This is a genomic window from Robertmurraya kyonggiensis, assembly GCF_005116465.1.
Lineage (GTDB): Bacteria > Bacillota > Bacilli > Bacillales > Cytobacillaceae > Robertmurraya > Robertmurraya kyonggiensis.
The window spans coordinates 57672-173014 of record NZ_SWBM01000001.1 but is presented as its reverse complement, the minus strand read 5'-3'; the positions used below and the strand labels follow the sequence as shown (position 1 = coordinate 173014).

Below are 115343 nucleotides of genomic sequence, written 5' to 3'. Positions count from 1 at the left end.
TTTGGACGCAAGCAAGAAATGAAGGTACCTCCAACTTTATTGCTTACACTTTATCCTATGTATTAGTCCACATTATGGTATAGGTATGTTGCCTATTTTTAACCATCTCCATCTTTTAACCCATCTCATATTTCTTTTGTTCTTTTTCCAAATTGTGATATAGTATAATTTGTGATTAATACATGGAGCAATTTCATAAATCAAAACGACAGGCGTGTAAAAATCAATGTCAAAAATTTGTGAAATTAACTCTCATTCATTAAGAATTTAATTTTAGGAGTTGTTTTGATGAAAAAGTGGATTCTTTCCCTTCTTTTACTTGCGGGCATCGTCACTTTAGCTGCATGTAATAACGGGGACAATTCTGAAGCAGTTGCAGAAACAAAAGCCGGAAACATCACCAAGGACGAGCTATATGAGGAAATGAAGAAGACTTACGGTGAGCAAGTTCTTCAACAGCTTGTTTATGAAAAAGTTCTATCAGACAAGTATAAGGTAACTGATGAAGAATTAGATGCTAAGTTAAACGAAGTAAAAGAACAGCTTGGTTCAAACTTCGAAATGGCTCTAGCACAATATCAAATGACTGAAGAAACATTTAAAGAAAGTCTAAAATTAGATTTATTAGTAGAGAAAGCTGCCACTGCAGATATCAAAGTTACAGATGAAGAAATCAAAGAATATTACGATAACTACAAACCACAAATCAAAGCTCGTCACATTTTAGTGGCTGACGAAGCAAAAGCTAAAGAAGTGAAAGCGAAGCTTGATGAGGGTGGAGATTTCGCTGCATTAGCAAAAGAATATTCTACTGATACTGTTTCTGCTGAAGCAGGTGGGGATCTTGGTTGGTTCGGTACTGGTGAAATGGTAGCAGAATTTGAAGAAGCTGCTTACGCTCTTGATGTGAACGAAATCAGTGCTCCAGTTAAATCTGAGCATGGCTACCACGTTATCCAAGTGACTGAAAAAGAAGAGAAAAAGAGCTTAGAGGATATGAAAGCTCAAATCGAGCAAGAAATTAAAGTATCCAAAATTGACAACACAAAAATGACTGAAACATTACAAAAAGAATTAAAAGATGCTAATGTTAAAATTAGCGATAAAGACTTAAGCGGCTTTATGCAAACAGAAGAAGCTGCTGAAACAGAAGAAAAGTAATAAGAATGTAAAATGGGTTCCCTTTAAATGGGGGAACCCATTTTTTATGCTCATTAACCGAAAGAACTTCCTTCAGAGCGCTCTTCTTTCTCTTTCTTGAGTCGCTCCATATAGACCTCTCCTTCTCTTTCTATTATTTCTCTTTCCTCTTCTCTTTCTTCCCTACCAACCTTTACGGCCATAAATGCACTAATAATAATTCCTCCAACAAGCACTAAAATCCAAACGGGAATATCCATTTCTCATCCTCCATACATCAAATTGTACAAGCTGCGTTTGTTAAAAATGTATGCTAGCATGCGAAAAATATGATAAGGAAAGCTTTCAACTTGAATATTGTTTTTTAGTAGAGAAGCGCAAAAAAAATGCCTCACAGCTGGAGGCATTTTTTGCGTTACTTATGGAAAGTTGGTTTGTAAAATGAACGATTATCGAGTGCAAACACTCTTTCACTGAATTCGCCTGGTTTTACTCGTTCAAGGGCACGATCCAGCATATTCATCTTCGCATCAATATTATCAATATAATGAAGGATTTCTGCCTCTTTGATTAGTGGAGGCTTAGGGCTACCCCATTCTGCTTTTCCATGATGGGATAAGACAAGATGTTGAAGAACCAAAACTTCCTCACCTGTAATTCCAAGTTCATCTGCTGCTTTGACAATTTCTGAGACCATGATGTTAATATGGCCCAACAGGTTTCCTTCCACTGTATACGTCGTAGAGATTGGACCTGACAGCTCTGTAATCTTTCCTAAATCGTGGAGAAGAACTCCGGCATATAGTAAATCCTTGTCCAAGCTTGGATATAATTCAGCAATAACCTTTGCTAAATCAAGCATACTAACAACATGATAAGCTAGTCCAGACACAAATTCATGATGATTTTTTGTTGCAGCTGGATACTCCAAAAATGCGTCCTGGTTCTTTTTCAAAAGATGACGCGTAATTCGTTGGATATTCGGATTTTTCATTTCAAAAATATATTGCGTTATTTTGCCTAGCATTTCTTCCTTACTCAAAGGAGCGGTAACAAGAAAGTCTGATAGATTAACTGCATCTGCCTGCGAAGAAGGACGTATTTGACGAAGTCGCAATTGATTTCGACCTCGATAGTTTTGAATATCACCTATTACCTTAACTATCGTTTCATTGCTGTAGCTCTTCTCATCCTCATCAGAGACATCCCATAGCTTCGCCTCTATTTCTCCACTCTGGTCCTGCAAAATAAGCGTTAAAAATGGCTTTCCATTGCTAGCAGTCCCTTTTGTAGAGCTTTTAATCAATAAGAATTTTTCTACTTGCTCTCCTACATCATGCTGGAGAATCCCTTTACTCATAAGACTCCTCGCCCCTTTCTTTCAATCTATTATATCATATTAGTGGTGATCCCTTCTCCCACTTCCATCACTTCTGTTTCATGAAAATATTTCAATAAATGCTGGTGACAGGTGAAAAAGAGAATTTGGTTGTCTTTCAATGTCTTTAATAATTCAATGACCTTACTTGTACGTTTGTGATCAAAATTAACGAAGCTATCATCAATAACAATGGGAAAGGCATACTTTTTATATATCGTGGTCGCAAGGGCTAAACGAATCGAAACATAGACCTGCTCAGTTGTTGCCTGACTTAGTTCATTCGCTTCAAACAGAATATGGTCCTTCCGCTCAATCAGAAAGCCATTACTTTCTTTTTTAGGCAGAATGCGTAGATAATTTCCCTCCGTTAAAATGGCAAGATATTCTTCTGCCTTTTGTAACATCCTTGGAAGGCGTTCCTCTTTAAAGCGATCTACAGTTCTCGACAGCATTTCTTTTGCCATTGACAGCTTGGCCCATTCCCTCGCCTCTAAATCGAGCTCAGACTGAAGCTGCTTATACTTGTGAAGAAGATCTCCATACACTCCACCTTCTTCAAGCAAACCAATTTGATGCTTCACATCAGCTAAAGCTTGGTGTGATTTCTGACTTTCATCTAAGTATTGAGCTAATCTAGCCTTTACATCCAAGCTTTCTGCTTGTGGTTCACTTGAAGACAGCTCTTGCATCGTCAATTCATCTAGAGAAGACAATTCGATTTGCCTTGAGAGGTCTTCTATCTTTGAGGATATCAGAGCCTGTTTCTCGGCCTCCTTTCCTACTAAACGATATTCCTCCTCTGTGTCCACTCCCGCCGCTTGAAAAAGGGTTTCCTGCTCTTTATGAAGATGCGCATATTCTTTTTCCACAATATCTAACTGCTCAGCTAGATCCCGATGCTTTTCAACTTTTGCTTCATATTTCTGTTGTTTCGCAAGTTCCTTTTTAAGCGAGTCCCTCAACAAAAATCCTTGCTCACGAACCGGAATGGTTTCGCCTTGAAAAAACAACTCATACAATCCCGAGATCTCATTTTCAATACTTTCTTTTGTTTCTTGTTTCTTCTGCAATTGTGCCTCAATAGATTGATACTCTTTTAGTGCATCCTTTAATTTCACAATTAAAAGAAAGGCCTCATTTATTTTCGATTGGGCGATCTCTTCTGGAATTAGTAGCTGCTTGCCTAGTTGACTCAATAGCTCCCTATGGGATATCGCATCCTGTTCCCAGCCTTCAAATGATTGAATAACCCTGTCATATTGGGAATTCTGCTGTTCTAGCTTGATTTGCAGAACAGCTAGCTGATCCTGTAATGCTGCATCTCTACGCAACTGTTCTTCAATTAAATTTAATTCCGCAAAAGAGAAATTTTTCAGCTGATGCTGCAAGTCTGCTTCCTTCGATTTAAGCTCTTGAATCTCCCTTTCCACATCTTGATTCCTGTTACTCTTTCTTTGGTAGAGCAGAAAGAGCATGAATGCAAAACCAATTCCTCCAACCACTGTAATTAACCATTGAGATTGAAACAATCCCCAGACTGATAGCAATAGAAAAATGACACTCAGAACAAGTGACTGTTACTGATTTTGCCTTGCTTGTTTTCTTTCGTTCTTCACACTCATTTGTAAAAGATAGATCTTGTCTTGTGTATTTCGAAGTTCCTTTTCAATTGATTCCTGATTATTCCGCTTTAATAATAGCTGCTTTTTTGCTTCTCTCTCAGCTTGCGGAAGCATGTCTTCTTTTAAAAGCTCCTTCTGCAATTCAAGTCGCTCAAGCTCTTCTTTTTCTCTAGCAAACTGTTCATCTAGCTCCGTTTTTCTTTCCTTTAAACGCACCTGCTTTTTCTCTGCTTCAGCGATTTTTTCTTTCATAAAAATGCTTGTATCAATTTGGAACAATCGCTCTTTGTGTATTGGAAAATGGAGCCTTTCTTTTAATTCCTCGATATTGGCAGAAAGGTGACTTCTTTCAGCTAGCCATACACTTTCCTCTTCCATTAAAGTTTCGTAAAGTGGGAGCCTTTCTAAGGCACGCTGAATGGCCGAATCTTTTGCAATCAACTGTTCCTTTGGCAGAATCTCACTCAATTCAGCTTGAAGCTTTGCTTTTTGTTCGATTAAGATCTTTCTTTGAGCCTCTAATGGCTTTAAAAGTTGCTGAACCTGCTCTAAACGTGATAACCCATCAACTGGAAATGTAACATGGTTCTGTTCCAAATCAGCTTGTAGAAGGTCTCTTTCTTTTACAAACGGTGCTAGCCTTTCCCATTCCTCTAATTGCCGAATCTTCTTCTGCAGTTCAGTTACTGTAAATTGATTTTGCTCTATTTCACGCTCTAGCAATTCTTTTTCCTCTAGAAGCTTTCCATATTGCCCGTTTTGCTGCTCAGCCTTTTTTAATTCTTCAAAGACAGACTTTACTTCCTGAAGCTTTTCATTGATTAAGGGTTTTTTCCCATTCGGTTTAAAAAGATTGTCAATTTCTTTCTGCAGTTCACTCTCTACAACTAGAAGTCTGTCGGAACCAATCGTTCCAGTGGAAAATAAGAACTTACCTAAATCCTCATTCTTAAGTTGATGCACATTTTGGAGACCATGAAGATTGAAAGAAAAAATCGATTGATAAAGTGATTTATCTATATTAGAAAGAAGTTCATTTAACAGCTCATCTCCGCCAGTTGACCCGTCCTCTAGTAAAACTGAGACATCACCAACTGCTCGTCCTTTTACACGCTCAATGACGACCTTCCCTTTTTCCTCAGTTTGAATCACTAATTGTCCGCCATATTTTGCGCCCTTTTTTGGTTCATATCGAAGTTCGCTTTGTTGTTTCGTTGGAAAACCAAAGAGTACGCTATGGATAAAGGACATAATGGTCGATTTGCCTGCTTCATTTTCTCCATAAAATACATTGAGGTCATGGAAATTGGTTAAAACTTTATTTTCTAGCTTGCCATAGCCATAAATATGGATTTCTAAAATCTTCAAATCGGCCACCTCCTTATCCATTCCTTAATAGCTTTTCAATTAGAACAGTTTCTGCCTCTTTACTGATTTCTTCGACTTCTGCCGTTAAAAGTGGCGTCAGAAATTTTCTTGCAACAGGATTCTTATAGAGGGTCGTTAGAAGCTCGTCCCATCCTTCAGACTGTTCGAGGACATCAAATAGTTCTCCATAAAAATCCGACTCTTTTTTGAGAGCCTGACGATCCCATATCAGCTTTTCCTCAAACTTCATGGAGCTCACCCAAACAAAAGAAACCTCATCCTTCTCATCTTCTTGCAGTGTTTCGATTAATTCATCTAGATTTTTAAGATGCACAGCTAGGTTCGAAATTTGGAAAGTTGCTATATTTCCTTTGCCTTCTACGCGGATGTTTTCAATTGTATCCTTAGACAGTTGGTACAATTGGTCGAAGGAAGAAACATCACTAGCATCGATCAAAACCTCAGACCAGACAACATCACTCGTTTCCACAAACTCAAAACTAGATCCCGAGTCATCCAACTCAACCAAATAACAACCCTTTACTCCAGTTTCTTTTCGATTTCTACCTTGGGTATTTCCAGGATAAATAATCGCGGGCTCTTCTTTTAAAATCGCTCTCTTATGAATATGACCTAGTGCCCAATAATGGAATTCTTTTTCGAGAAGATCATTGAGTTGAAATGGTGCATAGTTTCCATGTTCCGTACTCCCCTCCATATTTCCATGAAGGATTCCTATTTGAAAATCAGCTCCAGCTTTTCTTACGTATGCATCGATTTTCCTCTCATACACATGCCGCTCCGGATAACTAAATCCGTAGAGATGCACAATTACATTGTTTTTTGTCGTAAATGATTTTACTTCTATCTGTTCCCCAAATACATGAACATTGCTTGGAAGCTCAATTTGACTCCAATTCCCACTCAAGTGATCATGGTTCCCGTGAATCAAGAACACATCAATTTCCTTTTCGGCAAGTCTCTCCATTTCCTTACGGAGAAATACTTGTGCTCTTACGCTCCGCTTCTCATTGTCAAATAAGTCTCCTGCTAAAATAACAAAGTCTACATGATTAGTAATCGACGCATCAATCAAACTTCTAAATGCATGGAAGGTACTCTCCTGAAGTCTTTTAAAAATACGAGGAGGCAAAGATTTCAGACCTACCATCGGACTATCTATATGTATATCTGCACCATGAATAAATTTCACTTTTTTCATATATGATTCCTCACATTAGCTTTTCCTACATTTTACCACAAAAGCGAATATACGTTCTAGAAAAATAGACAAAATAAAAAGCAGATCCTATAAAGGATCTGCCTGAAAGTTCAAACGTTAATTAAGCTTTGTTAACGTTAGCAGCTTGAGGTCCACGTGCACCTTGCTCAACGTCAAAAGTTACAGCTTGACCTTCTTCAAGAGTTTTGAAACCTTCGCCTTGGATAGCTGAGAAATGAACGAATACATCTTCTCCGCCTTCGCGCTCGATAAATCCGAAGCCCTTTTCTGCGTTAAACCATTTTACTTTACCATTTTCCATGTATGTTGCCTCCTATGTGCGTATAGCGCACAAATGTATTACTATTCTTGCTCTTCCAGGCGAAATATATAATTCTTCCCTTAATTGTGAACAAAAATAATTCTACCTAAGAATAACAGATACAAATGGAAAAGGCAAGAAAACTTATTTTTTCCCAGTAAATTCTTTATATTATTTTTCAGACTTAGTTAACTGAAGAGCCTTTTTAATATCCTTAAAGGAATTCGATTTTCCATACATTAGAACTCCGCCACGGTAAACTCTTGCTCCAAATACAGCTAATATGATAATCGTGACAAGTAAAATGACAAGTCCTAGAATTGGTTCCCACGCTGGTAAAGTCAGCATTCCCACACGCATAAACATTAACATTGGGGTAAAAAATGGAATATAGCTCGTAACCGTAACAAATGGAGTATCCGGCTGTGAAAGACCAAACATCGCAATCATAAATCCAGCCACGACCATCATTGTCATTGGCGTAATCATCTGTTGGACATCTTCAATTCGACTGACAAGCGACCCTAAAAAGGCTGCTAATGTTGCGTATAAGAAATACCCTAATATAAAGAAGACAACTGCATAAATTATTGTAGATACAGGGACATCACCAAAACCAAAGACGCTAAAGAATCCACCTTCCATTGATTCTAGATTTCTTTTAATTGAAATATACCCTACACCTAACAATACAGCCATTTGGGTTAAGCTTAATAAACAAATACCTAAAATCTTGGCAAACATTTGCTTAATTGGAGATACACTAGATATTAAAATTTCCATCACACGAGAAGACTTTTCAGTAGCAACCTCCATCGCAATCATATTGGCATACAAGATAACGGCAAAATAAATCACAAATAATAACACATAGACAAGACCTCTTGCCTGATTAAGTTCTTCCGCCGTTTTCGCATTTTCCTCTAAAGCAATTTGTTCCATTTCCACTGGCTCATAAAGCTTAGCAAGTTGCTCTGATGTTAAATTGATTTTCCCCGCAGCCATTTGAGTTTTGATTTGCTGTAAACCTGTTTGTATAGCAGTAACAGAGGCAGAGTCAGATATGCTCATCGCTTTATATGTGGCAACTGGCAGACCCTCACTATCAAGGGACAAAACTAAGAGACCTTTATAATCTCCATCTTCGACAGCTTTTTCTGCTTTTTCTTCACCATCTTTATACGCTTCTAATTCAATTTCTGAATTACTTGCTTTTAATTGCTGTTGAAGTGGCTCAACTAACGTACTACTTTCATCGATAACCGCAATTGTATCCTTGCCTTCTCCCTTATCGAAAAAATTAATGATATTCGTCATATTCGCTAGTCCAACTACAATTAAAACCGTAATAATCGTTGTAATAATAAACGATTTTGTCTTTAATTTACTTAAATACGTATGAAAAAAGATAATCCAAAAGTTATTCATAGGAAGCACCTACTTTCTCGATAAAGATATCATTTAAGGAAGGCTCTTCTAACACAAAACGGCGAATAAAACCTTTTCCTACAATATCTTTTAATATCCGTTCAGCTACATATTCTCCTTCGATTTGTAGGTGAACTCCCTCTGGTGTTCTCTTTACCTTCGTCACACCCGGATAGTTGTCAAAACCACTTAAATCAAAATCAGCATGAATGACTAAATTTTTCTTACCAAAGGATCGTTTAATATCCTTTAAAGAACCATGGACAACAGGACTTCCATGATGCATGATACATAAATTTTCACACATTTCCTCTACGTGCTCCATGCGGTGGCTAGAAAACACAATCGTCGTTCCTTGCTCTTTTAGCTCTATAACAGCGGATTTTAATAGCTCCACATTGACTGGATCCAATCCACTAAACGGCTCATCCAAAATTAACAATTTTGGCTTATGTAAAACAGCTGCAATAAATTGAATCTTTTGCTGATTACCTTTTGAAAGCTCTTCTACCCTTTTATCGAGATATTCAGGAACCTTAAAGCGTTCTAACCAAATCTTCAATTCCGCTAAAGCATCCTGCTTATTCATCCCTCTTAATCGCGCAAGATAGACTAGCTGATCCCTTACCTTCAGCTTTGGATACAATCCTCTTTCCTCTGGCAGATAGCCAATCACACTACTAGTCGAGTAATCTATCGGCTTTCCATCCCATGTAATCTTACCTTTACTCGCATCTAATAATCCAAGTATCATTCTGAAGGTCGTCGTTTTTCCAGCACCATTTGCTCCTAGAAAACCAAACATTTCTTTTTCAGGAATGGTTATCGACAAATCATTTACCGCAGTAAAACTTCCAAAACGCTTCGAAACATTCTCTATCTTTAGAACCACATTCATTCCTCCTCTTCCATCATTCTATACGAACAAGAACACAAAAAGGGTTCATTTTTCTCTATTATTATTTTGCATAATTTAGATAATTATGCAAAAATAGTAATATAAGAATCTGAATTTTACGAACAAAAGGGGATTTTTTGCGAATGAAAACATATAAACTGACTGTTTTCGAACTGAATGGGGAAAAAGTAATCGACGAGACTTTCGAAGCGACAGACGACAATCAAGCAAAAGAAATTGGCGAAAAGCTACTTGAGGAAAAAGGAGCTTTGAACAAAACACATCGATGCACATCTTCTAGCGGCAAATTGATCTTATTTCACATGTAAATGACAGGAAGTGGTTCAATGCATCCCTTGTTACAGGGTATTTTAGGTGCTGTAGGAGCATGGCTCGTTTTAGGTTTGATTTTTAAGGACTTTGGGACCGATTCACTGTTCCCGCTCATAATCGGACTCATCATTGGTTTTAATGCTGGGAGACGGTATGAAAGGGACTGAAAAAATCAGTCCCTTAAATTTGTTCAAGCATTACTTCGTTTAATACAGATAAGCCTTCATGCAACTGTTCATCCGTAATCACTAGCGGGCTTAATATTCGAATGATATTCCCATACAAGCCAGCACTCATTAAAACTAATCCTCGCTTATGACACTCCGCTAAAATTTTTCCTGTTACCTCTTTATCTGGTTCTTTCCCTGACTTCGTCTTCACTATTTCGATTGAAGTCATCGCTCCTAATGTCCGGACCTCACCAATAAAAGGAACTCTTTCTTGTAACTCCCTAAAAAATTCAACAATAGTTTCTCCGATATGATTGGCTCGCTCTGGTAGTTTTTGTTCTTCCATTATTTTTATGACCTCTAACGCAGCCACACATCCAAGAGGACTTCCACCATACGTTCCACCAATCTCACCGACATTTGGTGCGTCCATAATTTCAGCTCTTCCTGTTACAGCGCTAATCGGGAGACCTGCCGCAATCGACTTTGACATCGTCATCAAATCGGGCACTACATCAAAATGCTCCATCGCAAACATTTTTCCAGTTCGCCCGAAGCCTGTTTGGACTTCGTCAGCAATAAAAAGAATGCCATTTTCCTCACAAATCCTTTTTACCTTTTGGACAAAGGTTTTCGAAGGAATCACAAATCCTCCCTCACCTTGTACAGGCTCCATTATAACTGCCGCCACTTCCTCTGCCGGTACCTCACTTAGGAAAAATGTTTGGAACTCCTTTATGATTTGTTCGTCGACCTCTTCGCACGTCATTCCATCAGGTGTCCGATAATAATATGGATACGGCATTTTGTAAGTGTCTGGCGCAAATGGTCCAAACCCATATTTATAAGGTTTGACTTTGCTCGTTAACGACATGGCCATATACGTTCTACCATGAAATCCTCGCTCAAACGATATAATCGCTTTTCTTCCTGTATATTTACGTGCAATTTTAATCGCATTTTCAACCGCCTCTGCCCCACTACTTAGGAAAAATGTTTTCTTTTTATGGGTGCCAGGAGTAATCTCATTTAATTTTTCTGCTAGTTTAATATAAGGCTCATACATCAACACATGGAAAGACGGATGCAAGTATTTATCGATTTGCTCCCTTAGTGCTGCTACAACATTAGGCGGACAATGACCAGCATTTAACGATCCGATCGCACCCGCAAAATCAAGCAATGTATTTCCATCTACATCAGTCACGAGTGCTCCTTCTGCTTTTTCAATAAAGGAGGGAACCGTGTTAAACGGACCGCGTGGAACATGTTCCTCTCTTCTCTTCAATAGCTCTACCGATTTTGGACCGGGAATTGCCGTTTTTAAATCGATGGACTTCTGTTTTATTGTCATCTAGGAACCTCCTATTCTATTTCACACCATTCTAGTAAAGTAAGTGCAATTATCTCCGCTACGACAAACATTTTATCAAGCTCAATATATTCATTTGAAAAATGGGCCATTTCTGTCACTCCAGGACCAAAGACGACAGAAGGTGTATTCCCAGCATTCGTTAATAGTCCACCATCTGTTCCCCAAGGCGAAGCTTCAATTATCGGTTCCTCTTTTAAAACCTCTTTGTAATTTGAACTAAGCGTTTGCATAAGCTCATGTTCGATATCAATTGCACCTGGTAGCCATCTCGCCCCAAACCACTCTAATTTCGGAGGATGCGTTTCAAACCAAGGATCTATTTCTTTTAACCGATCTATCCATTTTTCCATCTCCTCTTTGGCTTCATCCATTGTCTCCTCCGTCGAAACGCCCATACGGCCCTCGATTTGAACTAAATCGGCAACCGAGGATGGCCAGTCTCCTCCCGAGATTTTGCCCATATTGATAGGAAAAGGAATCGGAATCCTTTCATACAGCGGATCAGTCACTCGTTCATTCCGAACTTTTTCCAATTGCAAAATATGCTCAACCACAGTCATGCTTTTTTCAATCGCACTCACACCTTCATAGCGAGTTCCTCCGTGAGCCGATTGTCCCTTCACATGAATTCTGAACCACATCGAGCCCTGCTGCTTCGGAAAAATTTTCATATTCGTCGGTTCAGGAATAAGTGCTGCATCTGCCTTGTATCCTCTCAAAATGGTCGCCAATGTGCCTGCTCCGCCGCTTTCTTCTTCTATCACACTTTGAAAAATGATGTCCCCTTTTAATCGGACTCCTAGTGCTTGAATGGCTTGGATGGCTAAAAGCAATGAAACATTGCCACCTTTCATATCCGTTGTTCCACGACCATACAGTTTCCCGTTGATGATTTTGCCGCTATATGGGTCGTCTTCCCATTTATTCATATCTCCCTCTGGGACAACATCGATATGACCATTGAGGATGATCGAACGGCCTTCCCCACTTCCTTTTAAAACACCGACCACATTCGGACTTCCTGTGAACTCACTTCTAGAAGAAGCAAAATATGGACTCTGAGCCAACTCCTTGCCGTCTGGTTCCCACACATCCACTTCAAGTCCCATACGTTCAAGCTCAGCAATTACAAGTTCTTGGACATCTTTTTCTAATCCTTGAATGCTCCTCGCCTGGACAAACGACTGTAAGAGCTGAATTCCTCTTTTCCGATTGTCTGCGAGCCATTGGTTGATTTGCTCCTTAAGATCAGTCAAATTCGTTCCCCTCCATTCGAATGGTTAATGGAGCACCGGTACTTTTGACCACATCTTCCACTGTGTAAGGCTCCATCACTTCTTTTAAGATAAGGCCACTTTCCGTTACCTCCATCACCGCCATGTCCGTAATAATCAAATCAACACAGTTTTTCGCAGTTAGAGGTAAAGTACATTCCTTTAAAATTTTCGGTTCTCCATTTTTATTGACATGACTCATTAGCACAATGACCTTTTTCGCTTTTTCCGCAAGCTCCATCCCACCGCCAATGCCAGGTACTCGTTTGCCTGGGATAACCCAATTGGCCAAATCGCCTTTTTCACTCACCTCAAGACCTCCAAGAATCGTAATATCTAGGTGACCACCACGAATCATGCCAAAGGCTGTGGAACTGTCAAAATAAGAGGCACCCGGAAGAATCGTGACTGGAAATCCTCCTGCATTACAAAGCATTGCATCCTCTTCCCCTTTTTCAGGTGACTCTCCCATGCCAAGAATTCCATTTTCAGAGTGAAACATGACGCGTATATCTGGAGTAAGATAATTAGAAACGAGAGAAGGAATACCAATACCTAAATTCACAATCATGCCATCTTTGATTTCTTTCGCAGCCCGTCTCGCAATGTGATTGCGTATATCTACTCCCATGCCCATTTCCAGTCCACCCCCTTACTTTGAACAATGAAATCGACATAAATTCCAGGAGTGATGATTGACTCTGGGTCGAGTTCTCCAACCTCTACAATTTCTTCCGCTTCAGCAATTGTGATTTTTCCTGCTGTCGCTACAATAGGATTCGTATTTCGGGCACTTTTGTCATAAATGAGATTTCCATAGGTGTCTGCTTTCTTAGCATGAACAATGGCTACATCTGCTTGGAGAGGCGTTTCAATCAAGAACTCTCTTCCACCTACCAACACCTTCTGCTTTCCTTTTTCAATCACGCTCCCAATCCCGATATCGGAAAGAATGCCTCCAAGTCCCGCACCACCAGCTCGAATTCTTTCAGCTAAAATCCCTTGCGGACAGAATTCTACCTCCAGCTTTCCTTCAACCATTAGCTTTCCTGCAATCGGATTAGAACCAATATGGGTCGTAATAAGCTTCTTCGCTCGCTCTCGACTGACAATTTTTCCGATACCGATTTCCGGAAATCCTGCGTCATTTCCAATTAAAATTAGGTCCTTCACGCCTTTTTCCAGAATTCCGTTTATTATTGTCGGTGGATTTCCAACACCGCCAAAACCGCCGTACATTAAGACACATTCATCTGTAATAAAAGAGAGAGCTTTTTCAAGTGAGGCTACCTTCGTCATGATGGACCTCCTTACTTTTTTGAATATCTGTTATCGTTTTTTTAAAAAGCTCGACTAACTGATCGATCTCTTCTTTCTTAATCGTTAATGGAGGAGCAATGATGACGGCATCTCCTTCTCCCCCTTCGATCCCAGCCGAAGCAGGGTAGATTAATAACCCTTTATCTCTTGCCGCCAATACAATCGAATTAGTTATATCAAGTTTTTTCGGAAAAGGAGTTTTACTCAAAGAATCAGAAACAAACTCAACCCCAACCATTAAACCCTTTCCACGAACGTCGCCAATCATCGAAAAATGCTCAGCCAATTTTTGCAGTTCAGCAAGTAAATAAGCTCCTTTTTCTTCTGCTTCATTTATTAAATTATGCTTTTCAATATACTCTAGAACAGCGAGGGAAACCGCTGCAGACTGAGGATTAGCACTATATGTGTGCCCACTCATGACAATCTTGGAGCCTTGTAGAATCGGATCCAGTACCTTCTCACTTGCAAGAGTAGCCGCAATCGGTGTATAGCCTGCACTCATACCTTTCCCAAGGGCAATAATATCCGGGATGACATTCCAATGCTCCATAGCAAGGGTCTTTCCAGTCCTTCCGATGCCAGTCATGACTTCATCAGCTATAAAAAGGATTTCGTTCTCGTCACATATTTCTTTGATTCGCTCATAATACCCGTCCGGTGGAACGATCACTGCTCCAGCTGCCCCAATAATTGGTTCAGCAATAAAAGCTGCAATATGCTCGGCACCGATTCGATGAATCGCAGCTTCTAGATCAGAAGCACATTTGAGTTGACAGCTTGGATAGGTTTGATTAAATGGACATCGGTAGCAATAAGGTGCTGGAATGGTTGGAAGGTCATCTAATAGGGAAACAAAACGGTGTCTTCTTTCTGAATGGCCTGATAAGGATAGAGCTCCCATCGTAATGCCATGGTAACTAGTCCATCTGGAGATTACTTTATTTTTCGTTGGTCTGCCCTGCTCCTGCCAATGCTGAATCGCAATTTTCATCGCCGTTTCTGTCGCTTCAGAACCGCTATTAACGAAGAAAGAACTGTAATGACCATCCTTAATAAAGTCAATTTCGCTCAACGTTCGAGCCAATTGCTCCGCTTCATTTGTTGTAAATTGGGAACGATAGACAAAGGATATCTTTTCGGCCTGCTTGGTCATTGCTTTAATGATTTCAGGTACAGCATGACCAATGCTCGCTGTCACAGCCCCTGAAGAACCATCAAGATAGGCTTTTCCGTCTTCATCATAAATATAGATACCTTTTCCGTATACAGCAGTTGGATAGTGACTTGCTAACATCGGTTTTATTAAATAGGAGTGTTCCACGCCGCTCCCCCCTGAATGTGTATTGTTATTTTTATCTTATGGGAGGGATAAGATAATTTGAATACGACAAATCCATGTAAAATATCAATCTTTTATTATACAATGTGTATAAATAGCCCTTAGCAGGAGGGAATCCAATGAGTATTACAGTTCATGAGGCCATAAACTTACCTGTTATGAAATCTACCAAGCTCTTAGCAGGAGCAACCGGCCTTCATAATCAAATAAATTGGGTCACAATTGTTGAAGTGATTGAGGACATCAATCGTTTTCAGCAAGGGGAGTTTTTAATTACCACTGGTTATGGCCTCAATGAAAACAGCTTACATTTTCAAAAGCTTCTCGCAATGAAGAGACTATCTGGCATTGCCATTTACAGTGGCTTTTATTTAAAAGAAATCCCACAAATCTTCTTAGCTCTTGCCAACAAACATCACTTACCTCTCATCGAGCTACCAACAGAGCTTAACTTTTCAACAGTCACCAAAAGCATTCTTCAGGAAATTTTACATAAACAAATGGAGACGACGTTTCTAGAAGATCTAATCAACAACTACGTTCATTCCTCAGCCATTCTTCACGAACGAGGGAAAAAATTAGGAATTAATCTTTCACTAAGTCAAGTAGTGCTGCAAATAAAATTAGATAATGAGTTTAGTCAGGAACATTTAGACCTTCTCTACCACCATTTTTTCCGAATGATGGAGCTAAAAGAGCGTCAATTTTTGCTTCGAACTGGATTGGATGGATTGACTCTTCTTACAGAAGTACATTCTGAAAAGAGAAAAAGTTTGAAACAGGACAGCCTAGATTTGGCGGAGGAAATTTTACTAAAATGGAAGGAAAAAAATCCTCAAATTTCGATTATAATTGGCATCGGAAAATCCTATGACACTCCTAACCAATTGAGTGAAAGTGCAAAAGAAGCGAAATACGCTGTTGATCTCGCAAACCTTTTATCAACAAAAAAGGAAATTATTCATTATGATGATTTGGCCACCTTTCATTTATTACTGCAAATGAAGGAATTGGGCATTAGTTTGAAGCAATTTTACGAGGAGCAAATTGGAGAACTACTATCGAATAATAAAGGCATTGATTACATTCATACTTTAGAGGTTTATTTTCAGCAAAACTTAAATCTCCAATCGACTGCCGAAAAACTCTTTATTCATCGTCACACGCTAAAATACCGATTACAGCAAATCGAAAATCGCTTCGGCTTAAACACTGGCTCTGTTGATGAAAGATTAAAGATACAGCTTGCTATTGCTGCTTATAAGCTAGAGAAGTATTTTAGTAGTTAAATAAGAAGGTCCGTATTCTCCTTGAATACAGACCTTCTTAACCTTATTTCCCTATATAGTTTGGCTTTCTCTTTTCTAAAAATGCAGCAATGCCTTCTTTATGATCTTTCGTTTGTCTCATCGCAAACTGACCATGCTTTTCAAGTTCAAGAAGTTTTAAAAGCTGTGGACGATTTTTTTCAGCATAAATCTTTTTTGTCTTAATCATTGCTTTCACTGGCTTCCCTAACCACTCTTCTACTTTTTTCTGTAGGGATTCCTTGTAATTCTCAGATACCTCATGAATTAGTTTCATATTCACAGCTTCTTCAGCTGACAACACTTTACCTTCCCAAATGAGTTGCTTGGCACGATCTTCACCAAGACGTTTTTCTAGGAAGAAGTGGGCTCCACCATCTGGAATCAGACCAATTCCGATAAAATTCATTGCTAGTTTACTATTTTTGTCGGCAAGTATGTAGTCTGTTGCAAGCGCAATACTCAACCCCAATCCCGCTGCAGCACCTGAAATCGCACTAATCGTCAGCATTGGCAAGTTATGAAGTGTGACCATCAGCTCACTTATACTATCCATAACTACATAGAAATCGTTTTCATTTGCATTTTCACTTAGCATTGTTTTAATGTCTCCACCTGAAGAAAACGCACGTTCATTCCCAGTCAAGACGACAATATCAATCTCATCAGAGTTGCTAATCTCCTTAAGACTGTAGCTTAGTTCTTTAATCATTTCTGCATTAATCGAATTCAAACTTTCTGGGCGATTCAATTGAATCGTGGCAACTCGTCCATCTACGTCGACTTTCACTGTATTTGTCAGGAATTCAATTGTCATTTTCATTCCCCTCCCCTTTGTCTTCAACTCCATTATAAAGGAATATGAAACGATTACATAAGCCTTTTTCTAATATTTTTTGTATTTTCTTATTATTCATTCTATATCATAATCTGGTTACCTTATATCCTTGCTGTTCTAATTGCTGAATAATCCCTCTTTCACCAATTACATGCCCTGCACCTACGGCAATAAAATAAGTATCTCCACTGGCAATGTATTCTTTGGCTAAATTAGTCATCGTGTCGTTTCGATTAAAGATAAACGCATCATAGTACCCTTGTTCCCTACTATTATCGTTTTTGGGATACATTATATTTATTAGTGATTCTACGTCACCATCTAAGACAAATTGAGTTTCTTTTTCATAAGTGGAAACACTATCCTCATATGATAATAAATGTCTAAGCATAAAATCAGCATAAGATTTATTTAACTCTTGCATTAGATCAACTTGGTATGTAGGTCCTTCCATTTCTACAATTTCTTTATTTTCATGTTTTGCCTTGTCTAAAAAATAATATTCAATTCCATACGTAGAGCTATGACCCAATTTGGAAATAGCTGCTGTTCCCATTAACGATTCAATCGTAAAGGCATTATAATTCAACAAATTATCATAGCTCATCGTAAGCCTACTAACAGTTTTGGGATAAGTCTCACTTACTTTTTTTAAATGAGCTAAAGCGTCTTCACTAACATTCAAATCTTTTATTGCATTGGCTTTCATATCCATTACAACATTTTCTGTACTAGTAACATCGATTTCAACCGCAAAGTAATCACTTTCATCAAAAGCAGATTCAATTTCTTCTCTAAATGGGTATCTTTCAACTTCACCAGCATGGATCGTACCTAATACATAAAGATGCTGCCCTCTTTCATTTTCAACTTTATAAGCGATTAGTTTATGATTTGTTGGGGTGTTTCCATATTTGCTATTAATTGAGCAGCCAACAAGTAAGAAAAACAAGATTGATAGTAATAACAATTTTTTAAATGAACTAGACATTATTCTTCCTCTCCATTTTTAATGTTAATTTAAATAGCATTTTCACTTATTGATTTTGATAATTCTACGCCTGTAATAAGCTGTCTATAAATGCTCATTTGATTCTAAACCATGCATTTCTTCATATAGAGTTTTTTCACTCATAATTGCTTGAGTCACTTTACTTTTATCTGTTACGGTTATTTTCTTTTTTTCAAAATAAGATATAGCTTGGGGTAAATAAGGAAGAAGATTATCATGTAATGTCAAATTTATAGTTGTACCATCTTGTTGACAGATTCGGATATATAAATCATCTGGATTAATATCCATCGGACTCATTCTAGATTTTTTTTCGTAAACAATAGCGATGGAAAGAATTGTGTTAAAAGAAAGTGTTGTTCCATAAGTTGTTTCCTTTCCGAATAGAACCATAGATGTATATTTAATTTTATCTATATATTTCGGAAAATGCTGATACACTATCCCCTTCTTTGTGATGACCCAATAAGGTTCAATAAATGTAGGTAACAATATATAAGAAGTACACAAAGCTATGGAGAGGGACCAAAAAGGTGCAAGTAGTTCAAGAGTAAAAAGGAGAGAAAAACAAAAAATTGTCACAAGGAATCCCACAATGAAAATATACTTCTTAGTGATTTTCTTTCCCACTATAAATGGTTTCGGGAAGTATACTGCACCTCTAATTAACTCGTCTAAAGAAATATCATACAAATCACTCAATAAAATTAAGTTATATACGTCTGGAAAACTGTTACCATTTTCCCACTTTGAAACAGCCTGACGTGAAACGGTTAATTTCTTTGCTAGTTCTTCTTGTGTGAAATTATTTTTTTCACGGTATAACTTCAGCAATTCTTGTAGCGGCATTTTGATATTCTCCTTTCTGCTTATTTGTTTAAAAATACCATATTTATCATTTTTTTGTTAAGCAACTATTAGTTGCTATGTGTTTTATTTCCAAAAAAATATGGATTAATTAGGGGGAACTGAGGAACTTAATTTAGCTATTAGAAAATTGCAAGATTTAATGGTTGATTATTATCCCCAATAAACAAAGTGCCTGGATTTATCCAAGCACTTTGTTTTCTGTCTATTTTATTGGTCAATTCTTTTGTAGCTCATCCTGCACCTGATCTCTCAACGCACGCTTCAAAAACTTCCCGACTGACGTTTTCGGAATTTCATCCATAAATAGAATGTCGTCTGGTAGCCACCATTTCGCGAACTGCGGGGCTAAGAATTCGAGTAATTCTTCTTTTGTCACTTGCTTATTCTCTTTTAACACAACACAAGCTATTGGGCGCTCCTGCCATTGTTCATGGGGTACAGCCACAACCGCTGCCTCAAAGACAGCTTCGTGTGCCATTAACGCGTTTTCAAGATCAATCGATGAAATCCATTCTCCACCACTCTTAATTAAATCCTTTGTTCGATCGACAATATTAAGAAATCCTTCCTCATCAATGGTGACAACATCCCCTGTATACAGCCAGCCATCGCGGAAAGCATCTACTGTTCTCTCATCTTTGTAATATTCGGAGGCAATCCAAGGTCCACGGATTAGAAGTTCCCCCATTTCCTTTCCATCCCAGGCCACTTCCCCGTTTTGTCCAATAATCTTAATCTCTAAGCCTGGTACCAGAATCCCTTGCTTCGCACGGAGGTCAAGCCGTTCTTCGTAAGACAATTCTTCTTGGTAGCTTTTCAACGTAGATACCACCACGAGCGGACTTGTCTCGGTCATGCCATAACCATGCAAAAAAGGGATATTGTATTTCTGTTCAAACGCCCGAATAACAAATTTAGGAGCAGCCGATCCGCCACAAAGAACGGCTCTAAGACTACTAATATCATATTCTTTCTCTTCTAGTTCCTTTAACATCCCTAGCCAAATCGTAGGAACACCAGCGGAAAAAGTTACTTTCTCCTCTTCAATTAACTCTGCCAATATTTTTGGGGTAAAATATGGTCCAGGCATAACCAGCGTTGTTCCGAACCAAACACCTGCAAACGGCAGCCCCCATGCGTTTGCATGAAACATTGGTACGATCGCCATCGCCACATCTTTCTCACTTAATCCGATACTATCCGCCATACCAAGAGCCATGCTGTGCAGGACATTACTTCTATGCGTATAGACAACACCCTTTGGATTTCCCGTTGTCGCAGAGGTATAGCACATTCCTGCCGGTTCATTTTCATCAATATTATCTGGATACTCATAGTCATTGCTTCCGCTCGCAATTAATTGTTCATAATGATAGACAGGTGAAAGGCTTGTTTCGGGAAGCTCGTCTTCATCCGTCATGATGACGAATGCTTTGACCGATGTTAGTTCATCTTTGCATCTTTCAATGAGTGGAATAAGATCTGCGTCAATAAGTAGAATTTTATCTTCTGCGTGATTAATAATGTAGGAGATATGCTGAGGTGCTAAACGAATGTTGATCGTGTGGATGACCGCGCCGCTACAAGGGATGGCAAGATAGGCTTCGAGATGGCGATGGGTGTTCCAGGCAAGGGTTCCAACCTTGTCTCCTCTTTCAACGCCAAGCTTTTGCAGGCTGTCTGCTAACCTTCTGGTTCTTTCTGCAATTTCTTTGTAGGTGAGCCGTACAATTCCTTTCGATGTCCGTGAAATCACTTGCTTCTTCGGAAAAAATTTCTCTGCTCGTTTAATCATTTGTGTCATTGTTAAAGGTGTTTGCATCATCATTTTTTTCGTCCTCCCTTCAATTAGAAACCGTTTTCATTTAGGTGCCTGTAAAATATTATGTATGACCTCTTAAAACATTCTACTTTCACAGGGAAAATCCTTTCGATTTTATAAAAATAAAACCCTTGCTTATTTCGCAAGGGCACTGTTTTTATAAATATCATTAAGAATTTCAATCTTCTTATTTGTGTAATCCTCAAAGCTGTCGTTATACGTTTTCGGATCCTTCGGATTGGCAAAATGCATGATTTTTCCATCAGAATCGATAAACTTACTTGCAGCCCCACAACCAAGTCCAATAATCGTTTGCTGTTCCTCCATAATCATAATGTTGTAGATGCTTTCTTGATTCGGAAGAGAATAACCGACATTTTCAAGGTTTCCTAAAATATTCTTCTGTCTGTACAAGTAATACGGTGCATATCCGTGTTCCTTCGTCCACTTTTCACCGAGGTCCATCATCTCAATGATTTCTTCTCTACTCGCAACCTTATAACGGTCTTTATTTCTCGTCATTTCAGAAGCACGCTTAAAGGACAAGGTATGAATAGTTAATGACTCAGGCATTAGCTTCTTAGTTTCATCAAGAGAATGCTGGAATTCTGCAACTCCCTCTCCAGGCAAACCAATGATTAAATCCATATTGATATTATTCATTTCCATCTGTCTTGCAAGATGGAATTTTTCAATTGTTTCCTCCACGGTATGATGACGCCCAATCGCCTTTAATGTTTCTTGTGTATAGGATTGTGGGTTAACACTGATGCGGTCAATATTCCATTTCTTCAAAACTTCCAGCTTCTCTGGAGTAATCGTGTCTGGTCTACCCGCTTCTACCGTTACTTCTCGTATATTTTTCACGTCTGGAAACGACGTGTACATTTCTTCATACAGCATATCCATTTCTTCCGCTGTGATACTCGTCGGAGTTCCTCCACCATAATAGACCGTTGTGATCTTCACATCGTTTTCCTTCAGCCATTCCCCGATTTTTCTCATTTCAAAGTGAAGACCGCCAAGGAATGAATTCACTGAACCTTGTCTGCCATTGATCGCATAGGCTGGGAATGTACAATACGCACATTTTGTTGGGCAAAAAGGAATTCCGATATAGATACTGACTTCATTTTGAAGATCGTATAGGTCAGGAACAACAGCTAGCTGGCGATCAACGATATCTTGCATTAATTGGATTTTTTCATCGGTAATTAAATAATCAGCCTTCAGCTTTTTATGAGCCTCTTCTTTTGAAAGTCCCTCTTGAAGTGACTTATGCAATAATTTTGTAGGGCGGATTCCTGTTAAAATCCCCCACTTTTGCACCATTTTTGTGTAATCCTGAAGTACAGTTAAATACACATGAGCTACGGTATTTTTGAAAACTTTAAATTGTTCTTTTTCCGTTGCCTCACGGGGCATCTCTTTTTCATATTGAGCTTGATAGGTTTGACCATCTGCATCATGTAATGTCGCTTGTACTTTTACCTGTTGCCCAACCTTTAATTCAAAATCAATAACGAAATCAGGTTCGCCCTCTGTTTTTTCCAAAGACACGTTCGTCTCTTCAAAAAACAAATTGGCGATTAACTGTAGTGGTCTAACAAAGCGCTCATCTTTGAGGCCATTTATATGAATATACAACGTATTGCTCTCTCCTTTAGTTTCGCACGCAAAATTACTTTAAGTGTACAATTCGGAGCAAATAAGGTCAATTCGGAAAAACTCGGAACAAAAGCGCAAGCGCCTTGCTCAGCCCCGACAAGCGCTGGAGGACCAGATGATGAAGTTTGTTCTTCAACTTCAACATCTGGTCTGAAGCGACCAATGAAAAATTGATTTGTATTTTTCAAAAGAGGGGCTAGGCGCTGGAGCTAAACGTAGATACATTCTATGACAAAGTTATCCAACAGCGAAATCGGTAATTACCTAAACCACCAAAAAAGCAGGCCAAGGGGGCTGGCCCCCTGTGCCTGCTTTCATCGAATAATATTCATCTTCTTCAAAAATTCAATCGGCTGTTGCTTACGGAAATGTTCTTTCACCATGTAGCCGACACCTTTTTGATTATTAGAGCGAGTAATCCAATCGGCTGCCTTCTTCACCTCTAGAGGTGCATTTCCCATGGCCACCCCAAGACCGACTGCTTCAATCATCTCAATATCGTCAATCGCGTCACCAATGGCGACCATTTCACTTCGCTTAATGCCTAATTGCTGACCCAAATAGAGAAGCCCTGATAGCTTCGAAACTCCACGCGGAACAATTTCCAAGCGGAAATCAGATAGCTTTAACGTTTCCACCTCGGAAAACATCCCTTGAATCGCCTTCTCTGCATCTTGTAAATCACTTTTTTCTTCGAAATACACTTCTATTTTAGGAGGAGCACTTGGATCATCCATAATCGTATCGCTAATAGAATCTACAAATTGATGTGGATAAAACAGTGGGTCTCCTGAATTCACAACGGTCTTTGCCAGTAAATTGTTATTCATTTTTAGTTTATTCGCAAGTGAGTAGTTTTCATGAACCAATCTAATTTGGCAATGGAAGCCCTCTAGAAGTCTCACGATTTCAAACGTTATATCTTCATTAATCCTTTTTGCCAAGAGTGGTTCTTCTTGCTCTTGGGCAATGTAACCTCCACGATGTGTGACAAGGACAGAGTCTAGTTTCAATGCTTTTGCAACCTTTTTGGCAGATGGAAAGCTTCTTGATGTTACTAGTGTTACATAGATTCCTTTTTCCCTTACATAATCAACTGCTTCTTTCGTTGATTTATGGAGCCTGCCATTTGATTGCAGCAAGGTTCCATCGATATTTATAGCTAGTAGCTTATATATCACCCTTAATGCCCCCATTCTTTGTTGTCCTAAAAGGTCCTATTCGAAAAAGAAAAGACCATCTAATACACTTTTATGAGAAAAAAAACCTAATTAGAACAAGCAACTAGGACATTTTTTACACGCACAAAATAATTTTGTAAAATTTACCATACTTCATCTATGAATAAGAAATAAAATATGAAACATAACTAGAAATGTAGCACCAAACAAATACACCAAGGAGATGATTTACATGGCAAGAAGCAACAGTTCAAACCAGCTAGTCGTTTCAGGAGTACAGCAAGCAATTGATCAAATGAAATTTGAAATTGCATCAGAATTTGGCGTTAAGCTTGGCCCAGATACATCTTCTAGAGCAAATGGTTCGGTTGGTGGAGAAATTACAAAGCGTCTTGTACAAATGGCTGAGCAACAGCTTGGCGGAAAGTTTTAAAAAATTGAAAAACCTCATAAAAAAGACCCCGCTAAATCAGCGGGGTCTTCCTATCCTTATTATTCAGCAGAACCATAAAGCTCTTCAAGAGGCTTCATGATGATTTGATTTAATTCAGTAATGATAACGCTCATACGTTGTTCAGCTTCCATAAGCTTTCCAATCATTTCGTGTTGTTGAACTAAAGCAACAGATTTTTGCGCTTGTTCAACTTCTTCTTGTGTAATTTCTTCACCCATCATTTGCTTTTGCTGAAGCTGCATTTGGATGTTACGAAAGTTCTCAAACATTGTGCGTGCTGTATCATCAGCGTTCACAGCATCGTACATCTTTTTTAACTCATTTAGCTCATTGCTATTGCGAATCGCCTTTTCTAACTCATAAGCTGCATCGTGTAAATTCACTGCCATTTAATTTCCAACTCCTTATTCATCACAATCCATACCACTATAACAAACTATGAAGGAAAATGCACACGGTGACATCTGACTACCCGATGAACAGCATTACTACACCTTGGAATAGTCCAATCAATCCACCAAGTAGGGCCCCTAGATACGTAATCATCTTTAGCTCTCGACTTGTAATCAATAAGACCATTTCCTCTATACGTTGAACGGAGAAGGACTCTACCTGTTCGCGCACAACATCAGCTAAATGGAGTCGTTTCATCAAATCCTCAATACGATTAGATAACCACCCTCCAAACATCTGTACAGCAGTCGGAGCTACGTTTTCAATGATTCTTTCTTTATAAGATTCTGTTAATGTTGAAATCGGAGTGGCTAACACTTGATCTACACGTATGACTTTGTGTAAACATTGCTTTAATGTTTTGACTAACTGCTCTTTGCCGAATTGCTCTTCAACCTTCTCAGCCTGCCAATCCAATACCTTATCCCATTCTTTTCTTAAAAGGGTTGTGACTAGATCCTTTGTTCCCTCGCTATTTAAGAATTTAATGATCTCTTTTTGAATTCTCTCGGTTAAATTGACATTTCCTAAAAACATTTGTAGCATGTTCCCAAGCATTCCGCTCCGTTCTTTTACAAAATCATTGACCATTCGATCAATCCGGAGCTCTCCTTCCACACTGGCAAAATAATCTCTCCCCTTTGCTAATATGTAGCCACTGATTTGCGGAATTTTCGAATCAATTTTTTCTAAAATTTCATCTGATAAAACCGTTTTAAGAGGGCGCTCTCTATATTTATCCATGAGCTGATCATACTTTTTCTCAAAAAAGGCATCTAACTCTTCTTTCAGCTTCATCTGACTATCTGTATAACCAATACGTTCCATCAGTTGTTCTAAACTTTCCTCACTTGTAAGGAACTTAGCTAGCTCTTTTTGAACAAGCTTCGTCATTTCTTGTTGAAAACTCTCATTCAAAAACTTTTTCTGAATACTTTCAGGTGTTAACAGATGTTGAACGACCATAATTCCCATTTGACTCGCAAGCTCATCCCTCCGTTTTGGGATGATTCCAGGAGTGAATGGCACTCTCCATTTACCAATATAAACAGCATTATATGGACGAAATAACATTTTTATTGCTAGGTGATTCGTAAAGCCTCCAATAACTGCCCCAATAATCACCATAAATAAAATCGTATAAAAAATACTCATCTCCATCTACCTTCCATCTTCATATAAGGAACCCTTCTAGGCACCAAATATCCGCATATATCATACATTACTCTATACCGACTCTTGCCTATTTTTCACTCTACCTAGCTTATTATATATGGAGCTACAAAGACGAGCAAATGAGGAATGCTTATGGCGTCTGCTTCTTATTTACCTATTACGATTGTACCCACGAAAACGTTTCAAGATAATCAAAATACTGTTTATTTGAGCAACTCTTTACTGAATCATTGGGGATTGAAACCATCTAACCAACTGAATCTCTTTATCGGAACAAAGCTCCTTCACATTCGAGTGGAACCACGAGCCATAGAAAAGGATGTGCTCCTCGTAAGTGAAGAATTCATGAGCAATCTACCGTTGCCAATTCAAGAGATTCGTTTTATGAGCCAATATGACCGGAGCCAAAGAACCCTTTATCTCGGCCCAGTTTTTGCCTTAGTTACAGAAATCCAGGAACAAGAAAATGGGCCCAATTTTCGTTCTATTCACTCCTTTTGTGAGGAGCTTCATTTTACCTCCAATATTGGTGGTGGATTTTTCTATGTTTTTCATATAAAAAATTTTTCGAATGATGAGATTGAAGGGTATTACTACGATAATGATGAATGGAAAAAAGGAAACTTTCTCCTCCCTAGTGTCATTTACAATCGAATTCATTCTCGGAATATAGAAGCCAGTTCTTTTTTTAAAAATAAAGTTAGTGAAATTGCCTTGCAACAAATTCCCATCTTTAATGAACGCTTTTTATCAAAGTGGGAGGTCCACAATCTTTTATTTGCCGAGGAACATTTGCACCCTTTCTTACCAGATACACAGATACTCAACTTTGATGTCTTACGCCTCTTTCTTGAAAAATATGACTCTGTATTCCTCAAACCAATCAACGGAAGTCAAGGACGTAATATTTTTCGAGTTACCAAAGCTGACAAGAACATTATCGTTCAGTCCTCTTCAGCAAGTGAAAAAGATAAACGAAAAACCTTTAATGATCTAGACGATTTTTTTGAATGGTTTGAAAAACGAAAACACACGATTTTCATTATCCAAAAGACGATTCCACTAGCAACTTTCGAAGGTCGACAGTTGGATTTTCGAGTCCTTTGCCATAAAAACTTTCAGGCAACCTGGCGAGTAACATCGATTATTGCAAGAGTTTCCTCCAAAACACAATTTGTCTCTAATCTCGCCCAAGGTGGAGAAATGTTGAAACCCGTTATTCCTTTAACCGCTCTATTTAACTATAAAACAGCACTTTCTCACGTCACATTCATGAAAGAACTCTCACTTGAAGTAGCAAATGTCATCAGTCAATCTACCGAAGGATTCGTTGGAGAATTAGGCATCGACATTGGCGTAGACGAAAACGGAAGATTGTTTATAATTGAAGTGAATTCAAAGCCATCAAAAAATGCAGAAGAGCAAAAGGCCAAAATACGCCCGTCTGCAAAAGCGATCTTTGAATATGGAACAGCACTTTCCTTTAAACAGATAAAAAGGAATGAAATGGGGGAGTAAAATGCTAACGCTTGGATTTATGACCTTACAACTAAAAAATGAGCACACCTATTTTACGGAAATAGCAGGACGTGCTCTTAAATATGATATCGAATGCGTCCGGTTCATTCCTGCAAGCATGGATCCTACGACTGAAATGTTTGAAGGAGAACTATATTCGCATCAGCAAAACCGATGGTTGAAAAAGAAATTCCCTCTGCCAGATGTACTATATGATCGCTGTTTTTACGGAGAAGATTTTCATTCGCGTCAATGTAAAGGAATCGTAAGTTGGCTCAAGAGTAAGGATAATGTTCGTTTCCTTGGTTACGGGTTGCCAAATAAGCTCGAACTATATGAGGTCCTATCTAATTCGAAACTTTCTGCCTATCTTCCGAAGACGGTAAAAGTAACCTCGCCACTAATGGTTCAAAGTCTACTACAAACATTTCAACGAATCATTCTTAAGCCAAGTAATGGCTCACAAGGGAACGGTGTTTATTATATTGAAATGCAAAAAAGGCATTATATCGTGAAAACAGATAAATTGGAGCAGCAAGTCTCTCGTGTCTTTGCTGATGAAGCCTTGTTACTTAATTGGCTTGAGCGACTCCTTAAGAAAAAGGAATTCATGCTCCAACCTTATTTATCACTAACAAATGAACAACACGAACCATTTGATATCCGTTCTCTTCTACAAAAGGATCGTAACGGTAACTGGATCACCGTTGGAAAAGGTATACGCCAAGGAAAAGTGGAAAGAATTGTTTCGAATTTAAGTGCCGGTGCTACTGTCATCGATTATGAAACATGGATACAATCTATCCCTGAGCAAAAACGAAATTTTATCAATGAAGAAATAAAGTTTATTTTAGAAAGCCTTCCCCATTTATTAGAAGAAAATTTTCATCCACTCTTTGAACTCGGAGTAGACATTGGAGTGGCAAAGGATCATTCCATTTGGATTTTAGACGTCAATTCAAAGCCTGGACGCAAGGTATTGCTTACTAGTCAGCCAGGGCTGCAGGATTATTTATACGAAAGTCCTCTACTCTATGCTAATACGATTATGGAAAGGAGCATACTAGAATGAAGAAACCGTATTTGATTGAATTTATCGATGATATGAAGAATACCGTTTATTATCCTCCAGAAATATCATTAGGGGAGATCAAAAGAATCGCTTATGGAACGTTTTCCACGAATGCTATTTGTGTTCCCCATCCAAATGGGAGAAATACAGTTGCCATAAGTCATGATATTGCGAAACGGATAAAGATGCCGAATCTTCAAGTCCAACTACATTTATTTTCCCATGATCAAACGTTGCATCTTGGTCCCCTTGTCGGGATCTTTACATCTGGATTCACTCCCTTCACTCTGAGGCCAATTGGCGAACGCTCCTTATTTTTTTCAAAGCTCCTTTCCGTTGAAAAATTCGTCGGGGCTCATGCGTACGTGTTTGGAGAAGAACATATTAATTGGGAAAATGGAACAGTTTTTGGCTACTTCTTTTTAGAAAATGGCTGGGAAACACTTGAAGTTCCCCTTCCTAATGTCATTTATGATCGCCTTCCCAATCGTCGCAGTGAAAAGAAAGCGCAACTATCAAATATAAAAGAGCGATTGCAAAAAGAATATTTAATCCCATGGTACAATCCTGGATTCTTTAATAAAATGGACGTTTATGAACGCCTTCATCAGGATGATCTAAGTTCGAAATATTTACCTGAAACACACCCTTTCACGTCTTTTTCGATGGTTGAAAGAATGCTAGCTGATTACGGTCATGTATTTATCAAACCAATGAACGGAAGTCTGGGACTTGGAATTCACCAAATCATATATGATCGAGAAAACAACGCTTATTATTGTCGCTACCGTGAAAAAGATGGTTCGAATAAGCTAAGGAAATACCCAACGCTTGAAGGACTATTCAAGCATGTATTCAAAAACCGCAAGCTTTCCACTATGCTTGTTCAGCAAGGAATCCATTCCATTCGAGTGGACAATTGCACAGTCGATTTCCGCATCCACACGAATAAGGATATGAAAGGAAATTGGCGCATAACCGCACTCGCCGGGAAGGTAGCTGGTCCAGGGAGTGTTACTACCCACATTAATAATGGTGGTGTAATAAAAACCATCGATGAGATTTTTGATACAAAGGAAGAACAAACGGGAGCTTTAAACAAATTAAAGGAAGCATCTCTTGCTCTTAGTCAATCATTGGATACTCATATGGAAGGGTTGATTGGAGAAATCGGCTTTGATTTGGGGATTGACCGGAAAGGAAACGTGTGGCTACTCGAGGCAAACTCGAAACCAGGAAGATCAATTTTCAAGCACCCTCAATTAAAGGATTTCGACCTATTAACAAGAAAGTTATCATTAGCTTTTTCTATTTTCCTAACAGAGAAATCTATAATTTCACCAGAGGAAATTATCACATGATTCTTTATTACGACCCAGATAAACAAATCTGGTTTCACACTGAAGCTGAGCAGGAATATACATTTGGGGTGGACGAAATTCCTGTTCCATACAGAAATAAGCCTAGTTCATCATCCATTCCTTTTCATTTAGGATGTAGGAAAAAAAATAATCTGGGACCCTTTGTGGGCATTTTAGCTGGTCGTAAAAATGAACGAAACATTATTGGGAACGGTCTCCTTTTTAAAAAGCTACAGGAAGAAATTCTTGAGCATGAGGGCATTTCGTTTGTATTCACTTTAGAGGATTTGGGAGACCAACAAGTAGATGGTCATCTTTACTTACCGTATAAGGAGCAGTGGTTACTAGTAAAGCTTCCCATTCCTCATCTCGTTTATAATCGACTTCCTTTTCGTAAAATGGAACAAACAGAGCAATTTCAATCTGCAATCAGACTCTTTCAACAAAAGGATGTCTGTTTTTTTAACCCATCTTTTTTAGATAAATTTGAACTCTATAAGATTTTCAGTGAGGATGCACGCTTAGGCCGATTTTTCCCTGAAACCATACTTATACAAGATCGACTTTCTCTTGAATCCTTTTTGGAACTATATAAGGACATCTATGTGAAACCCTCTAGTGCAGCAAAAGGAAGAGGTATTTATAGGATGATGAAGGATGAAAAGATTTTCGTCCAAGGGTTAAAACAGGAGCATGCCTTTTCCAACTTTGATGAGCTTTGGAATGAGTATAAGGCTAAATTAACGAAGAGGCCTTGTATCGCACAAAAAACCATTTCTCCTCTTTTACACGAAGGGAATCGTTATGATTTTCGAGTTCTAGCCCACTTTAATGGGGAGAAATACAAGGTTACTGGAATAGGGATTCGACAATCCGTTGAACAAAGTGTCACAACACATATTCCAAACGGTGGAAGATTGATTCCACAAGAAGAGGTTTTAAAAGATAAAGATAAGCAATTTATTCAAGAAGTCGTTCAGCGTTGCGGAGATATTTTAACAAAAGAAATTGGATTTTTCGGAGAGTTTTCCATTGATGCCGGTTTAACCGAAAACGAAGATTACGTCATTTATGAGATTAATTCCAAGCCGATGAGCTTTGATGAAAATGATATTGAGGAAGCTCGAGTTCGTCACTTGGTTCAATTATTTGGTTATTTTTTCAATTGAATATCGTCGGCATCTTTTCTTTTTTCATACGAAAGGTACAATAGCATTAGGGGAGGGAAATTATGATTACACATTTTCAGTACAAGCCTTTGTATGAGAATAAAGAGATGCCAGGATGGCATTTTTCATTTTACTATCAGAAGCAAAAGTATAACGGGATCTATTTTTCAGACGGTAAAATAGAATGGGCTTCAGACGAAGTTCCAAATGATGAAGAATCAATTATTAAACAAATTCATGAAATTATGTTGTTTCATGTCTATGATAAATGAGGAAGAGGAGGTGTCCAAAGCCTAGCTTTTGTGGGCATCTCTTTTTTTGATGATTTCAGCTTTAGGGAAGCACTCCATGAAGACACTATCCTTATTGAACTCGCAAATAATGTCCGCGTGCACGGTTCATAAAGACACTATTCTTAGTGATCCTGCATTTAGTGTCCACATGCAGGGCTCATGCAGACACTAATCTTAACCACCCCTCATTTAGTGTCCGCATGCTCGGCTCATGAAGACACTAATCTTCGTGAACTCCCAAATAGTGTCCGCATGCTCGGCTTATAAAGACACTAATCATAGTGAATACCCAAATAGTGTCCGCATGCTGGGCTCATGAAGACACTAATCTTTGTGAACTCCCAAATAGTGTCCGCATGCTCAGCTCATGAAGACACTAATCTTTGTGAACTCCCAAATAGTGTCTGCATGCTCGGCTCATGAAGACACTAATCTTTGTGAACTCCCAAATAATGTCCACATGCTGGGCTCATGCAGACACTAATCTTAACCACCCCTCATTTAGTGTCTGCATGCTCGGCTCATGAAGACACTAATCTTTGTGAACTCCCAAATAGTGTCCACATGCTGGGCTCATGAAGACACTAATCTTAACCACCCCTCATTTAGTGTCCGCATGCTCGGCTCATGAAGACACTAATCTTCGTGAACTCCCAAATAGTGTCTGCATGCTCGGCTCATGAAGACACTAATCATAGTGAACTCCCAAATAATGTCCGCATGCTCGGTTCATAAAGACACTAATCTTAACCATCCCTCATTTAATGTCCGCATGCTTGGTTCATAAAGACACTAATCTTCGTGAACTCCCAAATAGTGTCCACATGATATACCACAACTTTTCGTCCCTAAATGGTATTGAACTCCGTTTCGTTTACTCTTCTATAAAGACAATTTCATCATATCCGCACTGTGGACATTTTAATAGGTGTGGGCATTGGTGCTTTTCGTAATCATTCGGATAGCCATCTTCAAGCTTCATTAAATCGATTGGCATGTAGGGACTGTAATCATCATAATAGTCCATCACACGTCCACTATCCTCTAAAGAAGTACCGCACGACTGACATTCCTTTTGTAACTCTTGAAATCCATTGCATATCGGACATATTCCCATCCATTACCCCTCAATTTCTAATTTTTTTCGAGTAATACAAGTTAATAATAGTTTGTGTCCTTTTAGTGCAAGTATGAATTTTTCAGAACGGTGATTTATAAGGAAAATATTCCCGAGCCTCTTTTTTGAATAAATCATTCCAAGCTTTCCATACTAATGAGTACAGACAGCAAAACAACTTCTTAACCGATGGGTTAAACCAAGTACAGGTGGCAAGTAATTACTGACTCGTTTCAAGTAGCACTTACTTTCGTAAGCAACACTTACCCGTCGGTAAGCAACGCTTGCTCGCTGGTGCAAGTCCAGCTAACCCAACCAATAGACAAAAATTTCTGAAGGAGAGTGTTCAGCACATGGCAAACAACAGTTCTTCAAATTCATTAGTAGTACCAGGAGCACAACAAGCTCTAGATCAAATGAAGTATGAAATCGCAAGCGAATTTGGCGTAAAATTAGGAGCAGACACAACTTCTCGTGCTAACGGTTCAGTTGGTGGAGAAATCACTAAGCGCTTAGTTTCTCTTGCTCAAGGACAACTTAGCGGTGGACAATTCTAATTAATATAATTTGCAAAGTAACAATTTAATATGTGAAATGGCTATAGCCCCCTTCTAATGAAGGGGGCTTCTGAATGCTGTATTTTTTGTGATATTACTTTTCCATGTTCGAAAGCAGTGAATTGACAATGAAATACCCTAGCACCATTATGCTAGCAATTGCTAATGTAATGCTCATTTCTTCCATCATTAATGCCCCCTTTAGCTACTTCTCTGTTAAAAATATCACAGCTACATAGGGGGCCTCAGTGATAAAACGCAAACTTCTGTGACTAGATTATGAACGTTTTTTGAACAAATTACCCAGCCATGGACTGACCTTGCTGGAGCTGATACATTTGATAGTATTTTCCTTTTAACTCCATCAGTTCATCATGGGAGCCTCTTTCAACGATTTTCCCTTTATCTAAAACAATAATTTGATCAGCATTTCGAATCGTTGATAAACGATGCGCAATGACAAAAGTTGTTCTCCCCTTCTTCAGCACATCCATTGCTTCCTGAATAATGACCTCAGTTTCAGTATCAATGCTTGAAGTCGCTTCATCCAAAATCAAAATAGCCGGATCATACGCAAGGGCTCGAGCAAAGGAAATCAACTGTCGTTGACCACTTGATAACGTACTTCCTTTTTCAATTACAGGCTCATCAAAGCCTTTTTCTAGATTCATCAAAACCTTATCTGCTCCTACATCTCTCAATGCCTTCTCCACTTTTTCCCTTGAAATCGTAGGATCATTTAAGCTTACATTGGAAGCAATCGTTCCTGTAAAAAGATATGGATCCTGCAATACAATCCCCATATGCTTTCGTAAAGTCTGATGAGAAATGTCTTGAATATTGACACCATCAATCGAAATCGTCCCTTTTTGGCTATCATAAAAACGGAACAAGAGATTGATAATTGAGCTTTTTCCTGAACCAGTATGGCCAACAAGAGCAACGGTCTCCCCTTTTTTGGCTTCAAAAGTAATATCCTTTAAGACATACTCATTTTCCTTATAGCCAAAATGAACATGGTCGAACTTTACATTCCCCTTATATCGCGGGATGATTTCGTCACTTACATCGATTCCTTCCTCATCTAATAGCTTAAAGACTCGTTCCCCAGCAACCAATGCTTGCTCTAAGTTTGCTAACTGATTAACTACTCCTGTAACTGGTTGGAAAAGACGATTAATATAATCGACGAAAGCATACAGCATTCCCAGTGATAAAACCGTAGATGCATTTAGGGCTGCTCCTCCGAAATACCATATAAATGCAACAAAGATGATATTCCTTAGAACTCCGACTAAGTTGTGAGACGTTAAGGAATTCAAGCTTAACAATTTATTTTGATAATTAAAATGCTCTTTGTTCAATTTTTCAAATTCATCTTTAATTTGTTTTTCACGGTTGAAGGCTTGAATCACATTCATCCCCTGAATTGATTCATTGACCATCGCATTAATATCACTATTACGTGATCGTATTTGATGGTTATACTTCGAAGCATACTTTCGATAAACAATACTCCATATATAAAGAATCGGTAATAAAAGCAAACAAATCGCCGCAAGCTTTGCATTCAAGATAAACAGGGCAATATAAATCCCTGTTATATAAATGGCACTTGTAAAAAACGTCGCTAGCACGGTAACATACAACTCACGAATAGCTTCTGTATCATTTGTTATCCGCGCAACTACCTTTCCTGCAGGAACATTATCAAAGTATTTGATTGGAAGCTTTTGAATTTGTCCGAATACATCCTCACGCATTTTCTGAATAATTCTGTGAGCCGATTTCTGTAAGAAAAAGCGCTGCCCAAATTGAAAGAACGCTGCTACAATCAACACGCCAAAATAGATCGCTAGCAGTTGTACCATTCGAGGAACTTCAGGCTGATAAAATCGTAAAAGTTCTTCACCCTCAAGTACAGTTCCCGAATAGGTAGCAGATTCTTTTCCAGATGTAATTGTTATAGTTCCGTTCTCAAATGTCCTATCCCCATCAAAAACCACTTCGTCTTTTACAAAGATAAAGTCTCTGTTAATTTGGAGAATGCTTACCGGCTCCATTTTGACATCATCTGGTTCCATATATTGTTCTCTTTTATAAAAATGCCCCTGATATTCAACAGCATCCTTGCTATTTTCCGTTTCATACCAATTCGATTCAATTCCAAGTAAATGGTGATCAATTAATCGTTTGGCAATAAACGGCCCCGATAAATCAGCAGCAACCGATACTGTAAGCATGAGCAAAGCTGCAATAATCAATTTTTTATAAAGTAATGCGTAATCCACTAGTCTTCTGCCTGTGGACTTCGTTTCGAAATCACCTAGTTTTTTCATTTTGAAAACACCTAGTATTTTCATTTCGAAAATACCTCCTCTTCAGCTGCGGATTGAACTTGCTGTCTCTCGAATTGTTCCTTGTACCAACCATTTTTTCCCATCAATTCGTCATGTGTTCCTTCTTCTACAACAATCCCATTGTCAAGAACAACAATTAGATCAGCATGCTGAACGGCTGACATTCGATGTGTTGAAATAATAGTTGTTTTTCCACATCGTTCAGTACGAATGTTATCGATAATCTTTTTCTCCGTTTTTGCATCTACTGCAGATAAAGAGTCATCAAGAATTAAGATTTCCGGGTCTTTAATAAGTGCCCGAGCGATCGAAATTCTTTGCTTTTGACCTCCAGATAACGCCACTCCTTTTTCACCAACAAGTGTTTTTAACCCTTCAGGAAGCATTTCTAAATCTTTTTGGAAGTCAGCAAGCCTCATCGCCTTTTGGAGCTCTTCCTCGGTTGCTCCTGGTTTCCCAAATAGAATATTTTCCTTAACAGTTTTCGAAAAAAGAAAATGATCCTGAGGGACATACCCTAACCAAGCCTTTGTATTCTCCAATGATTGATGATGCAGTGGGATATCTGAAATTGCTAGCAGACCATCCCCAGTTGGGTATTCTCGCAACAGTTGCTTAATAAAAGTCGTTTTTCCACTACCTGTCTTACCAACAATACCGAGAGTTTCTCCTCTATCTACATGAACCTTAATATTGTTTAGATTATCTACCTTCGAGGATGGGTAGCGGAAAGTAACCTCTTTAAACTCAATTGAGTTAGGTTCCTCCACTTTAGCTGGCTCTTCCGGATTTTGTACATCCGCTTCATAGGCCAATGTTTCTTGTACCCGATCTAATGAAGCATTTCCTCTTTGCATAATATTTATCAGTTCACCAATAGCAAACATTGGCCAGATCAGCATTCCTAAATACACATTAAAAGAAACAAGCTCCCCTAATGTAATGGTTTGGTGAAAAACCAGATAAGCACCATAGCCTAACCCAATGATGTAGCTTATCCCGACTAACACGTGTATCGTCGGATCGATGAATGAATCAATTTTAGCCACTTTCACATTCTTTTCGTATACATCCTCAGTCAACTGATGGAATAATTGCTCATCCGCTCGTTCTTGCACATATGCTCGAATGACTCGAACGCCTGCGACTGATTCCAGAACCCTGTCATTGAGTTCCCCGAATGCATCCTGTGCTTCAGTAAAACGTGTATGGATTCTATCGCCGTAAATTTTCATTAACCAAGCCATGATCGGCAATGGCAAGATTGCCGCAAGAGTTAGCTTCCAGCTCACGAAAACGGCCATTGTCGTTAAAATCGTCAGCATAAATGCCGTTGAATCGACTAAAGTTAAAATTCCAAAACCAGCTGTTATGGAAATAGCTTTTAGATCATTAGTCGCTCTTGCCATTAAATCCCCCGTCCGATTTTTCTCAAAAAACGTCGGTGTCATTTTGAGCAAGTGTTTCATAAATCTTGAACGAAGCTTCCTTTCCACGAGGTATGCCCCACCAAAAAGTTTATAATGCCATACGTACGTAATGCCGTAAGATACAATACTAATCAGTAAAAAGATCCCAATATACCAAAAAACTCTATCCCATGTCATAGTACCGATATGAATATCATCAATTGCCATTCCTACAAGTCTAGGTGGCATAACATCTAATATTCCTACAAAAATAAGTAATCCAATTGCCACCGTGTAGCGTTTCCAGTATTCTTTAAAAAACCAACTAAGCTTCCCTAATATTGAAAACAAAGAAGTCATCTCCTTTCATCTGTCCGAACTTCACTAACCGCCTTCTAGCTCCACTTTTGTTACTTCCTTTCTAATTTTGACCAACATCGTCATGACCTCCTTATAAATTTTGTCAATCTATAGAAAACGAGTTCTAACTCGTATTTCTCCTTTAGGGATCAAAAAAAGACATATCGAATATTGCGATATGCCTTCCTTCATATAGACAGCACACGCTACGGAATAAACGTAGACCTGTGCCAAGAATTTAATTAGATAATATTTTTATCCAAGGATGCTAGGTATGGTTACGTTGTGATCATATTTAGTTATCTTAGGTATATGCTTTCTTACAATCATGTTCGTAACCTCCTATCTCATTTCATATTTTTTCCACTTTGTTAGCTTATCATCGTTGGAATTGAAAGTCAATTCCTATTTTTCAAACAAGTATTAATCTACATAAACCGCCGTCCCATAAGCAATAATCTCAGATGCCCCTTGCATCACGGCTGAGCTTGCCAACCTCATCGCGATAATCGCATTGGCTCCTTTTGATTCAGCATCTTCCACCATCCGAGCGATCGCTTGCTTTCGAGCTTCTTCCATCATTTCTGTGTACTCTTTAATCTCACCGCCAACAATCGTTTTTAAGCCGGCAAGAATATCCTTCCCAATATGTTTTGAATGAATTGTACTTCCTCTTACAAATCCCTTTAGTTCTTTCACTTCTTTTCCCGGTACATAATCAGTAGTCACGATAATCATGTTCATTCTCCTCCTCTTTCTCCTTCATTCGCTCCACTATTAATAATATGAAGAGTGTGGCACAGGCTAATCCATAAATAATGAAGCTGACGATTGCTGCTGTCATGTGAACAAAAAGCAAAATGATCCCTAATATTTGCCCAATAACAGCTATCAAAATAAGAAACTGCTTCCTTTTCCCCATTGGTCTCAGTCCTTTGACAATTGATCTCTAACGTGCTGCACTCGATTCTTGAAGTGTAGAATTTTTTATTTGCTCCTCAGCATTCGTAAGTTTTGGAAGTGTGATCATATAAAAAATTCCTACGAGAACCAAGCATCCCCCAACGAGCCAATAAATCATTTCAATGGATAAAATGGTGGGGAAACTAACCGTTATAAATCCAAGGGTTAACGATTGCGCTAACATCATAAGTGGATTCATCAAGCCCTGCACTCTTCCCATCATTTTCGGATCGATTATACTCGGCAACCACCCGCCAATTCCCACATTCACAAATGGGAGACCTAGTGCCGCAAAAAATAAGACAATCATAAAGACAGTAATGTTATTTGGCAAAGAAGCCGTAATGATGATGCTACCTGTTAGTAAAAGCCCAATATTAATTAACTGATAAAGCTTCAATTTTTGACTAAGCAATGATGCGACAAAACTGCCTATTAATACGCCAACTCCAAAAACGATACCAATGACAATCGATAACTCTTCATATGTTTCAGGAGCAAGCTTATATTTAAGAATGAAGACCGGCATTACCGAGAATCCTCCATTTACTACTCCAAAGACAATGAAACCAATCATTAGATTTTTTAAAAGCTTATGCTTCATCATATACAGGAAGCCAATTTTAAAATCCTCGAGGATCATCTTGAACTTCAAATCCTTCAAACGATGCTCTCCATTTGGAAGTCGTACTTCCCTTTCTATTTTACATGCCCGAATTAAGAGAGCACTTCCAATAAAGGAAAGAAAATCAACAATAAGCGCCCCATAGATTCCGACAGACCAATAAGCGAAAATTCCTAATCCGTTTCCAAAAAGCATAAACAAGCTTCCCACTAACTGATTGAGTCCAGCAGCAGTCGTGTAGTTATCCTCTTTAAGGATTCCTTGAACAATTCCATTCTCAGCTGGAAAAAAGAATTTCAGCACCGCGCTTCGCAAAAATAAGACTACGAAAATTAACGGCATCCAGCCTATATAAATGGTTATGATTAATGACAAGGATAAGAGCGCACTTATCCAATCACAATAATAAGCAATTTTTTGCCGATCCATTCGATCTGCCAATACTCCGACGATAAAAAAGACTGCTAATGTAGGCAAGGAAAACATGAGCTCCGTAATGGTTGCATACGCTGGCTGGTCAGTGAAACGATCCAGCAAATAAAACATAAAGGCTGTCAGCCCAATCGTACTACCTAGTTGAGAAGTGAAGTTCGCTAAAAATAACTTCGTAAAATTTCGATTCTGAAAAATTTCTTTGAATTTTCCCATTTGATATATTCTCCCATCTCTCTATGTTAGCTATATCTTACGGGATATTTTTCCAACAATTAAGAGACTGATGATGGTTTCCTTCTCCGTCTTAGGTCTGATCGTCTATAGTGTCTTTTCCCTAATTAATTCATTAAACCTCTCTATTGATGCTTCCTCATCTGTACTGCTAAAAATCCGAAAATACTCATCATCCAAAATCCGATAATGCTGGCTAAGAATATTTTGCTGTAGAATGAAGCCTTCCTGTTTTAGCACTTCTTTCCACCAAAGCTTTCCGCCCATCGTCTTTTCCTTTCGATAATCAATTCCGTCCCTTGCAACTGTTTCTAGCACCTCTAATGGTTCATTTCCGAATAAAAATTGCACCGTTTCTGTTTCTCGAAAAAGAGCGCAGATCGTAACAACCGTTGGCCAATTGGCATACATTCTACCTTTTTCAATTTGCACCAAAGTCTTTTTGGATACACCGACAATCTCGGACATTTTATCTTGTGTATATCCTGCTTCCGTTCGAATAAGACGTAGTTTTTCAGATACTTTTAAAATAATTTCCTCACGTGTCAATCCATCGTCACCCTTTATATGTAGAATTGGTGTAAATTTACACTTTATACCATCATTATACAAGCAATCGATAAAAACTACTACCCTAAAGGAAATTTCCTATTTGAACCTTTTTTGAAAAAAGCAAACATAAGATTATAGAAGGACTAAAGGAGGTTGGGCCATGTTTACGATAAAAGGTGATAATGAGATTGAACTGCAATTGTTGCAGCCTTTTCACGCTGATGAATACTTTCAATTAGTGGAGAGAAATCGATACTATTTACGCGAGTGGTTGCCTTGGGTTGATGAAGTACGTTCACCGTCAGACACTTATTTCCTTATCCAAATGGGACTAAATCGATTTTTGGAAAACAATGAGCCCAATTTTGGAATACGTTTTAGAGGAGTATTAGTAGGTAATATCGATTTTCATGATATCAATTGGTATAATCGACAAACTCAATTGGGGTACTTCCTTTCCCAGAATGCACAAGGATATGGAATTATGACGAGGTCCGTTCAAGCTATCATACATTACGCTTTTAGAGAATTAGACCTTCACCGAATCGAGATCCGTTGTGGAGAAAAAAACCGAAAAAGTCGCGCTGTTCCTGAACGTCTTGGTTTTACATATGAAGGTTGCCTTCGTGATGGTGAATATTTGCATGGGCATTTTCATCATATATTCGTGTACAGCATGCTCACACATGAATGGAACAGAAAATAATAGGCTAGTAGAGTTTTAAAAATGAACGGGAGTGGCAGCTTATTTATGAGGACACACTCTTATGTCAATGCTTCATTATGTTCTCATTAGTACGTGATGAAAGACAACTATTCCATGATTCTAATCAAACCTTTCCACATTACCACTACATAAATCATACAGCCATTTTCCTTGTAAGAATACCTAACCCACAGCCCTTGTTTCACCTAATTTTATAGGTATTTACTGCTAAAAACAGCAAATTTGTTCATATTACTCTTCGTTTATAATAAACTATAGGTAACATCTTTTTCACAACCGAAACGTTTGACTGTATGGTTTTGTTTCCTTATAATTTTAATTATAAGTTTAGGATTGAGGTGGTATGATGGGGCTGTCTATCGTATTGGCGAACTAGCAAACTTAGCCAACTTATCAAAGAGAACCATTGATTACTATACTAGTATTGGTCTTTTAAAGGCACAACGCTCAAAATCAAATTATCGGATATACACACATCAAGATCTAGAGGATTTGAAGTTTATTGAAGAATGCAAGAATCTCCATATTCCTTTAGAAGAGATTAAAAGAAAACTAGAAATGAAGAAGTTAAAAGAAGTACATGAAGGGGAATTAAAAAAACATATCCAATCAGTAACCCAGCAAATGAAGCAGCTACAAACAGACCTAAACGTTCTGATTCCTTTGTTTGAGAGTCTCGAATCTGGCCAGGTCGAAAGCTATTCCAAATTGCTCAATACTGAAAGTGAAGTGTTGCTAAAATCCCTTTCCGAATTAACAAGTTAAGAAAATCAAAAACATTTTTTAAATTATCGGGAGGTGACTCCTTACTCGTATTTTGCGAGATAAGGAAACTTATTTGGACATATTTAACTTGGTTTTGTTAGCCATTTTGATTGCTTTTACGGCATTTTTTGTCGCTTCAGAATTTGCGATCATTAGGATAAGAAGTTCAAGAGTAGATCAATTGATTGAAGAAGGCAGCAGAGGTGCCATTGCTGCGAAAAAAATCATTACTCATCTTGACGAATACTTATCGGCTTGTCAGCTTGGAATTACAGTTACAGCGTTAGGAATTGGTTGGTTAGGAGAACCAACTATTGCAGAGATGCTTGATCCTCTATTAGAAGATTTATCTATTGCACCTGCACTGTCCCATGTAATTTCTGGCGTTATTGCGTTTGTGTTTATCACATTTCTCCATGTTGTCGTTGGTGAGCTTGCTCCTAAAACAGTTGCGATTCGTAAAGCTGAAAAAGTAACTTTGTTTGTGGCAAGAGCACTCATTTGGTTCTATCGCTTGTTCTATCCATTCATCTGGGCGTTAAATGGATCTGCTAGAGTGATCGTTGGATGGTTTGGACTAAAACCTGCGAAGGAAAGTGAAGAAGCACATTCTGAAGAAGAACTTCGACTCATTTTGTCCGAAAGTTATAAAAGTGGTGAAATTAACCAATCAGAGTTTAAGTATGTAAATAAAATTTTTGAATTTGACGATAGAATCGCAAAGGAAATTATGGTTCCTCGAACGGAAATCGTTTCATTATCAAAGGATGATACGATTAAAACGTTCATCGAAGTTATGTATGTTGAAAAATTTACTCGCTATCCTGTCATTGATGGCGATAAGGACCATATTATTGGTTTAATCAACCTAAAAGAAGTGATGACGGATTTATTAAATCATCCAGAAATTGCTACTCAATCATTAGCATCCTATATCCGCCCAATTATTCGCGTAATTGATACTGTACCGATTGGTGATCTGTTAATCAAAATGCAGAAGGAACGTATTCATATGGCGATATTAATGGATGAATATGGTGGTACATCTGGGCTTGTAACTGTTGAGGACATTATCGAAGAAATCGTTGGTGAAATCCGAGATGAATTCGATATGGATGAGATTTCTGAAGTCAGAAAAATTAGTGACGACCACTATATTTTTGACTCCAAAGTATTAGTCAGTGAAGTAAATGACTTACTTGGACTTGAAATTAATGATGAAGATGTTGACACCATTGGTGGTTGGATATTAACAGAGAATTTCGAAGTGCAAGAGGGAGATTCTATCATCAATGATTCCTATGTATTTACGATTCTTGAAATGGAAGAACACCATATTAAATACCTCGAAGTGACAAAGTTAGAAGAAGAGACAGTACAGGACATTAAAAATATACCCTTAACCAATTCTTCTATCGTCTCATAAGTCTCATCCCCCATTCGTTTGGGGGATGATTTTTTTTACCCCTTAAACATTCGAATGAAACATTCCTCTTCAATATATTTTATTTTCACCTCATAATTTAGCAAATTATGGTTAACCTATGTTCGTATTACATTATGAACAAAAGGAGAGAACACGTTTTGAAGAAAATAGGAATAATTTTGATGAGCTTGATGGTTGGGTTGACCTGGTATCCGGCTCAATTTGCACAGGCTGCCCCTGAAAAACATGATCATGAACATAAAATGGAGCATCATCATAAACAACACCACAAATTGCTTGAACGTGAACAAGTAAAAGAATTAGAAGACAAAGGATACACGAAAGCCGATATTTTTAGGGCAGCTATGCTAAGTAAGAAGTCGAATAAGAAAATTGATGAAGTACTAGATATACATAAAGAAACACAATCTTGGGAGAAAACAGCTGAGAAGCTCGGTGTTGATAAAGAAGAATTAGAGCGTATAGAATCGATGATTCAGTGGAAGGAATTTGTAAAAAACAATGAACCTGCAGTAAAAGAATACTTAGCTAGCTATACGAACAAAAAAACCGAAGAAATTGATGCTTACATTAAAGACGGTTTACATTTGCGCTTTCTAATTGGTGCGGCAGCCCTTGCAAAGGTAAGTGGCAAATCATTAGATGAGATCGTCGCCTTGAAAAAAGACGGAAAATCCTTTCATGATGTTCTCGATACTTTAGATGTCAATATGGAGGACCTTCATAAGGAATTAAACAAATTTAAAACAGAAGCACAACAAAGTGTAAACGAAAATAGTAGCAATTAGATGGAAAAGGCTGTTCCAAAGTCGTACTTTGAAACAGCCTTTTCTTTGGCTTATCAATCATCAATGTCCTTATCAAATACAAGGACATACGTTTTTCGATCGTTTTCGTAGGTAACCGCAACTGATATAACGGTTTGAGCTACATCACCAATGGCTACAGTAGCACTATTTGTTGTTTCGATACCATCAATCGTCAACTCTGCATCATTTTCCTCAGGATTTCCTTCAATTGTTACACTAGTAACATCAGTATCTACTGCAATATGATAGGTGTACTCTTCTGAAGTAAAAGAATTGTCCCAAGTCCCATCTGATATTGTTAAATTGCTTAGGTTTGCTTTTGTCTGTTCTTCCACTTCTGTGCCAAAGCTACCTGACATAGTAGGCATTGTCCTATTATTTTGTGATTGTTGGGGCGAATCAAGACGATCTGTTTGATTACTATTGTCCGGGTTTTGTATCGGTGTCTTCTCCTCATTAACTTTGGAATCCGGATTTTGTTTCTGCCCCTCTATATCTTTATCATTGGAATTGTTTTTTTCTTCTGCTCTATTAATTGTAATTTGATATGTTCTCTCTGCACCATCTTCTGCCGTTACGACAATGCTTACAACAGAGTTACCGACTGGAAGCTCCATTGTATACCCTTTTTCACCAATGACATCCCCATTAATTTTTGCAGTAGATGTCTCAGCAGCTACTTTTGGTTTGATTGTGATGTTACTAATCTTGGAATCTACGTTTACATTATAATGAGTAACAGCCGGTTCAAACGCAAGCTCTCCGCTAGATAACATTATGTTCGCTAATTGGTTGTTATCATTTGGTGCCCGAATAACTGTTAAGGTATAAGTGCTAGTTTCGGTACCATTGGTTACCACAATGTGAAAAATATTCTCTCCTGTTTCTAGAGGGAGAACCGTTTCGACTCCACTTTCTACTATCTCCCCATTAATGGTTACAGATGATGTCTCATCCTTCGTTTCGAGTCTTAAACTCATACGTTCAACTTCATTTGACACATTTGCCGTGTACGAACTCACATCAGATGAAAAAGTTTGATTCAACTGAAATTCTGAAATGGTTAATGACTTTAGTTGAACGGTGTTTTCAACTAAGGATATTTCTTCCGCACTTGAATGAAGGAGCGGATATGGATAAATATTTGCGAATAGAATAATGGTTCCAACGGTAATGACTTTTGCCCTTTTCTTTAATTTCATATTGAGTCATCTCCCCCGATTTATACCTCTGGAGTTTTATCGTGTTTTCTCATTAATACGGATAACACAATCCAAGCAACAACCAATAAAAGAGATAACCCATCCAAGATGACACCTACTACTCCATTTTCAAGGTTTCTTAAAAAGGAAGTAGAGCCAGACAGTCTTTCAAAATTCCCGTTAAGGTTCGTCATCTCTCCATTTTGTGGAAATTGTGGTTGCTCTGTATTTGCAACTGTTCCTGAAGTATCTCCAGTAGTGCCTTCCTGGTTCATTTGAGGCGGCATGCCACCACCATTCATTCTTTCCATTCTACCTTGAAAATTTTGTTGACCTCCTGTTTGGGTGTAATTAATAATTCCAACAGTTGATTGCACGATAAGAAATGCCAACGCTAAAATACCAACCCATTTTTTTGCTTTTTTCAAATCAATCTCTCCCAACATTTTTAATTGAAGCTAACCATCTAAGCATTCGTCAGATGGTTAGCCATACATTGTATTATTCCTGCCTTAAAGCAAGGATTGGATCCAGCTTCGAAGCTTTATTGGCAGGGAACACGCCAAAGATAATTCCAATAGCACATGAAAATAAAAAGGAGAATAAGGCAACGTTCAATGAATACGAAATCGTCATACTAGCGAATACCTCAAGCCCCTTTGATACACCGTATCCTAGAAGAATTCCGATTAAGCCACCAATCATACTTAATACGACAGCTTCAATAAGGAACTGTAACAATATGGACTTTCTTTTCGCACCAATGGCTTTGCGAATTCCAATTTCCTTAGTACGTTCTGATACCGATACAAGCATAATGTTCATAACACCTATTCCGCCGACAAGTAAGGAAATACTCGCAATTCCTCCTAGCATGAGTGTCATCGTATCAGACACAGAACTCATCGTCTCCATTAAATCTTCTTGGCTAGAAATAGAGTAAGCATCACTCATATTTGGAAATAAAGTTGTCATGACTCCTTGAACCTGTAATTTCGCAAAATTGACAGAATCGCTATTTTCCGCGTTCAAATAAACAGTCCCAATAGTTGTATCCTGAATTAATCTTTGGGTAGTAGATAGTGGTGCAATAATGACACTATCTCCACTTGAACCTAGTGAACTACCTATCGACTGTAATACACCGACCACTTTATAAGAGACTCCATTTATTTTGACGCTTTCATCAAGAGGATTTGCTCTAGGAAATAAAGTGTCTGCTGTGTCAGCACCTAGCACAACAACTTTTTGTCTTAATTCATCATCCATGTCTGATAAAAAGCGACCTTGACTTAGTGACAATCCCCTTACAGATAGGTAGGAGGAAGTAGTCCCAGTAATCGAAACCTGGGCAGAGTTTTCACCATATTTCGCCAACACTCTTCCAGAAACAATTGGTGCCACTTCTGCAATTGTATTTAATTCCTCAAATCGCCCTAGGTCATCTTCTTCCAGTTGTACAGAGTCCGTATCTGTTACACTGAGTGTTAATAGATTTGTTCCAAGGCTTCCGATTTCGTCTGTAACAGATTTTGAGGAACCTTGTCCGACTCCGACCAATGTAATGACTGATGCAACCCCAATAATAATCCCAAGCATTGTTAGGAAAGAGCGAAGTTTATTGTTTCTGATACTCTTTAAGGCCATCTTGATAGATTCTATTAGGTTCAAACCAGTCACCTCCATTTTCATACAATTGTCCATCATGGATTCGTACAATCCGCTTTGCTTGTTTTGCTACTTCTAAGTCATGGGTAATCAGAACAATGATATGTCCTTTTTCGTTTAATTGTTTCAGTAGTTGTAGCACATCATTACTAGTCTTACTATCCAATGCTCCTGTAGGTTCATCAGCAAGAAGGACTGTTGGATCCCCTGCAAGCGCTCTTGCGATAGCAACCCTCTGCTGTTGTCCACCTGAGAGTTGAGTAGGTAAATGGCCCCATCGGTCTTCCAATCCTACTAATTTCAGACAGGATAAGGCTTTTTCTTTCCGATCCTTTGCACTCAATCCCCTATATATAAGCGGAAGTTCCACATTTTCAAGAGCTGTTAGTTTGTTTAAAAGGTTAAAGTTTTGAAAAATAAATCCTATTTTTACATTACGAATCGTTGCTAGCTCATTATCATTCATTTTGGCAACATTCTTACCTTCGATTAGATATTCTCCAGAGTCAGGTTTGTCGAGACAACCAATCATGTTCATGAACGTAGATTTTCCTGAGCCGGATGGGCCAATGATGGAGATAAAATCCCCATCATTGATATGCAACGAGACATCCTCTAGGGCATGAATCGTTTCCCCACCTAGTTCATAGGTTTTTGTTAGATTTTTTATTTCAATCACTGGTTGGGTCATTATTGATTCCCCCTGCCTGCACCGCCAGAGAATCCTTGTCCTCCAGTGCCACCACTAGGGAGGCCTTGAATAACTTGTCCTCCTCCAGCACCCGGGAAGCCTTGTCCTCCATTACCACGCATATATCCTTGAGCTTGGTTATTGGAATTAATGGTCACTGCGAGCTGAACAAGTTGCCCTTCCGATAATCCAGAAACAATTTCGATGTTTTGATCATCGTTAATTCCTGTCTCGACAACTTGCTGTGTTGTAGCCTCTGAATTATCACTTGTTTCCTGGACAATGACATATTTTTCATCCCCATTCACGCGAACAGATTCAATCGGAACATACAGAACACCCTCTTTGCTTTCTGTTGTGATGGTTACTTCAGTTGACATTCCAATTAATAAGTCTTTTGGGTCCTTAAGCTGTACATTCACAATAAAGCTAGATACTCCATTAGTTGATGTTCCCTCCTTCGAAACGGCAGTGACCGTTCCTTCGAACGTTTCGTCTGGGAAAGCATCAGCCGTAATTTCAGCAGTTTGTCCTTCTTTGATACTTGAGATATCAAGCTCATCCACACTAATGGTAGTTTGTAGTGTTTCATAATCTGTTATATGGCCAACCACTTGACTTAGCTGAACTCGACTTCCATCTTCAATATCTAGTGAGGTAATCGTACCAGCATGCGGAGCAGTAATCGGGTCACTTCCATCTGTAAAAGTAACTAGTTCGTCTCCTTCTTCTACCACGTCATTCACTCCGACTAAAACCTCATCGACAATGCCTTCTGATTCCGAAGAAATATCTGAACTGTTAATAGATGAGACCGAGCCTGAACCGCTAACCTGAACTTTTATGTCTCCTTTTTGAACAGTGGTCGTCATAACTTGCTGTTCTTCTAAAGGAGCAGCTGTTTTTTTACTTTGATAAAACCAAAGGCTCCCACCCACGATAACGACCAAGATGACGCCAATCCAAATCCATTTTTTCATTGTTTTTCCTCCTATAAAAATCAAAAAATTAAGTATTAGACCTTTTTTTAGGGCGAAGCTATGCCGAAATTGTCGGTTAGCTCGCCCCGCCCGCATCCATCGGTATCCTAATGTTTAAGAACTGTTCTTTCCGTTCTGACCTCCAATTTTTCATTCCTAGCTTTCTTCCAATACTGAAACAAGGGTACTCTTCCCCTCCAACGATCAACTCGTTGGAATATTGCTTGTCAACTTAACTTTCACCTTTTTCACTTCACTGCCACTATAAATCTTCAATTCCACCTCATCACCAACGTTGAGTTCAGTATAAAGATATTTTCGTAGATCGTTTGTCGTTGTAACCTCTTGATCATTGATGGCCACAATGACATCCTGGACACTAATCCCAGCCTGACCAGCAGCTGAATTAGGATCCACATACGTAACCACTGCTCCACCTTTTACATCCTGTGGAAGGCTCTGTAGATACTGTTGTGGGATTTCTTCAAGACTTGCAAGACTAACTCCTAAATAAGGTCTACTAATCTTTCCTGTTTGAATGATTTCATTGACAATCGGTACAACATCATTACTTGGGATGGCAAACCCTAATCCTTCCACCCCACTCTCGGAAATTTTCAAACTATTAATCCCGATGACTTGTCCTTGTGTGTTCATAAGTGCTCCACCGCTATTTCCTGGGTTAATCGCGGCATCAGTCTGAATGACATTTAATTCCCATTCTCCAGCAGACGTGGAAACAGCAATGTCTCGATCGACTGCACTGATAATTCCTTGAGTAACTGTGCGTGAGAATTCAAGTCCAAGAGGATTTCCGATTGCTAGAACCTGTTCCCCTGCTCTTAAAGAAGACGAATCTCCAAACTCAAGAACTGTGTCTGCATATTTCGAATCAATTTTTAAAACAGCCAAGTCCGTTAGCGCATCCGCTCCTATTAATTCAGCCGTCGTTTTTTCCCCAGTATGCAGAGAAATCTCAATTTCTGAAGCTCCCTCAATTACGTGATTATTTGTCACAATATAAGCTTCATTACCGGACTTCTTAAAAATCACCCCTGAGCCTGAGCCACTCTCAACTGCCTCAGTAGATCTTGAAAATGGGTTGCTCTGCTGTTGCATGTTCACAATCCCAACAATGGCTGCAGATGATTTTTCTACGATATCTGCAATTGAATTACCACTATTTGATGTAGAAGTAGAAGTTGGAACAATATTAACTTCTTTCTCTTTGTTCGTTGCTACTTCCTCCTGTGCTTGGACTGGTTCATATAGCTTTTGAAATACGTCAGTATGAGGGACAACCGTCATCGTTAATACGGAACCAACCACACCAGCAGCGACCATTCCTGAAAAACTTTTTATAAAATTTCTAGGCTTAGATTTTTTTGTAAGCATTTCTTCTTGAACTTGTTCTTGAACTTCCTCGTGAACTTGTTCTTCAATTTTTTCTAAATCTGACATTGTTACTTTCCTCCTCGTGTTCCTTATGTTCTAATCCTATCCAACAAATGTGAACAAAAAATGACTAAACCTTTAAGAAGGTTAGAACAATTAGGGAAGAATCGTTAAAAAATTGATTTACATGTTTCTAATTTTTCTTCAATCCAAAATAAAGCTCCCTGGACAATTCATTTATCCAGGGAGCTTCTCATATCTATCCACTTTTATAATTGCTAGATTTTCCTTACCTTAATATTTTCAACCTGATGATTAATGCCTTTTTCGATAATAATATCGGCTCGAAATTTGGTTGGTAGGATGTTATTTTCTAGATTTACTTTATTTATTCGATTCCAAATATCAGTTGCAATTTCCTCTGCTTCGTTATCAGATAGTCCTGCAAATCGATGAAAATATGATTCAGGTTGAGCAAATGCCGTTTCTTTTAAAACTTTAAATCTTTCTAAATACCATTTTAAAATATGATTTTCTTCTGCATCCACATATATCGAAATATCAAAGAAATCCGATACAAATCGACTTGGAATACTATCCCCTACTTGTTTTGGAGTTTGCAAAACATTTATACCTTCAACAATGATAATATCTGGCTGACAAACATCAATGTATTCGTTTGGAATAATGTCATAGTGGAGATGGGAATATACAGGTGCTTGGACACGTGGATTTCCAGACTTAATTTCAGTTAGAAATTCAATTAACCCCTTTAAATCATAACTCTCCGGAAACCCTTTTTTGTCAGATAGACCCTTTTCCTTGAGCACATCATTTGAAAATAAAAATCCATCTGTAGTGACGATTTCTACTTTCGGTTTTTCCGGTAAATTAGAAAGTAATGATTGAAGGATCCGTGATGTGGTACTTTTTCCGACCGCTACACTTCCCGCAACTCCGATAATAAATGGTAAGTTCTTTGTATCTTTCTTCAAAAATTGATTTCTAACCTTATGTAATTGTTTCATTGCTTGGATATTGAACGACAAATACTGAATAAGTGGTAAATAGATTTTATTAATTTCCTCATTCGTCAGGTTTCCGATTGTCCCCTGTAGTTTCTTAATTTCTGATTTTGTTAATTGAAACGCTGGACTGGAATGCAAAGTTGCCCATTCATCTCTTGATAAAGATATGTAGGTAGAATGTTGTTCAGTGGTCATATATAAACTCCTGACGGCATGATTTGATCTAGCTTCTCCAAAAATTATGCACTTTCATATTAAAAATATCCAGTATTATTCATTCATTCCAATATTAAAAGACCAAATCTGCTACGATTTGGTCTACTAGTTGCTATTCGTTTTTCTCATATGGAATGTGAATGATAAATTTCGTTCCTTTTCCTTTTTCACTAAACACTTCAATCGTACCATTGTGTAGATTAATTAATTGCTTCACAATCGATAAGCCCAAACCAAACTCTCCATAAGGGTTGTTCGTCCTTGAGATGTCAGCTTTATAGAAACGATGCCAAATTTTTTCAACCTCTGCTGAATCAATGCCAATCCCAGTATCTTCAATTTCAATCACTGTTTGATTACTCTCCGCTCTACCTCTCAACCAGATGGTTCCATCGTCTGTGAATTGAATGCTATTTTTCGTGATGTTAATCAATATTTGAATAAGTCTATCATAGTCAGCAAAAACAAAGACATCTTCATCCACATCAACTTCAAGCCGATCATTCTTTTCATCAGCCTGCAAATATAGCTGTTCTTGAATAATCTCAAAAACATCTGACAACTGAATATCTTCTTTTCTCAATGTAATTTGATTTGATCTGATTTTGTCATAATCAAGATTTTCATTGACAAGGCGAATGAGACGTTTCGTTTCCTGGCTAACAAGATTAATGCCTTTTTCTTTTTCCTCGTCAGCAATCATGCCATTTTTCAAACCTTCAACCACACCACTAATAGTGGTTAATGGTGTTCTTAATTCATGTGACACATCTGACATGAAATTCCTCCGTCGATTTTCAAGACTCTCGATTTCTTCTGCGCTCTCATTCAGTTTTTTCACCATATGGTTAAAATCCTTAGCTAGTTCCCCGATCTCATCGAAATCGGAAGGCGGCAATTTCACTGAATAATCACCTGCAGATACCAAGGAGGTTGCTTCTTGTATTTTCTTAATTCGATTCACGTGGAATTTTGATAAAATCCAACTCGGAAGTATAGAGATCACAAATGCTAATAACACAGTTAAAAGCAAATATTGATTAATTTTCGTGATCATTTCTCTCGAACCACTTATGGGCGCCGTTAAAAATATTCCGCCGACCAAAGTATCTTGAACAATATAGGGCATCGCAACAAACGTAACATCCTGATCAGAATGCTTCATTCTATTTTTTACGACCACTGTTTTCCCCTTGGCAATATCAGCCAATGCCTCGTCTGCCAGCTTAATATCCTGAGCATAAGGTCCAGCTGGATAAATAATATTTCCCTGCTCATCAAAAAGATTGAAGCTGATGTTTCTTCCATTTAAGACTGTCCCATATTGATTGAGAACACGAACAGATGGTGTTGCACTGGTTGCAATATCTTCAAGTATATTTTCTCCATAGGACTTGAGTTCATCGACCTTATTTTGATAGACGAGCCCCTCTACATAATGGGCAAAAACCAAACTAAGGATCAAAAATGCCACCAAAAGGACACTCATATGACTAAGCAATTGTTGATGTAAATATTTAATCTTCACTCGCTTGGAACGTTTCATCAAATTTATATCCTACTCCCCACACAGTATGAAAGAAAGGCTGGTTGTCTGTGCCGATTTTTTTTCGAAGGCGTTTGATATGAACATCCACTGTACGTTCATCCCCATAAAATTGATAGCCCCATACCCTGTCCAAAAGTTGTTCACGGGTAAACACTTGTTTTGGATGCTGTGCAAAATAGTAGAGGAGTTCAAATTCCTTTGGCGTCAAATTCGTCACAGCTTCACCATTTAGATAGACTTCTCGCTTTTCTTTACTTATTTTGAAAAATTGTGTTTCTAAAAGACCTTTCTCAGCCTTTTCTTGAGAACTCCCCTTTAGACGACGTGTAATGGCTTTAATTCTTGCCATTAATGCAAGTGGACTGAAGGGTTTTGTCACATAATCATCGGCTCCCATTTCAAGACCAAGCACTTGATCTGATTCACTATCCTTTGCTGTCAGCATTATAATTGGAATGGAGTCCCCTTCTTCCCTGATCTTTCGGCAAATGGCCACTCCGTCCATTCCAGGTAACATCCAGTCAATAATTAACAGATCCCACTGGCCCTCTTTATAGCGATTAAATCCTTGAATTCCATCATGTACATATTCACCATTGATTTGTTCCTTTGAAAAAAACATCTCAATCATCGAACAAACACTTTCATTATCTTCTATAACAAGAACATTCATTATGTTCACTCCTAATTTAAACTCTTAAAAATAACATAAGGCGAAATGCAGGATTAATCAACACTTCGGGATTTATTTCTTACATTTTTCATCGTTTGTTAATACTTTGATCACATTTGGATTACATAAGACCCCCATAATATTCACTATTGAATCGAAGTATATAGTGAATATTTACAGATACATGTTTATAATTTAAAAAAATGGATACATAGATATATAACACATAGACTATATATCCAGGAGGATTATGATATGGTTAAAACAGACATCGATAAACTGCTAGAAGCGACAGAAGATCTTGATAAGGATATCAAACACCTTGTCCTACGCCATATTGAAATCGATTGGTTATTGGAAAAAACACAGGATTGGTGAACAGCAAATTCCGTTTTACGTTAGACTATAAAGAACAACTTAAATAACAGCTCAAAAATAAATAGCAAGAAAAGACCGACTTATAAGAAAGTCAGTTTTTTCTTGCTTATTTTTTGTAATCCCCTGAACCGAAACCGAAAGTCGAGAGTTCTATAGCCCGGAACTTCCCCTTTTTGTTAAAAAGTCAAAGTCGCAACCTTTATCGGCTTGCATCACATGCTCCTGGAATAACCTTGTATATCCTCTTTCAGCTAGATTGTTAGGTACCTTCCAGTCAACACGTCTTTTCTCTAACTCCTCTTCTGAAACGAGTAGCTCTAATCTTCCTGCTTCTACATCTAATTCAATCATGTCTCCATTTTGGACGAGTGCAAGCGTACCACCAATTGCAGCCTCCGGGGAGATATGTAAAACAATCGTACCAAAAGCAGTTCCGCTCATGCGACAGTCTGAGATCCGCACCATGTCACGGACACCCTTTTTCAAAAGCTTGTCTGGAATTGGAATCATTCCCGCTTCTGGCATTCCTGGTGCTCCAACAGGCCCAGCATTCTGCAAAACAAGTATATCCTCTTCATGAACATCTAAATCTGGGTCTGCAATACGAGTTTCAAGGTCGGCAATCGAAGTAAAAACAACCGCTCTTCCCCGATGTTTTAATAAGTGTTGTGAAGCTGCCTTCGGTTTAATGACTGCCCCATTTTCTGCAAGATTCCCTTTAACGACAGCCAAGCCTCCACCTTTATACAGAGGTTGTGCAGCAGGATATATAATATCTCGGTAGACATCTTCAACCTTAATCCCTTGCAAATTCTCCCCGATTGTTTTCTCGGTTACGGTAATTTCTTCAAGATGTAGCAACTCTTCTAGTTCCTTCATTACTGCAGGAATCCCGCCAGCACGGTACAAATCCTCCATTTGATACTTTCCGGCTGGCCTCAGGTTTGCAATAAACGGAGTCGTTTTTCCAAGTTCATCAAACAATTCCAAAGAAAGTTCGATTCCAAGTCTCCCAGCAATCGCAGTTAAATGAATAACAGCATTCGTAGAACCTCCAATAGCCATCAAAACTCTTATGGCATTTTCGAAGGCATTTCTTGTCATAATCTTAGAAGGTGTTAGGCCACTCTCTACTAATTTGACTATCTGCTGTCCTGTTTTTTGAGCTATATGCAATCGTTTATTTTCTGTAGCTGGAATTGCTGCACCGCCAGGAAGCATAATCCCAAGTGCTTCCGCGCATGCGGCCATCGTACTTGCACTTCCCATGACCATACAATGTCCTGCTGTAGGAGCTAAAGCAGCATTAATTTCATCGAGCTCTACTTCATCAATTGTCCCTGCACGAAATTCCTGCCAAAAATAGCGGCAATCTGAGCAGGCACCAAGTGTTCTTCCCTTGTATTCACCATTGGCCATTGGACCACCTGTAATCATGATTGTTGGAATATCACTACTTGCAGCACCCATTAGCTGGGCAGGAGTCATTTTGTCACAGCCTCCGATTAGGACAACACCTTCTAATGGCTGTGCCTTAATCATTTCCTCCGTATCCATCGCAGCGAGATTTCGATATAACATTGTTGTCGGACTTGTAAAAATCTCACCTAAAGAGATTGTCGGAAATACTAATGGAATGCCTCCTTGCATTAAAACCCCACGTTTAATTGCTTCTATAATAGGACCAAAATGCGAATGACATCGATTAATATCACTTTCTGTATTAACAATACCAATCAAAGGTTTTTCATAATCACTGACATCATGGCCTAGATGCCGAGCAAATGCCCGGCGTATAAACTGACTAAAGCCTGCATCACCATAAGAAGTTAGCTTATCCTTTTTTTCCATTTCTAACCTCCTAGTTGGAACACTTCAGGATTAATGACGTTAGGTGGCACTTTTCCTTCTAACCCTAACCGAATATTTTCTGACGCTAGACTAGCCATTTTATCACGTGTTTCCTTTGTTGCTGAGCCAATATGAGGAACGGTTACGACATTTTCAAATGAAAGAAGTGGATGGTCAGGTTCGATTGGTTCTTTCGAATATACATCTAGAGCCGCTCCACGTATTAACTTCTGCTGAAGAGCTTGGACTAAATCAGCTTCCTTCACTGTTTCTCCTCTTGAGCTATTTATAAAAATGGCTGTTTTTTTCATCAAGGAAAATTCATGTAGGCCAATCATGCCTCTTGTCTCTTCTGTTAATGGTGTCATAAGGACAACAAAATCGGAACGTGTCAAAAGTTCATCCAACTGGCAATACGTTGCATCATATTTTTGTTCAGCTTCTTTTTTACGTGTACGATTGTAATAAAGAACGTCCATATCAAAGCCAAAGTGAGCCCGTTTAGCAATTGCTTCTCCAATTCTTCCCATTCCGATAATCCCAATCGTTTTATGATGAACTTCAATGCCAAAATGCTCTTCGGTAATGGTGGCTTTCCACTTTCCTTGTTTCACAAAACGATCGAGTTCTGCAATCCGCCTTGCTGCTGCCAATAGTATTCCAAACATCGTATCCGCTGTTGTATCTGTTAGGACATCGGGTGTATTCGTGGCCATTATTCTTCTTTTAGTAAGTAACTCGATATCTAAATTGTTATATCCTACGGATATATTAGAAATAATTTTGACTCTAGGTGCTTTTTCTAAGAGATTGATATTTGCCATTTTTGGACCTAAAATACCATCTGCCTCCAAAAGCTTCTCTACGAAAATGGGATTCTCCAGTTCCTCGCCATTTGGATAATAGGAAACATGAAATTGACTTTCGAGCTCATTCAAAATAGATTCAGGTACTCTTTTACAGATTACAAGATTTTTAGTCAACGTTAGGAAACCTCCAATCCTATAATGCTTTCACTAATCCCCCATCGACCACAAATGACTGTCCTGTCACATACGTATTTGCACCTGACGAAAGAAATACAACCATTTTCGCAAATTCATCTGGTCGACCATAACGGCCCATTGGGATAGACTTTTCTGTTTGTGTCTTTAACTCCTCGTATGATACCCCAACTTGCTTAGCACGAATTTCATCCAATTCAGCGACCCTATCCGTTGCAATCCTTCCTGGTCCAACTGTGTTGATTAAAATATTGTCCTTCGCAAATTCCTGAGATAAGCTTTTTGAAAGACCGACGATTCCTGCACGAAACGTATTAGATAAAAGTAAATTATCAAGTGTTTGCTTGATGGAAGAAGAAGCAAAATTGACAATCTTTCCTGCTCCCGTCTTTCTCATATATGGTAAAACTTCGCGAATCAAACGAACAAAGCTTAATAAATTTAATTCATATGCCTTTTGCCAATCTGCATCTGAAAATTTATCAAATCCCCCAGCAGGAGGTCCGCCGGCATTGTTAATTAAAACATCGACTGTGCCATTCCATTGCACAGCTGTTTCTACCAAACTTTTAATATCATCTGGGTTTGTAATGTCACATACTGCATAGCGGACATGAGGATTACCAGTTTCGTTCTTGATTTCTTCGACTACTAGTTCTAATTCTTCTTGATTTCGACTGCTGATTACTACATGTGCTCCCTCTTCAGCAAACTGTTTCGCCGTTGCTTTCCCAAGTCCTTTACTTGCTGCAGTGACAATAACTGATTTTCCTTTTAGTTGTAAATCCATTTATAATTCCCTCCGTATCGATTAGTTTTTAAGATCTTTAACAGGGTTTACTAATGAAGTAAATCCTTCAATTTCACAAGCAACTACATCTCCATCACGAATAACGACTGCACCTGGCGTACCAGTTGAGATAATATCCCCAGGTAATAGTGTCATTACTTTTGAGTGGAACGAAACTAAATTCCATGGTTGGAACGTCATGTTAGAGACTACGTTTTTTCGGTGTAAGGAACCGTTAATCATTGTTGAGACTACTAAGCTATTAACATCTTCAACCTCATCCGTCGTAACCAGTTCTGGGCCAAAGCTAAAAAATGTGTCAAAGCTTTTAGAGCGTGTTAAATAGCGTGGGTTTCTCTGGAGAATATCCTCAGCAGTCATATCGATAATAGTCGTGTAGCCTGCAACATAATGAATCGCGTCTTCTTCTGAGACATCCTTACACTCTTTCCCAATAATAATGCCTAGCTCTGATTCTGCTGTTGTTCGCTCTGATTGATGTGGAATCAAAATCGTGTCTTCAGGTCCGATTATTGCAGTATCTGGTTTCATAAAGCTAGCAGGTTCCGTATTAGGCGCCACTTCACTTAAGTCAGCTGCATGCTCTACATAATTAAGTCCAATTCCCCAAATTTTACGTGGATGACGATACAATGGTCCAAATGAAACTTCTTCTCTTTCTAAGCTTTCCACTTTTTCAAGTTCGTTCAAATCAGCAGTATACCAATCTCTTAATTCATGTAATTGTCCAGTTTGAATTAATTCAAATAGATTCGTTTTCCATTCCAATCCCAGAGTTTCATTAATCTTCTCAATCGCATATACTTTTTCATTGACCAATACTACAGCCGTCTCTTTACCGTTTAATTTCACTGTTCCTATTCTCATCTTTTAATCTCCTTTTTATTGAATTTATAATGAGTTGAATTATAAGTTATTAGACATTATGAATTGATTTAGAAACGACAAATTTAGCTTGCTCACCTTTTTCAATGGATGAAATATTGTCAAAAGCCATATTTAATACCCTAATTAGCGTATCTTTTGTTCCAGCACCAATATGCGGGGTTGCAATAACCTGATCAAATTGAAAAAGTGGATGATTAGCGTTTGGAGGCTCTCCCTCCCAAACATCAATTCCTGCACCTGCGATTTTACCAACAGATAGGGCTCTTGCCAGCTCATCTTCATTGACAATTCCACCGCGTGAAACATTAATGAGAACAGCTGAAGACTTCATTAAGTCAAATTCCTTTTCACTGAGCAAATGTCTAGTTTGTGGTATTAAAGGAACATGCAAACTGATAATATCAGCTTTTTTGAGCAACTCATCTAGTTGGCAATAAGTCGCATCTACTTCCATTTCAATCTCAGAAGAAGCTTGCAGAACGTCATAGTAGATAATTTCTGTACCAAACCCTTTTGAAAGCTTGGCTGTCTCCTGTCCGATATTACCAAATCCGATAAATCCATGGACCTTTCCCGATAATTCATAAGAAGAAAGCCTATGTTCCCACATTTGCCATTCGCCATTTTTAGTAGCTTTATCTAATACAATTAGTTTTCTGTATAAAGCTAGTATTAGGAGTATCGTTAACTCTGCTACTCCTGTAGCATTTGCACCAGGTGTATTGGAAACCGTGATTTCTCTTTTGTCCGCTTCCTGTAAATCAATATTATCAACACCAATACCTGTCTTTTGAATATGCTTGACTCTTGGTAGTTTTTCAATTAACGAACGATCCACCTTTTCTGTTGCCATCAATAAATACTCTGCTTCTGAAAGAATGGAATCTAGAATCTCGCCCTCATATTCTGCTGCAAATTTCAATTCAGCCTGTTGAGGTTTCGCATCCAGTAACATTTTTTTCATTTCAGGAAAAACCGGATCTAAATAAACAACGTTCATACAATGCCTCCTTTTAGGATCTCCTCATACTTAATTGTGGGTACTCCATATTTTTGGCTGATGGACACAAGGCTGTCGATGACTTCGGCTGAAATCGGAATTCCTTCAGCTAGTCTAGTTTTTTCTAATTCAAGTTGAATTTCACCTGGAAGATAGATTTTTTCTACACCCTCCATCTTTTTCAGTTGGCGAATTTCTTCAATAATTTGGTCCATTCTCTGTTTAAAATTTGATAAATCTTCAAACAAGTCAGCCCTCATAGCAAAGAAAAACTGCCCAACATTTTGTTCATTTTCAAAGTCATCAAATAAACTACCAATATATGGTCCATATGCTGCACCAGTGAATAATCCTGATAAAATCTCTACAAGAAAAGCAATCCCGTACCCCTTTGGTCCTCCGCTTGGTAAAATTAATCCATCGAGCGCCTCTTCTGGATCCGTAGTTTCCCTTCCATCTTTCGTAATTGCCCATCCTAATGGAATCTTCTTGTTTTCCTGTTTGGCTAATATGATTTTTCCCTTTGCCACCACCGTTGTCGCCATATCAAAAATAATATTCAATTGGTTTCCAGCAGGAATACCGTATGAAATGGGGTTGGTTCCAAAAAAGATCTCTCGTCCACCCCACGGCGCCATGGACGGTGGTGCATTTGTAACAGCTAACGCAATACAGTCTTCATCTGCTGCATAGCCAGTATACGCAGCTAACATTCCCGCATGATTGGAACCTTTGATCCCAACAATTCCAACACCGGACTGTTTGGCTTTTTCCACTGCAATCTTGATCCCAGCTGTTGCGAGCGGAATTCCCATGCTATTACATCCATCAATCAGCGCACTAACAGGCGTTTCTCTTAATCTCGTATATTGAAAATCTTTATTAACAATTCCCTTCTCCAGCCGCTTTGTATAAATATCTACCTTACTAACACCATGGGAATCGATACCCCGTAAATTAGCTAATACAAGATGGTCCGCTATCGTTTTCGCTTGCTCCTCGTCTAAACCTACAGCTTTGAAAATTTCATTCACCCAATCTAATAAATGCACTTTTTCCATTAGGATATTTTTCATGAACGTCCCCCACTTTTTATGTATTGGGCAAAGAATACAATCGGATGATGTACCATCAAAATCTCTCCTTTATTTGCTTCACAACTTCTTTCCCGATTTCAAGCGAAGCGGTTGCTGCCGGAGATGGAGCATTACAAACATGCAGACTTTTTTTACCTTGTACAATATGAAAATCATCAACGAGTGAGCCGTCACTTTTCAATGCTTGCGCTCGGACACCTGCACCACCAGGTTCTAAGTCTTCAGCTTTAATTTCTGGAATTAAGGTCTGCAGGCTTTCCACAAATTTCTTTTTACTAACTGAGCGCACCATTTCATTAATGCCCTCTCTCATATTTTGACTTGCCAATTTCCAGAATCCTTTATAGCATAAAACTTCAGCTAATTCCTTTACATTGATATCTGTTTTTTTATAGCCTTCTCGTTTAAAGCTTAATACTGCATTTGGTCCTGCCTCTATCTCTCCACCAATCATTCTCGTGAAGTGGACACCAAGGAAAGGAAAATCAGGATTCGGAACCGGATAAATTAGGTTACGAACTAAGCTCCTTCGCTCGTGCTTCAGCTTGTAATATTCACCGCGAAACGGAACGATTTTCATATCAATTTTATATCCTGCTAATCTAGCAATATTGTCGCTGTGTAAGCCTGCACAGTTGACTAAAAACTTCGTTTCATAGGAGCCTTGGTTCGTTTCTACTGTAACTCCATCCTGAAGCTCTTTGATTGCTCGGACGGCTTCCTGACACCGAATTTCACCTCCATGTTCCTGAATCAATTCTGCAATTTTTTCAGAGACCTGTTTATAATTCACAATCCCTGCTGCAGGTACATGAATGGCTTCAAGACCATTTACATGAGGTTCAACTTCTAATAATTCATCTCGAGTAAGCTTTTTGATATTTAGCTCATTTTGCAGACCACGCTGATAGAGATTTTCTAATAACGGCAATTCCTTCTCATTCGTTGCAACAATCACTTTCCCACAAATATCGTGTTCAATCTCATATTTTTGGCAGAAATCAACCATTGATTGACTACCCTGTTTTGCAAACTTAGCTTTATAACTTCCTGGCTTATAATAGATACCAGAATGGATAACACCGCTATTATTTCCAGTCTGATGTGCGGCCAGCTCTTTTTCTTTTTCTAAAAGCAAAATTCTTTTATTCGGAAATTGTTCCGTTAGGGCTAAACCTACTGACAAACCAACAATCCCTCCACCAATAATTGTAAAATCGTACATCCCCTCATCTCCCTAGACATTTATCTCACAGCTCTTGGCTAATAGTTCAACCAAATGCACAACTTGAACGTTTTCAGATTGTCCCTCACGTTCGACACCTAACTTCATTTGCAAGTGGCAGCCAGGGTTTGTTGTTACAATGATCTCCGGTTTGACCTTTTTCACTTGTTCCATCTTGTCATCTAAGATATCCATTGATTCGTGATAATTGACGATATTGTAAATCCCCGCAGACCCGCAACACATATCCTTTTCCGGAATCTCTTTATAAGTAATACCTGGTATGGATTTAAGAAGCTCTAACGGTTCATTCGTTCTCTTTTGTACATTCGTCATATGGCAGGATGGCTGATAAGTAACCGTTTTACGGATTTCATTTTTAAAAGGTAAAGGTAAATTGCTTAATAACACGCTAATATCAACGTTTTTTCTGGCAAAATTCTTTGCCCGCTCCGCCCATTCAGGTTCATCTGCGAGAAGATGGTCATACTCAACTAACATCGCACCACAGCCACCAATACTATTTACAACAAAATCAAATTGGTATTTTTCAAAGGCTTCAATATTTTTCTTTGCTAATTCCTTTGTAATTTTCGTTTCCCCACTGTGATTTTGCAGAGCACCGCAGCAAGTTTGCTCTTTTATCACCTTTACCTCACAGCCTGCCGCTTCGAGCAATTTAATACTAAGTGCATTAATGGATGAAAACATCGTATTCATAATGCATCCTGTGAAAAACCCAACCGAGTAAGTAGGGACTTCTTGTACAGGTGCACGCTGAACTCTACTTTTTGTTCGAATCGGACCTGCCACTTCTGGTAATATTTTTTCAAAGCTTGCGATATTTTCAGGGAACTGTTTTAAGATTCCTAGCTTGCGCGTAGCCTTTTGCAAGCCACTTTTTTGGTAAAAAGATAAGCCCGCTCCTGCCATTGTTAAAACAGTATCCGAAGGCAACACCCGATTAAAAAAGAAAGATTGAAACATCTTGACTCTTTTTGGCATTCTATTCCTTCTATCTTCTTGAAGGACTTCCTTCGCTGATTCTAAAATTTTTCCGTATTGAACATTCGTTGGACAAGCCGTCTCACAAGCTCGACAACCTAAGCAAAGGTCAATGGGTCCTTCTAACTCAGACAGAGAAATCTTGCCTTCTGCAGCCATCTTTACGAGATTAATTCGACCTCGAGGAGAATGAGTTTCCTTCCCCATCGTTTTGTAGGTTGGACAAGCAGGTAAACAATAACCACATTGAACACAATCGAAAGTTTCTTGGTAAGCTAGATTTGTTTTACTCATCAGTCAGCACAAGCCTTTGCCCTATTTCAGGAAATATTTTGCCCGGGTTTAAGATATTTTTAGGATCCCAACTTTGCTTGATTCGCTTCATCATATCTAACCCCACTTCACCTAATTCCATTTCCATAAATGGAGCCTTCATTGTGCCAATTCCATGTTCTCCCGACAGGGTCCCACCTAATTCAATTGCTGCTGTAAAAATCTCTTCAACTGCCATTTCTACTCGTTTCATTTCTTCCTGATTTCGCTTATCAGCAATGATATTAGGATGTAGATTGCCATCACCCGCATGACCGAATACGACCAAATCAAGGTTATATTTATCTTTTATTTCTTTTAATCTTTGAAACATAGCTGGAATCTTACTTCGCGGGACCGTAGCATCCTCAGAAATCTTTGTCGGCTTCACTCGCACGATAGCAGGAGAGACTAATTTCCGCGCTCTCCACAATTTCTCAGCTTCCTCACTTGTGGCAGCCACCTTCACTTCCCTTACTCCAACTTCTTTACATACTTCCTGTACCTTTAACATCTCATCAGCAATTGCCATTGGATGTCCATCTAACTCGATTAAAATTAATGCCTCTACATCGGTTGGAAGACCTAACGGACGATAGGCTTCTACAGCTTGTATAGAGGCTTGGTCCATAATCTCCATCTTAGCTGGCAATATTCCAGAGTTTAGAACTTTCGAAATAGCTCGGCCAGAATCTACTAAATCATCAAATAGAGCCATTAATGTTTGGGTAGAAGCAGGCTTTGGATAAAGACGAAGAATCGCCTCTGTAATAACTCCTAAAGTTCCTTCTGAGCCAACTATTAATTTCGTGAGGTCATATCCTGTTACATTTTTCACAGTCCTACCACCTGTTCGGATAATCTCTCCTTCTGGTGTAACAACCTCTAATCCAATCACATAATCCTTGGTAACCCCGTATTTTAGACCCCTTGGTCCTCCTGCATTCTCTGCTAGATTTCCACCAATTGTAGCGATATTGGAACTGCTCGGATCTGGAGGATATATGAGCCCCTTCTCCATTGCTTTTGCATTTATGTTCCCTGTGATTACTCCTGGGGACACTATCGCTACCATGTCTTCGGAGTCAATTTCAAGATTCTGGTCCCATCTTGATAAATCAAGAACAATTCCACCTTTTACAGGAAGAGGACCTCCACTTAAACTAGTGCCTTGACCACGTGGATACACGGGAATCTCAAATTGATTTGCTAATTTCATAACTTTCGCCACTTCTTCAGTTGCTTTCGGTTGAACCACAATATCAGGAACAAAAAAGCCAAATGAAGCATCATATGAATAGCTATATAAATCAGCTTGATCAGTTAGGATTCTTTTTTCATCTGGGATAATCTCACCCATTAAATCTATCAAACGCTCTCTATCCATTTTGATTCCTCTCCATTTTTTGTTGACTTATACGATGGATGTAACGCTGTTTAATTCCTTGTAGATGTACCCACGCTGCCTGTCTAGCTTGTTCAGGAGAATTATTCATGATCGCCTCATAAATATGACGATGTTCCAATTGCACTTCGTTATTTAACTGTTGATTCTTCATAGAGGTCTCTCTACTTTCTGCTAAACTATGAATCATTTTATCTGAGATTAAATTCATTACCTCAAGCATCACGGGATTATTGGCAGCCTCAACAATCGTAAAGTGAAAACGAAAATCCTCCTTACTCGCTACTTCTCCTAGTTTTTCAGCCAAAACAAGTTCATTGAAAACCACTGTAAGCTTTTCTTTTTGTTCTTCTGTAATTCGGCTCGCAGCGTAAAAGGCTGCATCGCCTTCAATCGCCTGCCGTAGCTCAAACAAATCCGTAAACTTTGTTTTGTTGCTCGCTATCACTTCAGAAAATTTCGATAATAAACTTTGATGTGAATCCTCTATTAAAAACATCCCAACCCCTGGTCTCACTCGTACAATACCTGCTGTTTCCAAAACGGTTATCGCTTCTTTCACCGATGTTCTAGAAACACACAATGTCTCAGCCAGCATTCTTTCAGACGGAAGCTTGTCACCAGGCTTTATCTGTCCTTGTTCAATAGCCTGCTTGATTTGATCGATAATCACTTGATAAATACGCTTTTGCTTCCTAATTGGCTCAAACTCCATCTTTCTCCCCCTAACTGTCCTAGAGGTCTAGTGGACTGTCCAGAATAATGTAAGGAAAGGAACGATGGGTATCGCTCCTAATCCGAAATTATTGTCTAACGATAAAACGTCCTTTTTCCTCATTTCCCCACTGTAAAACAAATTCTTCTTTATTTGAGATAGGTCCTACTCCTTCTGGTGTTCCAGTGTAAACAATATCCCCTTCATCAAGACCAAATTCTTGATGAATATGTTCTAGCATCGATTGAAAATCAAACATCATCAATTTGATATTGCCATGTTGTACACGCTCACCATTTTTTAATAAAGAAAAGTTCGTTTCCTTACACGCTTCTGTTCCTGGAAAATCCCAGAATTCTGTTATGATTGCTGAGTTTTTAAATCCTTTTGCACGGAGCCAAGGATACCCTTTCTTCTTTAAATCAAATTGTAAGTCTCTTAAAGTAAAATCAATTCCAAGTGCCATTTTCGTTACAACATCATCCACTTTAAAATCGTCTCTTACTTTTTTACCGATATAAAGAACGATTTCTAGTTCATGATGAATTTCACCTTGATCACTAGGAAACAAAACTTCCTTGCCATCCGCTTTTACTAAGGCATGTGTTGGCTTTGAAAAAAGAATGGGTGATTCAGGGATTGCATTCCCAAGTTCGGTTGCATGTGCAGCATAATTACGACCGATACAAAAAATATTGCGGATATCCATCTTATACCTCTATCCTTTTTATTTTTGTTTAGAAACTCGTTTATCTCCAAGCTTTATTCTTGTATTTGTTAAATGTTCAATCACAGCAGTACGTGCAGCTATACCATCACCATTCTTAATGGCATTAAAAATGTTCACGTGCTCTGTAAAGACTTCCTTCCTCTTCTCTTCCCACCCAAGATTTTTCTCAAGTGAAAACATCAATGATTTCACATGAAGTTCTGATACATTTTCCATAGTCTGGGTTAGAAACGGGTTATAGGCAGCTCTCACAATTATCCTGTGAAAGGCATAGTCTTCCTCATACCCAATCTTAAATTGATCTTCACTAGCTTTTCGGAAGGCCTCAAGGGCTTCTTCTAGGTCAACAATATCCTGTGGTTTATATCGCTTGGCAGCTAGAAAAGCAGCTTCTGACTCAATAATCGTCCGCATTTCTAATAAATCTTGTACCTGCTGGACTTTTACCATTTCAAATTGGACATGCTCGAGCATTTCTGCCAGGTTCACTTCCCTCACCCAGCTGCCTCCTCCTTGAGTTGACTCAATTAATCCGCTCGCTGCTAGAACACTTAGTGCTTCCCTTACAGGAGAACGACTTACACCAAACATCTTAGCTAACTCTGTTTCAGATGGAAGCTTACTATTATAAGGAAATTCACCTGATTTAATCATTTTTTTCAATTCTTCAAGTACTAAGCTAGATACCTTTTCTCTTTTAATTCGCATGGAACTCTTCCTTTACATCGTATTTCTCTGTACTTTAAGCTCCTACTTCAGAACTCGGCTGAATCTCTATTTTCTTAGAACGAATAATATGAATCGCCAAGAGTAAAATGACCAATCCAAGTCCGACTAAATCAGTTACAATTCCAGGCTTAATTAAAAGAAATGCTGCTGCAAAAAAACCAATCCGTTCTATAATCGTTAATTTTGTTCTAAAGAAATTAAATACGGCAATCGCTAGGGTAAATACTCCTAGTAAACCTGTTAATAGTACAGGAATGGCACTCACGAATGACGCTGATCCCCCTGCTTCATTTTGCATCACCATTATTGGGTTATAAGCAATCATGAATGGTATAATAAACCCTGGTAAACAGAGCTTCACCGCGGTCCATGATGTTTTCATTGCATCCGCTCCTGCAATCCCTGCAGCGGTATAAGATGCTAAGGCCACTGGAGGTGTTACGTTAGAAAGTGCACCAAACCAAAATACAAAGAAATGAGCCGCAATTGGGTTTACTCCAGCATCTACAAGTGCAGGAGCAGCCGTTACTGCTACGACAATATATAAAGCTGTTGAAGGCAGACCCATACTTAAGACAATACAAGTAATCATGATCAGTAGAAGTACGATAGCCAATACGCCACCGGAAAGTTCAATAATGTTATAAGCAAGAGTAGAGCCAAGTCCTGTCATCGTAACAACAGCAATAATAATTCCGACAGACGCACATGCGACTCCAACTTGAATCGTTCCTTTTGCTCCATCAACTAAAGCCTCTACTGCTCTTCTAAATGTAATTCGGTTCGACTTATCCTTGGTTAACCAACTCGTAATAATAACTGTGATAATCCCCGTAAAACCTGCAAACAAAGGAGTTCTTCCAGTTAATAACGTACCTATAATAATGATAATTGGCAGTAAGAGAAGACCTCTTTCTTTTAACACTCCCCGTACCTGAGGAATCGAATCCTTGCTCATTCCTTTTAGACCAAGCTTTTTCGCTTCGATATCAATCGCAAAGATAAGAGCAGCATAATAAAGTAGGGCAGGAATAATGGCAGCCAAAATGATCACATTGTAACTAACTCCTAAAAAGCCAGCCATAATAAAAGCGGCAGCTCCCATAATTGGTGGCATAATCATACCACCTGTTGAGGCAGCAGCTTCTACAGCTCCTGCAAATCTAGGTTTCAGTCCAAGACCTTTCATTAGTGGAATAGTGAAGGTTCCCGTAGTTGCTACGTTTGCGACAGCACTTCCACTTAGCGTACCAGTTAGTGCACTAGAGATTACAGCTACTTGGGCTGGGCCGCCACGACGTTGTCCGGCAATGGCAATCGCCAAATCATTAAACAACTTTGTTGCACCGCTTGCATTCAGGAACGCTCCAAATAGTATGAAGATGATGATATAGGTAGTGGCAATTGAAAATGTCATACCAAAGACACCTTCAGTAGTCATATAGACGCGGTATAACAGTCTCTCAAGAGAGAAACCTGCATGTGCAAATAACCCTGGAAACATTGGTCCATACACGGCATAAACAAGTGCAATTAATGAAAGTAAAGGAATAAAAATCCCTATGGCTCTTCTTGCAACCTCGAGTAAGATCACTATTGTGATAATCGCAAAAATATAATCCTGTGTGATGGCCTGTGACATCCTCACATTGTGAATGACAGAATAATTGAATAGTAGATATAGCCCCCCAGATAGTCCTATGACAGCTAAAATCACATCCAGAACGGAAAACTTAACTCTACTTCCCTTCTTTGTTGCTGGATAGAGGAGAAAACCTAAAATAAATAAGAAACCTAGAAAAATAACATTTCTATAGATTTCTTGTATATTCATAAATCCATTAACATAAATAGAGAAAACGGAGAGACCAATTGCAAAACCAGCCACAATCTTAGCCTGTGTTCCAGTTAATTGCCGAACTCCCCCACCGCCTTCTTTATCCAAATCCATTTCTTGACCTGCTTTAGGTGTCTTTTTAATCTTAAGCATCCTAATCCACCTTCCTTCTGAATTAAATTAATCGGTCTCCGATAGAAAGAAAAAGCTGACCAGCGCCTAAATTTTGGACGCTGGCAATTTCCCTATTTACTCTTAATAAAAATTTTCAAAAACATCATTTTACAATTTATTACTTAGCCTCTTCTGGGATTAAGTTTTCCGGTATTTCTAATCCTTGTTCTTTAAAGTATTTATAAGCTCCAACATGTAGAGGCGCTGGTAATCCATCTAATGCGCTTTCGAGCGTCATATCTTTTGCTGCATCATGTACACCATACATAAACTCTAAGTTTTCGTATAAAGTTTTCGTTAGCTTATAGACAGTGTCTTCATCCAGTTCTTTTGTAACTCCTAAGAAGTTTGGCTGAGCAATTGTTTTGATTTCTTTTTCTTGACCTGGATATGTACCAGCTGGAATTGCGAAACGATACCAAGTATTGTAAATGCTATTGATGTCTTCCAATTGTTCATCACTTACTTCTAGTACAGTTGCATCAACACCACTAGCATACATATCCATGATTGCTGCTACTGGGATACCACCTGGAGCTGAACCTCCATCAAGTCTTCCATCACGCATCGCAGAAACTGTATCATCGTAACCTAAATACTCTGGCTTAATATTGTCTTTCGTTAAATTAACGCCTTCCATCATAATAAGCGTAGATTGTTCTGTACCACTTGCCTGTGGACCTACTGAAAAAGTAGTACCATCAATGTCTGAAATCGTACCAGTCTTAACCTTATTGTTCATAAGTAGGAAATGTTCAACATTTGGCCAAAGCATAGAGATTGAACGCAAATCCTCATAGGCATTACCTTCGAAATTTCCAGAACCAGAAATTGCTTGAGCCCCAATTAAACCTTGAAAAATTGCTAGTTGTGCTTCACCATTTCTTAATAGGTCAATGTTTTCTACAGAACCTGCAGATGATTGACCTGTTGCTTTAATCCCTTCATCTTGAAGCTCTTGAGTCCATAGATTTCCCATCCCTACACCAATTGGATAATACGTACCACCTGAAGAAGCGGTAGCAATTGTTAGAAATTGTTGTTTATTTCCTCCTCCACCGCTACTACTTGTTCCTCCACAAGCAGCTAAAAGAAGAACTAATACGGAAGTTAACACAAAAAATAATCGCTTTTTCATTTAGGTATTCTCCCCTTTATCGTAATTGTTCTAGTTTTGTAAGCGCTTCACACAAGTTGTATTACAAGTATATAATATTACAAATTTAATATTCAACAATTTTTAAAATATTTTTAATTGTTAATTATTTCACTATAAAACCCTTACGTATTTCTGGTTACTCCCAAAAAATAGCTTTGATTTATAATAATTTGAATACCAAGATACAAAAATAAAAAAAAAGAACCTAAACGTTTCAGGTTCCTAAGTTCTTCTTTAGATTTTCTATTCTAGAAAATCATTTTTTTATGACGGCTCATTGGTCTCACAGTGTATTGCATTTCTTTTCTAGAGATGAAGAATTAATGAAGTGATTTCCGATAATTATACTGCTGCCATTGAAATCTAATATAGCATCCAATGCAGAAGCCTAAGATGGCAATAAAAGCTGCTAATGCTACCATTACGGTAAAGATTATTGCTAAAACGGTCCATCCCATTAAATAGCCAACAAATCCTAATGCTAAAGAAACAACGGAGATTACCTGATTGAATTGTTGTTGGTCGAAGTCTTCTGGAATGTATTCAGAAGGCTCTTTTCTTAAGAAAAATCCGCCAACTTTCATAATAGGATTAAATTTAAAAATAAGGCCAGCTCCCCCTGCTAGTAAAGGGATAAGTAAAATATATTCTTGCTTAGTAATCCAAGTTAAAATCACGCTTAACACAATTGTCCATTGATTCAGTCTGACGAGTGGTCTTGGAATTGATACAGGCTTTTTATCCACTTAAAACCCACCTACCTTATTGGAATTCTATGTTATTCAAGTATACGAAATATTTAGGAACATGTGAAGTAAAAAGTTTGTAGAGGGTAAATTAAAAACTCCATTTTTTAAGATGGAGTTTTTAATGCTTCATGTGTTGGGGTGCATCACCGTTCATAAGTGAAAGGTGCAGTTCTAAGTCTGATGTTAGTGATGCAAAGAAAACTTCATTTATGTCTTTAATCCCTTTCTTTTCGAGCTGCTCCATAAGCCAAAATTCGCTCGTACTTAATTTGGTTAACATTTGATAATCAATTTTCCCTTCAATAATGACAGGGTATGGCAATTTATCTTTATGGCTTTTTATGCCCATATCTTCAAGTAACACTGGTGATTTATCTCTATTTTTATACACCGATATGTTCCCATTTGCTTCTATTATCCCTAACTTGACTTCTGAAACATCAAAAACATCCTTTTCCCTAAGCATCTGCAAAATTTCATCTATTGAATATTGAATCTTACGTAAATTTTCGACTTTAAAATTACCATCCATAATAACAATAGTTGGTTCAAAAGTGATAGCATTACGAAACTTTCTAAATCTGATGGTCATATAAGAAATGAGTTTTTGAAGTAGGGCTAAGCCAATAATAGCCATGGCCGTATGGATATGAGCAATATTTGGATCAGCAATATCTGCACCTACTACAGCGCCAAGAGTAATGATGATCAAAAAATCAAAAATTGGCAATGACCCTATTGACCTTTTTCCCATAAAAAGAGTAATAAATAGCAAAAGTGGAAGTAAAGTTATGATTCTTCCATATACAAGAAGAGTGTCTTTGACAAATCCCATCTGTTCACACCCACTCAATAATCATTTTGGCATTTCCTCCATATTCTTTACAGCCTAGAAATTTTTATTTAAAATTCAAATTGTATTATAGGTTCAATTATTCTAGATCAAAAAAAGCTGAGTACATTTACTCAGCTTTTTTTGAAAAGCGGGTGATGGGAATCGAACCCACGACAACAGCTTGGAAGGCTGTGGTTTTACCATTAAACTACACCCGCATGAATATTAAAATGTAAAAATGGGGCGATCGATGGGAATCGAACCCACGAGTGTCGGAGCCACAATCCGATGCGTTAACCACTTCGCCACGACCGCCATTACAATATAAGATGTTCATTTTCCGTCTGGCAGGGGCAGTAGGAATTGAACCCACACCAAAGGTTTTGGAGACCTTCGTTCTACCTTTAAACTATGCCCCTGTAGATGATAGGTTATTCAAACTCTGCTATTCTGCGTTGAATGAATGCTATTTTACTCCGCTAGGCTTCATAAAAAGCATTGGTGGAGGGGGACGGATTCGAACCGCCGAACCCGAAGGAGCGGATTTACAGTCCGCCGCGTTTAGCCACTTCGCTACCCCTCCAAATAAAAAGTGGCTCAGGACGGAATCGAACCGCCGACACAAGGATTTTCAGTCCTTTGCTCTACCGACTGAGCTACTGAGCCATAAAAAGATATTGAATTCCTAAACAAACTTACTGCTTGTCCTTCGTCCTCATCTCAGAAAGCTTAATCAAGATTCTGTTCGATGAGTACGCTGGTTGCTTTCTCACGGTAGCTTATTCATCGTGCTCTACCGACTGAGCTACTGAGCCATAACAAAATATTAAATTTCTAAACACATTACCAAATTAAGTTTTGAAAATTAAATGGCGGTCCGGACGGGACTCGAACCCGCGACCTCCTGCGTGACAGGCAGGCATTCTAACCAACTGAACTACCGGACCAATGATTTTTCGCGTTAGCGAAAATATCTTTCCTTAATCTTTTTCGAGGAACGAGAAAATAACTTCCGTCTGTTTTTTCGCGTTAGCGAAAATAGGTTTCATTATTCTTTTTAATAATGAAGAAAAACAAAAGATGGAGGAGGAAAGGGGATTCGAACCCCTGCGCGGTTTGACCCGCCTGTCGGTTTTCAAGACCGATCCCTTCAGCCGGACTTGGGTATTCCTCCAGTTTATAAAATTGGTAGCGGCGGAGGGAGTCGAACCCACGACCTTTCGGGTATGAACCGAATGCTCTAGCCAGCTGAGCTACACCGCCAAAATTATTATTATTTTAGTTTTTTACTTTTCATGGAAAAATCAATGAACCTTATTTTGCTACCGTAAAAAGCTTAGCTATTTTACTTCACTACGTTCCGTAAAAAGCTTTGGTGGAGCCTAGCGGGATCGAACCGCTGACCTCCTGCGTGCAAGGCAGCGCTCTCCCAGCTGAGCTAAGGCCCCAACTTAAAAGAAGAAACATATTGGCTAACACGAAAAAACTAAAATTAAAATTTGCTATCGCGAGATAAGGAAGTTTATTTTGCTTTCGCAAAAAAACTAGCTACTTTACTCCACTACGTTTCGTAAAAGTGGAACATTATTTTCGCAATGCGAAAAAATTTAAGGAATGCTATTTTACTCCACTACGTTTCGTAAAAAGCATTGGTGACCCCTACGGGATTCGAACCCGTGTTACCGCCGTGAAAGGGCGGTGTCTTAACCGCTTGACCAAGGGGCCAATCTATTAATTACTTTTTTGCGACAGCTATATCAATATAACACCTTTAAAAATACTCGTCAACGCTTTTTCTAAAAAAAATTTAAAAACCACAAAAAAAGAACTACATCTATGTAGTCCTCCCAATTTTTATTTACTTTTCAAGCTATATCTGTGGGCTCGATAATGGTTATTTCATTAATGTTGACTAATTTTACATCATTATAGGAGTTGATGTTTCTTATTTCGAGCATGCCATTATTATAATTGAATAAGATTGTGTATAGTTCTTCATGGTAAACGACTTGTTTTCCAAGCAATTTCCTCATCCCCCATAAATCTTATTGATGAGATCAAACAAATCTCTTAATGCATTACGCCAGGTTCATCATCATTGTTAGAGTTTACATGAATAGATGTGGTGTCATGATAAGTCCCGAAAAACGCAAGTAATATAACCAAAAGACTAGCAATCCATTTTTTCATCCTTCATCACCTCTGTTAATTTTCAAATATCATAGCATGTCCAAAGAATTGGTGAATTTTCCTTATTTACTGATATAATGAAGATAACCATCAGTTTTCTTACAATTACGAATTTTTTCGTGCTCCATGATAAATATAGTTATATTGGAGTGAAATTTTATGGCAAGATATTTAGGTCAGCGAATTAAAGAGGCACGAGAACGCCTTGGGTTATCCCAATACGAGACGAGTAAAGATATTTGCACACAGGCCTATATTAGTAAAATCGAGAACGGTAATGTTCTTCCGACTGCTGATATTTTGTTAAAGCTTGCTGATCGATTTAGCATCGACATCTCATACTTATTAGATATTTCTAGCATTCCTCGACATGATTACGTCATTGATGCTTTTACTCAAATTAGAGATTCCATTAATAATCGGGATTACACGTCTGTTCGTAAAATTGTTGAAACAGAAAAGAATAATTTTTTATTTATGGAAAAGAAATTGCAGCAATTTCTAACATGGCATGAGGGAATTTGCTATTTTCAATTAGATCAGGATCTGTCTAAAGCGATCCAAAGTTTAGAAGAAGCCCTACATATGACGATAAACAACAAAAAATTTTTCTCAGAAAGAGAAATCGAAATATTAATTAGCCAAGCCAATATTTTTAGTCAGTGCAATCTGCATGAAGAGGCTATCAATAAATATGAAGAAGCGATGACTCATATTAACCAGCTATCCGAAGTCATCAATAAACATGTTCCAGTTCGTTTGTTTTATAATTATGCCCGTATCATGAGACTTACGGGAAATCATTATGAGTCCATTCACTTATGTGATAGAGGGCTAAAACTTACAGAAAAACATATGCTTATGTACCTTCGCGGGGACCTTTACTTTCAAAAAGCTTATAATTATAAATCACTAAATAACGTGGAAAAAGCTGTGGAATGTTTTAAATTAGCGGAAATGGTCTATATTTTAGAAAACAACCAAGCTTCCATTTCCATGGTACGAAAACATCTTGATCCATTAACCTCTAATTCATGAACCTCATTAAAGGGGTTCATGATATTAGCACAAAAAAAGAACTACCTTGTTCGGTAGCCCTTCACACTACAGATATTTCCGATGAACCCCTTTTCCATCATAAGAAAATAACATATTACGATCCTCAATAACCGTTTCCATGTGCACGCCTCTTCCCCATAGCTGATAAATATAAGGGAGTACTTTTTCTAAATACTTAAGATCAAGTTCAATTCCTTCATACCAATGCTTAATATAGAGTTCCCCATTTTTCAAATAATCTCCATCTGACACAGTTAAGAAAGGAAATCCACCATTAACCCTCATGTTCACAAGCTGGTCTCTGACTTCTTCCCAGCCCTTATCAACAATTTTGTAGTCCCTACCCTGTTTCTGGAATAAATACATATCTTCTCGTAATACCAGATCCTTCGTTAAATAATTTCTCAAAAAAGAAATATCAGATTCAATTTCACGAACTTCAAAAATTTTCTCCCGACCAGAGTTCTTTTTTACTCCTCTTTCTTTCATAAGCTCTGTCGGATTGTTGTATCGCTCTTCAATGTCCTCTAAAATCTTCAATCCTAAATAATACGGATTAATCCCTGTTCGAGATGGCTGAACTACTCCAGCATTTAACTTTGCAAACTCCAATGCCTCAGAAGAAGTTAAATCCATTTCTCGTAAAATTCTTTGGTGCCAATAGGATGCCCAGCCTTCATTCATAATTTTCGTTTCTAACTGAGGCCAAAAATAGAGCATTTCTTCTCTCATCATTGTCAGAATATCTCTTTGCCATTCTGTTAACTCGCGACTGTAGTTTTCAATGAATAACATGAGATCCTTTTCTGGCTGCGGCGGAAATTTCCTTTTAATCTTTCTAGACTTACTTTGTTTTACATCTTTGTTATCTAAATTCCACAAATCGTCATAAGGACTTGCTTTGAAATCATTTTCCTCTTCATAATCCACATCATCCAATGTCCAAGAAAGCTTTGGACGCATAAGCGAAGGATCAATATGTTCTTCAATCGCAAGCACTGCATCTAGAAAATTTTCCACTTCTTGCTTTCCATGCTCTATTTCATATTGACGGATTCTCTCTGCTGTTGCCGCCATACTTTCGACCATATCCCGCTTCGTATTTTGAAAACGTACATTGTTTTTGAAAAAATCGCAGTGTGCAAGTACATGAGCTACGATTAGCTTGTTTTGAATTAATGAATTGGAATCCAGCAAGAATGCATAGCAGGGGTTGGAGTTAATTACAAGCTCATAAATCTTGGAAAGCCCTAAGTCATAATGAAGCTTCATTTTATGAAATTGCTTTCCAAAACTCCAATGTGAAAATCTTGTTGGCATTCCATATGCGCCAAAGGTATAAATGATATCTGCTGGACAAATTTCATATCTCATCGGATAAAAATCAAGGCCAAATCCTGAGGCGATTTCTGTAATTTCGTCAATCGCATACTCCAGTTCTTTCCGTTCTTCCTCTCTCATCCGATTCTCCCCCTTTTTGGTCTTATCACAATGTATGAGCAAAAAGTAGAAATGATGATCTGGAATAGTTCTCCATCTCCTTCATCAAATTAAAAAAGAGAACCCATTTTTCAATGGGTTCTCCTCTCTCTAGTTCATTTTTGAACGAGCTTCATCTCTTTAATCTCAAATTCCATATCCCCGACATTTTCGATAAACTTTTTATCATGGGAAACCAGAAGTATGGTTCCTTGATAAGCCTTGATAAATCGTTCTAATGCTTCAACCGCATTAATATCTAAGAAATTCGTTGGTTCATCTAGTAATAAAATGTTGTACTCCCCTAAAAACAACTCACATAGACGAAGGCGAATCGCTTCTCCTCCACTAAGGGATTTTACATTCTTTAAAACATCTGTTCCTTCAAACTGCATCGAGTGCAAAATACTACGTAAAAAACTCTCATCATATTCAGAACGATTTTTCAAAAATTGTAGAACCGTTTCATTATCTTTATACTGATAGCTCATTTGGCGGAAGAAACCAATTTTCGCCTTTGGTGATATCGTTAAATCAGGTCCATTATTAGCGATGTATTCAAGCAACGTGCTCTTTCCACTACCATTGCTGCCTGTTATGGCGATTTTCTTCCCTAACGGTATTTGGAAACTTACTTCCTCCAATAACACTTTATCCTTCACTTGAAGCGTTAATCTATCTGCCATTATGGGGAACTTATTGTGCAATTCTAGATGTTTTGGTTGACGGAAGACGATCGGTCGTTCATCTTGAACAGCTTCGACTTCCTCAAGTCTCTCCATTCGATGTTCAATCGCTTTTGCAGCCTTTTGAGCAGCTTTTTGGGCCGTGCCTTTTGATTTTGTCATAAATGTTTTGTTCGGCTTGGCGTTTGCTTCACGTTTTGTCATGCTGCCCGCTTGCGCAATTTTTTCTGCCTTTTTCATTTTTTCTTGCGCCGCTTTTTCGAGCCGACTCTTCTCTTTTAGGAACTGTTCATGCGCCTGACTTTGTTGTTCCCGTTCAAGTTCCTTTTGCGCAACGTAATCACTATAATTCCCGGAATACACATGGACTTTCCCTTCGCTGACTTCCCAAATCGTCGTAACAAGTTCATCTAATAATGCACGGTCGTGGCTAATGAGTATAAGTGCACCGTAATAGTATTTAAGTTCATCAAGTAAAAAAGAGATTCCTTTTTGGTCCAAATGAGTTGTTGGTTCATCGATCAGCAAAGCTTCGTAATAATGTGTAAATAGCTGGGCCAATTTCATTCTCGTCTGTTCCCCACCACTTAATTGTTCCGAATCCTTTGGTACGTCTAATTTTCCCAGTAATGCTGGATCAGCTTCTACAGCTTTTGGTGCTTCGATTTGTTCAAAATATCCACACTCAACGTGACCATGAATTTTTCCGGCAGTTGGTTTAACAATACCTGCAAGCAATTTCAATAATGTACTTTTACCTGCTCCGTTTTTTCCCACCATGCCGATACGGTCAAATTGATGAATGGCCAATCGATCAATTTTTAGTATTTCTTTATCTAAATAAGTTACTTCAACATTTTCTAATTCAAAACAAATTTGTTCCATAATTGCTACCTCCGAAATTAGTTTGATTTCGTACCGATAGCTGGATCGATACGAGCTTTTTTAAATCAAGCTCGTATTAAAAAAATAATAAGAACATAGAATTTTCCTCCTATTTTTTCAAAGCTATAGCTGCATTCAAAATAATCAAAATCCCTATTAAAGAAAAAAGTGTTGCTACACTTGTTGCTTCAATTAAGACTCCCGCTAATCCATATCCAATCGGTGTCGCTAATAAAGATAAGCTTGTTACAAAACTAAACACTCTCCCCAATAAATGTGGTTCGATTTCCGTTTGAATAAATGCATAGAATGGTGCAGAAAATATCGGACCAGATAATCCAACTAATCCGCTTAAAGCGACAAATGCATAGTATAAAGATGGAGAGAGCCATCCTGAAAAGAACAAGGCAAATCCCATTAACAACATCCCTACTACCATCGTTTTGATTTTGTTAAAACGATCTCCCAGCAAACTAACTATCAAGCCTCCTAAAATTAAACCAATCGCAAAAACGATCTCAACAATTCCTGCTTCTAGCACACCTTTTTCAAAATGGTTGCGTGTCATTAGTGGAAAGTATGTGCCTAAAGGAATGTATAACAGTGCTACAAACGTCATGATAATTGTGAGCTTTAACAATTTTGGATGCTTTACAAGAGCATCATATCCCTCTTTCATTTCCACAAAAAATCCACTTGAAGTCGGTTCTTCTGTTCTTGGTGCCCTTGGTATCCGAACGGAGAGTAACATGCTACTAGCAATAACTGCACCAAAAAAGTCAAGTAGTAACACCCACTCGAACGAACTAACAGCCAGTAATGTCATAGCTATAGCTGGACCTGCAATATTTGATAATGAACTTAACATCTGCCCCCATCCTGCAACCTTTGTAAGATGCTCTTCAGGTGCAAGAAGTGGTACAGAAGCCTGCATGGCAGGCATATGAAATGCAGTTGCAACTGAACGGATAACTAGCACGAAAAGAACCAATGAAATGCTTGGGTCCCCAAAATATACTGTCGAAAACAACAGTAGACTCCCTATTGCTACCGTCATATCTGACACAATCATGAACATCTTCCGAGAGTAACGATCTACTATCGTTCCCGCAATGGGTCCTATAATTGCTTGTGGCAAAAATCCTGCCAATCCTGCCAGTGCTAATACAAGTGGTGAACCTGAAGTAACTGTTAACCACCAAATAATGCTAAATTGAACTGCTGAACTACTCAGTAATGAAAAGAATTGACCTGCATATATTAAGATAAATTTACGTTTCCAGTTTATATTTTCCATTTTTATACCTCCTAAAATTCAAGAACATGAGTTATGAATCCTAGGTGGTATCAATAAAAGAGTAACATCATCATATTAAATTCCTCCAACAAAAAAATCACAGACTTCATATCTGTGATTAAGAGCAAAGGGATATATTCGATTGAATTAGAAAGCCTCCAACAAATAAGCTTCCATTCCAAAAATAGGAAAACTAAGCAAACGAAAAGAAAGGCAGATCGTTCCGCCTTTCTCCAAAGAATGGTTATTTGAAGATGATTAAAAAAGGACAGACTTATCCCGTTTACTCTGCAAACACAAACAGAGCCTTTGACAGTATTCAATTACTGATTCAAAGCTGGGAAACGAAGTCTCATTGAGTGTGTCATTTTTTAATAATCCTCCTTAATAAATTCATGTTTATTATAGGGTGCATTTTCAAAAAAGTCAAAGCCAAATTTAAGTATTCTATAGTATAATTTTAATATATTGGAAACGGAGGATATTCTATGAGAGAAACATTATTAAGAGTTGGAACGATCTATTTACCTGTTCAAAATATTGAAGTATCTTCACAATGGTATGTAGAAAAATTAGGTGCCAAGTTGAATTACCGTGATGGAGAAAAAGCCATCCTGGACTATGCGAACCAGAGCTTTTTTCTCGTCAAAGCCCAAGAAGGGCAAAAAGCAAACTTTATTGATGCGAATAACCATGAACGTTTTTCAATAACCTTTGAAGTAAATGGACTAGACGCCTTAAAGTTGATACATAAAGAATTTAAAGAAAAAGGGATACTAACTGGTGAAATCGAAAATAGAGGTCACGCTGGAAGAAACTTTGTATTCTCTGATCTAGACCGTAATCAATTTGATGTATGGAGTGAACTTAGTCCCGTCTTCAAAGAAAAATATTTGCTTACTTAGTATTGATTTTATACAGGTAAATGATGAAAATGCCTTTATACCAAGGTCACCAACATTTGCTGAGTGAAATTCATCCCTATCTTCACACACTATTATCAACTCCTTAAAAAGAGGAGATGTGATAATGGAGATAGTGGATTATGATCGCGCTTTATATTATACCCACCGGTCTGAATGGGACAACTTATTAATTCTTATGGTCAGAACAAAGGACCATTTTTTATCTAAGAAAATCGAGCATTTCCTGCACGCGTATAATTTCGAGAAGGATTATATGGAGATTGAAAAACATTTATATTCTTTACTTAGATACATCGACCATGCCAACAATCACCTAGTCAGTCAACATTCATTAGATGTTGAAATAATGCATTAAGAATTCCACCAATCAATAAAGACACGGCGCAAAGCCGTGTCTTTATTTTAGTTCATCATACCTTCAACAATTCCCATAAAGCTCTCTTCAATTTTGTTCAACTTCGACTTGCTGTCTTCTAGTGAAGCACCTTTTACGCCGAAATAGAATTTAATCTTTGGCTCTGTTCCAGAAGGACGTAAGCAAACCCAAGAATCATCCTCAAGGAAATACTTCAATACATTAGACTTTGGAAGTTCGATTGTTGTATCTCCTTCTGCCGTCGTACTGATTCCTTTTAAATAATCCTCTTGTTTCACTACCTTCAGTCCCGCAATCTCTTGTAATGGACTTTCTCTAAAGGATGTTAAGGTATGTTGGATTTTTTCTGCTCCTTCTTTTCCCTTCAATGTAAGGGAGCGTAGGCCCTCCAAGAAGTATCCATACTGTTCAAATACAGATAACAATGCATCGTATAAGGACATGCCCTTCTCTTTATAAAAAGCACAAGCTTCCGTTGCTAAAAGAGCAGCCTGAATCGCATCTTTATCGCGTGCAAAGTCCCCAATTAGATAGCCATAGCTTTCTTCGTATCCAAATAGGAATTGATGCTCACCACTAACCTTATACTGTCTAATTTTTTCTGCAATATATTTGAAACCTGTTAATACATCAATCGTTTCTACATTAAAGGATGAGGCAACTTCTTTTCCTAATTCGGAAGTCACAATTGTTTTTAACATTACACCATTGCTAGGCAATGTACCCTTTTTACTTTTCTCTGAAAGGATATAATGCAGAAGGAGTGCACCTGTTTGATTGCCTGTTAAAACCTGATATTCGCCATCACTATTTTTTACCGCAATTCCCAATCTATCCGCATCTGGATCGGTTGCAATAAGTAGGTCTGCCCCAACTTCTTTTCCTTTTTGAATCGCAAGCTCAAATGCAGCATGCTCTTCAGGATTTGGACTTTTCACAGTCGAGAATTGTGAATCTGGCAATTCTTGTTCTTTAACAATATGTACTTGCTCATAACCAAGAGCGTTTAGTCCATTTCTTAATGGTTTGTTTCCTGTCCCATGTAATGGAGTAAAGACGACTTTTATGTCAGACTGTTGACCTAATGAGTTTTCTGAGATCGTCACGAGCTTGTCCTGATATGCACGATCAATCTCTTCACCGATTATCGTAATTAGCCCTGCAGCTTTTAGTTCTTCTTCATTTTTCACTTCAATTTGCAGTTCATCAGCAATAGCATTAACCTGATCAACTAGCGCATCTGCATCTTCATTTGCTAACTGTGCCCCATCTGGTCCATACACTTTGTATCCATTATATTCTGGCGGATTATGACTAGCTGTAATAACGATTCCTGAATAGGCTTTTAAGAATCGAACTGCAAAGGATAGCTCAGGTGTCGGTCTTAATTCATCAAACACATATGTATGAATTCCTTTTGAAGCAAGTGTTTTTGCTGCCTCCATCGCGAATTCTGGCGATTTATGTCTAGAATCATAGGCAATAACTACACCTTGCTTCTTCGCTTCACTGCCCTTCTCTTCAATAAAAGCAGCTAGCCCAGCAGAAGCTTTGCGAACTGTATATAGGTTCATTCGGTTCGTACCTGCACCAATTTCACCGCGCATTCCGCCTGTACCAAACTCTAAATTTTTATAAAATGACTCTTCTAAACCTTTTTCATCTAACAAAAGGAGTTGTTCCTTTAGTTCAGCATCTAATTCTTTATATTGAAGCCATCTAGAAGATTGCTCTTTCCAATTCATTTATGACCACTCCTGTTTAATATGAATTCTAAAATTTGCCATGGTTATATCGTACTACAAAATCTACTCAAACTTCTATTACAAGCTTGTTAAAAATTACATTGTTGTAAAGGAAAATTTAAAATTTTTCGTAACATTATACGTATTATTTGAAAAACCTATGCTTACATCATAAAATAATGGAGACTAATTTTTAGAAGGAGTATATATGAACGAAAAAAAAGATGTTCGTGAATCGCTAATTTTTATCGCTTGGGCAGCTTCCGTTCTTGCTATGTTTGGAAGTTTGTATTTTTCTGAAATTAGACAGTACGAGCCTTGTGAACTATGTTGGTACCAAAGAATATTAATGTACCCGATGGTTGTGATTTTAGGGATTGCCACGATTAAAAAGGATTTTCGAATATCCTTATACACGATGATTTTATCGCTTATCGGAGCTGGAACTTCCTTATATCACTACGGACTTCAAAAGCTTGCTTTTCTAGCTGATGCAGCCCCTGCCTGTGGTCGTGTCCCATGTACTGGACAATACATAAATTGGTTCGGTTTTGTGACGATTCCTTTCCTTGCCCTTATTGCTTTTATCATCATTTTTGTTTGTAGCTTCATGATTTGGAAGAAATCGAAGGAGGTTTAATCATTGAAAAAAGTACTTATTTTCTTAGTCATCATTATTGTATTATTTGCAGGGGTTTCGATTTTAACAAAAATGCAGAACGAAGAAAAGGTCTCATCTGAGAATAATAAATATGGAAAAGATACATTGAATGCTTTAACTGTTGATCAATTAGATGATCCTAATTATCAAAATGTGATTTTGCCTGAGGATTTAGAAGAAAAGCTTGCTAATAAAGAAGATGTAACTGTTTATTTCTATAGCCCGGATTGCCCTCATTGTCAACGTACAACACCAGTCGTTGCTCCACTAGCTGAGGAAATGGGCGTTGACCTTGTTCAATATAATTTACTTGAATTTGAAGATGGTTGGGATGATTACGGAATTACTTCAACTCCAACAATTGTCCAATTTAAAGAAGGAAAAGAAACAGAGCGTATCGTAGGTTCTCAAGAAGAAGCAGTATTCGAAGATTGGTTTAACCAAAATAGCAAATAAAAAAAGCTGGATCAAAAGGTCGGTTTATACATCACCTTTTTGGTCTCAGCTTTTTTTACTTATATCAACAACTCATTCGCTGCCTTTGTGTAAACACTAAAATTGGCATTATTCATTTGCTTTGCTTCTAAAAATTGTTCATAATCAAATGGGAAAAACATACCATAATCCTTTAGAATATCTGTATTCGTTTGAAAAATGGATTTGTACTTTGGTAGTAGTTCATTTGATTCTAGAATTGAAATCAAAGTCTGCAGACTAGCGATGACTTGATATGCTTCCTTTAAGGTTCCAAACTGCGCACATTGTTGTAATACGTTGAGCTCTTCAAATTCTCTAATGTCCTGATCTGAATAATAAAGAGGAAAAATGTCCTGATAAAACGTTTTAATAAGTCCCTTTATCATTTCTTCTTGGTCTGGTGTAGACGCAAAAACAACCTTCACTTTTAACCCACCTTTAATAGCCTTATAATACCTTTGTCATATATGATAAGAATAACATATGTACTTAGGTCAAAAGCGTGGTAATTATCGCCAAAGCTTTAACATTATTCCGTACCATCGAAAGGAGAAAAACATGCAAATTACATCGAAAAAGGGAGAATGGTTCGAAATAGTGGTACCATCCGACTGGAATGGCATTTCAACTGAGCATTTATTTTGGAATGTTTGGAATGCCCCTAAGAAGCTCACTCATCAATTCAGAACAAATAAAGAAGTCACAGTAAATGGTTCCCCTGCGAACTGGCATGAAGCACTAAAAGCAGGAGACCGTTTACGGATAAAACTTTTTTCCGATGTTGAATTTGGTGTGACACCCACTTATATGGATTTGGAAATCCTTTTTGAAGACGATCACTTACTTATCGTTAATAAGCCCGCTGGAGTCAATACTCATCCAAATAGCCCAGAGGATACTGAAACTTTGGCAAATGGTGTTGCCTTCCATCTGCAAGCAAATGGAGAGTCGAGACAAGTAAAGCATATCCATCGGTTAGATCGGGACACTTCAGGAGCTATTCTGTTTGCAAAGCATGCACTTGCAGGCTCCATTTTAGATAAAATGCTCGAGGAACGAAAAATTAAAAGGACTTACGTTGCACTTGTTCAAGGTAAAATCAGAGGCAAAAAGGGAACGATTAAGGAACCAATCGGGAGAGACCGACATCATCCCACAAAAAGAAGAGTGTCCCCAAACGGCCAACAAGCGATTACACACTATGAAGTCATCGAAGCAAGCCTACATTCTTCAAAAGTAAAATGTCAGCTTGAGACTGGAAGAACACATCAAATTCGTGTCCATTTTAGCCATATTGGTCATCCACTGATTGGTGACAAATTATATAATGAAGAACCGAGTAGCAATCGCTTAGCCCTTCATGCAGAACGACTCCAATTAACGCATCCACTAACATTTGAAAAAATTGACGTGGTTTGTCCAATAGAGTGGTAAATGCAAAAGAGCGCCCATTACCTAGATGGGCGCTCCATTTATATAAACGGCATGTGAGCCGAAATTTTTTGTATGTAATCTCTTTTCCCTTGCAAAATTCGTCCTAAACTAAAAAATACCCTTGGGAAAAAATCCCCAAGGCTATCATATTTTTTATAGTGGAAGTTCCGGTTCTTCTACTTCAGGTACTTCTCCACCTAGACTCTCTAAAAACGCCACAAGATGTTTTACTTCTTCATCTGTTAGGCTAAGGGGTTGTAAAAGTTCGCTCTTGTTCGGGTGAACCCCTCCACCTACATTATAATAATTGACGACATCCTCTAATGTTGCTAGGCTGCCATCATGCATATATGGACCTGTATGAGCTACCCCACGAAGGCCTGGGGTTCTAAACTTTCCTTTATCATTTTCGTTGTTTGTCACGGCGAATCTACCGTCGTCTCCATCCATACCTAAGTTGTGATAATTATGATCGGATAAAAGCGGACCAGCATGACATGAAATACAGCTTGCCTTACCAACGAACAGCTTCATCCCTTCTTTGGCATCGGCAGATATGGCATTTTCATCTCCTGCCAAATATTTATCAAAAGCTGTATCCGTTACCACAATTGTTCTCTCAAATGACGCAATCGCTTTTGCAATATTATCAGCTGTGACTTTATCATTAAATACTTTATTAAATTCTTCTACATATCCTGGTATTGCACTTAATTCTGTAACCAAATCACCTAAATTTTGGTTCATTTCACCTTCAGCCTGAATTGGACCAACCGCTTGCTCTTCTAAGCTGCCAGCACGTCCATCCCAGAAATTTTCCTTATAGTAAGCAGAGTTGATAATGGATGGACTATTTCTCGGTCCATTGAATCCTTCAAAACCAATAAATTTCTGTAGGCCATCAGCATAACCTGCTGCTGGAGCATGACATGATGCACAGCTCAATTTATTATTACCTGAAAGTCTTTCATCAAAATAGAGCATTTGCCCTAGATCCACTTTCTCATCTGTTAATTCGTTGTCTGCAGGGACAGCTACTACTCCAAGCGGCTCAAATTTAGCCTTAGCTGCTTCTAATTCAGCATCCACTTCTGGTTCTTCAGTTGCGGTTGGTTCTTTCTCAGGTGCAGCAGCATCTTCTTTCGTATTACATGCGGCCAAGAACATGGCTGAGAAAAGAAGAGTCAGTAATAACTTCATACTTTTCATGGTAATACCCCCAATGAATTTTATTGGCTGAAATAAACTGTCGCGACTTTCCATTTATATCATCCAATTACAGTTATTATATAATTAGATTAATTCTTATTTTCGAGTAAGTTTTGAATAAAATGTGAATTGTATCACAAAGTAACATACGCATGTTTTTTACAGTTACTAACAATAATTACTAGAAATAAACAATTTTCATCAATAAAAGACAAAATAACTATTTTTTTGAGTGATTTTTATTTATTTTTCACTATTTTTCATATAAAATTATTTAGCTTGGAATTATATTATTAAGCTTAAGAATAATTGGAGGTCAAATCATGGTTTTCAAAAAACAGGACAAGTTAATGGTTTTGTTAAAAGACATTTCCATAAATTTAAGGGAGAGCGCGCATTATTTCGCTGATTATAAGCTTCAAAACGTCAATGATTTAAAAGTCTTTTTTGAAACACTAAAGGAATACGAAACAAAAGGCGATACATACGTACATGAAACGATTCAAGAGTTGAACAAAGTATTTATTACTCCTATCGAACGTGAAGATATTCTTCAATTAGCGATGAGTATGGATGATGTATTAGATGGCTTCGAGGCTTGTGCAGCTATGTTTGAAATGTACTGCATTACTCAAGCTGACGAATTCATGGTGAAGTTTGTTCAAGCTTTACGTGCATGTGCAGAAGAAATTGAAGTTTCCATTGATCTAGTTACCAATAAAAAACTCCTACAAGTTCGTGAACATGCAATAAAGATTAAAGATTACGAATCCAAATGTGATGGCATCTTACGCCAGTCAATTAAACATTTATTTTCAGTAGAAAAAGATCCAATTCGCATTATTCAATATAAAGAAATCTATGAAACATTGGAAGAAATTGCTGATCATTGTCAGGGTGTAGCAAATACACTTGAAACCATTATTATGAAAAATGCCTAAGGAGTCTTGTCATGGATGTTATTCTTATACTTACAGTATTAATCGTCATTGGGGCATTAGCATTTGACTTTATTAATGGATTTCATGATACTGCAAATTCCATCGCTACCGCTGTGTCGACCAAAGCATTACGCCCAAGACAAGCTATCATACTTGCCGCTACAATGAATTTTATTGGAGCGATTTCTTTTACAGGCGTTGCTAAAACAATCACAAAAGATATTGTCGACCCTTTTACCTTAGAAAACGGTTCGGTTGTTATATTAGCAGCCCTAATTGCTGCGATTGCATGGAATTTAATTACTTGGTATTACGGAATTCCATCTAGCTCATCCCATGCGATTATCGGTTCTATCGCTGGTGCTGCGATTGCTGCAGCGGGTTTTCAAGCATTGAACTTTAAAGGTTTCTTAAAAATTTTAGAAGCACTTATTTTTTCACCAATTATCGCCTTTGTTGTAGGTTTTATTGTATACAGCATTTTCAAGGTAGTTTTTAAGAACAATAATCTTTCTAAAACAAATCGTAACTTCCGTTTAATACAAATCGGTACAGCTGCTTTACAATCGTACACTCATGGAACAAATGACGCTCAAAAAGCAATGGGGATCATCACAATGGCGCTAATCGCCAATAATTATGTTACGACAGATGACATTCCATTTTGGGTACAATTATCCTGTGCGATCGCCATGGGTCTTGGAACTTCTGTAGGTGGTTGGAAAATCATTAAAACGGTTGGCGGTAAAATCATGAAAATCCGTCCTGTAAATGGGGTTGCTGCGGATCTAACTGGAGCTATGATTATTTTCGGAGCAACTTATATTCATTTACCGGTAAGTACGACTCATGTTATCTCCTCCTCTATTCTCGGTGTTGGTTCAGCTCACCGTGTCAAAGGGGTTAAATGGGGAACTGCACAAAGAATGCTTATCACATGGGTGATTACCTTGCCTATTTCAGCCATTTTAGCTGGTATCTGCTATATGATTTTGAATTTATTTTTCTAAATATAAAATGGTTGAGTTTATAAAACTCAGCCATTTTTTTATGCTCATTTCGTGTATGATTAAATAGAAGACATTTTCTAGGAGGTGATACCTATGCCTGATTGGTCGTATCATCCACTCTTTAAACCACTTGTGTCGAGGTTACCAGGTTCTATCGGAAGGGAGTTTATTCATCATGGAATGAGTTTCATCGCATCCATTCCTGGAGGCTCTCGGTTCATCGAATTTCTGGGCCATATGGCTCCTTCAACTCATTTAAAACGGGATTTTCTTGGTATTCCCGTTGTAAGTCCTATTGGATTAAGTGGCAAGGTTGACCCACAATTAACGGGTACTCGTGCCTTTTCTCATTTAGGATTCGGATTTATTGAAATGGGTCCTGTTACCATTGAACCACAATTAGAAGTTCATGCTTTCTTCCTGAACGAACAGATCTTTTTCCCAGAGTCCTTTGAATCAATCGGACTTGAAAAAACAATTGAAAAGCTACAACTAATCCAACCTTATGATATCCCCCTCTTCATTCGGATTGGAAAGACTGAAAGTTTAAAAGAGCTCTTTTTATTAATAGAAGCTTTAATTCCTTATAGCGACGGGCTCATTATCGAGGATGAATTAAATAAGGAACAACTTGAGGAGCTTAAGGTATTTCAGGGAAATACGAAAATCCTTTTATCATTACCCGCTACTAAGATAAAAGTAAGAAAAGCATACATAGAGCAAATATTTCATGAGCGTTTAATTGATGGCATTGTCATTGAGGAAAGCTTCTTGAAGCAAGGTGAAAAACGGTATTCATCTAAAGACCAATCTTCCGATATAATCCTAGCACTAGAGGAGCTATCCAATATCCCAACGATTGTCTCTGGTGCTATTTCAGAGCCAAAGGACGCTTTACTTTTTCTTAAACATGGAGCCGACCTTCTAATGCTTTCAAGTGGCTATGTCATAACGGGACCTGGGCTTCCAAAACGAATTAATGAGGCTATTTTGGATCAGGAACGTGCACAAGTTGTACATAGTGGCTGGCAATGGTACTGGTTGTTTGGATTGTTTATTTTCGTAGGTGGCTTATTAGCCTTAGGCTTTAGTATGACCTCCGTCATTCTTTCCTATGACGAAGCCTTTTTACAATTAACTAGAGAACAGCTCATGGCTCTCAATCCAAAAATCATCAATTTCATGGCACATGATCGGATGACGCTGGCAGGAACCATGATATCTGGAGGCATATTGTATATGCAGCTAGCTCGTAATGGAGTCAGATATGGAATTCATTGGGCTAGAAAAGCGATAAATATTGCTGCCATCATTGGTTTCTTCGGGATACTATTTTTTATTGGCTATGGTTATTTCGATTGGTTACATGGGTTGTTTTGGGCAATTCTCCTACCCGTATTTTATATTGGCTGGAAAAAAACAAAGAATGCACATGAGGTTTCAACTTCCAGCAATCGTACGAATCATCTAGCATGGAAAAAAGGAGCTTGGGGACAGCTTGCTTTTGTGATCCTAGGCTTTGCTTTTATACTTGGTGGAATTGTTATTTCAACGATCGGGGTAACAAACGTTTTTGTTTCAACAGATATTTTGTATATATGCATGACACCTGAGCAATTAAATACGATGACGGAAAAATTAATCCCCGTTATCGCTCATGATCGAGCTGGATTTGGCGGTGCCCTAATAAGTGTTGGATTGCTAGTCCTCACCCTATCGCTATGGGGATTTCACCAAGGGCAACGATGGGTTTGGTACACCTTTTTAATCGGAGGCATTCCGGCGTTCTCTGCTGGCCTTTTAACCCATTTCTTTATTGGGTACACAACGTTTATTCACCTACTTCCAGCTTATATTGCATTTGTTTTATATATTGTCGGACTCGTGCTTTCTAAGGACTTTTTCTTTGAAACTAGAAAAATATAACGAAAGAACCGCTTAAATGCGGTTCTTCTATTAGTCCTGTAATAAAGCCCTCGTGATTTCTCGTATTAATCTTGGAAGGTATCCAAAGCTATAAGGCTTGTAGACTCGTTCTGTCCATTTGTGTGCATCCTTGCCATATACACCTACATTGATTGAAGGAATATTTAACTCCTTCATTTTTTCTAATGGGATTGGGAATAGCGTATCCAACGCAGGAAAATTTCTCTTTAGTGAGCGAATCTCCTCTTCTGAATCTTCGAAAGACAGGAAGCTACCATCTGATAAATAAGGAAAATATTTTCGTAGTTTAAAAATTTCTCCTGTTTCAGTAGCTTCTTTCTCAAGAACAGCCTGGATTTTCTCAGAAAGAGAGCTCCCCCTCTCATTATTTAAATTCAGATAATTAGACGGTAAGAACGGCGGTGCATAGAAGATGATTACTCTCGGCTTTTTCTCAGGATCTAATTTTTGCAATGCATCTACAATTTCATAGGCTGCCTCTCTCTCATCTAAATCTGTATTCTGAAAGCCCTCTATTATTCTATCGATTTCATTTATCCTTAGCCCCTGTAAATAACCGATATAGTTTTCTAAAGTCGTTACCTCTACTGTCCAACTAAGATCTCTTTTTGGCAATTGATTAAGTTTGACGAATTCGGAGTAGCTCGTTTTGAGTCTAGCTTCAAACTCGTGACAAGCCTCTTCGGCAATTTTAGCTAACCCGTCTAGCACGGCATGAGGTGTCTTTTCATAATAGAAGTAATTAAAATATAAACGCGCGCTTAACGCCGTCTGTACATTATACTGCTTTTTATCATCTCGAAAATATAGACAGCTGGGTGGAAGAACAAGCTCCCCTTCGATTTTCTCAACTAGGTCGAGATTTTGATTGATTCTAAGATTGATCTCAGATGCAATAGTTGTAGGATCTATACCTGATAGACTTTCCCCCACATGTGCCTCTCTCCCGAAAACAGCAAAGCACGGCAAAAGCTTCCCAGCGGTACCTGTGTAAATATATTTATTGCTATCCTCAGGATAAAGTGGCGAGATTAGATCATTATTGAGCGCTGCCACGTACTCTAAAGCATATTTTTCCTTTAGACGAATTAATTCGGATAATGCTCCTCTAATCCCTGTGTGCTGACGTTCTTCATCCGGATTGAACATAACTAAAATATTTCCGTCGAGTTCATCCAAATGCTCGGAAAAATAAAGAAGATTTGCTACATGGACAGCAACTCCACTCTGCATATCAAGTGAACCCCTACCAAAAAGCCATTCCCCTGATTGAGCATCTGCCATCACATCCTCATCACTCTTATACGTAGAAAAATACTTTTCAAGAGCATCTGGATTATGGGCAATTGCTTGTATGGAACCGAAATCTTCCGTCCCAACTGTATCGAAATGAGCGAAATAAATAACGGTTTTTGTTGTATTCTTAGGCGACTTTAATAAAGCAAAGACATTTTTCCGCTCATATGAATCATTTTCGATCTCCCGAATGATTAAATGATCTGGATGTACCTGATAATAGGAAAAGGATTGAAGGAAATTAAAGAGCCATTCTGCCTTATGTATTTCTCCATTCGTACCTGAATAGCTTTGTATCTCAATTAATTCTCTTGTTAAAAGTTCGATTTGCTGTTCTATTTGTAATCCTTGAATACGTTTAAACAATGGTACATCCCCCTCGGAGTCACTGAATTTCAATAAATAATATTACAAACACTGCAAATAATAAGAACATTAGATAATTTTATGATATTCGATTTAGTGCTTGAAATCCACCCACAAAACGAATATTATAGAGAATGTGTTTTTAAAACGTTCGTGTTTTGGAGGTTAATCATGTTTAAGTTAAAAGAACATCAAACGAATGCGAGAACGGAAATTTTAGCCGGGATCACAACATTCCTAACAATGGTATATATCGTAGTCGTGAACCCGATTATTTTAGCGGATGCCGGAGTTCCATTTGATCAAGTATTCACTGCAACGATTATTGCAGCAGTTGTCGGTACTTTATGGATGGGTCTATTCGCTAATTATCCCATTGCGATTGCGCCTGGTATGGGATTAAATGCATATTTCGCTTATTCTGTTGTTGGTAGTCACGGAAATATCGACTATGTTACAGCTTTTGCAGCTGTGTTTATTGCAGGTATTATTTTTGTCATTCTTTCTTTAACACCTTTTAGAAATATGTTAATTGAAGCTATTCCGGAAAATCTAAAGCACGGAATTAGCGCAGGTATTGGTTTATTTATTGCCTTTATTGGTTTGCGCTTAACTGGACTTATTACAGCGCATCCTTCAAACTTAGTAGCACTAGGAGATCTGCACCAGCCCTCAGCTTATTTAACGATTATCGGTCTTGCGGTCACATTGATTTTAATGAGTTTACGAGTACACGGGGCGTTATTCATTGGGATGATTGTTACAGGTATTGTTGCTTACTTTACTGGCAACCTATCCTTTGATCAAGGTTTTGTTTCATTACCGAAATTACCTGAAGGACTAATTGTTCTTAATCCGATTGACGCGATTGGCCAAGTTTTCGAACATAGCCTATATGCAGTTGTTTTCTCATTTTTACTTGTTACAATCTTTGATACGACTGGAACAATGGTTGGAGTTGCCCAACAAGCTGGTTTAATGAAAGGTAATTCATTGCCTCGTGCTAAAACAGCATTGCTTTCCGATTCAATCGGTACAACTGTTGGAGCCGTGTTTGGAACTAGTCCAACTACTGCTTTCATTGAATCATCATCAGGAGTTGCGGCAGGTGGACGTACTGGACTAACTTCAGTAACAGTTGGAATTCTCTTTATCCTAGCTGCTTTCTTTGGTCCGTTAGTAAGTGCAGTTTCTGGCTTATCAGCAATCACAGCACCAGCCTTAATCATCGTAGGAAGCTTAATGATGGGTTCTGTTGCTAAAATTAAGTGGAATGAATTAGATGAAGCATTCCCGGCTTTCTTAACGATTTTAGCAATGCCGTTAACTTCAAGTATCGCTACTGGAATTGCACTAGGGTTCATTTCTTACCCACTTATCAAAATCGCCAAAGGTAAATGGCGTGAAGTTCACCCAATCATTTACGTATTTGCAGTATTGTTCTTCTATCAATTGGCATTCTTGCCGCATTAATAAAAAGAGACCTATGAAGGCGTTCAATCCCCTCATAGGTCTTTTATTTTGTCCTTTTCACATATTGCTCAACGAGTCGGTCTAGACGATTCAACTGGAATGCGTATTGATAAACTATTGAACTAATAACAACGAGAGGAATTTTACTTCCTTCTTCCTCTTTAAAATCACTGATGTTTTTTTCCAAGAATGCGCTTGTTTGATTCAATAACTCCTCTTCAAGCTGATGCTCTTCATCCATTTTTATTTTTCCGTTGTATTTTAATAAAATCAGCTCGTGAAGTTTGATTAAATGCTCTAATTGTTGATCGAAAAATACATTCTCATCTTCATTTGGTTTACTTTGAAAATAGAAATCATCTATACTTTCTAAAACAAGAAACCCTTGTTGAAGCGATTTGAACATCATCTTAAAGACAACAATTTCTCGTAAGTCCATTTGATTGACCTTCGCCATCTTCTCTCGTTCTTCATCAAAGAGCTTAAACTGCTCCTCTAGTTTTAAGAGGTCCTTTTCTAGTTGCTTCATTTGATCATGAAATGATTTCTCCGTCATTTCATTCGAAATCGCCGTCCTCATTAAAATGGACATATTTTGAAACACTTTATAAACTTTGTCGATGTAGTTTTTCCGGTAATTGGGTGGGGCGATCAATACGTTTACCAATAAGGCAGATGTCATTCCGATTAGGATAATGCCAAATCGATGCAAAGCAAACAATAAATCTTCATTACCCGGTGCACTCATAATCGCCAGCACTGTCACCAATGTAAGGGAAATCGTTTCGGCCATTTTTAGTTTCAAGCTAACTAGAATAACGATAATCATTACGAGGCCAATTGCCAAGGGATCATTGCCTAGAAAATAAAGTGCCAATAACGCAATGATTGCACCTAATGTATTTGTTTGAGCTTGGTCCCAAATTTGTTTCCACGTTCGATAAATCGAAGGTTGAATGGTAAAAATCGCGGCAACACCAGCGAATACAGCTGATTCCAAATGAAACAAAGAGCATATGTATAATGCGAGCGTAACTGCAATTCCCGTTTTTATAACCCGAGGTCCTAATGTCACGAATATCAAACCCTTCAAAATTTAATCATTGGTTTGTTCAACCCATTTTACGCCGGACCTGCATTCTTTTCAAGAGATATCTTTGTCATGAAACTTTTTGCGCTTTCGAACGTAAGTATAGAAAGCATAATTATAAAGTTAATCAAGAAGGGAGAATGAGATGAAGAAATTCACCATCATGCTAGTCTTGGCTACTATGCTGTTAAGCGGCTGTTCATTTTTGAATGAGGTTAACGATACGCTCGATTATGTCGGGGTAACAACCGAACATATCGAACGTTTAAATACTTTCGCTGAAGAAGCCCCACAATTAGTAGAAGATGCCCTAAGCAATCCTGAGTTGGTAACAGAGCTTGAAGCCAAGCTTACTACCTTAAAAACAGAAATTGAAGAATTTATTGCTTTGAGCGACATCCCAACAATCGCAGAAGACATTCATCAGGAGTTAGTAAGTAAAAATGAATTACTCCTTGAAGAAATTAATAAAGTTCTTGAAAATGGTCATATCGCGTTAGATAAGCTTGAAAACTCGCAGATTTTCACAACAATTAGTGATGTTACAAGCTTGATGAACCGAATAGAGAATCTTACACAATAAAAGACTTGGCAAATGCCAAGTCTTCTTTTTATGCTACATCCACACCTGTGGAAGCTATCCAAATTTTGTACCAATGTTGGCAAGTCATTTTAATAGATAGAGCATCTACAGCAGAGCGAATTCGCTCGATTTTTCCAGAACCAATGACCGGCATAATTTTCGCTGGATGATAAAGTAGCCAAGCGTACATCAGCTTATCCAATTCCTTTGTACCGAGCTCTTCTCCAACTTCGAGTAATGCCTTCTTGATACGTACGGACTTTTCATCAGTAGCGTTAAAAATTTTCCCTCCGGCAACCGGTGACCATGCCATCGGAGCTACCCTCTTTTGTAGGCAATGTTCAATGGTTCCATCTTGGAATGTTTCCAGGTGACTCACCGAAATTTCTACTTGATTCGTTACCAATGGAAATGGCAAGTAACTGCTTAACATATCAAATTGAGATGGAGTAAAGTTTGAAACTCCGAAATGTTTTACTTTCCCCTGTTCCTTTAAAAGCGTAAATGCTTCGGCCACCTCTTCTGGATCCATAGCCGGATCAGGACGATGAATAAGGAGCACATCCACATAATCCGTTTGTAAATTTTTCAATGAGTTCTCAGCACTTTTAATGATATGATCTTTGCTTGTATCGTAATGCTTGACCTCATGATCGGGTCGTTGATTGGATAGGAGCTTGATTCCGCACTTTGTCACAATCTCCATCTTGTCTCTAAGAGAAGGCTTCAATGCTAATGCCTTTCCAAAAATAGCTTCATTTTGATAATTTCCGTATATATCTGCATGGTCAAAGGTTGTAATGCCAAGGTCTAGACATTCTTCAATTAACATTACTAATTCTTGGTCCTTAAGATTCCAATCATTCAATCTCCATAATCCGTGGATCATGCGTGAGAATGATAATTCCTCAGTTAGCTTAATTTTTTCCAAAGTAATCCCCCACTTCTAAAGTTTTTTTATCTTTTTCGTACAGCTTTCCATTGCTTGTAAAACGGATGCGCGGAATCCATTCAATTCTAGTGCCGATACAGCTTCGATTGTTGCTCCACCTGGTGTACAAACCTGGTCCTTTAATTCTCCTGGATGCATGCCAGTTTCTAAAACCATTTTAGCAGCACCGAGGACGGCTTGTGCCGCAAGACGATACGCTTGCTCTCTTGGAATACCATCCTTCACACCACCATCGGCAAGCGCTTCAATAAACATATAGACATAGGCTGGAGAAGAACCACTAATCGCTGGAATACTGTCCATTAATCTTTCTGCCACCACTTCCACTTCTCCAAAAGAACGGAAAATGGCTAAAACTTGTTCAAGGTCATCAGAAGTAACCATATCATTTATGCTGAGCGCACTCATTCCCTCTCCTACAAATGAAGGCGTATTCGGCATCGTGCGGACCGCTTTAATCTTTTTACCAAAATCACTTTCTAGGGTATCCAATGTAATTCCTGCAGCAACGGTTATAATAATGGTATGTTCCGCAATTACCGACCTAATTTCTTGAATAACTTCATTATGTATATCAGGCTTCACAGCAAGGAAAAGGATATCTGCCCATTTCGCAACTTCTTCATTATCCTTCGTCGCATGGACTGAATACTTTTCCTTCACCTTATTAATTGTTTCATCTGACTTTGCACTAACTTTAATTTGTTTAGGGGCAAATGTGGCAGATGACAATATCCCTTTTATCATAGCTTGGGCCATTTTTCCGGACCCAATAAATCCAATTTTCTCGTTCATGATTTCCCTCCTAGTAAACACTGTTATTATACTTGAACATAACTAGAAACTCCATTAAAGGAGGCTAATCGATGGATACGTTTTTTAATAATGAAAACCCACTACAAATCCGGCTTAAAACAAAGGAGTTTTATCAACAATCGACGTTAGAACTTGCTCAGAATCTTCTAGGTTGTTTGCTTATTAAAGAGACTTCTGAAGGAGTTGCTTCCGGCTATATCGTAGAGACGGAAGCCTATATGGGACCTGAGGATAAAGCTGCTCATAGCTTTCAAAACCGAAGAACGAAACGGACAGAAGTGATGTTTGGGGAGGCAGGCATTGCTTATACATATAAGATGCACACCCATTGTTTGGTCAATGTGGTGAGTGGTGAAAAAGAAAAGCCTCAGGCAATTTTAATTCGGGCCGTTGAACCTTTTACCGGTATTCCTTTAATGAAAACGAGAAGGCAGACAACAGAGCTTAGAAATTTAACAAATGGACCGGGGAAATTAACAAAAGCTCTCGGAATTACAATGGACGATTATGGTTCCTCTTTTTTGAGTCCTCCCTTGATGATTGCTGAAGGTTATATCCCCGAAAGTATTTCAGTTGGAAAAAGAATTGGCATAGAAAATAGTGGGGAAGCAAAGGATTATCCTCTCAGATTTTGGGTGAAAGGAAATGCTTTTGTCTCAAGACATCAGCGTGAAATATAATGCATGAATGATTCCTCCTAACCTCATAATAAATATGTTTAAAAAATTCTAGGGGGTACTTTTTATGCAACAGCAATTTAACCAAAATGAGCAACAACCAATTGGGCAAACGAATCATGGTGCACATGAAGTCATGGCTACTCATGAAGTATTACATGGTTTGGTTGGGGCATTTAATGAATACTTGATGTGTGAAGAACATACGAATGACCAAGAGCTAAAGGATATTATCCAAAGGCAAAGACAGTTTATGACCGAAGAATACAATATTTTGCTCGAATCCTTTAAAACAGGACAGGAACCATCGAAACAAACTTCTGTTTATAAAATGAATCAATCAAATGAAGTGCAGTTTGGATTATCAGGCGGCAAGCCAACAAAGCCAAATCAAGCGGCATCGCAAATTGGTGATAAGTGCGTTTCTGGTGTGATGATGTCTTGCATGAAGTCCCTTTCAAGCTGTATGACAATGGCCGCTACAGAGTGTAATAATCCAGTCGTTCGTCGTGTAATTGCGGACAGTGTCCCGAATCATATTGAAATGGCCTATGAACTTTTTTTATACCAAAACAAAAAAGGCTACTATCAAGTCCCCCAATTCAGCGGACAAGATATGCAGCACATGCTAAATGCATTTGAACCTGCGACTGGAAATGGAACTATGCTTCAATAGAGAAAAAGAGGCTATTCCAAAAGTGTTTTTTTAGATACACACTTGGGATAGCTCCTCTTTTTTGTTTAGATATTCTCTGTTGATAGGTCATGCGGACATTGTTCACTGGATTCTCGCAATAGTTGTCTTCATGACGAGCTCATGCGGACACTATTCGTTGGTTCCTTAAAATAGTTGTCCTCATGAATGGTTTACGAGAAAAATTGCCTTCTCCACATCTGGATTTATCCTATTTTTATGAGACAATCTCTTTTAAGCCGAATCCGAATCCTCAGTCGGTACAGCAAGGGTATCACCTATCGTTAGCTGTTTCGGATTTTTATGTTGGTTGACTTTTAATAAAGAAATAATGGAGATGTTAAATTCACGGGCGATGGAGCAGACTGTGTCACCCCTCTTAATCTTGTATGCTCTTATCACAAGTCTTGACTGTTCCACAACAATCACCACCCTGACATTTTACAAATTCTTTACCCGCCTATTTTTTCCATAAACGCAGACATGCACACAAAAATAGCTCCTCCCACATGAAATGGAAAGAGCAATTTTTATTTGATTAAATACCTGTTAGTCCTTGAAGTGCCTCGGCAATGAAGCCCATTCCAAGACCTAAAATAAAGAAGACAATCGATATCGTCCATGCAGCTCCTTTTGAAAGCTGTCCTACTTTATGAAGACCAAATGCAACTAGAATTAGCTGCCAAATACTGAATATCTCAAAAGTGGCAAGAACAGGCGAGTCACTGCCCAATACTCCTCCAATACTTGTGAATGAGATATCTGAATTCTGACCAACCAAGTATTGAATTAGATTGTTCAATAAGATTCCCGCAGCTCCAATGACCAATATATAAGTGTTCATGGAAAATAATTGTTTAAAAGTTGTATTCTTACTAGCAATTTTAACAATGATAAAATGAATAACGGTAGAAATCAAAATACCTAAAATCGGTGCGAAAAGTCCGCCAACAGCAGTTGTAACTTTGGTAAGTGGCAAGACTAACTCTGCTTGTTCCAGAGAAAGTGTACCTGGTACAACTAGATCCTCTGCCTTAATTGTCAACGCTGACAAACTAGCAGCTAGGCCATAGACGAGAGTAATAATAAAAAGAACTCCCCAAATCTTTGGCTCTTGTCTAATTTTTTCAAACTGCTCATTTGGTCTCCAAAACATTCCTAACAGGGAAGGCTTCCCTGTATCCTTTTTTTCCATTTCCATAGACTCAACTCCAATCATGTTATATGTTTCTATACGGTTTTAGGAAATCGTAGGTTTCATTCTAAATCACTTGGATAAACGACACCCATTTGTTTTCTTGCCTCATCTAAAATTTCCATCACCTGTAAAGAAACTTCATATGAGTTGATACTCGATTCTCTTTTACCGTTTTGTAAAAGCTCAATAAATTCATTTGTTTCGTAGTACATTGGATGATTAACTTGTACTTGAGCGATATCTTCTACTTCACCATTACGATAACGAATTTTTACATCCTCAGGTGGATTTAGTTTGTCAAAAACGATGCTACCTTCTTCCCCTTGGACTTCTGATTGAACATAGGAATTTGTGATTTTTGAGAACATCAGAAGGACATCCTTGTCTTCGTATTGCAAAACTAAGCTTCCTTCAGCATCAACACCTGTTTCTAGTAAAAAGCCGCTCGCCTTAATTTCCTTGGGCTTCCCAAATAGTGCAACAGCCGGATACAAGCAATATACCCCGATATCCATCAATGAACCGTTTGAAAACTCTGGCTTAAATGCGTTTAGAATTGCGCCCTCTTTATATGCATCATAGCGAGATGAATACTGACAATAGCTTGCGAAAAATCTTCTTACCTGACCAATCTTATGTATATTATTCTTAATTGCTTGGAAATTTGGAAGAAATGTTGTTTTTAGAGCTTCCATTAATAATACATTATGTTCCTTCGCAGTCTCGACCATTTTTCTAAGCTCACGTGCATTCGAAGCCATTGGCTTTTCACATAACACATGCTTTTTATTTTCCATTAGTAAAATGGCTTGGTCCGCATGGTAAGAGTTTGGACTTGCGATGTACACAGCATCAATCGCATCACTTTTAGCCATCTCTTCAAGACTTGTAAAAGTTAAATCGATGCCATATTTTGCAGCAAATTCTGATGCTTTTTCCTGAGTACGTGAATAAACAGCGGTTAACTGAAAATCTGAATGCTGACTAGCAGCCTGCAAAAATGAGTCAGTTATCCAATTGGTTCCGATGATTCCAAAGCGTATCATGTTTGTTTCCCCCCTCGTTGATTTATTCTATTATAATCTATATTTCCTAGAAATTAGAAGAAAAAACAAAAACAGCCCCCATCGGACTGTTATCAAAATGTCTATATAATTTGGCCAAAGCATGGCTCATCTTTATTTAATTACTGTTAAAAGCTTTCTCCCGCATGCACATATACTAGAGTGCTTAAGCTGGATTACTTCTTGATGGCAAGTATCACATGTCTTTTTCACCAAATGAATCATCTCCCTAGTGCGATTTCTTTCTTAATTAGAATTATACCAATTTAAATATTAAAGTCAATATTTATTTAGAATAATTATAATTAAGATTAGATAATCTCTAAAAAATGAGATAAGATTCGTGCGGTCAGTCCCCAGATCACTTTATCTTCATAATAATAGAAGTACTCTTCCATTTGTCGAATCTGCCACTTATACTTCTCCCCACCTCTAATATGGTGAAAAGGAAATTTTTCCTCAGGCTCTAACTTGAAATTAATATGATAAATTTCTGGTTTCGTTTGTTGAAGATATGTGAGTGGGACAGAGAAAACTTCAGCTACTTCAGCTGGATTAGGTGAAATATGCGCAGATTCATTAATAAATCCAACATAGGGATAAATAATGGAGCCGAACGATGAGACCATATAATCGAGTGGGGATACATTGATAATCTCCTCTTCAGCAATTCCTAATTCTTCGGAAGTTTCACGAATAGCTGTATGTTCTTCATTTTTATCACTCTCGTCTACCCTACCACCAGGAAAACAAATTTCTCCTGGTTGTCTTCTTAACTGATGGGACCGAACCTCAAACAAGACGTGCAGTCCATCGTCTTTTTCGATTATCGGTAAAAGCACCGCATAATTCGAGTAATCTTCACTTCCTAAAATTCGAGGCTTTCGATTTTGAAGGAGTGACCTAAGATGATTGATATCCATTTTCTCCCCCCTGCAGGCTATTTTCTCTATTATATCGTTTAAATGAAAAAGACTACAGTATCGTAGTCTCAATCGTCCGTTATATTTTTCCCGTAAAAAATTTCATCCATTTCGGTTACGAGTTTTTCCGTAATCTCCTTTTCTTCTTCTGAAGTTAGATCAGCCTTTGATTGATGAAATAAATAATTATTCAAATCAAATCCTCGAAGTTTACATTTCGTATGAAAAATATTCTCCTGATATACGTTAACATCAATCATATGATAGAGCTTTTTCACATCGTCCGGGATATAGTTTTGAATGGAATTAATTTCATGATCGATAAATAGTTTATGTCCTGTGATATCACGGGTAAAACCACGAACCCGATAATCAATTGTCATCACATCTGTTTCAAAAGAATGAATTAAATAATTCAGTGCCTTTAACGGAGAGATTTCTCCACATGTCGCTACATCTATATCAGCACGGAAGGTACTTATCCCCTCATCAGGATGTGACTCAGGATAGGTATGTACGGTGATATGACTTTTATCCATTTGGGCAACGACTGAACCAGGAATCGGTCCCGGCGATTCTTCGAATGATTCCACAGGCGACTCATCCACTGGTCCTTCTGAAACAAGAATCGTTACACTCGCACCTTGTGGAATATAATCCTGTTTTGCCACATTCAGAATATGCGCGCCAATAATCTCTGCTACGTTAGATAAGATATTCGTTAGTCGGTCGGCGTTATATACTTCATCAATATATTCTAAATAAGCATCCCGCTCTTCCCTTGTTTTCGTATAGCAAATATCATACATATTAAAACTTAATGATTTTGTAAGATTATTAAACCCATGTAACTCGACGATCTGCTTTGGCGTAAGATTCATCACAATATCCCCTTTATCTTTTTGAAAATCCCATATCCTTATGTTTTTTGGAAAAAAGGATATTATTCATTTTATAAATTGCGCAAGATAACATTATCTTGCCAAGAAAGGAGATATTTTATGACAAATCGCAACGATAATCGCGAGCGTAAGAACAAGTATCCGAATAACAAGAAAGCAGATACTGAGTTCTCCAAGGATGTTAATATCCGTAGTGAGCGTACGAAAAAAGATTTAAAGAAATAGCGTGTTATGGGACCCATTCTTTAGGGTCCTTTCGTCACTTCCCCCTTTTCTCTTAACCCACCCACAAACGTGCAGGAAAAAACCCTTTATCTAGTGAATATTATAATTACGCAATTCTTGTCAAAATAAGGGGGATAAACAATTGAAATATGATGTCATTTTCGTGGGAGCTGGACTTGCTGGATTGGTCGCAACCTCGGAATTAGTCGAGGCAGGAAAAAAAGTGCTACTCCTAGACCAAGAGCCCGAAAGTTCATTAGGTGGACAAGCTTGGTGGTCTTTTGGCGGCCTTTTCTTAGTCGACTCACCTGAGCAAAGAAGAATGGGAATCAAGGATTCAAAAGAGTTGGCTTGGCAGGATTGGCTAGGGACGGCAGGCTTTGATCGGGAAGATGACGAGGATTATTGGGGAAGAAAATGGGCAGAAGCCTACATTGATTTTGCAGCCGGAGAAAAAAGAGAATGGCTACATCAAATGGGCGTAAGGTTCTTTCCTGTAGTTGGTTGGGCAGAACGTGGTGGCTATTTAGCTGAAGGACATGGAAACTCTGTTCCTCGCTTCCATATCGTCTGGGGAACTGGTCCTGGTCTCGTTAAACCATTTGAAGAAAGGGTTAGGCAAGGAATCGCCAAAGGACTTGTAGATTACCGACCTAGACATCAAGTCGACGAACTCCTCACTGAAAATGATGCAGTTGTGGGTGTAAAAGGTTCGATACTCGTCCCAAGCAACGTCGCCCGTGGAGAAGCAAGCTCACGTGAGGTTGTTGGGGAATTTGAATTTCATGCTTCTGCTGTTCTTGTCTCTAGTGGAGGAATTGGCGCGAACTTCGACCTCATTAGAAAAAATTGGCCAACTCGACTTGGCGAACCACCTAAAAAAATGATTTCAGGTGTTCCCGCACATGTTGACGGTAGGATGCTTGAAATCACTGAAAACGCTGGAGGCAGAATCGTCAACCGTGACCGGATGTGGCACTATACTGAAGGCATACAAAACTGGAATCCGATTTGGCCAAAGCATGGGATTCGAATTTTACCCGGTCCTTCATCTGTTTGGTTAGATGCAGAGGGAAATCGATTCCCTACACCATACTTTCCAGGATTCGATACACTTGGTACTCTCGAAGCTATTCAAAAGACTGGCTATGATTATTCCTGGTTCATTCTTACCCAGAAAATTATTGAAAAAGAATTTGCTCTTTCTGGCTCTGAGCAAAATCCGGATTTAACAGAAAAAAGCATTAAAAAGGTTTTGTCAAGATTAGCACCTGGACCGACTGCTCCTGTTAAAGCATTTATGGAACATGGTGAAGATTTTATTGTTGCCGATACCCTACCAGAGCTGGTTAAGGGAATGAATAAAATTTCAGGTGAAAACTTAATTGAATTCTCTCATATCGAAAGACAACTTCAGGCCCGCGATCGTGAAATGGACAACAAGTTCACAAAGGATTTACAGATTACAGCCATGCACGGAGCTCGTAATTATCTCGGAGATAAGCTGATTCGTGTAGCAAAACCACATAAAATTTTGGACCCTAAAAATGGGCCGCTCATTGCCGTGCGCTTAAATATTTTGAGCAGAAAAACACTTGGAGGCTTGCAAACTGATCTGTCTGGACGTGTCCTGAACTCCGAAGGAAATCCAGTATCAGGGCTATATGCCGCTGGTGAGGTATCTGGATTTGGTGGAGGCGGCATTCATGGATACCGTTCTCTTGAAGGTACATTTGTTGGGGGCTGTTTGTTTACAGGAAAACAAGTTGGTCGCTCTATCGCAAAAGAAGTCAATTAAGGTAAAAAGGCACTCACAATTGCGGGTGCCTTCAAAATTTTCTTACCAGCGAGCAGTTAACATCTTTCTTCTTGTATAAAATTCTACTCCATCTGTTCCATTAGCATGTAAGTCTCCATAGAAGGAATTTTTCCAGCCAGAGAATGGAAAGAAAGCCATCGGAGCTGGGACACCGATATTAACCCCTAACATCCCCACTTGAATATTCTCTCTAAAGTATCGTACAGCACTACCACTATCAGTGAATAGGCAGGCACCATTTCCGAAGTCTGACTGATTGGTTAACTCAATTGCTTCCTCTAAGCTATTCACACGAACGATGGAAAGGACAGGTGCAAAAATTTCTTCTTTCCAAATTCTCATGGAAGGATTCACTTGATCAAAAATTGTCGGTCCAATAAAGTAGCCCTCTTTATGATATACTTCGTCATTACGACCATCACGAACAAGTACAGCTCCTTCTTGTTCACCTATTTCAATATAGTTAGCCGTTCTTTCCTTATTTTCTTTACGAATCACTGGACCTAAAAAGACATCTTCTTCAAGACCGTTTCCGATCTTAATTTGATCCGCTTGCTCGTTTAGCTTTTCAATCAACGGCTCAGCCACATCTCCAACTGCAACAACTACAGAGCATGCCATACATCTTTCACCCGCAGATCCGTAAGCGGCCCCAATAATCTCTTTTACTGCAGCATCTAAATCAGCATCTGGCAAAACGATCGAATGGTTTTTTGCTCCTGCTAATGCTTGCACTCTTTTTCCATTCCCTGCTGCTGATTTATAAATATACTCAGCTACTGGCTGAGAGCCAACAAATGAAATAGCTGGAACGTCCTTATGATCCAATAATCCATTTACAATATCATGAGCACCGTGGACAATATTAAGAACTCCATCTGGAAGTCCTGCCTCTTTGAATAGCTCTGCTAAACGATTTGCTAGAATTGGCGTTCTTTCAGAAGGTTTTAACACGAATGTATTTCCGCAGGCAATTGCTAGCGGAAACATCCAGCAAGGAACCATCATCGGGAAGTTGAATGGGGTAATTCCACCAACTACGCCAACAGGATATCTATACATGCCAGATTCGATATTTGTGGCTATATCCGGAAGCTGTTTTCCCATCATTAGCGATGGAGCACCAGCAGCAAATTCTACACATTCAATCCCCCGTTGTACTTCTCCATATGCCTCTTTGTAGCTTTTTCCATTTTCGTGAGTGATCAGTTTTGCTAACTCTTCCCAATTATCAATTAATAATTGCTGATATTTAAATAGAATACGAGCCCGTTTAGGCACTGGTGTATTACTCCAATTTTTAAAAGCTTCTTTTGCAGCTTGCACCGCTTCATCAAGGTCCTCGCGAGTTGAAATTGGTACCTGAGCAAGTTCTACTCCTGTTGCAGGGTTTGGAACACTCTCGTATTTTTCCGTTTTTGCCTCAATCCATACCCCATTAATGAAGTTCTTTAATAGTTTTGTGGTTGTCGTTGTCATGAAATCCTTCCCCTTCCTGTTTTAGAAAATCGAATATAGAATGACTGCTAGAGCCAACACAATCGTTGGTAGTACTACGCTAAGAATAAATACTGGCCAATAAGCCCTTTTATGGGTCTCACCACATATTGCACGGATCGTTGTCACCACATATCCGTTATGTGGAAGAGAATCCAAACCACCTGATGCCAGAGCTGAAATTCGATGCATCGCACCTGGGTCAAGTCCTTGTGCCATATATATAGGAGCTAAGATAGGTAGGGCAATTCCTAATCCTCCTGAGGCAGAACCTGTTATTCCACAAATAAGGGTAACTGCTATAGCTAACCCCATAAGTGGTGGTCCTGGTAAACTCACTAACCCATCCACAACCGTATCAAATGCAGAAACCTGAGCTGCAACACTACCAAAACCTACAACCGCACATGTATTAGCAGCGGCCACTAATGCATCTTGAGCGCCTTTTGCTAATGATGACCAGAACTCTCTTAAATACTTAAACATAAAGACACAAGCTAGCAGTATGCCACTTGCCAAAGAAAGTAACGCCGCTGCAGTTGAAGAGGCAAATTGAGCTATCGTATTTAACATCACTATCACGACTACTAGCGGTAATATCGCAAAAATGACATGTGGATAATCCTTAGCATTTACTGGTGTACTAGGCTTTTGCATTTCTAGCTCGACATCTGCCGCTATCTCATTAGAAGCTGTTGAAAATTGATTCGGTGGAGAAAATCCTTCCCCATTTTGAACAGCTTTTTTCACCATTCTTCCTAGTAAAATTCCACCGACAATCATAATAATCAAGGCCATGATAACGCCGATAAGTCCTCCAGCAGTTGGTTTCGTTCCAAAAAACTCAGTCGGAATTAGGTTCTGAATTTCTGGTGAACCAGGTGCTGTCATCGTAAAAGAAATAGAACCAAAAACTAATGCTGCTGGAATAAAGCGATGTGGTAAATTAGAGACTCGAAACAAAGAAACTGCGATTGGATATACCGCAAACCCTACTACGAATAAACTAACTCCCCCGTATGTCATGATTGCCGCAGCAGCAACAACCGCAAATACAGCGCGTGATGGGCCAAGTGTTTTCTTCACCCAATTGGCAATACTGTCAGCAGCACGTGTTTCCTGCATGATTTTCCCAAATACCGCACCCAATAAGAAGATCAAAAACCATGATTTAAAGTATCCCGTAAACCCTGTCATATAATAGTCTGCTAATGCTGTTTCGAGATTCAGTCCTCCGGTAACAGCAACCAACAAGGTACTGATGATAGCGGCAATAATAATATTGATTCCTCTCATAGTTAAAATGATTAATAGAATTAAGGAAGCAATTAACCCAAGCATTCCGACCATCTTTCAACTCACCTCTTCCATGTTTAATTTACCGTCTCTTCCACGGAAAACTGATAATTATAGCAAACATGATAAAGCTTCACTAATTCATCATGAGTTGGAATTCTCGGATTGTTGGCAGGACTGCCACTTTCAACAGCGTCAACCGACATCTTATCCACTACAGTTTCAAATGTACTTTGGTCTATTCCCCACCCTTTTAAGTTTGGAATATTCATCTTGACACAAAGATCTTTTATCGAATTTACGGCAATATTGGCTGCTTCCTTACTGGAAAGGCTTTCATTATTAAGGTCAAATATTCTTCCTAGATCAGCTAATCTCTCTACACAGGCTTCTTTACTGAATTCTAATACAGCCGGTAATAGCATCGCGTTCGATATCCCATGAGGAACATGAAAGATGGCTCCTATTGGTCTAGACATTCCGTGAACAAGACAAACAGATGAATTGGAAAATGCCATTCCTGCTTGCAAAGAACCTAATGCCATTGCTTCACGAGCATCCTCATTTTCACCATTTGTGTAAGCGGTTAAAATATTCTCAACAATAAGCTTCATCGCGGATACTGCCAATGTATCGGTCATCGGATGAGATTTTCTTGAAAGATAGGCTTCAATTGCGTGACTAAGAGCATCAATTCCTGTTGCAGCTGTTACATTTTTCGGTGCTGAAATCGTCAATAACGGATCAACAATGGCCACCTCTGGCATAAAAGCAGGCTGTTTGATCATCATTTTCACATCTGAACTTGTATTCGTAATAATCGTGGCATCCGTTGCTTCAGAACCAGTACCCGCCGTTGTAGGAATTGAAATATGAGGGACTGGGGGATTTGATGCTATTTTCCTTTCTCTCATATAGTCACCAATGTAGCCTCCATTTGTCGCCAGAACAGCGATCGCTTTAGCCGTATCGATACAGCTCCCTCCACCGAGCGATATCACGATGTCACATTGTTCTTTTTGCAGGATCTCCAAAGATTCAGACACATATTGGTCTGTTGGTTCTGAAGCAATTCCTAAGTAGACTGCACTTTGTACGCCTTGCTCTTCGAGAAGATTTCTACACTTGCTTACAATCCCAAGACTGTCCATGATCTTATCACTAACAATTAGGGCTTTTTTTCCTCTTTGCGAGGCTTCTGTTCCAACGTTTTCAAAAGCATTTCTTCCATATAAAATTGTTTTAGGCGTTCGAAATACTGCGAAGTTTTCCACTTTTACCACCCCTTTTGTAAATTCTTTATTTAATTTGCAAGAAGTGTGCCAAGTTTCAAACTAGCAATCTATTAGGATTTCTAATCTTCCAACACTGTAGACACTACACTACAGTGTTGTGTTTATGTAGCGACATCACTACACCTAATGTATTCCGTACTTTTTAAGCTTTTGATATAAGGTCGTCCGATGAATTCCCAAAATCTCAGCTGCTTTTGATTTATTTCCACCTGCTCTTGTTAGAGCATTTTGAACCAATTCCTTTTCTCGTTTGTCTCCTAACATTTTCGCTTCGCTCAAAAATGTTCCTGTTTTGGTAAGGACATGTTCTTGTTCTATTCCATTCATGAAAATTTTTGATAAATGCTGTACATCAATCGTCTCTCCCTCAACAAGGGTCACTAATCTTTCGATTGTATTCACCATTTCTCGAATATTGCCCTTCCATGGATGGTTCATAAATGCAGACACAGCTTCGGATGTTAATGATTTGTATGGGACATCATATTTTTCACAAACTTCCTTCAGATAAAAGGAAATTAAACTCGGAATATCATTCTTACGTTCCCGAAGAGAAGGAATATGAAGCTGAATAATGTTTAAACGATAAAATAAATCCTCCCTGAATGTTCCTTTATCCACCATTTCTTTTAAATCACGATTTGTTGCCCCTATAATCCTTGCGTTTATATGATATTTTTTAACGCCACCTACTCGCTCTACTTCTCTTTCCTGCAAAACCCGTAATAACTTCGTTTGCATCATAAGAGGCATTTCTCCAAGCTCATCTAGAAAAATCGTTCCATTTTGGGCTAATTCAAACTTTCCTGGTTTTCCGCCTTTTTTAGCTCCAGTAAAGGCACCCTCTTCATACCCAAACAACTCAGATTCAAATAACTGCTCTGGAATAGCCCCACAATTTACACTGATAAATGGACCTGTAGAAAATGGACTTAAATGATGTATACTCTTAGCAAACATTTCTTTCCCAGTCCCACTTTCTCCGGTTATAAGGACAGTAGCCGCCGTTCTTGCTGCACGCCTCGCAATCCGTTTCACATTTAGGACTTCCTCACTTGTCCCAATAATTTGGTCAATCGTTATTCGACTATCTCCTTCTTTTATCAAGGTTAAAGATTCTTTCTGGGATCGTTCTTTTCTATGATCCTCTTGTAATCTTTCATGTATCTTATATACTTCGGTCACTCCTTCAAATATGAGCATTCCAATGGCTCCCGTTACCTTTCCATTTCTCCAAATCGGAATTCGGTGTACAACCATGTCCTGTCCCTGTATATTCTGAATGACACCCCTTTCAGGAATCCCGGTTTTCACAGTAATATGTAGATTGGTATTATCAATCACTTCCGTAACATGTCTTCCTATAGCATCTTCTCTTTTTATTCCCGTAAAACGACTGTAAGCATTATTAAACTCTTGTAAAATCCCATTTTCATCAACAAAGGCAATGCCCTCGTAGGCACTGTCCAAAATGATATTTAACGCTTCCGCAGAATTTTGACGCTGTTCTAATCGATAAATATACTTCGAAAAACCATCCAGAATGTCTCGCCGAGTTAAAATCCCAACAAGGACACCGTACTCGTCCAGAACAGGGAGCTGATCATATGGAAGAGTAAATACATCCAAAATAGAATCAGCAGGACTTATACTAGCAAAATTTCTTGTTAATGTACTTTGAACTATGGACTCGCTATTACTTCCATGAAGTAAAAGGTAAAGTAGTTTTCGCAATGTAATCATTCCGAGAAGATGCATATTTTTATCAACTACAGGTAGACTCTCTACACGAAGATCATCCATTTTTTCTGCTACTTTTTTTAACGTTTCACCTTGTGTAATACAATAGGGATTCGGTGTCATCCAATTCTTAACCTGGAGAAGCTCCATACTTTGTAGAACCTGTTCACCTTTAATAAGGCTCTTATTCAAGATACATTCCCCCTCCGGATTGATATCCATTTCTAAAGGCTTGCCTCTATCATATCAGGATTCTGAAAATTTTGATAAAAAAATACACACTAAAAAAGAGAGGAATCCCTCTCTTTCTTAAGCATACATCTTATCTTCCTGCTCCTTCTTAAAGAAGCTTCGCATGGCATGGAATACATCGGCTTTTTGCTTGAGGATATAATATCGGAAGTCTTCATGCTTGATGTTTTTATACGCGGACATGAGGGTCGAATGCCTATTATACTGATTCACTTCACCATAACCAAACATATTTGATACATTCATCAACTGCTCCACGAGTTTCACACATCTTGCATTATCTGAGGTTAAATTATCGCCATCGGAAAAATGGAATGGATAAATATTGTACCTCGTCGGATTGTATTTATCTTCAATAAGTTCTAATGCTTTTCGGTAGGCTGATGAACAAATGGTTCCTCCGCTTTCCCCTTTAGAGAAAAAGTCTTCTTCACTCACAACCTTTGCCTCCGTATGATGGGCAATGAATTCAATTTCTACCGTTTCATATTTTGTACGTAAAAATCGGGTCATCCAGAAAAAGAAACTGCGCGCCATATACTTTTCCCATATGCCCATAGATCCACTCGTATCCATCATCGCCAGCACAACTGCTTTTGATTCTGGTTTAATGACTTCATTCCACGTCTTAAATTTCAAATCCTCTCGGAAAATCGGATGGAAACTTGCCTGACCTGTCATCGCATTTCGTTTAAACGCTGTCATCATGGTTCTTTTCTTATCAATATTGCCCATTAAGCCTGTTTTTCGAATATCATTGAATTCAATATTCTCAACAACAATATTATCCTGTTCTTTTCTCTTCAAATTCGGAAGCTCCAACTCTTTAAATAACGCTTCTTGAATATCCATCAGTGATACTTCTGCTTCAAAATAATCTTCTCCAGCCTGATCTCCTGCTCCTTGACCTTTACCAGGTCCCTTTTGGCCACCGGATCCATCACGAGCAACAACATCCCCAATTTGACTGTCTCCATCACCTTGGCCCACATGTTTATTTTTATCATAGTTGTAGCGAATTTTATATTCATCCAAAGAACGTATCGGTATTTTAACCACTTCTCGACCGTTTGACATGACGATATTTTCTTCTGTTATAAGATCCGGTAAATTGTTTCGAATCGCTTCTTGGACTTTTTCCTGGTGGCGCTTCTGATCATCGTGGCCTTTGCGGTGGAGGGACCAATCTTCCTTCGAAATCACAAATTGATGATTGTTAACATCGGTCATCTTAACCCCTCCTTGTTTTTATAAAATTGTTCACACTTTTTTACTTATTCGCATACAATATCTCGGGTGTCTCACGAAAAAAAGTAAAAATGGTGATTACTCTATCCTATGCAACGATCCGAAATAATTTACAATTAGTTACGATAAAAGCACGTATGCCTATGAAAAACATCGATTTCTCGATGAAAAAAGGCTGGCAGAAATTCTGCCAGCCGCTTTCTATCTATTCAACAAACTTCCTACATAACGTAATAGCTCATTCGCTGAAGTCGAATTATAGCCATGTTCATCAATGAGTCTCGCTACAACTTCATTCACTTTCTTCAGCTGCTGCTCATCTGGCGTTTTTGTAGAAGTCGTGATTTTTACAACATCTTTCAAATCAGCAAAGAGCTTTTTCTGAATGGCTTCTCTCAAGCGATCATGCGAATTGTAATCAAATCTCTTTCCTTTTCTTGCATAGGCTGAAATTCGAATTAATATTTCTTCACGAAACGCCTTTTTCGCATTTTCAGAGATGCCGATTTGCTCTTCGATCGAGCGCATCAACTTTTCATCCGGATTAATTTCTTCTCCAGTTAACGGATCTCGAAGCTTAATTTTGTTGCAATACGCTTCGACATTATCTAAATAGTTATCCATTAGTGTTTTTGCAGACTCTTCATAAGAATACACAAATGCCTTTTGGACTTCTTTTTTCGCAATATCATCGTATTCCTTGCGTGCAACAGAAATAAAATTCAAGTAGCGCTCTTTTAATTCATCGGTAATCGATGGATGCTGATCAAGCCCTTCTTTTAATGAGCGTAAAACATCTAGAGCATTTATCGAAGTCATTTCCTTACGAATAATCGTAGATGAAATTCGATTGATGACATAACGTGGATCAATTCCACTCATACCTTCATCATTGTATTCCTTCTTCAATTCTTCAAGGTCAGCAGTGTTAAAGCCCTCTACATTTTGACCATCGTATAGTCGCATTTTCTTAACAAGATCAATGTCTCCCTTTTTCGGTTCCTTCAAACGGGTCAGAATGGTGAACATTGCTGCCACTTTTAACGTATGTGGAGCTATATGAACTTCTGACACATCACTTTCTCGAATCATCTTTTCATAAATTTTTTCTTCCTGACTTGCTTTTAAATTATAAGGCACTGGCATGACAATAATACGAGAATGCAATGCTTCATTTTTCTTATTTGAAATAAAGGAACGATACTCAGTTTCATTCGTATGAGCTACTATAAGCTCATCCGCTGAAATTAGCGCAAATCTACCTGCTTTAAAATTCCCTTCTTGCGTTAACGAAAGCAAATGCCACAAAAACTTCTCATCGCATTTCAGCATCTCTTGAAATTCCATCATTCCACGATTGGCTTTGTTTAATTCCCCATCAAAACGATAAGCCCGCGGATCAGACTCTGAACCATATTGGGCAATTGTGGAGAAATCAATGCTTCCTGTTAAATCAGCAATATCTTGAGATTTTGGATCAGATGGACTGAAGGTTCCAATTCCCACCCGTTTATCCTCTGAGAAGAAAATTCTCTCCACAATCATATCCTCAATCCGACCTCCATACTCCTGGTCTAACCTCATCGTATTCAGTGGAGAAAGATTTCCTTCAACGCGAATTCCATATTCGTCAAAAAAATCCTGCCGCAAGTGATGTGGAATCAAATGAAGTGGGTCTTCGTGCATCGGGCATCCCTTAATCGCATAAATAGCTCCTCGATCTGTCCGGGAATAAGCCTCTAACCCTCTTTTTAGCATAGCCACCAAAGTCGATTTACCACCACTGACTGGCCCCATTAACAATAGAATTCTCTTTCTAACGTCAAGTCGTTTAGCAGCTGGATGGAAATATTCCTCCACTAACTTCTCTAACGCTTCCTCAAGTCCAAACAGCTGATTGCAGAAAAATTGATAACGATTCTTTCCATCAATTTTTTCTACTCCTGCATCTTTGATCATATTGTAAACTCTTGAATGTGCTGATTGGGCAACCCATGGCTTTTCTTTAATAATCTCTAGGTAATCTGCAAAAGTACCTTCCCATTTTAACTTTTCCTCTTCATATCTTTGCATCTCAATCTTTTTTAATATATCCATAAGGACCCTCCCCTGTCGCTTGATCAGAGACGATTAATATAATCTATGCGAGCTATTAAACGAACATGCGTAAACAAGGTGAGAGTTTTATGGTTCTATTTCATTAACCTTTAGAGTAAAGCAGAATAGCTGTCAAAAAAAATCCACACTTTACATTCACACTTTTTAGTAAATAGGCTATAATAAATTTATATGTTAACTTTTGCTATCTGAAATTTTATAATTTTGAGGGGGCATACATAAATGGGTCTAGTACTTATTCTTGGCGTTATGGTTGCGTTCTTAGCTGCTATCTTCACTTCTGGCTACAACGATAAGCCTGGTACAAACAAATAATTAGTATGATAAAAAGCTGCTGAGTCGTCTCAGCAGCTTTTTTCGTACTATCGAAGGTTCATTTTCTTTCCTTCAATAAATTCTTTCATATACATACGAGATTGTTTTTCAAGCATGGTCCCCATTTGCGAAGTCCATGTGTCATTTCGCTTTCCAGCCGTTCTCTCTTCGTAATACTTCTGAATGATCTCATTATATTCTTGAAGCTCATCTATATATTTCTGTTCATTTTCTTCGTAGACGTTCTCATGATACACATGGTTAAAAGGAAGTCTCGGCTTTTGCCCGGAGATTTTCGCTGGATAGCCAATTGCGATTCCGAACAATGGAATAACTCGGTCTGGTGTCTTTAACAATTTCACAACTTCCTCTAAATTGTTTCGAATCCCACCTATATAGCAGATACCAAGCCCCATTGATTCTGCTGCAATCACAGCATTTTGGGCAGCTAGAGCCGCATCGATAAGAGCAACCATGAATTTTTCAGTGCTTTCAATCGAAGGCTCCACCTCTTTGCCTTCCATTTTTCCAATTAAGGCATGGCGGTGCAAATCAGCACAAAATACGAAGAAATGTCCATTGTTTTCTACATAGGACTGATTGTTAGCTAATTCTGCTATTCGGGTTTTCTTCTCTTTATCCGTTATTCCAATAATGGAATATGCTTGAATAAAACTAGATGTGGAAGCTGCTTGAGCACTTTCTACAATCGTTTGAATCTGTTCCTGTGATAAAGGTCTATCTTTTTCAAAACTTCGAATCGAGCGATGATTTAAGATTGTTTCAATAATCTGGTTCACTTTTTCCACCCTCTCTAGTCTTATTTTAGGTGAGCGTAATCCTGTTGTCTTAATGCTTCATAGATTAAAATAGCTGCAGTGTTGGATAAATTCAATGAACGAATATTATCATTCATTGGAATACGTAGAGCATGATCTTGATTTTCCGCAATTAAATCTTTCGGAAGACCAGTCGTTTCTTTTCCAAACACAAAATAATAATCCATATTTAGATTACTGTAATCAAAAGTAGAATACGGCCTTGAGCCAAACTTCGTAATATAGAAAAACTCTCCTCCTGCATTCTTTTCAAAAAACTCATCTAAAGAATCATAATAAACGATATTTACAAATTGCCAATAATCAAGTCCAGCTCTCTTTAACTGTTTATCATCGGTAGAAAATCCGAGAGGACGGATTAGATGAAGAGTTGTATCTGTGCCTGCACATGTACGAGCAATATTTCCCGTATTAGCTGGGATCTCTGGTTGATAAAGAACTACGTGAATTGCCACTTTTTTCACCTCAAAAACTTTTTTAAAATCTACATGCTATTATATCATTCTTCTTATCGGACTTTAATTCCTGCGGCTTGATCGTCTAGAATATGAAGAAATTTATATTTTATATTTGGCGTATACGCAGTGGAATCCTCGTATGCCCAGTATCTCATTCGACTATTTTGCGTATGTGCATTCACAAGAGGCATCCCATCTTTATCCTTTGCTACAACAATCGTGGTGTGATCAAAACGCCCGTCTCCTTGAAAGTCATAGCAAACCACGTCGCCTATTTCGAGCATGTCAGCCGACGCCACAATTTCTGCTCGGAGTCCAGACTTAGCATTCGGCAAATACCATCTTAAGGAATTGGCCACCGTCCAGCTATAACTCCAATTATTATTTTGCATCCACCAACCTTTACTACGATTCGGGTAACCAGTCATTGGTGCATTTCCTGCATGCAGGCATTGAGAAATATAATTCGTGCAATCTACATCGAATTTTTTAAAAGCCGGGTTGAAATCATTCCACCACACTTCTGCATACTTCACCGCTTTCAGGCGATCATATTTAAATCCTGCCCGTTCTTCACTTACTTCTTCGTCATAAAACAGTTCTATATCTCTTGATTCAAATGGATTTATTTCTTGATCTTCTACTAACACATCCTTGTAAAATTCTGCTACCCTTTCCTCTATTTCTTCTTCTATATATAAATTCCCCTTGTGATTAATGAGATACTGAAAATGTACCTGGTAAAAAGCTTTGGCAGACTCTTTTTCATCGATTGTATCAGTAATATTTCCTGTTGCTTTTACCTTCACAATTTCCCCTTTTCGCTTGGCTAG

Annotated in this window: 111 protein-coding genes and 10 tRNA genes (1 of these 121 only partly in view); 32 read left to right on the top strand and 89 right to left on the bottom strand. The window is 38.4% G+C overall.

Annotated elements, in window-relative coordinates:
* Positions 1-288 precede the first annotated feature (288 nt).
* On the top strand, positions 289-1161 hold the full coding sequence (locus tag FA727_RS00935; protein WP_136828871.1) for a peptidylprolyl isomerase: 873 nt from the start codon (positions 289-291) through the stop codon (positions 1159-1161).
* A gap of 53 nt (positions 1162-1214) precedes the next feature.
* Here FA727_RS00935 and FA727_RS00930 read toward each other — a convergent pair whose 3' ends face one another.
* The 8 genes from FA727_RS00930 to FA727_RS00895 all read right to left on the bottom strand — a co-directional run bounded on the left by FA727_RS00930 (position 1215) and on the right by FA727_RS00895 (position 9381).
* Positions 1215-1400: a sporulation YhaL family protein gene (locus FA727_RS00930; protein ID WP_136828870.1), complete on the bottom strand. Its 186-nt coding sequence runs from the start codon at positions 1398-1400 to the stop codon at positions 1215-1217.
* Between the two features lie 155 nt (positions 1401-1555).
* Positions 1556-2500, bottom strand: a complete 945-nt coding sequence (gene yhaM, locus FA727_RS00925) for a 3'-5' exoribonuclease YhaM (RefSeq protein ID WP_136828869.1) — start codon at positions 2498-2500, stop codon at positions 1556-1558.
* Between the two features lie 29 nt (positions 2501-2529).
* On the bottom strand, positions 2530-4068 hold the full coding sequence (locus tag FA727_RS00920; protein WP_136828868.1) for an ATP-binding protein: 1539 nt from the start codon (positions 4066-4068) through the stop codon (positions 2530-2532).
* 30 nt (positions 4069-4098) lie between these two features.
* Positions 4099-5511: an AAA family ATPase gene (locus FA727_RS00915; protein WP_158318777.1), complete on the bottom strand. Its 1413-nt coding sequence runs from the start codon at positions 5509-5511 to the stop codon at positions 4099-4101.
* Positions 5512-5524: 13 nt separating this feature from the next.
* The gene (locus FA727_RS00910) at positions 5525-6733 is read right to left on the bottom strand and encodes a metallophosphoesterase family protein (protein ID WP_136828866.1); all 1209 of its coding nucleotides are present in this window, start codon (positions 6731-6733) and stop codon (positions 5525-5527) included.
* A 121-nt stretch (positions 6734-6854) separates the two neighbouring features.
* A complete protein-coding gene (locus FA727_RS00905; protein WP_019153363.1) occupies positions 6855-7055 on the bottom strand; it encodes a cold-shock protein in 201 nt (66 codons plus the stop codon).
* Positions 7056-7226: 171 nt separating this feature from the next.
* Entirely contained in the window at positions 7227-8483 is a 1257-nt protein-coding gene (locus tag FA727_RS00900; protein ID WP_136828865.1) for an ABC transporter permease, read from the bottom strand.
* Positions 8476-9381, bottom strand: coding sequence for an ABC transporter ATP-binding protein (locus FA727_RS00895; protein WP_438646598.1), 906 nt, complete (start codon positions 9379-9381; stop codon positions 8476-8478). Before FA727_RS00895 ends, FA727_RS00900 begins: the two co-directional genes overlap by 8 nt.
* 143 nt (positions 9382-9524) lie before the next feature.
* On the opposite strand from FA727_RS00895, the gene FA727_RS00890 reads away from it, so the two are divergent.
* Together FA727_RS00890 and FA727_RS23945 are read left to right on the top strand one after the other, a co-directional pair.
* A complete protein-coding gene (locus FA727_RS00890; RefSeq protein ID WP_136828863.1) occupies positions 9525-9710 on the top strand; it encodes a YhzD family protein in 186 nt (61 codons plus the stop codon).
* Positions 9711-9728: 18 nt separating this feature from the next.
* Complete coding sequence (locus FA727_RS23945) at positions 9729-9881, top strand: hypothetical protein (RefSeq protein WP_158318776.1); 153 nt, start codon at positions 9729-9731, stop codon at positions 9879-9881.
* Positions 9882-9894: 13 nt separating this feature from the next.
* Here FA727_RS23945 and gabT read toward each other — a convergent pair whose 3' ends face one another.
* From gabT to FA727_RS00865, 5 genes are read right to left on the bottom strand one after another with little or no spacing between them, the layout of a single operon-like run.
* Positions 9895-11238, bottom strand: coding sequence for a 4-aminobutyrate--2-oxoglutarate transaminase (gene gabT, locus FA727_RS00885; RefSeq protein WP_136828862.1), 1344 nt, complete (start codon positions 11236-11238; stop codon positions 9895-9897).
* An 11-nt stretch (positions 11239-11249) separates the two neighbouring features.
* Positions 11250-12515, bottom strand: a complete 1266-nt coding sequence (locus tag FA727_RS00880) for a peptidase (RefSeq protein WP_136828861.1) — start codon at positions 12513-12515, stop codon at positions 11250-11252.
* Entirely contained in the window at positions 12508-13170 is a 663-nt protein-coding gene (locus tag FA727_RS00875; RefSeq protein ID WP_136828860.1) for a 3-oxoacid CoA-transferase subunit B, read from the bottom strand. Before FA727_RS00875 ends, FA727_RS00880 begins: the two co-directional genes overlap by 8 nt.
* Positions 13155-13832 (bottom strand): CoA transferase subunit A, encoded by a 678-nt coding sequence (locus FA727_RS00870; RefSeq protein ID WP_136828859.1) that lies wholly within the window; start codon positions 13830-13832, stop codon positions 13155-13157. The genes FA727_RS00875 and FA727_RS00870 overlap by 16 nt, the downstream gene beginning before the upstream one ends.
* A complete protein-coding gene (locus FA727_RS00865; RefSeq protein ID WP_136828858.1) occupies positions 13810-15177 on the bottom strand; it encodes an aspartate aminotransferase family protein in 1368 nt (455 codons plus the stop codon). Before FA727_RS00865 ends, FA727_RS00870 begins: the two co-directional genes overlap by 23 nt.
* A 137-nt stretch (positions 15178-15314) precedes the next feature.
* Between FA727_RS00865 and FA727_RS00860 the strand changes: the two genes are divergently transcribed.
* Positions 15315-16484 carry a PucR family transcriptional regulator gene (locus FA727_RS00860; protein WP_136828857.1) on the top strand — a complete coding sequence of 390 codons (1170 nt, stop codon included), beginning with the start codon at positions 15315-15317 and terminating at the stop codon, positions 16482-16484.
* A 43-nt stretch (positions 16485-16527) separates the two neighbouring features.
* On the opposite strand, the gene FA727_RS00855 is transcribed toward FA727_RS00860, so the two are convergent.
* The 5 genes from FA727_RS00855 to FA727_RS00835 form a co-directional block, all read right to left on the bottom strand.
* A complete protein-coding gene (locus tag FA727_RS00855) occupies positions 16528-17319 on the bottom strand; it encodes an enoyl-CoA hydratase (RefSeq protein WP_136828856.1) in 792 nt (263 codons plus the stop codon).
* 106 nt (positions 17320-17425) lie between these two features.
* Positions 17426-18331, bottom strand: coding sequence for a TraB/GumN family protein (locus FA727_RS00850; protein ID WP_136828855.1), 906 nt, complete (start codon positions 18329-18331; stop codon positions 17426-17428).
* Between the two features lie 84 nt (positions 18332-18415).
* Positions 18416-19201 carry a helix-turn-helix transcriptional regulator gene (locus FA727_RS00845; RefSeq protein WP_136828854.1) on the bottom strand — a complete coding sequence of 262 codons (786 nt, stop codon included), beginning with the start codon at positions 19199-19201 and terminating at the stop codon, positions 18416-18418.
* Positions 19202-19436: 235 nt separating this feature from the next.
* Complete coding sequence (locus tag FA727_RS00840; protein ID WP_194138513.1) at positions 19437-21047, bottom strand: long-chain fatty acid--CoA ligase; 1611 nt, start codon at positions 21045-21047, stop codon at positions 19437-19439.
* Positions 21048-21179: 132 nt separating this feature from the next.
* A complete protein-coding gene (locus FA727_RS00835; RefSeq protein ID WP_136828852.1) occupies positions 21180-22691 on the bottom strand; it encodes a coproporphyrinogen III oxidase in 1512 nt (503 codons plus the stop codon).
* Here FA727_RS00835 and FA727_RS00830 point away from each other — a divergent pair.
* Complete coding sequence (locus tag FA727_RS00830; RefSeq protein WP_136828851.1) at positions 22680-22886, top strand: hypothetical protein; 207 nt, start codon at positions 22680-22682, stop codon at positions 22884-22886. The two genes, FA727_RS00835 and FA727_RS00830, sit on opposite strands and share 12 nt — an antisense overlap.
* 140 nt (positions 22887-23026) lie before the next feature.
* Here the strand turns inward: FA727_RS00830 and FA727_RS00825 are convergent, their stop codons facing one another.
* The gene (locus FA727_RS00825) at positions 23027-23893 is read right to left on the bottom strand and encodes a Cof-type HAD-IIB family hydrolase (protein WP_136828850.1); all 867 of its coding nucleotides are present in this window, start codon (positions 23891-23893) and stop codon (positions 23027-23029) included.
* Positions 23894-24125: 232 nt separating this feature from the next.
* Here FA727_RS00825 and FA727_RS00820 point away from each other — a divergent pair, with 232 nt between their 5' ends.
* Positions 24126-24326 (top strand): alpha/beta-type small acid-soluble spore protein, encoded by a 201-nt coding sequence (locus tag FA727_RS00820; RefSeq protein WP_136828849.1) that lies wholly within the window; start codon positions 24126-24128, stop codon positions 24324-24326.
* A 59-nt stretch (positions 24327-24385) separates the two neighbouring features.
* Here FA727_RS00820 and FA727_RS00815 read toward each other — a convergent pair whose 3' ends face one another.
* Together FA727_RS00815 and FA727_RS00810 are read right to left on the bottom strand one after the other, a co-directional pair.
* Positions 24386-24736 (bottom strand): YlbF/YmcA family competence regulator, encoded by a 351-nt coding sequence (locus tag FA727_RS00815; RefSeq protein WP_136828848.1) that lies wholly within the window; start codon positions 24734-24736, stop codon positions 24386-24388.
* A 79-nt stretch (positions 24737-24815) separates the two neighbouring features.
* Positions 24816-25955 (bottom strand): DUF445 domain-containing protein, encoded by a 1140-nt coding sequence (locus FA727_RS00810; RefSeq protein WP_246041645.1) that lies wholly within the window; start codon positions 25953-25955, stop codon positions 24816-24818.
* Between the two features lie 153 nt (positions 25956-26108).
* Here FA727_RS00810 and FA727_RS00805 point away from each other — a divergent pair, with 153 nt between their 5' ends.
* The 5 genes from FA727_RS00805 to FA727_RS00785 all read left to right on the top strand — a co-directional run bounded on the left by FA727_RS00805 (position 26109) and on the right by FA727_RS00785 (position 31368).
* Entirely contained in the window at positions 26109-27494 is a 1386-nt protein-coding gene (locus FA727_RS00805) for a YheC/YheD family endospore coat-associated protein (protein ID WP_158318775.1), read from the top strand.
* A 1-nt stretch (position 27495) separates the two neighbouring features.
* On the top strand, positions 27496-28566 hold the full coding sequence (locus FA727_RS00800; RefSeq protein ID WP_136828846.1) for a YheC/YheD family endospore coat-associated protein: 1071 nt from the start codon (positions 27496-27498) through the stop codon (positions 28564-28566).
* Positions 28563-29927 (top strand): YheC/YheD family endospore coat-associated protein, encoded by a 1365-nt coding sequence (locus tag FA727_RS00795; protein ID WP_136828845.1) that lies wholly within the window; start codon positions 28563-28565, stop codon positions 29925-29927. Before FA727_RS00800 ends, FA727_RS00795 begins: the two co-directional genes overlap by 4 nt.
* On the top strand, positions 29924-31096 hold the full coding sequence (locus FA727_RS00790) for a YheC/YheD family endospore coat-associated protein (RefSeq protein ID WP_136828844.1): 1173 nt from the start codon (positions 29924-29926) through the stop codon (positions 31094-31096). Before FA727_RS00795 ends, FA727_RS00790 begins: the two co-directional genes overlap by 4 nt.
* A 62-nt stretch (positions 31097-31158) precedes the next feature.
* The gene (locus tag FA727_RS00785; protein WP_136828843.1) at positions 31159-31368 is read left to right on the top strand and encodes a YheE family protein; all 210 of its coding nucleotides are present in this window, start codon (positions 31159-31161) and stop codon (positions 31366-31368) included.
* 895 nt (positions 31369-32263) lie between these two features.
* Here FA727_RS00785 and FA727_RS00780 read toward each other — a convergent pair.
* A complete protein-coding gene (locus tag FA727_RS00780; protein ID WP_136828842.1) occupies positions 32264-32506 on the bottom strand; it encodes a hypothetical protein in 243 nt (80 codons plus the stop codon).
* 353 nt (positions 32507-32859) lie between these two features.
* On the opposite strand from FA727_RS00780, the gene FA727_RS00775 reads away from it, so the two are divergent.
* Positions 32860-33063 carry an alpha/beta-type small acid-soluble spore protein gene (locus tag FA727_RS00775; protein WP_136828841.1) on the top strand — a complete coding sequence of 68 codons (204 nt, stop codon included), beginning with the start codon at positions 32860-32862 and terminating at the stop codon, positions 33061-33063.
* Positions 33064-33362: 299 nt separating this feature from the next.
* On the opposite strand, the gene FA727_RS00770 is transcribed toward FA727_RS00775, so the two are convergent.
* The 6 genes from FA727_RS00770 to FA727_RS00745 form a co-directional block, all read right to left on the bottom strand.
* Positions 33363-35426 carry an ABC transporter ATP-binding protein gene (locus FA727_RS00770; protein ID WP_281280829.1) on the bottom strand — a complete coding sequence of 688 codons (2064 nt, stop codon included), beginning with the start codon at positions 35424-35426 and terminating at the stop codon, positions 33363-33365.
* Complete coding sequence (locus FA727_RS00765; RefSeq protein ID WP_136828840.1) at positions 35423-37183, bottom strand: ABC transporter ATP-binding protein; 1761 nt, start codon at positions 37181-37183, stop codon at positions 35423-35425. The genes FA727_RS00770 and FA727_RS00765 overlap by 4 nt, the downstream gene beginning before the upstream one ends.
* Positions 37184-37615: 432 nt before the next feature.
* Positions 37616-37930 carry a YbjQ family protein gene (locus FA727_RS00760; RefSeq protein ID WP_136828839.1) on the bottom strand — a complete coding sequence of 105 codons (315 nt, stop codon included), beginning with the start codon at positions 37928-37930 and terminating at the stop codon, positions 37616-37618.
* Complete coding sequence (locus tag FA727_RS00755; RefSeq protein WP_136828838.1) at positions 37911-38114, bottom strand: hypothetical protein; 204 nt, start codon at positions 38112-38114, stop codon at positions 37911-37913. Before FA727_RS00755 ends, FA727_RS00760 begins: the two co-directional genes overlap by 20 nt.
* Before the next feature lie 27 nt (positions 38115-38141).
* Entirely contained in the window at positions 38142-39428 is a 1287-nt protein-coding gene (locus FA727_RS00750) for an MFS transporter (protein WP_136828837.1), read from the bottom strand.
* Positions 39429-39533: 105 nt separating this feature from the next.
* Positions 39534-39995, bottom strand: coding sequence for a helix-turn-helix transcriptional regulator (locus FA727_RS00745; protein WP_136828836.1), 462 nt, complete (start codon positions 39993-39995; stop codon positions 39534-39536).
* 163 nt (positions 39996-40158) lie between these two features.
* Here FA727_RS00745 and FA727_RS00740 point away from each other — a divergent pair, with 163 nt between their 5' ends.
* The 4 genes from FA727_RS00740 to FA727_RS00725 all read left to right on the top strand — a co-directional run bounded on the left by FA727_RS00740 (position 40159) and on the right by FA727_RS00725 (position 43725).
* Complete coding sequence (locus FA727_RS00740) at positions 40159-40704, top strand: GNAT family N-acetyltransferase (RefSeq protein WP_136828835.1); 546 nt, start codon at positions 40159-40161, stop codon at positions 40702-40704.
* 354 nt (positions 40705-41058) lie between these two features.
* Entirely contained in the window at positions 41059-41490 is a 432-nt protein-coding gene (locus FA727_RS00735; protein WP_136828834.1) for a MerR family transcriptional regulator, read from the top strand.
* 73 nt (positions 41491-41563) lie between these two features.
* Positions 41564-42916: a hemolysin family protein gene (locus FA727_RS00730; RefSeq protein ID WP_136828833.1), complete on the top strand. Its 1353-nt coding sequence runs from the start codon at positions 41564-41566 to the stop codon at positions 42914-42916.
* A gap of 158 nt (positions 42917-43074) precedes the next feature.
* Complete coding sequence (locus tag FA727_RS00725) at positions 43075-43725, top strand: hypothetical protein (protein ID WP_136828832.1); 651 nt, start codon at positions 43075-43077, stop codon at positions 43723-43725.
* A gap of 53 nt (positions 43726-43778) precedes the next feature.
* Here FA727_RS00725 and FA727_RS00720 read toward each other — a convergent pair whose 3' ends face one another.
* The 9 genes from FA727_RS00720 to FA727_RS00680 all read right to left on the bottom strand — a co-directional run bounded on the left by FA727_RS00720 (position 43779) and on the right by FA727_RS00680 (position 53148).
* Positions 43779-44948, bottom strand: coding sequence for a cadherin-like beta sandwich domain-containing protein (locus tag FA727_RS00720; RefSeq protein WP_136828831.1), 1170 nt, complete (start codon positions 44946-44948; stop codon positions 43779-43781).
* A 20-nt stretch (positions 44949-44968) separates the two neighbouring features.
* A complete protein-coding gene (locus FA727_RS00715; RefSeq protein ID WP_136828830.1) occupies positions 44969-45376 on the bottom strand; it encodes a hypothetical protein in 408 nt (135 codons plus the stop codon).
* 73 nt (positions 45377-45449) lie between these two features.
* Positions 45450-46628, bottom strand: coding sequence for an ABC transporter permease (locus tag FA727_RS00710; RefSeq protein ID WP_306461667.1), 1179 nt, complete (start codon positions 46626-46628; stop codon positions 45450-45452).
* Positions 46567-47307: an ABC transporter ATP-binding protein gene (locus tag FA727_RS00705; protein ID WP_136828829.1), complete on the bottom strand. Its 741-nt coding sequence runs from the start codon at positions 47305-47307 to the stop codon at positions 46567-46569. Before FA727_RS00705 ends, FA727_RS00710 begins: the two co-directional genes overlap by 62 nt.
* On the bottom strand, positions 47307-48287 hold the full coding sequence (locus FA727_RS00700; protein WP_158318774.1) for an efflux RND transporter periplasmic adaptor subunit: 981 nt from the start codon (positions 48285-48287) through the stop codon (positions 47307-47309). The genes FA727_RS00705 and FA727_RS00700 overlap by 1 nt, the downstream gene beginning before the upstream one ends.
* A gap of 204 nt (positions 48288-48491) precedes the next feature.
* Positions 48492-49748, bottom strand: coding sequence for a S1C family serine protease (locus tag FA727_RS00695; protein ID WP_306461645.1), 1257 nt, complete (start codon positions 49746-49748; stop codon positions 48492-48494).
* A gap of 212 nt (positions 49749-49960) precedes the next feature.
* A complete protein-coding gene (gene coaA, locus FA727_RS00690) occupies positions 49961-50905 on the bottom strand; it encodes a type I pantothenate kinase (protein WP_136828827.1) in 945 nt (314 codons plus the stop codon).
* A gap of 133 nt (positions 50906-51038) precedes the next feature.
* Complete coding sequence (locus tag FA727_RS00685; protein ID WP_136830972.1) at positions 51039-52454, bottom strand: sensor histidine kinase; 1416 nt, start codon at positions 52452-52454, stop codon at positions 51039-51041.
* Complete coding sequence (locus FA727_RS00680; RefSeq protein ID WP_136828826.1) at positions 52444-53148, bottom strand: response regulator transcription factor; 705 nt, start codon at positions 53146-53148, stop codon at positions 52444-52446. Before FA727_RS00680 ends, FA727_RS00685 begins: the two co-directional genes overlap by 11 nt.
* A 255-nt stretch (positions 53149-53403) precedes the next feature.
* Between FA727_RS00680 and FA727_RS24870 the strand changes: the two genes are divergently transcribed.
* Positions 53404-53526, top strand: a complete 123-nt coding sequence (locus tag FA727_RS24870) for a hypothetical protein (protein WP_281280827.1) — start codon at positions 53404-53406, stop codon at positions 53524-53526.
* Positions 53527-53676: 150 nt separating this feature from the next.
* Here the strand turns inward: FA727_RS24870 and FA727_RS00675 are convergent, their stop codons facing one another.
* The 27 genes from FA727_RS00675 to FA727_RS23940 all read right to left on the bottom strand — a co-directional run bounded on the left by FA727_RS00675 (position 53677) and on the right by FA727_RS23940 (position 73085).
* A complete protein-coding gene (locus tag FA727_RS00675; protein WP_136828825.1) occupies positions 53677-55377 on the bottom strand; it encodes a dihydroxy-acid dehydratase in 1701 nt (566 codons plus the stop codon).
* 2 nt (positions 55378-55379) lie between these two features.
* Positions 55380-56360 (bottom strand): 2-hydroxyacid dehydrogenase, encoded by a 981-nt coding sequence (locus FA727_RS00670; RefSeq protein ID WP_136828824.1) that lies wholly within the window; start codon positions 56358-56360, stop codon positions 55380-55382.
* Positions 56361-56379: 19 nt separating this feature from the next.
* Positions 56380-57171 carry an SDR family oxidoreductase gene (locus tag FA727_RS00665; protein WP_136828823.1) on the bottom strand — a complete coding sequence of 264 codons (792 nt, stop codon included), beginning with the start codon at positions 57169-57171 and terminating at the stop codon, positions 56380-56382.
* Between the two features lie 21 nt (positions 57172-57192).
* The gene (locus tag FA727_RS00660; RefSeq protein WP_136828822.1) at positions 57193-58059 is read right to left on the bottom strand and encodes a fumarylacetoacetate hydrolase family protein; all 867 of its coding nucleotides are present in this window, start codon (positions 58057-58059) and stop codon (positions 57193-57195) included.
* A 49-nt stretch (positions 58060-58108) separates the two neighbouring features.
* Positions 58109-59080 carry a 2-hydroxyacid dehydrogenase gene (locus FA727_RS00655; protein WP_136828821.1) on the bottom strand — a complete coding sequence of 324 codons (972 nt, stop codon included), beginning with the start codon at positions 59078-59080 and terminating at the stop codon, positions 58109-58111.
* Positions 59077-60156, bottom strand: coding sequence for an Ldh family oxidoreductase (locus FA727_RS00650; protein WP_136828820.1), 1080 nt, complete (start codon positions 60154-60156; stop codon positions 59077-59079). The genes FA727_RS00655 and FA727_RS00650 overlap by 4 nt, the downstream gene beginning before the upstream one ends.
* A 55-nt stretch (positions 60157-60211) precedes the next feature.
* On the bottom strand, positions 60212-61402 hold the full coding sequence (gene lhgD, locus FA727_RS00645) for an L-2-hydroxyglutarate dehydrogenase (RefSeq protein ID WP_136828819.1): 1191 nt from the start codon (positions 61400-61402) through the stop codon (positions 60212-60214).
* A gap of 12 nt (positions 61403-61414) precedes the next feature.
* Positions 61415-62701 (bottom strand): (Fe-S)-binding protein, encoded by a 1287-nt coding sequence (locus FA727_RS00640; RefSeq protein WP_136828818.1) that lies wholly within the window; start codon positions 62699-62701, stop codon positions 61415-61417.
* Positions 62694-64106: an FAD-binding oxidoreductase gene (locus FA727_RS00635; RefSeq protein ID WP_136828817.1), complete on the bottom strand. Its 1413-nt coding sequence runs from the start codon at positions 64104-64106 to the stop codon at positions 62694-62696. The genes FA727_RS00640 and FA727_RS00635 overlap by 8 nt, the downstream gene beginning before the upstream one ends.
* The gene (locus FA727_RS00630) at positions 64099-64839 is read right to left on the bottom strand and encodes a FadR/GntR family transcriptional regulator (RefSeq protein WP_136828816.1); all 741 of its coding nucleotides are present in this window, start codon (positions 64837-64839) and stop codon (positions 64099-64101) included. Before FA727_RS00630 ends, FA727_RS00635 begins: the two co-directional genes overlap by 8 nt.
* A gap of 88 nt (positions 64840-64927) precedes the next feature.
* Entirely contained in the window at positions 64928-65548 is a 621-nt protein-coding gene (locus tag FA727_RS00625; protein ID WP_136828815.1) for a fumarylacetoacetate hydrolase family protein, read from the bottom strand.
* 18 nt (positions 65549-65566) lie between these two features.
* Entirely contained in the window at positions 65567-66277 is a 711-nt protein-coding gene (locus FA727_RS00620) for a FadR/GntR family transcriptional regulator (protein WP_136828814.1), read from the bottom strand.
* 34 nt (positions 66278-66311) lie between these two features.
* Positions 66312-68288, bottom strand: coding sequence for a TRAP transporter permease (locus tag FA727_RS00615; protein ID WP_136828813.1), 1977 nt, complete (start codon positions 68286-68288; stop codon positions 66312-66314).
* Positions 68289-68427: 139 nt separating this feature from the next.
* On the bottom strand, positions 68428-69447 hold the full coding sequence (locus FA727_RS00610) for a TAXI family TRAP transporter solute-binding subunit (protein WP_136828812.1): 1020 nt from the start codon (positions 69445-69447) through the stop codon (positions 68428-68430).
* Between the two features lie 341 nt (positions 69448-69788).
* Positions 69789-70214 (bottom strand): DUF4395 domain-containing protein, encoded by a 426-nt coding sequence (locus FA727_RS00605; protein ID WP_136828811.1) that lies wholly within the window; start codon positions 70212-70214, stop codon positions 69789-69791.
* A gap of 121 nt (positions 70215-70335) precedes the next feature.
* A complete protein-coding gene (locus FA727_RS00600; RefSeq protein ID WP_136828810.1) occupies positions 70336-71052 on the bottom strand; it encodes a YetF domain-containing protein in 717 nt (238 codons plus the stop codon).
* Between the two features lie 147 nt (positions 71053-71199).
* Positions 71200-71270, bottom strand: a tRNA-Gly gene (locus FA727_RS00595).
* A 21-nt stretch (positions 71271-71291) separates the two neighbouring features.
* A tRNA-His gene (locus tag FA727_RS00590) sits at positions 71292-71367 on the bottom strand.
* Positions 71368-71397: 30 nt separating this feature from the next.
* Positions 71398-71471 (bottom strand) — tRNA-Trp (locus FA727_RS00585).
* Between the two features lie 80 nt (positions 71472-71551).
* Positions 71552-71635: transfer RNA gene (locus FA727_RS00580), tRNA-Tyr, on the bottom strand.
* A 10-nt stretch (positions 71636-71645) separates the two neighbouring features.
* Positions 71646-71718: transfer RNA gene (locus tag FA727_RS00575), tRNA-Phe, on the bottom strand.
* Positions 71719-71922: 204 nt separating this feature from the next.
* Positions 71923-71999, bottom strand: a tRNA-Asp gene (locus FA727_RS00570).
* Positions 72000-72133: 134 nt separating this feature from the next.
* A tRNA-Ser gene (locus FA727_RS00565) sits at positions 72134-72226 on the bottom strand.
* Between the two features lie 12 nt (positions 72227-72238).
* Positions 72239-72315, bottom strand: a tRNA-Met gene (locus FA727_RS00560).
* 110 nt (positions 72316-72425) lie between these two features.
* Positions 72426-72500: transfer RNA gene (locus FA727_RS00555), tRNA-Ala, on the bottom strand.
* 202 nt (positions 72501-72702) lie between these two features.
* Positions 72703-72777 (bottom strand) — tRNA-Glu (locus tag FA727_RS00550).
* Positions 72778-72917: 140 nt separating this feature from the next.
* Entirely contained in the window at positions 72918-73085 is a 168-nt protein-coding gene (locus tag FA727_RS23940) for a hypothetical protein (protein WP_158318772.1), read from the bottom strand.
* A 316-nt stretch (positions 73086-73401) separates the two neighbouring features.
* Between FA727_RS23940 and FA727_RS00545 the strand changes: the two genes are divergently transcribed.
* Positions 73402-74280, top strand: coding sequence for a helix-turn-helix domain-containing protein (locus FA727_RS00545; RefSeq protein WP_136828809.1), 879 nt, complete (start codon positions 73402-73404; stop codon positions 74278-74280).
* 66 nt (positions 74281-74346) lie between these two features.
* On the opposite strand, the gene FA727_RS00540 is transcribed toward FA727_RS00545, so the two are convergent.
* The 4 genes from FA727_RS00540 to FA727_RS25065 form a co-directional block, all read right to left on the bottom strand.
* A complete protein-coding gene (locus FA727_RS00540) occupies positions 74347-75762 on the bottom strand; it encodes a SpoVR family protein (RefSeq protein WP_136828808.1) in 1416 nt (471 codons plus the stop codon).
* Positions 75763-75896: 134 nt separating this feature from the next.
* Positions 75897-77351: an Msr family ABC-F type ribosomal protection protein gene (locus FA727_RS00535; RefSeq protein WP_136828807.1), complete on the bottom strand. Its 1455-nt coding sequence runs from the start codon at positions 77349-77351 to the stop codon at positions 75897-75899.
* Positions 77352-77460: 109 nt separating this feature from the next.
* Positions 77461-78648 (bottom strand): MFS transporter, encoded by a 1188-nt coding sequence (locus tag FA727_RS00530; RefSeq protein ID WP_136828806.1) that lies wholly within the window; start codon positions 78646-78648, stop codon positions 77461-77463.
* Positions 78649-78971: 323 nt separating this feature from the next.
* Entirely contained in the window at positions 78972-79016 is a 45-nt protein-coding gene (locus tag FA727_RS25065) for an erythromycin resistance leader peptide (protein ID WP_121128006.1), read from the bottom strand.
* A 120-nt stretch (positions 79017-79136) separates the two neighbouring features.
* On the opposite strand from FA727_RS25065, the gene FA727_RS00520 reads away from it, so the two are divergent.
* Both FA727_RS00520 and FA727_RS00515 read left to right on the top strand, forming a co-directional pair.
* A complete protein-coding gene (locus tag FA727_RS00520) occupies positions 79137-79553 on the top strand; it encodes a VOC family protein (RefSeq protein WP_136828805.1) in 417 nt (138 codons plus the stop codon).
* Positions 79554-79677: 124 nt separating this feature from the next.
* Complete coding sequence (locus FA727_RS00515; RefSeq protein WP_136828804.1) at positions 79678-79929, top strand: YhdB family protein; 252 nt, start codon at positions 79678-79680, stop codon at positions 79927-79929.
* 47 nt (positions 79930-79976) lie between these two features.
* Here the strand turns inward: FA727_RS00515 and FA727_RS00510 are convergent, their stop codons facing one another.
* Complete coding sequence (locus FA727_RS00510; RefSeq protein WP_136828803.1) at positions 79977-81695, bottom strand: phospho-sugar mutase; 1719 nt, start codon at positions 81693-81695, stop codon at positions 79977-79979.
* 208 nt (positions 81696-81903) lie between these two features.
* Between FA727_RS00510 and FA727_RS00505 the strand changes: the two genes are divergently transcribed.
* Together FA727_RS00505 and FA727_RS00500 are read left to right on the top strand one after the other, a co-directional pair.
* Complete coding sequence (locus FA727_RS00505) at positions 81904-82335, top strand: disulfide oxidoreductase (RefSeq protein WP_136828802.1); 432 nt, start codon at positions 81904-81906, stop codon at positions 82333-82335.
* A gap of 3 nt (positions 82336-82338) precedes the next feature.
* Complete coding sequence (locus FA727_RS00500; RefSeq protein ID WP_136828801.1) at positions 82339-82812, top strand: thioredoxin family protein; 474 nt, start codon at positions 82339-82341, stop codon at positions 82810-82812.
* Positions 82813-82871: 59 nt separating this feature from the next.
* On the opposite strand, the gene FA727_RS00495 is transcribed toward FA727_RS00500, so the two are convergent.
* A complete protein-coding gene (locus FA727_RS00495; RefSeq protein ID WP_136828800.1) occupies positions 82872-83258 on the bottom strand; it encodes a DUF5365 family protein in 387 nt (128 codons plus the stop codon).
* 133 nt (positions 83259-83391) lie between these two features.
* On the opposite strand from FA727_RS00495, the gene FA727_RS00490 reads away from it, so the two are divergent.
* On the top strand, positions 83392-84267 hold the full coding sequence (locus FA727_RS00490) for an RluA family pseudouridine synthase (protein WP_136828799.1): 876 nt from the start codon (positions 83392-83394) through the stop codon (positions 84265-84267).
* A 153-nt stretch (positions 84268-84420) separates the two neighbouring features.
* Here FA727_RS00490 and FA727_RS00485 read toward each other — a convergent pair whose 3' ends face one another.
* On the bottom strand, positions 84421-85476 hold the full coding sequence (locus FA727_RS00485; RefSeq protein WP_136828798.1) for a cytochrome-c peroxidase: 1056 nt from the start codon (positions 85474-85476) through the stop codon (positions 84421-84423).
* Between the two features lie 323 nt (positions 85477-85799).
* Between FA727_RS00485 and FA727_RS00480 the strand changes: the two genes are divergently transcribed.
* The 3 genes from FA727_RS00480 to FA727_RS00470 all read left to right on the top strand — a co-directional run bounded on the left by FA727_RS00480 (position 85800) and on the right by FA727_RS00470 (position 89353).
* Positions 85800-86417, top strand: a complete 618-nt coding sequence (locus FA727_RS00480; protein WP_136828797.1) for a DUF47 domain-containing protein — start codon at positions 85800-85802, stop codon at positions 86415-86417.
* A gap of 11 nt (positions 86418-86428) precedes the next feature.
* Positions 86429-87427, top strand: a complete 999-nt coding sequence (locus FA727_RS00475) for an inorganic phosphate transporter (protein WP_136828796.1) — start codon at positions 86429-86431, stop codon at positions 87425-87427.
* A 93-nt stretch (positions 87428-87520) separates the two neighbouring features.
* Positions 87521-89353, top strand: a complete 1833-nt coding sequence (locus FA727_RS00470; protein ID WP_136828795.1) for a beta/alpha barrel domain-containing protein — start codon at positions 87521-87523, stop codon at positions 89351-89353.
* A 30-nt stretch (positions 89354-89383) separates the two neighbouring features.
* On the opposite strand, the gene FA727_RS00465 is transcribed toward FA727_RS00470, so the two are convergent.
* Positions 89384-91036 (bottom strand): M20/M25/M40 family metallo-hydrolase, encoded by a 1653-nt coding sequence (locus FA727_RS00465; RefSeq protein WP_136828794.1) that lies wholly within the window; start codon positions 91034-91036, stop codon positions 89384-89386.
* 171 nt (positions 91037-91207) lie between these two features.
* On the opposite strand from FA727_RS00465, the gene FA727_RS00460 reads away from it, so the two are divergent.
* On the top strand, positions 91208-92509 hold the full coding sequence (locus FA727_RS00460; protein WP_136828793.1) for an NCS2 family permease: 1302 nt from the start codon (positions 91208-91210) through the stop codon (positions 92507-92509).
* Between the two features lie 43 nt (positions 92510-92552).
* Here FA727_RS00460 and FA727_RS00455 read toward each other — a convergent pair whose 3' ends face one another.
* Entirely contained in the window at positions 92553-93584 is a 1032-nt protein-coding gene (locus FA727_RS00455; protein WP_136828792.1) for an FUSC family protein, read from the bottom strand.
* 160 nt (positions 93585-93744) lie between these two features.
* Between FA727_RS00455 and FA727_RS00450 the strand changes: the two genes are divergently transcribed.
* Positions 93745-94182 carry a DUF6376 family protein gene (locus tag FA727_RS00450; protein WP_246041643.1) on the top strand — a complete coding sequence of 146 codons (438 nt, stop codon included), beginning with the start codon at positions 93745-93747 and terminating at the stop codon, positions 94180-94182.
* Positions 94183-94210: 28 nt separating this feature from the next.
* Here FA727_RS00450 and FA727_RS00445 read toward each other — a convergent pair whose 3' ends face one another.
* Complete coding sequence (locus FA727_RS00445; RefSeq protein ID WP_136828791.1) at positions 94211-95113, bottom strand: aldo/keto reductase; 903 nt, start codon at positions 95111-95113, stop codon at positions 94211-94213.
* Between the two features lie 15 nt (positions 95114-95128).
* On the bottom strand, positions 95129-95929 hold the full coding sequence (gene proC, locus FA727_RS00440; protein ID WP_136828790.1) for a pyrroline-5-carboxylate reductase: 801 nt from the start codon (positions 95927-95929) through the stop codon (positions 95129-95131).
* A gap of 71 nt (positions 95930-96000) precedes the next feature.
* Here proC and FA727_RS00435 point away from each other — a divergent pair, with 71 nt between their 5' ends.
* Complete coding sequence (locus tag FA727_RS00435; RefSeq protein WP_136828789.1) at positions 96001-96630, top strand: DNA-3-methyladenine glycosylase; 630 nt, start codon at positions 96001-96003, stop codon at positions 96628-96630.
* A gap of 64 nt (positions 96631-96694) precedes the next feature.
* Entirely contained in the window at positions 96695-97303 is a 609-nt protein-coding gene (locus tag FA727_RS00430) for a spore coat protein (RefSeq protein ID WP_136828788.1), read from the top strand.
* Between the two features lie 252 nt (positions 97304-97555).
* On the opposite strand, the gene FA727_RS00425 is transcribed toward FA727_RS00430, so the two are convergent.
* The 5 genes from FA727_RS00425 to speD all read right to left on the bottom strand — a co-directional run bounded on the left by FA727_RS00425 (position 97556) and on the right by speD (position 101387).
* Positions 97556-97741, bottom strand: a complete 186-nt coding sequence (locus FA727_RS00425) for a LysM peptidoglycan-binding domain-containing protein (protein ID WP_158318771.1) — start codon at positions 97739-97741, stop codon at positions 97556-97558.
* 118 nt (positions 97742-97859) lie between these two features.
* Positions 97860-98522: a YknW family membrane protein gene (yknW, locus tag FA727_RS00420; protein WP_136828786.1), complete on the bottom strand. Its 663-nt coding sequence runs from the start codon at positions 98520-98522 to the stop codon at positions 97860-97862.
* A 56-nt stretch (positions 98523-98578) separates the two neighbouring features.
* On the bottom strand, positions 98579-99565 hold the full coding sequence (locus tag FA727_RS00415; RefSeq protein WP_136828785.1) for a Gfo/Idh/MocA family protein: 987 nt from the start codon (positions 99563-99565) through the stop codon (positions 98579-98581).
* A gap of 329 nt (positions 99566-99894) precedes the next feature.
* A complete protein-coding gene (locus FA727_RS00410) occupies positions 99895-100506 on the bottom strand; it encodes an NUDIX hydrolase (RefSeq protein WP_136828784.1) in 612 nt (203 codons plus the stop codon).
* A gap of 68 nt (positions 100507-100574) precedes the next feature.
* On the bottom strand, positions 100575-101387 hold the full coding sequence (speD, locus tag FA727_RS00405; protein WP_136828783.1) for an adenosylmethionine decarboxylase: 813 nt from the start codon (positions 101385-101387) through the stop codon (positions 100575-100577).
* Between the two features lie 120 nt (positions 101388-101507).
* Between speD and FA727_RS24865 the strand changes: the two genes are divergently transcribed.
* Positions 101508-101633: a hypothetical protein gene (locus tag FA727_RS24865; protein WP_281280825.1), complete on the top strand. Its 126-nt coding sequence runs from the start codon at positions 101508-101510 to the stop codon at positions 101631-101633.
* 142 nt (positions 101634-101775) lie between these two features.
* Positions 101776-103431 carry an FAD-binding dehydrogenase gene (locus tag FA727_RS00400; protein WP_136828782.1) on the top strand — a complete coding sequence of 552 codons (1656 nt, stop codon included), beginning with the start codon at positions 101776-101778 and terminating at the stop codon, positions 103429-103431.
* 42 nt (positions 103432-103473) lie between these two features.
* Here FA727_RS00400 and FA727_RS00395 read toward each other — a convergent pair whose 3' ends face one another.
* The 9 genes from FA727_RS00395 to FA727_RS00355 all read right to left on the bottom strand — a co-directional run.
* On the bottom strand, positions 103474-104931 hold the full coding sequence (locus tag FA727_RS00395; RefSeq protein WP_136828781.1) for a CoA-acylating methylmalonate-semialdehyde dehydrogenase: 1458 nt from the start codon (positions 104929-104931) through the stop codon (positions 103474-103476).
* Positions 104932-104952: 21 nt separating this feature from the next.
* Positions 104953-106299, bottom strand: coding sequence for a GntP family permease (locus tag FA727_RS00390; protein ID WP_136828780.1), 1347 nt, complete (start codon positions 106297-106299; stop codon positions 104953-104955).
* A 23-nt stretch (positions 106300-106322) separates the two neighbouring features.
* Positions 106323-107519 carry an iron-containing alcohol dehydrogenase gene (locus tag FA727_RS00385; RefSeq protein ID WP_136828779.1) on the bottom strand — a complete coding sequence of 399 codons (1197 nt, stop codon included), beginning with the start codon at positions 107517-107519 and terminating at the stop codon, positions 106323-106325.
* Between the two features lie 144 nt (positions 107520-107663).
* Positions 107664-109430 (bottom strand): sigma-54-dependent Fis family transcriptional regulator, encoded by a 1767-nt coding sequence (locus tag FA727_RS00380; protein ID WP_136830971.1) that lies wholly within the window; start codon positions 109428-109430, stop codon positions 107664-107666.
* A gap of 159 nt (positions 109431-109589) precedes the next feature.
* Entirely contained in the window at positions 109590-110762 is a 1173-nt protein-coding gene (gene yhbH, locus FA727_RS00375; RefSeq protein WP_136828778.1) for a sporulation protein YhbH, read from the bottom strand.
* Positions 110763-110981: 219 nt separating this feature from the next.
* Entirely contained in the window at positions 110982-112877 is a 1896-nt protein-coding gene (locus FA727_RS00370) for a PrkA family serine protein kinase (RefSeq protein WP_136828777.1), read from the bottom strand.
* A 383-nt stretch (positions 112878-113260) separates the two neighbouring features.
* Positions 113261-114013, bottom strand: coding sequence for an oxygen-insensitive NADPH nitroreductase (gene nfsA, locus FA727_RS00365; RefSeq protein ID WP_136828776.1), 753 nt, complete (start codon positions 114011-114013; stop codon positions 113261-113263).
* A 20-nt stretch (positions 114014-114033) separates the two neighbouring features.
* Positions 114034-114507 carry a tRNA (uridine(34)/cytosine(34)/5-carboxymethylaminomethyluridine(34)-2'-O)-methyltransferase TrmL gene (gene trmL / locus FA727_RS00360; RefSeq protein WP_136828775.1) on the bottom strand — a complete coding sequence of 158 codons (474 nt, stop codon included), beginning with the start codon at positions 114505-114507 and terminating at the stop codon, positions 114034-114036.
* Between the two features lie 53 nt (positions 114508-114560).
* Positions 114561-115343, bottom strand: the 3' portion of a protein-coding gene (locus FA727_RS00355; RefSeq protein WP_136828774.1) for an amidase domain-containing protein. The gene runs 102 nt beyond the window's last position; 783 of the gene's 885 nt are visible here — the last part of the coding sequence; its start codon lies off the right edge, out of view; the stop codon is at positions 114561-114563.

Coding starts and splice junctions, on each gene's coding strand:
- FA727_RS00625 (WP_136828815.1), bottom strand. CDS start 65,548: ATGGATATCCGCAATATTTTTTGTATCGGTCGTAATTATGCTGCACAT.
- FA727_RS00505 (WP_136828802.1), top strand. CDS start 81,904: ATGAACGAAAAAAAAGATGTTCGTGAATCGCTAATTTTTATCGCTTGG.
- FA727_RS00860 (WP_136828857.1), top strand. CDS start 15,315: ATGAGTATTACAGTTCATGAGGCCATAAACTTACCTGTTATGAAATCT.
- FA727_RS00660 (WP_136828822.1), bottom strand. CDS start 58,059: ATGAGAATAGGAACAGTGAAATTAAACGGTAAAGAGACGGCTGTAGTA.
- FA727_RS24870 (WP_281280827.1), top strand. CDS start 53,404: ATGGTTAAAACAGACATCGATAAACTGCTAGAAGCGACAGAAGATCTT.
- FA727_RS00770 (WP_281280829.1), bottom strand. CDS start 35,426: ATGAAAATACTAGGTGTTTTCAAAATGAAAAAACTAGGTGATTTCGAA.
- FA727_RS00635 (WP_136828817.1), bottom strand. CDS start 64,106: ATGGATAGAGAGCGTTTGATAGATTTAATGGGTGAGATTATCCCAGAT.
- FA727_RS00890 (WP_136828863.1), top strand. CDS start 9,525: ATGAAAACATATAAACTGACTGTTTTCGAACTGAATGGGGAAAAAGTA.
- FA727_RS00650 (WP_136828820.1), bottom strand. CDS start 60,156: ATGAAAAATATCCTAATGGAAAAAGTGCATTTATTAGATTGGGTGAAT.
- FA727_RS00470 (WP_136828795.1), top strand. CDS start 87,521: ATGCCTGATTGGTCGTATCATCCACTCTTTAAACCACTTGTGTCGAGG.
- FA727_RS00395 (WP_136828781.1), bottom strand. CDS start 104,931: ATGACAACGACAACCACAAAACTATTAAAGAACTTCATTAATGGGGTA.
- FA727_RS00830 (WP_136828851.1), top strand. CDS start 22,680: ATGAATATACAACGTATTGCTCTCTCCTTTAGTTTCGCACGCAAAATT.
- FA727_RS00675 (WP_136828825.1), bottom strand. CDS start 55,377: ATGGAAAAAAAGGATAAGCTAACTTCTTATGGTGATGCAGGCTTTAGT.
- FA727_RS00490 (WP_136828799.1), top strand. CDS start 83,392: ATGCAAATTACATCGAAAAAGGGAGAATGGTTCGAAATAGTGGTACCA.
- FA727_RS00800 (WP_136828846.1), top strand. CDS start 27,496: ATGCTAACGCTTGGATTTATGACCTTACAACTAAAAAATGAGCACACC.
- FA727_RS00380 (WP_136830971.1), bottom strand. CDS start 109,430: ATGGAGCTTCTCCAGGTTAAGAATTGGATGACACCGAATCCCTATTGT.
- FA727_RS00805 (WP_158318775.1), top strand. CDS start 26,109: ATGGCGTCTGCTTCTTATTTACCTATTACGATTGTACCCACGAAAACG.
- proC (WP_136828790.1), bottom strand. CDS start 95,929: ATGAACGAGAAAATTGGATTTATTGGGTCCGGAAAAATGGCCCAAGCT.
- FA727_RS00845 (WP_136828854.1), bottom strand. CDS start 19,201: ATGCCGCTACAAGAATTGCTGAAGTTATACCGTGAAAAAAATAATTTC.
- gabT (WP_136828862.1), bottom strand. CDS start 11,238: ATGACAATAAAACAGAAGTCCATCGATTTAAAAACGGCAATTCCCGGT.
- FA727_RS00790 (WP_136828844.1), top strand. CDS start 29,924: ATGATTCTTTATTACGACCCAGATAAACAAATCTGGTTTCACACTGAA.
- FA727_RS00640 (WP_136828818.1), bottom strand. CDS start 62,701: ATGAGTAAAACAAATCTAGCTTACCAAGAAACTTTCGATTGTGTTCAA.
- FA727_RS00410 (WP_136828784.1), bottom strand. CDS start 100,506: ATGGATATCAATCATCTTAGGTCACTCCTTCAAAATCGAAAGCCTCGA.
- yhbH (WP_136828778.1), bottom strand. CDS start 110,762: ATGACCGATGTTAACAATCATCAATTTGTGATTTCGAAGGAAGATTGG.
- yknW (WP_136828786.1), bottom strand. CDS start 98,522: ATGGAAATGGAAAAAAAGGATACAGGGAAGCCTTCCCTGTTAGGAATG.
- FA727_RS00820 (WP_136828849.1), top strand. CDS start 24,126: ATGGCAAGAAGCAACAGTTCAAACCAGCTAGTCGTTTCAGGAGTACAG.
- FA727_RS23945 (WP_158318776.1), top strand. CDS start 9,729: ATGCATCCCTTGTTACAGGGTATTTTAGGTGCTGTAGGAGCATGGCTC.
- FA727_RS00610 (WP_136828812.1), bottom strand. CDS start 69,447: ATGAAAAAGCGATTATTTTTTGTGTTAACTTCCGTATTAGTTCTTCTT.
- FA727_RS00750 (WP_136828837.1), bottom strand. CDS start 39,428: ATGGGAAAATTCAAAGAAATTTTTCAGAATCGAAATTTTACGAAGTTA.
- FA727_RS00815 (WP_136828848.1), bottom strand. CDS start 24,736: ATGGCAGTGAATTTACACGATGCAGCTTATGAGTTAGAAAAGGCGATT.
- coaA (WP_136828827.1), bottom strand. CDS start 50,905: ATGACCACTGAACAACATTCTACCTACATATCTTTATCAAGAGATGAA.
- FA727_RS00855 (WP_136828856.1), bottom strand. CDS start 17,319: ATGACAATTGAATTCCTGACAAATACAGTGAAAGTCGACGTAGATGGA.
- FA727_RS00905 (WP_019153363.1), bottom strand. CDS start 7,055: ATGGAAAATGGTAAAGTAAAATGGTTTAACGCAGAAAAGGGCTTCGGA.
- FA727_RS00785 (WP_136828843.1), top strand. CDS start 31,159: ATGATTACACATTTTCAGTACAAGCCTTTGTATGAGAATAAAGAGATG.
- FA727_RS00615 (WP_136828813.1), bottom strand. CDS start 68,288: ATGCTTAAGATTAAAAAGACACCTAAAGCAGGTCAAGAAATGGATTTG.
- FA727_RS00760 (WP_136828839.1), bottom strand. CDS start 37,930: ATGATTATCGTGACTACTGATTATGTACCGGGAAAAGAAGTGAAAGAA.
- FA727_RS00510 (WP_136828803.1), bottom strand. CDS start 81,695: ATGAATTGGAAAGAGCAATCTTCTAGATGGCTTCAATATAAAGAATTA.
- FA727_RS00705 (WP_136828829.1), bottom strand. CDS start 47,307: ATGACCCAACCAGTGATTGAAATAAAAAATCTAACAAAAACCTATGAA.
- FA727_RS00515 (WP_136828804.1), top strand. CDS start 79,678: ATGGAGATAGTGGATTATGATCGCGCTTTATATTATACCCACCGGTCT.
- FA727_RS00875 (WP_136828860.1), bottom strand. CDS start 13,170: ATGGGCATGGGAGTAGATATACGCAATCACATTGCGAGACGGGCTGCG.
- FA727_RS00840 (WP_194138513.1), bottom strand. CDS start 21,047: ATGATGCAAACACCTTTAACAATGACACAAATGATTAAACGAGCAGAG.
- FA727_RS00850 (WP_136828855.1), bottom strand. CDS start 18,331: ATGTCTAGTTCATTTAAAAAATTGTTATTACTATCAATCTTGTTTTTC.
- FA727_RS00780 (WP_136828842.1), bottom strand. CDS start 32,506: ATGGGAATATGTCCGATATGCAATGGATTTCAAGAGTTACAAAAGGAA.
- FA727_RS00695 (WP_306461645.1), bottom strand. CDS start 49,748: ATGTCAGATTTAGAAAAAATTGAAGAACAAGTTCACGAGGAAGTTCAA.
- FA727_RS00720 (WP_136828831.1), bottom strand. CDS start 44,948: ATGAAATTAAAGAAAAGGGCAAAAGTCATTACCGTTGGAACCATTATT.
- yhaM (WP_136828869.1), bottom strand. CDS start 2,500: ATGAGTAAAGGGATTCTCCAGCATGATGTAGGAGAGCAAGTAGAAAAA.
- FA727_RS00755 (WP_136828838.1), bottom strand. CDS start 38,114: ATGGGGAAAAGGAAGCAGTTTCTTATTTTGATAGCTGTTATTGGGCAA.
- FA727_RS00435 (WP_136828789.1), top strand. CDS start 96,001: ATGGATACGTTTTTTAATAATGAAAACCCACTACAAATCCGGCTTAAA.
- FA727_RS00935 (WP_136828871.1), top strand. CDS start 289: ATGAAAAAGTGGATTCTTTCCCTTCTTTTACTTGCGGGCATCGTCACT.
- FA727_RS00795 (WP_136828845.1), top strand. CDS start 28,563: ATGAAGAAACCGTATTTGATTGAATTTATCGATGATATGAAGAATACC.
- FA727_RS00740 (WP_136828835.1), top strand. CDS start 40,159: ATGTTTACGATAAAAGGTGATAATGAGATTGAACTGCAATTGTTGCAG.
- FA727_RS00520 (WP_136828805.1), top strand. CDS start 79,137: ATGAGAGAAACATTATTAAGAGTTGGAACGATCTATTTACCTGTTCAA.
- FA727_RS00485 (WP_136828798.1), bottom strand. CDS start 85,476: ATGAAAAGTATGAAGTTATTACTGACTCTTCTTTTCTCAGCCATGTTC.
- FA727_RS23940 (WP_158318772.1), bottom strand. CDS start 73,085: ATGAGGAAATTGCTTGGAAAACAAGTCGTTTACCATGAAGAACTATAC.
- FA727_RS00530 (WP_136828806.1), bottom strand. CDS start 78,648: ATGGAAAATATAAACTGGAAACGTAAATTTATCTTAATATATGCAGGT.
- FA727_RS00540 (WP_136828808.1), bottom strand. CDS start 75,762: ATGAGAGAGGAAGAACGGAAAGAACTGGAGTATGCGATTGACGAAATT.
- lhgD (WP_136828819.1), bottom strand. CDS start 61,402: ATGTACGATTTTACAATTATTGGTGGAGGGATTGTTGGTTTGTCAGTA.
- FA727_RS00430 (WP_136828788.1), top strand. CDS start 96,695: ATGCAACAGCAATTTAACCAAAATGAGCAACAACCAATTGGGCAAACG.
- FA727_RS00600 (WP_136828810.1), bottom strand. CDS start 71,052: ATGGGATTTGTCAAAGACACTCTTCTTGTATATGGAAGAATCATAACT.
- FA727_RS00390 (WP_136828780.1), bottom strand. CDS start 106,299: ATGGTCGGAATGCTTGGGTTAATTGCTTCCTTAATTCTATTAATCATT.
- speD (WP_136828783.1), bottom strand. CDS start 101,387: ATGAATCTTACGCCAAAGCAGATCGTCGAGTTACATGGGTTTAATAAT.
- FA727_RS00460 (WP_136828793.1), top strand. CDS start 91,208: ATGTTTAAGTTAAAAGAACATCAAACGAATGCGAGAACGGAAATTTTA.
- FA727_RS00900 (WP_136828865.1), bottom strand. CDS start 8,483: ATGAATAACTTTTGGATTATCTTTTTTCATACGTATTTAAGTAAATTA.
- FA727_RS00450 (WP_246041643.1), top strand. CDS start 93,745: ATGAAGAAATTCACCATCATGCTAGTCTTGGCTACTATGCTGTTAAGC.
- FA727_RS00665 (WP_136828823.1), bottom strand. CDS start 57,171: ATGGATTTACAACTAAAAGGAAAATCAGTTATTGTCACTGCAGCAAGT.
- FA727_RS00535 (WP_136828807.1), bottom strand. CDS start 77,351: ATGGAACAAATTTGTTTTGAATTAGAAAATGTTGAAGTAACTTATTTA.
- FA727_RS00930 (WP_136828870.1), bottom strand. CDS start 1,400: ATGGATATTCCCGTTTGGATTTTAGTGCTTGTTGGAGGAATTATTATT.
- FA727_RS00810 (WP_246041645.1), bottom strand. CDS start 25,955: ATGAGTATTTTTTATACGATTTTATTTATGGTGATTATTGGGGCAGTT.
- FA727_RS24865 (WP_281280825.1), top strand. CDS start 101,508: ATGACAAATCGCAACGATAATCGCGAGCGTAAGAACAAGTATCCGAAT.
- FA727_RS00700 (WP_158318774.1), bottom strand. CDS start 48,287: ATGAAAAAATGGATTTGGATTGGCGTCATCTTGGTCGTTATCGTGGGT.
- FA727_RS00630 (WP_136828816.1), bottom strand. CDS start 64,839: ATGGAGTTTGAGCCAATTAGGAAGCAAAAGCGTATTTATCAAGTGATT.
- FA727_RS00545 (WP_136828809.1), top strand. CDS start 73,402: ATGGCAAGATATTTAGGTCAGCGAATTAAAGAGGCACGAGAACGCCTT.
- FA727_RS00895 (WP_438646598.1), bottom strand. CDS start 9,381: ATGAATGTGGTTCTAAAGATAGAGAATGTTTCGAAGCGTTTTGGAAGT.
- FA727_RS00370 (WP_136828777.1), bottom strand. CDS start 112,877: ATGGATATATTAAAAAAGATTGAGATGCAAAGATATGAAGAGGAAAAG.
- FA727_RS00415 (WP_136828785.1), bottom strand. CDS start 99,565: ATGATACGCTTTGGAATCATCGGAACCAATTGGATAACTGACTCATTT.
- FA727_RS00910 (WP_136828866.1), bottom strand. CDS start 6,733: ATGAAAAAAGTGAAATTTATTCATGGTGCAGATATACATATAGATAGT.
- FA727_RS00775 (WP_136828841.1), top strand. CDS start 32,860: ATGGCAAACAACAGTTCTTCAAATTCATTAGTAGTACCAGGAGCACAA.
- FA727_RS00480 (WP_136828797.1), top strand. CDS start 85,800: ATGGTTTTCAAAAAACAGGACAAGTTAATGGTTTTGTTAAAAGACATT.
- FA727_RS00620 (WP_136828814.1), bottom strand. CDS start 66,277: ATGCGAATTAAAAGAGAAAAGGTATCTAGCTTAGTACTTGAAGAATTG.
- FA727_RS00655 (WP_136828821.1), bottom strand. CDS start 59,080: ATGAACGTTGTTTATTTAGATCCGGTTTTTCCTGAAATGAAAAAAATG.
- FA727_RS00475 (WP_136828796.1), top strand. CDS start 86,429: ATGGATGTTATTCTTATACTTACAGTATTAATCGTCATTGGGGCATTA.
- FA727_RS00870 (WP_136828859.1), bottom strand. CDS start 13,832: ATGACGAAGGTAGCCTCACTTGAAAAAGCTCTCTCTTTTATTACAGAT.
- FA727_RS00680 (WP_136828826.1), bottom strand. CDS start 53,148: ATGAATGTTCTTGTTATAGAAGATAATGAAAGTGTTTGTTCGATGATT.